Here is a 114,688-nt window from a genome sequence, read left to right as displayed (position 1 = left end):
CGACAACGTCTCGGCCGCCCAGTCCGACGATTGCTGCACCTTGGACAGACCGACGCCGAGAAGCTCGAAGCAGATGTCCTTCAGCCCGTGCCGGTCGGTATAGGTACGCGTCAGCCGCGAGGCGATCTTGGTGCAGAATACCGGTTCAGGCATCACCCCGAACGCATTGTAGAGCACGGCGAGGTCAAACCGGCCGAAATGGAAGAGCTTCGTCACGTTGCGGTTCTTCAGCAGGCTGACGAGGTTCGGCGCCTTCTTCTGGCCGGGTGCGATCTGAATGACGTCGGCGCTGCCGTCGCCGGGCGAAATCTGCACAACGCAGAGCCGGTCGCGATGCGGGTTCAGCCCCAGCGTCTCGGTGTCGATGGCCACTGCCTCGACATTGTAATGCATGAGGTCGGGCAGATCATGCTTGTGGAAACGGATATCGGCCATTGTCTTCTCCGGTCGCGGCGTTCCCCGTCCTCGCCGCGATCCGGTGAAAAATCAACAGGAAAACGTGTTTTCCGCCGCTCAGCGCGTCAGAGCATCCAGAATGCGCGCCCAGGAGCGCTGGCCCTTGTGGAAGGAGGAGAGCTCGTATTTCTCGTTGGGCGAGTGGATGCGGTCGTCGTCGAGGCCGAACCCGACCAGCAGCGATTCCATGCCGAGATAGGTCTGGAAATCGCCGACCACGGGGATCGAGCCGCCGCTGCCGGTTGTCACCGCCGGCTTCGGCCATTCGTCCGACAGCGCGTTCTTGGCCTTGGCCAGGAACGGCGAGTCGTAGGAAAGCTGGATTGCCGGCGAGCCGCCATGCGGATGGAATTCGACCGAACAATCGGCCGGAATGCGCTCCTCGACGAATTTCTGGAAGGCGGCGCGGATCTTCTTGGGATCCTGCTTGTGGACGAGCCGGAACGACACTTTCGCCGACGCTTCCGCGGCGATCACCGTCTTGAACCCCTTGCCGGTATAGCCGCCGATGACGCCGTTGAACTCGGCGGTGGGCCGCGCCCAGGTCAATTCGAGCACCGAGCGCCCCTTTTCGCCTGACGGGATGGACAGGCCAACGGGTCCAAGGAAGGTCTCGGCCGTTTCGCCCAGCGTCTCCCAGGATTTCAGCACCTGCGTCGGCGTTTCCTCGACACCGTCATAAAACCCCGGGATTGTGATGTGGCCATCCTTGTCGTGGATGTCGGCCAGCACCTTAGCCAAGATGCGGATCGGGTTGGCGGCGGCACCGCCATAGAGGCCCGAATGCAGGTCGCGATCGGCGGCCTTGACCGTGATCTCCTCGCCGACCAGCCCGCGCAGCCCGACGCAGATCGACGGCGTGTCGCGATCCCACATGCCGGTATCGCAGACCAGCGCGAAATCGGCCTTGAGCTCTTCGGCATTGGCCTCGAGGAACGGTTTCAGCGACGGCGAGCCGGACTCCTCCTCGCCTTCGAACAGGATGGTGATCCGGCACGGCAGGTTGCCATGCACCTGCTTCCAGGCGCGGCAAGCCTCGACAAAGGTCATCAACTGCCCCTTGTCGTCGGCCGAGCCGCGCCCGGTGATCACCTTGTGGTCCGGCCCGACCTCTTTGATCGCAGGCGCGAACGGATCGCTTTCCCACAATTCGATCGGGTCGACCGGCTGCACGTCGTAATGGCCGTAGAACAGCACATGCGGCGCGCCGGCCGGCCCCTCATGATGCGCAACCACCATCGGGTGGCCTGGTGTGTCGCGCACGCTGGCATCGAAGCCGATCAGCTTGAGCTCCGCCACCAGCCATTCCGCCGCCTTGCGGCAGTCGGCGGCATAGGCGGGATCGGTGGAGATCGACTTGATCCTGAGCAGGCCGAACAGGCGCTCGAGGCTCTGGTCGAGATTCTTGTCGAGACGGTCGAGAACGGGGAAAACTGCGGACATTTGGCAAGCCTTTCGATTCAGAGGTCGGAACCGTAAAGGCAGAGCGGCGAAACGAAAAGCCCGGGACGATTGGACCACGGCCCGGAACAGCCGCCGCAAGGCAAAAAAGACCGCCGTGGTGGAGGGGGAACCACGGCGGTCTTGTACTCGAAACGATGCGGCAGCCCGGAGAGGGGGGATAGGCTGCCGCAGTTGTCCGGGATAGGCGGGGGACGGGCCTTGCTCCGGACTCGGCGAAAACTGCCGATGACGTGTATTTGGGTCTCTGAACGTGGCGATTCAAGGGCACTAAAATTACACTTTTGTAACGTAGGCGTGATCAGCCGGATCGACTTCGTTCTGTCAGGGTGTTGCCGGAACCGGAGGGTCTCGGTGCCTTTGGCATGGACCAAGCCGTCGCGCCGCGCTATCCCTGCCGGCATGAAAAAAGGCGATCATCTCTTCCTTATCGACGGTTCCGGCTACATCTTCCGGGCCTACCACGCGCTGCCGCCGCTGACCCGCAAGTCCGATGGCCTGCCGGTCGGTGCCGTTTCCGGTTTCTGCAACATGCTGTGGAAGCTGATGCAGGATGCCCGCAACACCGATGTAGGCATTGTGCCGACGCATTTCGCGGTCATTTTCGACTATTCCTCGAAAACCTTCCGCAACGACCTCTACCCCGAATATAAGGCCAACCGTTCGGCGCCGCCCGAGGATTTGATCCCGCAATTCGGCCTCATCCGGCAGGCGACCCGGGCCTTCAACCTGCCTTGCATCGAGATCGAAGGTTATGAAGCCGACGACCTCATCGCCACTTATGCCAGGCTGGCCTGCGAGGCCGGCGGTGACACCACCATCATCTCCTCCGACAAGGATTTGATGCAGCTGGTCGGCGCCACGGTCGGCATGTACGACCCGATGAAGGACCGTCAGATCGGCATCCCCGAGGTGATCGAGAAATGGGGCGTGCCGCCGGAAAAAATGGTCGACCTGCAGGCACTGACCGGCGACTCGGTCGACAATGTGCCCGGCGTGCCCGGCATCGGGCCGAAGACGGCGGCGCAGCTGCTGGAGCAGTTCGGCGACCTTGACGGGCTGCTGGCCCGCGCCGGCGAGATCAAACAGGACAAAAGGCGCGAATCGATCATCGCCAACACCGACAAGGCCCTGATCTCGCGCCAATTGGTGACGCTGAAGAACGACGTGCCGGTGACCGACGGGCTGGACGATTTCGTCCTGCATGCGCCAGACGGGCCGAAGCTGATCGGTTTCCTCAAGACCATGGAATTCACCTCGCTGACCCGCCGCGTGGCGGAAGCGACCAGCACCGAGGCCGGAGACGTTCAGGCTGTAGCGGTGACCGTGGAGCGCGCCGACAACGCGCATGGCCCTGACGTCGGCGCCGGAGCGCCGGCCCGCAGCGGTGCCGAGCCGAGCCAGGCCAACGGAGCGGCAACCACTACAGCGGACACCGCCAAGCAAGGCGACACCCCTTCCCTGCTCTCAGCCTTGCGGCTGGAGCGTGCGGCAACCGGCAAGATCGACACGTCAGCATACCAATGCATTCGCGATATCGCGACGCTGAAGGCGTGGGTCGCCGAGGCGCTGGAGGCTGGTGTCACCGCCTTCGACGTCAGGGCGACGTCGGGCGATCCGATGCAGGCCGAACTGATCGGCATGGCGATAGCCACGGCGCCTGGCCGCGCCGGCTACATTCCCTTCGCCCACATGAGCGGCAATGGTGACCTGCTCGGCGGCGGCGCGCTCGAAAACCAGATTCCGCTTCGCGAGGCGCTGGCGGTGCTGAAACCGCTGCTCGAGGACAAATCGGTCCTCAAGATCGCGCAGAATTTGAAATACGATCTGGTCATCATGAGCCGCTATGGCGTCGATGTCGCGCCGTTCGACGACACGATGCTGATCTCCTATGTGCTTGATGCCGGCACGCCGCATGGTCACGGCATGGACGCGCTTGCCGAGAAATGGCTTGGCCATACCCCGCTTGTGCTCAAGGATGTGACCGGCTCCGGCAAGAGCGCCGTCGGTTTCGATCAGGTCGACATCGACAGAGCGACCGCTCATGCCGCGGAAGACGCCGATGTGACGCTGCGGCTCTGGCAAGTGCTGAAACCACGGCTTGCCGCCAAGGGGCTGGTGTCGGTCTATGAGCGTCTCGAACGACCGCTGGTGCCGGTGCTGGCGCGCATGGAGCAGCGCGGTATCTCCGTCGACCGGCAGATCCTGTCCAGGCTGTCCGGCGAACTGGCGCAAGGGGCGGCACGGCTGGAAGAGGAAATCTACCAGCTTATCGGCGAGCGCATCAACATCGGCTCGCCCAAGCAGCTCGGCGATATATTGTTCGGTCGCATGGGCCTGCCCGGCGGCTCCAAGACCAAGACCGGGCAATGGTCGACTTCGGCACAACTGCTGGAAGACCTTGCCGCTGAAGGCCATGAATTGCCGCGCAAGATCGTCGACTGGCGCCAGCTGACCAAGCTGAAATCGACCTATACCGATGCGCTGCCCGGCTTCATCCACCCGGACACCAGGCGTGTCCACACCTCCTACGCGCTTGCCGCGACAACGACGGGCCGTCTGTCATCCTCCGACCCGAACCTGCAGAACATTCCGGTGCGCACGTCCGAGGGTCGCAAGATCAGGACCGCCTTCATCGCCGACAAGGGCAACCGGCTGGTCTCGGCCGATTACAGCCAGATCGAACTGCGCGTGCTTGCCCATGTCGCCGAAATCCCGCAATTGCGGCAGGCTTTCGCCGACGGCGCCGACATCCATGCCATCACCGCATCGGAAATGTTCAACGTGCCCGTGGAAGGCATGCCTTCGGAGATCCGCCGTCGCGCCAAGGCGATTAATTTCGGCATCATCTACGGCATTTCGGCCTTCGGCCTCGCCAACCAGCTGTCCATCCCGCGCGAGGAGGCGAGCAACTACATCAAGAAATATTTCGAGCGCTTCCCCGGCATCCGCGACTATATCGAGGAAACCAAGGCCTATGCCCGCGAGCACGGCTTCGTCGAAACCATCTTCGGCCGCCGCATCCATTATCCGGACATAAGATCGTCCAATCCCTCGCTGCGCGCGTTCAACGAGCGCGCCTCGATCAACGCCCGCCTGCAAGGCACCGCCGCCGACATCATCCGCCGCGCCATGGTTCGCATGGAGGAGGCGCTGGACAAGGCAAAACTATCTGCCCGCATGCTCCTGCAGGTGCATGACGAACTGATCTTCGAGACGGTAGAAGCGGAAGTCGAGGCGACGATCCCGGTCGTGCGCCATGTCATGGAAAACGCGGCGATGCCGGCGGTATCGATGTCGGTGCCGCTGCATGTCGACGCGCGGGCCGCGAACAACTGGGACGAGGCGCACTGAGGCTATTGGAGGGCCGCGCCGGCCAGGTCGCGTTCCTTCACACCCCCTCTGCCCTGCCGGGCATCTCCCCCGCAAGGGGGGAGATCGGATGTCGTTTCTGGTTTCGCCAATCTCTAATATTGCAGGAATAAGCGTAACGCTGGAGCTGCCAATCTCCCCCCTTGCGGGGGAGATGTCCGGCAGGACAGAGGGGGGTGCTGTCCCTCCAACGTCGAAAGCCTTCAGGCCGCTTCCGCCAAGCACTTCGCACACACACCGCGAAACTCGATCACCGCCTTCTTGGCGGCGAAGCCGGTCGAACGCACCCATTCATCCAGCCGGTGGTCGACGTCGTGATCCGACATCTCGGTCACTTGCCCGCATGTATCGCAGATGGCGAAAGCGGTCATCGAATGGCTGTGATCGTGCGGTTCGGCGCAGGCGACGAAGGAGTTGATGCTCTCCAGCCGGTGCACGAAGCCGGATTTGACCAGCGTGTCGAGGGCGCGGTAGACCTGCAACGGCGCGCGAAAACCGCGTTCGCGCAACTGGTCGAGCAAGGTGTAGGCGCTGAGCGGCCCGCTGGCGGCCTCGAGCTTCTCGAGCACGCACACCTGGTTTTTCGTCAGCACATCCCTTGCCGCCATGGTTCGATTCCAACCTGTCCTGCGTCGCCGGCGCGATCCTCATCGTCGCTTGTCCCCCATCAGATAGCGACGAACAGGCATTTTTGCTACTGTTTCTGCCTGACAAAGACGATATCGCCGCCTTCATGACCCGAGCGTTCGATCGGACGGTACTGCGGCTCCTGATCGGCGTTGCTGACTACCAGCGGCAGGATGTAGCCGTCATAGAGTTCGCGCGCCGAAAACGCATCGTGGTTCATGTCCTCCAGCCCGGTCAGAAGCGCCTTGGCGAAGATCGAATGGCCGGCGCCGCCAGTGTCCTCGACCGGCTCGTTATTGCCCGACGAAATCAGGATACGGGTGCGCCGCTGGGCGAGCCTGAGCAGCGCCCGCTCGCGATCGTCGTCGCCGATCTTCGGCGCCGTTTCGCCACCGCCACGCAACAGCGCGCCGGAAAAGCAGGAATCGGAGATGATCACCACCTTGTTGGCCTGCATGCGCTGTATAGCCTCCGAAATCGTCGACGCCGACAGATAACTGATCGGCACGCCGGCTTCGGCATCGACCGGAACCCAGAAGGCGATGGTGGTCTTCTCCTCGTAGATGCCATGGCCGGCGAAGTAGATCAGCACGGTGTCCTTCTCGCCGGCGACGAGGCCGATCTTGTAGAGCAGCGTCTCGATGTCGTGCCGGGTCGCGTCCTTCAGGAACAGCGGGAAACTGGCGCCGCCCGGCAGCCTGGCTTCGGTGACGAAGCCATAGGTACCGGTCAGCAGGGCGGCGATCGCGTCGGCGTCGGCAAACGGCGTCCGCAGTGTGTCGAAGCCGGTGCGGACGCGGTCATAGTCCTGGTTGGCGATGATGACGGCATAGCGCTTACCTTCGCCCTCGAGCGCCTGTTTGTCGCCCTCGAACAGGAATTCCAGCCGCTTCTCATGCGTACGCCCATCAGCCGTCAAGGCAACGATCTCGACGGTGTTGAGCCCGGCCTTCAGCTTGGACGTATAGGCAAAACGGCCGTCGGCCCTGAGTTCGGCGACCTTGCCATCGACCAGCACCGCCATGGCCGGCGAGGACCAATTGACCTGGCCTTCGATTTCGACCTCTGCCTTCTCCATCGCCGCCGCACCCCGTTTCGGTGTCGGTTTGGTGATGACGATCGGGTCGACCTGCGGCAGGTTGAGCGCCCCGTTCGGAAACAGGGCGAACTCCGGATCGGTGGACTCGACGCGATATTTCTGCCGCATATTGGCTTCGGCCTCGGGCAGCTTCTTCAGGCTTTCCGCCATGGCCCGCACCGTCACGCTGTCCTGGTTCTGGATGACGTTGGCCAGGCGAAAGGTGAAGACACCGTAGGCCGTCTTGGCGCCCTGTTCGCCAAAGGTGAATTCTACCGATTGCGAGTCACCGATGCTGGCGTAGAACACCGCCAGCTGGCCGTGATTGGGCTGCAACGGCGTGGTGGCGATGTAGTCGGCCGCCTGGGCCGTGGCGCTGTCATTGCCGGTATCGAGGCTCCATATCGCGCTGCCGCCAGCCTTTTCCTGCAGGCCGGTGATATCGGCTTCGGAGGCAAAGCTCGTATCGATGGTCGTCGCCACGTCGACCTGCCGGTTGCGCAGATTGGTGATGAAATCCGAGAGATCATGCGCCGAGATGAGTTCAACGACGCCATCCTGCTGCTTGTTCAAGGCGAGGAACAACCCAGCCCGTTCGATCCAGCCGATCGCCTCGGCCGATTTGCGGCCCTGATTGACCATATCGGCCTGCCAGATGTCCTGGATGGAGATATCCTTGTAGGGTTCGCGTATGTCGAGCGGGATAAGACCTTCGATCAGGTCGCGGGCGCGAACGGAATTGCCGCCAAAGTGAAGCAGCAGCCGGTCGCCGCAATTGACGCGCTCCAGCGTCTCCTTGAACATCCTGGCGATCTCGGTGCGGCTGGCAAAGCGGCCGACCATCAAAGCGATGTCGTGGTCGGCAACGCCGCGTGCGACAAGCGAGGTGTAGAGCAGCTTGACGTCATTGTCCGGCCCTTGCAGCAGCGGAAACGGATCGCCCGAATTGATCGAACCGATCAGCACGGCATGCATCCTGGAAGGGACCGAACGATCGCATTTGGGCGCTGCGATCTTCCCTGATGCGTAGTCGACGAGTGGCGTGACGGCGCCCGGCACGTGCGCCAGGAGATAATCGTAATAGGCATCCGCGGCCGCGACAGCCACGGGCGTGGACGGCTCAGGCGCGTTGCCTAGCGGTTTCAGTCCGGCATGCGCAAATCCGGCCGGCAGGATTGTGGCGAACACCGCCACAAACAGCCATGCAATGACCCATTGCGCACCCGTCGCGCGTTCCTGCGGCACCCGCCCGCCCGGCATCGCCATCTCCACCCCAAAACCCAGTCCCCGTAACGATATTGTCGATTGCGCATGATGGAAATGAGGCGAATGGCAAATGTCGGCTGATCCCCCGCACAACATTCAAAATACTGACAAAATCCTCAAGGAGTGTAATGTCGCTTGGAAATTCGATCGGGCTTGGGGAAGCAATCATGATCAAATTGACACGGCGGACGCTGCTTGTCGGCACGTCTGCGCTGACGATGACCGGCATGGTGTCGTTTCGAGCCCGCGCCGCATCGCGCACCTACCATGCGCTGCTGGTGGCCTGTACCGAATATCCTGCCCTGCCGCAGAGGAATTGGCTGATCGGGCCGAAGAACGATGCCGGCCTGGTGCACGAGTATCTGCTGAAGAATGTGCCCGACCCCGTGCGTTTCGCGCCGGAGAATGTCACGCTGCTGGCCAAGGACGTGCCTGGCGCCAATGGCTTGGCGACCCATGCGGCGATCAAGACGGCGCTTGCCGACCTCGCTGCCAAGGTTCAGCGCGACGATTTCGTCTACCTGCATCTGTCCGGCCACGGCGCCCAGCAGCCGGAGAGGGTCAAGGGCGACGAGACCGACGGGCTCGACGAGATTTTTCTGCCTGTCGACATCGAAAAGTGGATCAACCGCGATGCCGGCGTGCCGAACGCGCTGGTCGACAACGAAATCGGCGACGCGCTGGACGCCATCCGCAACAAGGGCGCCTTTGTCTGGGCTGTCTTCGACTGCTGCCATTCCGGCACCGCGACACGCGCAGTCGAGGTCGACGATGAGCTGGAACGCAAGGTCGAGTTCGCCGACCTGGTCGGCGGCGACGAGGCGGCAAGAGCGGCGGCCATCAAGACCTATGAGGACACGGTCGCAAGCGCCTCGCGCGGCCTCGACGAGAATGGCGCGCGCAAGCCCGCCTTCAACCTGACGCCGACCGGCGGCGAGCCGATCACCAAGGGCAAGCTGGTCGCCTTCTATGCCGCCCAGACGGTGGAGACCACGCCGGAGATGCCGCTGCCCAAGGGCACGACGGACGCACCACGCTTCGGCCTGTTCACCTTCACCATCCTGTCGAAACTGGCGGAGAATCCAAACGTTACCTATCGCCAGCTCGGCCAGGCCGTGCTGCAGCAATATTCGGCCGACAGCCGCACGCGGCCGACGCCGCTGTTCGAGGGCGAACTCGACGCGCGTGTCTTCGGCACCGACAAGACCGACGCCGTCATGCAGTGGCCCATCGTCGTCAAGGACGGCGAGGCGACGATCGGCGCCGGCCTGCTGCATCGCCTCACCCCGGGCAGCAAGCTCGCCATCCTGCCGTCGGCGCTGTCGGCGCTGTCCGACGCAGTCGGTTATCTCGAGGTGGAGTCGGCAAAAAACCTGGAGAGCCACGTCAAACCGGTCGAATTCGAGAAGAAGCCGGCACTCAAACTGGCCGACATTCCCGCCAACGCCTATGCGCGGGTGGCGGAGATCGCCGTCGACTACAAGCTCACTGTCGCGCGACCGGCCGCAACCAAGGGACTGGAGAAGGAAGCGGCTCTCGTCAATTCGGTGCTCGACGAACTGGCCGCGGCCAAGGAGACCGGCTTCAACATCGAGCTGGTCGATCCCGGCAAGAGCGCTGAGCTGCGCTTCGCGGTGATGCGCGAGAACGCCATTGAAGGCGCCACCAAGGACGCGTCCGACAAGCCGGCGCTGTGGTTCCTGCCGGCATCGGGCGACGTGACCCTGAAGGACGGCGGCAAGCCGCCGCTGATCATCATCCATCCGGACGATCGCCAGAAGCTGGTCGACGCCACGACCAGGAATTTGCGCACCATCTTCCGGGCCACCGGGCTGTCGCGGCTGGCGGCCGCCTCCGACTACAAGCCCGAGGATGTCGACGTCCAGTTCCAGATCAAGCGCCGCGACAAGGATGGGCTTGAGCCGTTGCAGGCCTCGGCGGTGCCGCGCGCCTCACCTGGCGACGAGGTGCATGTGCTGGCCAAGAACAGCTCGGACCAGCTCGTCGATATCAACGTGCTCTATGTCGGCAGCGACTATTCGATCACCCATATCGTCGCCGAGCGCCTCGCCCCGCAGGCAACGCTCGAGGAAGGGCTGCTCGCCTTCACCGACACGAGCTTCGGCATGGAACGGATGATCGCGGTGCTGACCGAGGCGCCGCCGGAGAGCGAGAAGGAAGATCTGAGCTTCCTGGCGCAGGACGGCGTCGCCTCGATGACGCGTGGCCTCGGCCCCGCCAGCTTCTCCGACATGCTCGCCGATATCGGCGCAGCGCCGCCGACCCGCTCGGTGATGCGGCTTGCCGACAAGAGCGGCCCGAAGGGCGCGGTGATGATCTTCCCGATGGAGACGGTGCCACGCGCCTGAGCTCCGGCGCCAGGGCCGCACGGCGCTGTCGCGCCGGCTCTTGCACGATTGGCGTGATATGAGAACATTCCGGCCGCAGCCATGGTGCATGATGGCCGGACAAAAGCAGATAGGATCGATTGTGAAGAACTCTGTGTTTTCCTGGCGTGGAGCGATGGCCGGTTTGGCCGGCAGCCTGATGCTGATCGCCAACGCTTCGGCAGAGGACGCTTGCGGCCTGTGCGTCAAGCAGATCGTCACCAACTCGGAATTGGCGACGTGTTTTCTCGACCAGTATGACCAGATCGCCAAAAGCAACGGCAACGCTGTCGTGGTCGACCTCTCAAGCTGTGCCTCGCGCGGCATCGTCGAGGCATTGCCGTCACCGACAAAGGCGCCTGCGGAACCGGACGTGCAGTTTATGGTTTCGCGCCCGCAACTGCAGTGCCTGAAGAAGCAGCTGGAGGCGCCGGGCGTCGTGCTTGATCCCTCCGCCACCATCGAACTGGACAACTGCAAATGAAGAGGCCGGGGGGCACGACAAAGCAGGCACCGATGGCCACGCCCGCCAAGGCGACGGCGGCAAAGCAGACGCTGCCGGAAACCACCGAAGGTTTTCCCTGGCCGAGCAGCCACGAGATCAAGAAGGAGAGCAATCCCTTCACCGATCGCGACTGGCGCATGCTCGTCTATGCCTGGTCGGGCATGGCTGTGCGTTTCGCAATCATCTTCACCCTGGCATTTTCGGTCTACCAGTTCCTCGCCAACCAGGAGCAGAAGCGCGTCGAGCAGACCATGTCGCTGGTCGAGCTCTGGGAGACCAAGGACTACCAGCAGGCGCAGCGAGCGCTGAAAGATCGGCTCGCGGCCCTCAATGCCAAATACGACAATCTGCTCAGCGCCAATCCTTCGCCGACCGAGGAGCAGGTTTTCCGGCAGCGTATCGGCATCGAGGCAATGACCGCCGCTGGCGGCGATATGCCGCTCGCCGATTTCAACGAGAATTTCGACCGCATCGTCTATTTCCTCAACCGCCTGGCCTTCTGCGTCGATGGCGACCTCTGTTCGCGCAAGGTGACCGACGCCTATTTCCGTGACTATGCGGTCTCGTTCTGGAGTTACTTTGCCGGCTATATCGATAAGCAGCGCAAGGCCGGTTCGCCGACTTTTGCCACGGCGATCGAGGCCTATGTGCGCAACGGGCAACCGGCGGCCGAAGCCAAATAGCGATGGGAAAGGCCGGGATCCGCGTTCGCCTCATGCGCGCCTGTCGCTGGCTCGTCGTGGCTGCAGCGTTGGTCACGGCCTCGGTCGCCCGCGCCGAGGACGCTCCGGATTTCCATCTCGATCTCGACACATCAGGCCATACCGCCCGGATTGCCGACCTCGCCTTCACACCCGATGGCGAGGATATCGTCTCGGCATCCGACGACAAGACCATCCGCATCTGGGACTGGCAGAGCGGTGTAACGCTACGCACCATACGCGGCTATCTCGGCAATGGCAGCGACGGCAAGGTCTTCGCGGTCGCCGTCTCGCCGGACGGCAAGACGATCGCCGCCGGCGGCTATTTCGGCGCCAGCCTCGGCGACAAGCCACCCTACGGCGACATCAGGCTGTTCGACTTCGCCAGCGGCAAGATCAAGGCCGTGCTCAAGGCCGCCGACTACGCTACCTATGACCTGGCTTTCTCTCCCGATGGAAAAACGCTTGCCGCCGGTGGTGCCGACGGCGTCGTCTATCTCTGGAAACAGGACGACAAGGCCACCTCAGGCTGGACGCTGGACAAGAAGCTAGACGCCGATTCCTGGCACATCGACAAACTGGCCTTCGCCGCGGCGGGAGCCCGGCTGGCGGCGACCACGACTGACAACGGCATCCGGCTCTGGGATGTCGCCAAGGGCGAGGAGATCGCCTTGCCGGCAGACGCCGAACCATTGCGGGACATCAGCGTCATGGCGCTGGCCATCTCGCAGGACGGCAGCCTGTTCGCCACCGGCAGCAAGGACGGACAGGTCCAGCTCTGGCGCGCCGCCGACGGCACGCTGGTGCGCGCCATGCCGAGGCAGGATTTTCTCATCGGCTCGCTGACCTTCGCCAAGGGATCGCGCCTGATCGCCTCCTGCGGCTATCGCTGCGCCGACAAGAACCGCTCCATCGTCTGGAACACCGACAGCGGCGAGAAACTGCTCGACTATGCCGGCCATGACGGCACGGTCTATGCCAGCGCCGCCAATGCCGACGGCTCGCTGGTGGCGACCGCCGGCGGCACGCGCAACGCCATCCAGGTCTGGGACCCGGCGACAGGGGAACGCAAGGCCTTGCTGCAAGGAGTGGGGGAGCCGGTGACTGCCATCGGCATCGACGCGGCGAAAGGCATCATCGCCTGGAGCAATGCCAACCCCTGTCCCGAGCGCGTGGCTTGCCCGGAACAGATGGGTGCGCTGGACAAGGGACTGGAGCTGCCCACCACCGAGCGGTTCTTCGAGGGTCCGCAGCCGTTGACGGAGCCGGGCTCGTTTGCCCGCGCCGCGCTGAGCGACGGTGAGTGGTCGCTGCACGCCACTCAAGGCGGCAAGGACGCACTGGAAAACGCGGTGCTGGAGATCGCCAATGGCGGCAAGGTGGTGCGCTCGATCGTGAACGATGCCACCAACGGCTTTGTCCATTCCGCCTTCACGCTGATCGATAACGGGCTTGGCCTGATCACCGGCGGCAATGACGGCACGCTGCTGGAATACAAGGCCGCGACCGCCAGGGTCTCCGGCGAATTCACTGGCCATACCGGCGAAATCAACGCCATGGTCGCCTCGGAGAAGGCCGGCCTTCTGGTCACCGGCAGCGCCGACCAGACAGTGAGGCTATGGAACCTTAAGACGCACGAGCTGATCGTGTCGATGTTCTTTGCCGGCTCGCAATGGATCGCCTGGATGCCTCAGGGCTACTATTATTCCTCCGACGAGGGCGACAAGCTGATCGGCTGGCAGGTCAACCAGGGCCGCGACCATGAAGGCCGCTTCATCCGCGCCGGCCAGTTGAAGAAATATCTCTGGAGCCCGGAAATGGTGCGCCGCGCCATCATCTTGCGCAGCGCCAAACAGGCGGTGAAGGAGATGCGGCCGGGCGTCGACAATGAGTTGCAGAAGCTGTTGCAGCGCAAGCCGCCGGAATTCGGCATCCGCATCGCCGACGACCAGAGCAAGGTCCGCGACGGTTATGTCGCCGTCGAGATCTCAGGCGCCAAGGAAGCCGGCACCGATATCGCCGGCTTCTCGATCCTGTCGAACAGCCGCAATGTCGGCGACATTGCCACGCATTCGGCGGACGGCAACAAGACCATCGTCGAGATCCCCGTCGAGAATGGCCAAAACACCATCCGCATCACCGGGACCAACGAATATGGCTACCTGACCGAGCGCAGCGTGACGGCGCTGGCAAGGAAGGTCGAGAAGGCCGAGGCCAAGGGCAAGCTCTATGTCGCCGTCATCGGCGTCGACAAATATCCCTTCCTGACCGACGCCTGCTCCGGCCACGCCTGCGACCTGCGCTACCCCGTCGACGATGCGACAGAATTTCTCAAAGTGATCGCGCAGAAATCGGCGCCTTTGTTCTCATCGATGGAGACGCTGGTTCTGGTCAACCGCGAGGCGCTCGACGAGAGCCCCGACAAGGCGCAGCAGACCTACACGGTCGCCAGCGCCGACAACATCATGGAACCGGACTCGCACACGATCGACGACCAGCTTGCCGATTTCCTCGACAAACCCGGCGAGCACGACACCACCATCATCTTCGTCGCCGGCCATGGCATCAACATCGACGAGGACTACTATTTCATCCCGACCGACGGCCGCAAACAGGATGCCGACCGCTGGAAGCGCTCCTCACTTGTCGACTGGGGTGATATCCAGAAATCGGTCGAGCGGGCCAAGGGCATGCGCTTCATGCTGCTCGACACCTGCCATGCCGCCAACGCCTTCAATCCGCGCCTGGAAAAGGACGCGCAGGACGCGCGCATCGTCGTGTTCTCGGCAACCGCGGCCAACAACACCGCCGCCGAACTGCCGGAACTTGGCCACGGCGTCTTCACCTATTCGGTCCTCGAAGGCCTGCGCGGCAAGGCAAGAACCTCCGATGGCGGCGTCACGCTGTTCGGCCTCGCCGATTTCATTTCGCGCGAGGTGGTGCGGTTGACCTCGTCGAAGCAAAAGCCGTTCTACTATGTCGGCGGCGTGGAGAACATTGTTCTGGCTGAGCCATGAGGGGGCCAAGTCTGCGCCAAGCCACCCCCTCTGTCCTGCCGGACATCTCCCCCGCAAGGGGGGAGATCGGCTGCTTCAGCTGATACGCCTACTTTTCAACGTTAGAAATTGGCGAAAGCAGTGGCGACATCTGATCTCCCCCCTTGCGGGGGAGATGTCCGGCAGGACAGAGGGGGGTGCCTGGGCGCAAACCGGCATTCCACTGCTCTTTGCAATCACTCTCCTCGCGCTCCCCGTCCCCACCTTCGCCGCCCCGATCGTCTGCCCGCCCGAAGCCGAAAACTTCCCACCCTTCTACGACGACGCCACGCTGTTCAAGAATGCCATCGCCAGCGTCGCCACTGTCCAGCCTTCCAACCAGCGGCTGACCGGCATCACGGTGCCGCATCATCTGCTGGCCGCCGACCTCGTGGCGCTCGGCTTCCGAGCCGTGTCCGGCTTCCGCTACAAGCGCATCGTCATCCTGTCGCCGGACCATTTCCACAAGACGCACAAGCTCTATGCCACCACGCTGCGCGGCTTCGACACAGTGCTTGGCCCGGTGGCAGCCGACGCCGATGCCGTGCGCCTTCTGGAGGCACATGGCGACATGGTCGAAGAATCCTGCCTGTTCGACAAGGAGCATGGCGTGCGCGCCATGCTGCCGTTCCTCCACCACTATTTCCCCGAGGCGAAAATCGTACCCGTGGCGATGTCGGTCAAGGCGAAGCGCGGCGACTGGGACAGGCTGGCCGAGGCACTCAAACCGATCGTCGACCAGGACACGCTGATCGTCGAATCCACCGACTTTTCGCACTATCTGCCGCAGCATGACTCCCGGCGTTTCGATCAGCAGACGCTGAACATGCTGGCCGCCGGATCGCTCGACGGCATAGCGGCGCTGCGCCAGCCCGATCATGCCGATTCCGTCGGCGCACTCTACATCCAGACCAAGCTGCAGCGCGAACTGTTCGGCGCCCAGCCGCTGGTGGTCGCCAATGAGAACTCGCAGGAACACACATCAGACTATGTCGAGCGAACCACCAGCTATGTGGTGGCGCTGTTCGGCGCTTTCGGCCCCGGCTTCAACAACCCGGCACGGCCCAAGGACAGGATCTACTATCTCGCCGGTGACGTGAATTTCGGCCGCGCCATGAAGAAGATCCTGGTCCGTGACGGTGTTGACGATAAGATCGTCGCCAGCATCCTGGCGCTGACCGGGTCCCGGCCGCTGATCGTCAATCTCGAAGGCGTCATCCTGCCCAATGTGCCGGAAGCGATCGATGACATGACGCTGGCCATGCCGGAAGACCTCGCTGCCAGCATGCTGAAGCGGCTGCATATCGCCGGCGTCGGCCTTGCCAACAATCACGCCTATGATCTCGGCCCGTCCGGCTATGCCGAGACGCTGCGCGCGCTGGATGAGGCAGGCATCCCGCATTTCGGCCAGGGCGAGACGCTGGCGCTTGCCGATCTCGATCTCGTCGGCCTGACCGACATCGACACCAACGGCTCCAAGAACACCGACCTGTTGACCCCTGCTCTGCTCGACCGGCTGTTGCATGAGAATGCGCAGCGGCCGGTGGTCGCCTTCGTCCATTGGGGCCGCGAGTACAAGACCGAACCGTCGCCGCGCGAAGACAGGCTTACCGATGAGATGCGGCTGCGCGGCGTCTCGGCCATTGTCGGCGGCCATCCGCATGTGTCGAGCGATGCGATCGTGCCGCTTGCCGGCGGCGATGTGGCGGAGGTCTATTCGCTCGGCAATTTCCTGTTCGACCAGAGCGCGCAACGCTCATCCGGATCGATGCTGGAACTGCGCGTCTTCGCCCAGGGCACGATCTTCACCCGGCTGATCCCGCTGCCCAACTATTTCGAGATGGGCCGTAAATAACTACCCACAGCCGGCCATGCTGCGCGGCAGATAACACGCCGCTGGCTCGGTCTTGGTCTCGAACAGCGACTGCTTCGGCCGGAAATAGAAGAAGGTCACCGGCTTGCTCTCGCGCACGCTGCCGTCGGCGAAGTGCGCGGCGATGCTGAAACTGTGGATCGACGACATTGCCGACCACATTTTCAGCCGCGCCGTATAGGCGCTGACGTTCTTGTTGCCGCGCACCGGCATGGGAATGGTGTAGTCGTGCTTGCCGATTGGGAATTCGATGTTCTGGTAGCGCATCGCTTCCGGGCTGCCGCCACCGCCATCGCCGCATTCGGCCATCGATTCGGGAACCTCGAAGACCGCCATGGTCATCTGGGTGCGGAAGGGCTCGCTCTGCTGATAGACATTGCCCTGATCGTCCGCCCAGGAATAATCGAACTTGCCGATCGCATTCAGCGTCATCGCCTGGTTGAAATTGCCGAGATAGTCGCCGACCTCGGCGAACTTGATCTTGTTGGTGAGCTGGCTGCGGCAGACATTGAGACTGTCGACCGACGGACAAGGGAAGCGTCCCGTTTCCAGGCTCGCCGTATCGACGCCGGCCTCGTCGAGCACGCTCTTGATCGACACGTCGACGCCTTCGCCGAAACCGCCTATGTCCTTGGTGAACATGCGGCTTGGCTGACCGGTCGGGTTGCCTTCCTCGTCCACCGTGGTGAACTGGATCGACATCTTCATGTCCTTGGCGTCGCCCCAGCCATTGTTGATGATCGTGAAATCCGGCCGGAAGCCGATGCAGCCGAAATGCTCGGAGATCGACAGCATCGGCTTGCGGTAGGCGTCGCTGGCGGCAACCTTCATTTCCAGGCTGTCGAGCTTGACCCTGGACTCGTCCGTCGTCTTCAGGTCGACCTCGGCAAAGGCCGGCGTGTCCTCCCAGTCCTTGCCTTCATAGACATTGCCGGTGGTGATTTTTCCGGTGCCGTTCCAAGCGTCGTTGTAGGACTCCTCCTGGGGATAGATCGCGATGTCCTCATCGCGCACCAGATGCTGGTACTGCATGTCGGACTGCTGGGTCATGCGTTGATCGACCACGACGCCGATCTCGACCTTGTCGGCATCGCCGCCGCCGGCCTGCGCCTTGAGCAGGCCGCCGACCCTGGCATCGGCCATGACGTCCGGGCGCGAGCCGCCGACCTCCTTGCCCATCACCCATTGCGATTCATAGACCGTGCCGCCGGCGAGCCGGGTCTGGCCCTTGCCGTTCTTCAGGCCATCGACAAAAGAGCCGGCAAAGATCTCGCCTGTCTTCGACAGCAGCCGGCCCTCGCCATTCGGGATGCCATCGACGAATTGCCCCTCATAACGGTTGCCGTCGGCATCGACATGGACGCCTTTCCCGTTGAGTGCTCCGCCAAGCCAATGCCCATCAAAGAACTCACCCGAGCGCAGCTCGAGCCGGCCTTGCCCGTCGGGCCGGCCGTTCCTGACGTCACCGAAATAGCTGGAATAGACGGTCTTCGGGTCATAGCTCGCCGAGCCGCGCACCCGCCATACAAGCCTGCCCTTGCCGTTGATGGTGTCGTCCTCGGCGATCGTCTTATCGGGTGACTGGCCTGCCGCCGGCTCCCAGACGAAGTCGAGATTCTTTTCCGGATGAAAGTCCCAGACACGCACGGTCCGGCGCAGCACCGAGCGTGTGTCCGCCTGATAGAGGATCTGCACGCGCTCCGCCCAGGCGCCGCCGACAGGGGCGGGATCGGCGAAAGCCGCCGAAAGCATAAGCGTGGCCAGCATCGATGCGGCCGCGACCCCGAACACTGCCCTTGTCCGCGCCATCCCCAAAACCCCTTCGGATGCCAACCCCTTGGCAAGCCAAGCGTAGTCGCGGTGCCTGCCTCGTGCAAGCGGAAGGATCGGCACGAAAAAGGCGGCGGGATTGACCCGCCGCCTTTGCATTCTCTGCGAACCCAGCCCGGATTATTTGTACAGGCTGTTGATCCACTGGATGTTGGCGGCGTTCAGCCGCACGGCGGTGTTCGCCTCGGGGCTTTCCGCCACGTTGACGCCGGTGATGATGCGCTGCTTGGAGTTGTTGTCATAGGCATAGACCGAGCTGCCGCTCGACCCCGGGAACGTATCGCAGTCATACTGGAAATATTCCGGGGCGATGTTCTCGGCATGCACTTCGCAGCTTGCCTTCCACATCGTGCCCATCGGCTTATCGCCGGGGTAGCCGACGAGGTTGGCGGTGAAGTCGCCGAGATCGTCATAGTTGGCATAGCCCAGCCAGCCAAGGTTGGTGCCGACATCCTGCTTCAGCGTGACGATGCCGAGATCCCAAGGGATGACCGAACCGTAATAGCCCTGGTAGTTGTCGATGAAGCCCTGCAACACATAGGCGCTTTCATAGGTGAAGGCGCCGAACGGTGCGTCATCGGCAGTGCTGCCATTGAGGCCCGGCACAAACAGATAGTCGGACAACCAGTCCTTGTCCTCATGGCTGTAGAGGCAGTGCGCCGCGGTGAGCACGGTGCGCGGGCCGATCAGCGTTGCCGAGCAGCTGCCGTAGCCGGTCTTCGACTTGGCTTCGAGATAGCCGATTGCCGAGAACGGATAGGTCTTGGTGTTCTTGACCTGCTCGCGATCGTCGGTGCCGAAAACCTGGCGGCCGGCTTCGCCTTCGCCGAGCCCCGGATCCTCGGTCTTGCGCGGCCCACCTTCAGCCCCATTGGCCGGCGCATTCAGCTCCTTGATGATGATCTCCCGCAGCGCTTCGCTCGGCTCGATCTTGATCACCTTGCCATCGGCGGAACGCCCGACGATGCCATAGGATTTCACAGCCGTTTTCTCGTCGGTGAGCGGCGCGGCGCGGCTGTCTTCGTCAGTAAGCTTCGGTGTCGTGATCGGTTTTGCCCGACCAGCCTTGAAGTCGCCTGAAGATACGTCCCGCATGCTTTCGCCATTACCGGCACTGGCGGAACCAGGGTCGGCGGCGAAAACCGGGACCGTCCACATTGCGGTGGAAAGCAATGCGGACGCAATCATAACGTTTGTCAGTTTTGTCATGGTGAGACTCTCCCAAAAGTCAGCAAGGACTGGATCAAAATACAGAAATATTGTCGAGATCGTGGTGGTAGCGAAAAAATGGTTAAGGCAATCGGCGCACGCACCGGTTCGTTGTTTGCCACGGTCAATCTAAGCCCCCGCCAAAAGACCCCATCGCGACATACTGCCTAAAATAATCCTAGATTGGCAATGACAAATCGCTTCCACGTAGCCCGTGGGGGGCTATAGGATTTTGTGCGGGTTCTACTCGCGGGCACGGTTAGCAAAAGTGGGCTTCGGTTTTGTGACCGATCGGGCGCCGTTTCGATACGGCACGCGTACGGATCGCGGAACCGGCAACACCTCCTTGCACAATGCCCGGCGTCGATCTGCGCGGGAGAATTGTCTCAGGAGGGTTCAGGTGCACATCACAAATCGGTTCGGACCAATCGCTGCCGCATCGCTGCTTGGCATTGCCGCTGCTTTTGTATCAATCAACACCGGCCGGGCGGATGAAAGCACCGCAAGGCCCGAAGCGGCGGTCTCGCCGATGCAGCGGGTGACCGACGCCAGGGCCAAGGCGGCGGCGGAGAACCCTGACGGCGCCGACCGGGTCTATGGCGGCAACCAGGCCGAAAAGGGCGCCTATCCGTTCCAGGTCGCGCTGCTCACCACCGCCAGACTGGACGAGAACCCCGCCTCGCAGGCCAATGCACAATTCTGTGGCGGCAGCCTGATCGCGCCGCAATGGGTGCTGACGGCGGCGCACTGCCTCAACGACAAGGGCAAGCCGATCTCGCCGGACTCTGTCACCGTGCTGACCGGCGCCACCGACCTCAGCGAAGGCAAGCGCCACAAAGTGGTGCAGGTCATCGTCAACGAGGGTTACAGCGAGCAGACGCTCGACAACGACCTTGGCCTGCTCCGGCTTGCGGATACGGCCGATGCGCCGACCATCAAACTTACCCACGAGGCGACCCCCGACACCGGCAAGACCACCGTCACCGGCTGGGGCAAGATGCAGGACGGAACGTTCCCGACCACGCTGATGGTCGCGGACCTCGATCTGCAGCCTAACAAGGCCTGCAACAGCGGCATCAAGGCCATCTATGCGCATGATCTGAAGGCAGCGCTTGGCGATCTGTCACATCGCATGCGCTATTCGGAAAAGGGCATCGATGCCGCCGCCAACGCCATCGCCGCCGACATGACCGACCCGCTGACCAGTAACATGATCTGCGCCGGCACCACCAGCGGCGTGCGCGATGCCTGCAATGGCGACAGCGGCGGCCCGCTGTTCATCACAGGTGCCGACGGCCCGGTCCAGGTCGGCGTCGTCAGCTGGGGCGAAGGCCCGGCCGACGGCAGCGCGGCCTGCGGCCACAAGGACGCCTATGGCATCTACACGCGGCTGGCCAACTATGGCGGCTGGATCGAGGCGAAGATGAAGACCCCTGCTCCGGCGCCGGAAAAACCGAAGGCAGGGCTGGGCACGGCCCAGAAGCCGAAGACGCCCTGAAGCGCGCCATTTGCTTTCATATAAAAACGGCGGGACATGTCCCGCCGTTTTTGCTTGCCGGCTTGCCAAATGGAGCTATTCCCTTGGCAACCCTATTTCCTCGGCGGGCCTTTGCGCTCGGCGGAGGCCGCCCACAGATTGATATCGGATTCGCGCGCGTAGCTGTCGATCTCGGCCAGTTCGGCATCGCTGAAGTCGAGCACCTTGAGTGCGCCGACGCAGTCCTCGACCTGCTCGGGCCGGCTGGCGCCGATCAGCGCCGACGTCACCTTGCCCTTGCGCAGCACCCAGGCCAGCGCCATCTGCGCCAGCGTCTGGCCACGCTTGCCGGCGATGGCGTTGAGCGCCTTGATGTTGGCGATGGTGCGGTCGTTGATGAAAGCCGACTTCAGCGATTTGCCCTGCGAGGCGCGGCTGCCTTCGGGGATGCCGCCAAGATATTTGTCGGTCAGCATGCCTTGCGCCAGCGGCGAGAACACGATGGAGCCGACGCCGAGCCCTTCCAGCGTATCGAGCAGGCCATCTTCCTCGACCCAGCGGTTCAGCATCGAATAGCTCGGCTGGTGGATGATGCAGGGCGTGCCGAGCTGCTTCAGTATATCGGCGGCCTCGCGGGTGCGCTGCGAATTGTAGGACGAGATGCCGGCATAGAGCGCCTTGCCCGACCGCACCGCATGGTCGAGCGCCCCCATGGTTTCTTCCAGCGGCGTGTCGGGATCGAAGCGGTGCGAGTAGAAGATGTCGACATAGTCGAGCCCCATCCGCTTCAGGCTCTGGTCAAGGCTGGCCAGCATGTATTTGCGCCCGCCCCATTCGCCATAGGGACCAGCCCACATTTCATAGCCGGCCTTGGTCGAGATGATCAGTTCGTCGCGATATCCGGCGAAGTCGGTGCGCAGGATTTCGCCGAAGGCGGTCTCGGCCGAGCCGGGCGGCGGCCCGTAATTGTTGGCGAGGTCGAAATGGGTGATGCCGAGATCGAAGGCCTTGCGGGCGATCGCCTGCTTGGTCTTGTGCGGCGTGTCATTGCCGAAATTGTGCCACAGGCCGAGCGAGATCGCCGGCAGCTTGAGACCGGACCGTCCGCAACGGTTGTAGATCATTTTTTCATAGCGATTTTCGGCGGCGACATAGGGCATGGGAAATCCTCAGGATCAGTCGGCGCGGGGATCGCCGGAAGGAACGATTGAATCGATGCTCGCTCTCTCCTTACCCCCTCCCCGGCGAAACGGGGAGAGGGAGATTTGAAAAATTATCGATAATCCCTGCGGCCTACTTCGTCTTCGCCAGCAACTCCTTGGCTGCCTTGACGCCAAGGGCGGCCGGCCGCTCGCACGTGGTCTGCATGGCGACGAATTTTCCCGTTTCGCCGGAACGCAGGATGCCGGTCATGACATCGACGGCATGCAGCGCCAGTTCCATCGAACAGCGGTGCGGCCGCCCCTCGACGATCGCCAGCGCCATGTCGGCGAGACCTGATGTGCGGTAATTGGCCATCATGCCCTGGCCGTGCATCTCATTGGGAACCCCAAGCGGGTGCTTCCATTTCGGCAGCTTCTTGACCGGCTTGCCCTCTTCGGTGAAGCGCACGTCGCCGCCGAAGAAGTTCGGATCCGGCACGAACACCGTGCCTGCCTCGCCATAGAGCTCCATCGGCGCATGGCCGTGAGCCCAGACATCCCAGCTGGTGTTCAGCGTCACCACGGCGCCATTCTCGAACTCCAGCAGGCCATGGATGGTGGTCGGCGTGTTGACCGGGATTTTTTCGCCCGCGCGCGGCTTCGATGAAATCGTCCGCTCCTTGGCCGGCGTTGTCGCGAAAGCCGCCACCTGCTTCACCGGGCCGATCAGCTGGATCAGATTGGTGATGTAGTACGGCCCGATATCGAGCACCGGTCCGGCGCCCGGCTGGAAGAAGAAGTCCGGATTGGGGTGCCAATGCTCCATGCCATGACCCATGACATGGCAGGTACCGCTGGTGATCTTGCCGAGCTTGCCCTCGTCGATCAGCTCGCGCACCAGCTGGTGCGCACCGCCGAGGAAAGTATCGGGCGCCGAGCCGATGCGCAGCCCCTTCTTCTCGGCCCGTGCCTTGAGGTCCTGGCCCTCCTTGAGCGAGAGCACGAACGGCTTTTCCGAATAGACGTGCTTGCCGGCGTCGAGCACCCGTTTCGACACCTCATAATGCACCGCCGGTATCGTCAGGTTGACGATGATGTCGATGTCGTCGGCCTTCAGCAGGTCCTCGACGGTCTCGGCGCGCAGCTTGAATTCCTTCGCCCGCGCCCTCGCCGCATCCATGTTGATGTCGGCGCAGGCGCGCATCTCGATGCCGCGAAACAGCGGCGCCAGCGAGAAATACGCCTTCGAGATGTTGCCACAGCCGATGACGCCAATACCCAGTTTCTTTGCCATGATGATTGTTCCTAGTAAGCCTTGACGGATGCGATCGAGCGGCGGGCGAAGCGCTCGATGTCATTGGGGTTGTCCTGTTCCATGACAAAGTACTTTGCCGCGCTCTTGGCCCGCAACAGTTTGATCAGGCCGGCCCAGTCGATCGTGCCGTGGCCGACATCCGACCAGCCATCCTCGTCCAGTCCCTCGCCCGGCTTGGCGATGTCCTTGACATGCACGGCGACGATGCGCTTGCCGTGCTTTTCGATCCAGGGCAGCGGATCGGCGCCACCGCGCACCACCCAGGCGAGGTCCATCTCCCAACCGATACCGGGGGCGGAAGACAGGATGTGGTCCTGCGGCACCGACCCGTCGGCGAGTGCCTTGAACTCGAAATCATGGTTGTGCCAGGCAAAGCCGTAACCGGCCTTCGAGGCGACCTCGCCGACCTTGGCTAGGCGCTCACCGAAGCCCCGCCAGCCGGCCGCGTCGGACGGCCTTTGCTCTGCCAGGAGATAAGGGCAGATCAAAAGCTTGATGCCGAGCGCTTCGGCTGTTGCGCGCACGCCGTCGAAATCCTTTTCCAGCGCATCGATGGAAAAATGCCCGGTCGGCATGGAAAGTCCGTTCTTGTCGAGTTCGGCGCGGAAGGCCTTGGGGTCGTCATAAACGCCGCCGAAGCCTTCGACTTGCGTGTAACCGAGCTTGCCGAGTGTCGCGAGGACGCCTTCCCAGGGCTGGAAGTTGCGGGCGCTGTAAAGTTGGAATGACCAGTTCATCGTCTTTGTCCGTTCTGCTTGGGATGGTGGGGCTTGAGGGATGGTTCTGGGGGGAGATTAGAGGCGGTTGCCGGTTTGGGCATCGAACAGCGAGGCCCGCATCGGATCAAAGCCGATGCTTACCGCGTCCGCATTTTTCGGCGTGCGCTCCGATGTCACCCGGACGGTGAAATTCTGCTTACCGAGCTTCAGCCAGACCAGCGTATCGGAGCCCATCGGTTCGACGACTTCGACATTTGCGTCAGCCGTAAACGGCCAGCCGGCGCCGCTGTTGAAGGCGACGTGCTCGGGGCGCATGCCGAATACGGCCGGCCCCGGTACCGGCTCCTTCTCGAAGGCGTAGGTCGCGAGCGGAATGCGTACATCCTCGACAACGAAATGCCAGTCGCCCTTGTCCTTCTCCAACCTGCCGTCGATGAAATTCATCGCCGGCGAGCCAAGGAAGCCGGCGACGAAACGGTTGACTGGGCGGTTGTAGATGGTCTGCGGCGCGTCGAGCTGCTGGATGACGCCGCCCTTCATCACCGCGATGCGGTCGGCGAGCGTCATCGCCTCGATCTGGTCGTGGGTGACGTAGATCATGGTGTTCTGCAATTTGCGGTGCAAAAGCTTGATCTCGACACGCAGTTCCGAGCGCAATTTGGCGTCGAGATTGGACAATGGCTCATCGAACAGGAAAACGTCGACATCGCGCACCAGTGCGCGCCCGATCGCCACGCGCTGACGCTGGCCGCCGGACAGTGCCGAGGGCTTGCGTTGCAGCAGCGGCTCGATCTGCAGGATCTCCGCGGCGCGCGCGATGCGTTTGGCGATTTCGTCCTTGGGCAGGCCTGCGACGCGCAGGCCGAAGGACAGGTTCTTCTCCACCGTCATCTGCGGATAGAGTGCGTAGGATTGGAACACCATGCCGATGCCGCGGTCCTTCGGCTCTTCCCAGGTGACGTTCTTGCCCTTGATGAAGATGCGGCCTTCGGAAACGTCGAGCAGGCCGGCAATGCAGTTGAGCAAGGTCGACTTGCCGCAGCCGGAGGGTCCCAGAAGCACGATGAACTCGCCTTCAGCGACATCGAGATTGAGCGTCTTCAGCACCGTCACCGCGCCGAAATTCAGCGACAGATCCTGGATCGATACGCTGGTACCGTTTTGCGCCATATCCATCAGCCTTTCACCGCGCCGGCGGCGATGCCGCGCACGAACCATCTTCCGGAAATGAAGTAGATGATCAGAGGAACCGCCGCCGTCAGAATGGTGGCTGCCATGTTGACATTGTACTCCCGCACGCCGGTCGTGGTGTTGACGATGTTGTTGAGCTGCACCGTCATCGGCCAGTTGGACCGCCCGGCAAACACGATGCCGAACAGGAAGTCGTTCCAGATGCCGGTGACTTGCAGGATGACGGCGACGACGGTGATCGGCACCGACATCGGTAGCATGATGGAGAAGAAGATGCGCCAGAACCCCGCCCCGTCGACCCGCGCTGCCTTGAACAGCTCGACCGGCAGGGCCGCATAGAAATTGCGGAACAGCAGGGTCAGGATGGGCATGCCGAAGATCGTGTGGATGATGATTATGCCGGGAAGGGTCGCAAACAGCCCGACCGAGCTCAGGCCGATGATCAACGGATAGATCACGACCTGATAGGGCACGAAGGCGCCGAAGACGAGCAAGCCGAACAGCAGATTGGCGCCCTTGTAGGGCCAGAAGGTCAGCGCATAACCGTTGATCGAGGCGCAGATGATCGAGATGATCACGCTCGGCACGGTGATCTTCACCGAATTGTAGAATCCGGGGCTGAGCCCGTTGCAGTCGCGGCCGGTGCAGGCATGCAGCCGGGCGTCGGCCCAGGGCTGAAAGGTCGGCTCGAGCGGCAAGCTGAAAAGATGTCCGAGCCTGATCTCGGGCATCCCCTTCAGCGACGTGACGATCATGATGTAGACCGGGATGAGGAAGAAGAGCGCCGCAACGACCAGGAAGGCATAAAGGCCGATGCGACCGGCCGATGTCCGCCGTGGTTTCGGCCCGAAGGGCGCGACGCCAGCCTGATCCGGCCGTTCTTGAGTGGTGATCACGCCGGCGCTCATAGGGCTGCTTCCCGCTGGCGATTGCGCCGCCACATGACAAGTCCGCCGAACGCCAGCACGACCAGAACCGGTAGCAGCATCATCGTGGCCGCGGCCATGCCCTGGCCGACGTTCTGGCGGACGGTGATGAGCTGGATGACGTAGACCGCCGGCATCGACGTGGCGATGCCGGGACCGCCGCCGGTCATGGCGATGACCAGGTCGTAGACCCGCACCACGCCGACACATTGGAGAACGAAGGCGGTTGCGAAGGCGCCCTTCATCATCGGCGCCACGATGGAGACATGCGTGCGCCATGTCGGAATGCCGTCGACCCTCGCCGCTTTCCAGATCTCCTCGTCAACGCCGCGCAGGCCTGCAAGCAGGATCGCCATCGTCACGCCCGAGCCCTGCCAGATGCCCGCCACGACCAGCGCGTAGATCGCGGTGTTGGCGTCAACCAGGGGGCGAAGCTGAAGCTCGACCAGCCCAGATTGCGCATTGCCTCCTGCAGGCCGAGATTGGGATCGAGCACCCACTGCCAGACGAGGCCGGTGACGATCAGCGACATGGCGAAAGGATAGAGGAAGATCGAGCGGAACAGGTCCTCCTGGCGGATGCGCTGGTCCATGAAAACGGCGAGCAGATAGCCGAACACCATGTTGCAGGTGATCGACATCAGGCCGAAGAACCAGATGTTGTTGACCGAGACGAGCCAGCGGCTATCGGCCCAAAGCCGCCTGTACTGCGCCAGGCCGACGAAATCGTAATTGGGGAATAGCTTGGAACTGGTGAACGACCAGAGCACCGAGAAGCCGATGCCGATCACGAAGACGCCGACGGCAACGAGAATCATCGGTATCGTTCCGATGACGGCGGGCAGGTGAAATCTGCGCCTCCAGCTCCTCTGCATCGTCCGTCTTTCTCCGCTTCTACCGACACGCTGGGCCATCTGCCGACGCGAAAGTCAGCCTCCGCCAGGTTCGCAACCGCCGCGGCTTCCGATCCTGCGACTGTCAGCCCGCCGACAACGGCTTCTGCTTGGCGAGCCGAATTGGGACCGAGGCGCCGCTGCATGAGCGGCGCCTCGGGTGCTGATCGGCTCCTAGTCGGAATTTCCGATGATGGTGGCGAACTTCGCGGTAGCGTCGTCGGCCGTCATGGAGTCGTCGGCGAAGAATTGCGCGACGAGCTCATTGAGCTGCTGGTTGGTGTTCTCGGTGATGAACCGGTTGGTCGCGGTGACGATGTTGGCCGGATCTTCCACCGCCTTCAGCGACTTCTGCATGCACGGGTCGGCCGTCGACATGTCGACATCGCCACGCACGGGCATCGAACCCTTGGCGTTGTTGAAGGCGACCTGAACCTCAGGGCTGATGAGCAGTGCGGCAAGACGCTTCTGCGCTGCCTCGACATCCGGATTGTTCTGCTTGAAGAAAACGATGATGTCGCCGTCGGTGCTGACCACCGGCTTGGCCTCGTTCAAGCCGATCATGCAGCCGAAATCCTTGACGCCGGTCATGCCGGCGGCCGCGAATTCGCCGCGCGCCCAGTCGCCCATCACCTGAAGTCCGGCCTTGCCGGTGATCACCAGATTGGTGGTGTCGTTCCAGTTGCGGTTGGCGTAGCCATTGTCGGTGAACTGCTTCAGGGTCCTCAACTGCGTGAAGACGCCTTTCATCTCAGGGCCGCCGGCAATTTCGGCACTCTTCTTGGTGTACATCTCGTCACGCTTGGCGACACCGAGCGCCTCGGTGACCATATCCTGGAAGAGCAACTGGATCTGCCAGCCATTTCCGTCGCCGCCGATGGCGAAGGGAATGAGGCCTGCCTCCTTGATCTTCGGCGCGGCTGCGATGAAATCGGCAAGGTTCTTCGGCTCCGGCACACCGGCTTTCTCGAACACCGGCTTGGAGTACCAGGCCCAGTAGTTCGAATGGATGTTGACCGGAACGCACCACCAATGACCGTCGACGAGACAGGCGCTGCCGATCGCTTTCGGGCGGATGACCTGATCCCACTTGCCGGCGGTCGCGACGTCGGTGAGGTCGAGCAGCTTGCCGCCCGAGATCAGTTCCTCGTATTGCCGACCGGGATTGAACTGAGCCGCGCCGGGCGGATCGCCGCCGAGCACGCGCTGCATGACGGTCGAGCGGGCGGTTTCGCCCAGGGCAATCGCGCTGTCCACCCACTTGTCGCCATGGCCGTCATTGTCGAAGGCCTTTGCGAACTGCGAGACCGCCGCCGACTCGCCCTTCGATGTCCACCAGTGGATGACTTCCAGGTCCGTGGCCCTGGCCGGGCCGGCAAACTGCAGCGCGGCCGATGCTGCCAGCGCAGCGGTCGAAATCCTGTATCGCATTTCGGTTCCTCCCAGAATCTGAAACGTTACAGATTTTGGATAAGGCAATTGCAGGGATGACGCAACCCTGGGCAGGCGACCCGTCCGATATTTTTTCGAGCCACGAATAAAATACGCCATCGATCATCTCGTTGTGCGCCGCAATATGAGCCATCGCAGCGCAAAACAAACAGTTCAGCCACGAAAGTCGGTAAAATGAGCGCTGGAAGGTCTCTTCGCCTTGTATTCTCAAGAGAAATCACGACCACGTGTTCGCTGCCCATTCGCCAACCGGCAATCGAGATTGGCAATCTGTAACGTTTCAGTATATTGCGGCCTTCGCCGGGCTTGAAATTGTGCGACGCCGCAAATCGCGGCGATTGCCGACCCGCCCTGCGGCTGCTATGCGCCTGACGGGCGGAACGAATGGACAGACGGCGTACGGAAAAGAACGACGAGAATTCGGCCAAGGAGCGGCCGACGCTGAAGACGCTTGCCTTCATGACCGGGCTTGGCGTCACCACCGTATCGCGCGCCCTGAAGGACGCGCCGGAGATCGGCGCCGAGACCAGGCGCCGCGTCCAGCTGGTCGCCAAGCAGATCGGTTACCGGCCCAACCGCGCCGGCGTGCGCCTGCGCACCGGCAGGACCAATGTCATCAGTCTTGTGCTCAACACCGAACGCGAGATCATGAGCTTTGTCTCGGACATCATCTACGGCGTTTCGGAAGTGCTCGCCGACACGCCCTATCACCTGATCGTCACGCCCTATTCGCGTTCGCAGGATCCGCTCGATCCCATACGCTATCTGGTCGAGACCGGTTCCGCCGATGGTGTCATCATTTCACGCACGCAGCCGAACGATGCCAGGGCCCGCTATATGCTGGAGCACGGCATTCCTTTTGCCACGCATGGCCGCACCGACATGGGGCTGGTCCACCCCTATCATGATTTCGACAATCACGCTTTCGCGGTCGAAGCCGTGCGGCGCCTTGCGAGCATGGGACGCCGCAAGCTCGCTCTGCTGGCACCACCCATTGGACTGAGCTACCACAGCCATACGGTCAACGGCTTTGCCGATGCGCTGAGCGAGGTCGGCGCCAGCGAGATCCCGTTCAGCACCGTATCGATCGACCATTCGATCGAGCAGATCAGGACGAGGACCGCGCAGCTGATGCGCCGCGACATCAGGCCGGACGGGTTCGTCAGCAGCGCCGCCGCCGCCACGCTTGCGTTGGTCGCCGGCATCGAGGATGCAGGCCTCAAGCTTGGCCGCGACGTCGACATCGTCTCCAAGCAATCATCGGACCTTTTGCACCTGTTTCGGCCCGAACTGCTGATCGTCAATGAGAACTTCCGGCTGGCGGGCTCGGAGCTCGCCCGCTCGGTGCTCGGCTGGATCGGAGGCGCAGCACCCGGCTCGCTGCAAAGTCTCAGCGTGCCAGGCGAGGTCCTGGCCTACCAGCGGTCAACGACCTAGAGCAGTTCACCGTTTCATGGAAACAGCGAACCGCTCTAACTCTTTGTTTTGACGCAATTCCCAAGGGCAAAGCGCTATGCGCTTTGCCCCGAGAAAACCGCTCACACTTTTCCTGGAATTGCTCTAGCCGGCGGCGCCGCTGCCCCACGGCCCGTGGAACGCGCCTTGCTCGCCGATGCGTTCGAAGCCATGCGCACCGAAGAAGTCGCGCTGCGCCTGGATCAGGTTCGAGGTGCCGCGGCCCTGGCGATAGCTGTCGAAATAGGCAAGCGCGGAAGCCAGCGCCGGCACCGGCGAGCCGGCCTCCGATGCCTTGGCAACAACGCGCCGGAGCGACGGATGCGCCTCCTGCATCATCGTGATGAAGGCAGGCGCCATCAAAAGGTTGGTGGCAGCGCCGCCCGAACCGAAGGCGTCCGCCATCGTGTCCAGCATCTGCGAACGGATGATGCAGCCGGCGCGCCAGATCTTGGCGATGGTCGGCATCGGCAGGTTCCAGCTGAACTCCTTCGAGGCCCCGCTCATCACCGCGAAACCTTGCGCATAGGCGGCGATCTTGCCGGCGAGCAGCGCCAGCTCCAGGTCTTTCAGAAGTGCCGCCTTGTCGCCCGCAATCTTGGTCACGCCGATATTGCCATAGGCTTTTTCGGCCGCCTGACGCTCGTCCTTGATCGACGACAGCACGCGTGCCGCCACCGCCGCCTCGATCGCGGTCGCCGGAATGCCGAGCTGCTGCGCCTCGATGACGGACCATTTGCCGGTGCCCTTCTGGCCGGCGCGGTCGAGGATGACATCGACCACCGGCTTTCCGGTCTTCGGATCGTCGGCGGCCAGAACCTTGGCGGTGATCTCGATCAGATACGAATCGAGCCGGCCCTTGTTCCAGTTTTCAAAGACGGTGCCGATCTCCTTCGGCCCCATGCCCAGGCCATCGCGGAGGATGCCGTAGATTTCGGCGATCATCTGCATGTCGGCATATTCGATGCCGTTGTGGATGGTCTTGACGAAATGGCCGGCGCCATCGGTACCGAGCCAGGCGGCACAGGGCTCGTCCTTGAACTTGGCGGAGATGGCGGTCAGCACTTTTTCGACGCGCTTCCAGGAGTCTTCGGTGCCGCCGACCATGATCGACGGGCCGTGGCGCGCGCCCTCCTCGCCACCGGACACACCCATGCCGATGAAGGTGAGGTTTGAATCGGACAATTCGGAGAAACGCCGCATCGTGTCGCGGAAATTGGCGTTGCCGGCGTCGATGACGATGTCGTTGGCAGACAGCACGCCGCGCAGCGCTTCGATCTGCTCGTCGACCGGCTTGCCGGCCAGCACCATGATGATGACCGGGCGAGGTGGTTTGATCGCGGCGGCGAGTTCTTCCAGGCTGTAGCAGGGAACGACCATGTCCTTCAGCGCGCCGGCATTCTCGACGAAAGCGTCGGTGCGAGCCCGGGTGCGATTGAAGACGGCAATGCGGTGCCCGTGTTCGGCGATGTTCAGCGCCAGGTTGGAGCCCATCGTGCCAAGGCCGATCAGGCCGATTTCGGCTTTTTCCATCGTTTCTTCCCTGCTTTCGGATCTTGTTGGTTGGAGCCCGCGATTTTGCCGGGATGATTGACGGGCCTTTCGCGCCGCGTCAACCGCCTCGCCGAATTGTGTTGCCGTTGCACAATGTAGACCGTTCGACAACGGTATCACATCTGTCGGTCACGGCCTGATGTCCACCGGGGACTCAATCTTCACGATCTCGAAGTCCGAGACGAGGATGTCGATGCGCACCGTCCAGCGGCCGGGAACCGGGATGACGAGGTTGTCGACACGCCAGCTGCCGTCGCCGGGCTTGGTCGCCGCGCGCTTCAGCGGCTCGATGCCGGAATCCGGTTTCGACAGCACCAGCGTCACTTCCTTGGCGTCGAGCGGGCCGAAATCACCGGTCATGATGATCATCGAGGCGGCGACAGGCCCGGCATGGCCAGGCGTGATGCTGAGATCGGCCATCGCCTGCAGCGCGTGGATGTGAACCGAAACCGGCTGCGCCGCCGCGATCGCCAGGGCCCGCGGCGGCGGCGTGAAGCGCCAGCCAGCGGCAACGCCGAAGATCGCCACCACGATCAGCATTTCGACGCCGATCGAGCGGGTGAGCCTGCGCTGGACCTCCGTCGCGCCCGCCTCGGCCGCGGCGGTGAGTTTCCAGCGATTGACGGCGGCAAGCGTGAACAGGAAGACCAGCAGAGCGAGCTTGACCAGCAGCAGCCGGCCGTAGGCGGTGACGATCAATGCCGAAGGCGTCTGCACCTGGATGATGGCAAGTACGATGCCGGCCGCGGCGAGCGCGGCCACGACAGGCAGGATCGCAGAGGAGAAGCGGCGCAGGAAAGCGGCGGCATCAGCCGTCTGGCGCTTCAGCGCGAGACCGAGCGGCATCAGCGCACCGGCCCAGAAGGCAATGCCGACGCCATGCACGAACACCATCGGCCGCGTCAGCCATTGCGGCTCGGCCGCGCTGGCGTGGCCGCTGGCGGCGAGCGCAACGCCGACGCCCGTAATGCCGGCAAGCGCAAACAGCCCGGTGAGTACACGCGGGCCGGCCAGCGACAACAGACCGAGCCCCAGCGCGATGAGAGCGAACAGCACCGTCCAGCCGAAGCTGGTGCCGAGCCCGGTCCGCCAGATCACCGGCTGCGCCAGATGCGAGAGCGGCGCTCCGAGCGCATCGAGACCCAGAAAGCCGAGTGACAAGGGGGTTGCGACCAGCCCACACAGGATCGCAGCGGTGACGAAGCGCTGACCCGCTCGTCCGTCGCCGGCCAGCCAGGCAAGGGCGAAGGCGCCGCCGCCGCCGAGGAAAAGACCGATGTAGAGAAAGACCTTGCCGATCCAGATCGCCGACCTCAGCGGCCAGTCGACGGCCTCGGACACGGCGGGCGGTTCGCTTGGCGCGCCGATGGAAAACAGCAGCGAACCACCGACCGGATGGCCGTCGGCGGAAATGACACGCCAGCTCAGCACATGCGTGCCGGATTTGAGCGTTTGCGGATTGTCGATCTCGACCGTCTGGTCGCTGAGCCGGAAGGATGTCAGCGCAACAGGCGTGCCGTCGGGCTTCACCAGCGTCAGCACCAGCGGCGAAACCGGCTCGCTGAAGGTCAGTGAGAACTGCGCCGGAGCCTGCGTCAGCACCGCGCCGTCAGCCGGGTCGGTCTTGATCAGCGCGGCATGGGCAAAGGCCTGATCTGTCAATGCCATGACAATAAGTGCCATGAGCAGGACCAGCAGCCCACCGCCAATCCAGCCGGCGAACTTGCTGGTGGTATCGACCATCCGGGAAGGTATTGCGGTCATGCCATGCCACGGGGCTGCGGCGCGCTCCGCCAAGCAGAGCGCGCCAGGGGAGAAACTATTTTTTCGGCGTGAGCTTGATGCCGGGTGCCGGGTTCTCCAGCGCGCCTTCATCCTGCCCTGCCGCCGGAATCTCGATCCAGCGGTCGGTGGCGCCATCGCATTCCTGCACCACCGGGAAGTAGAGTTTCTGGCCGACGGGCAGGTCCGCCGTCAACGTCGCGCGGAAGACGAACTCATCATAGAATTCATCGGGCAGATTGCCGCCGCTCCAGTCGACTTCCTTGACGCCGTCGGTCACCGCCTGACCATATAGCTGATAGGATTTTTCATATTTGCCCTTCTTGGTCTGCAGCGTCCAGCCCGGCTTCGGCATCGGCTTCACCGCGATCACTCCTTCTGGAATCTGCACGCGCACGGCGGTCGTCGCCTTGCCGTCGCAACCATGCGGCACACGCAGCACCGCCTTGTAGGTCGAGCCGACCGCCGCTTCCTGGGTTTCGAGCGTGATGTGCGCGAAGGCGGCATTCGTCCCCAGCACGAGAAACGCGCCGGCCGTCAAAAGATACTTATTCATATGGTCCCTCAGATTTCAAAATTTGCGGATTGGCGCGATCAATTGGCGTGGTCGTCCATGCCGCCCATCTCGCCCATGCCTTCGACGGCGAACTCGATATTGACCGTGCCGGCCTTCTCGAAAGTCAGCGTGGCGGCAAATTTTTCGCCTTGCTTGGGTTGCCGCTTCAGACCGATGAACATCAAATGATAGCCGCCTGGCGCCAGCGCCACCTTGCCGCCCGCGGGGACCTCCAGGCCGCCGGAAACCGGCCGCATGGTCATGACACCGTCCTTGACGCCCATCTGATGCAGCTCGGCCTTTTCGGAAACATCAGAGGAGATCGACAGCAGCCGGTCCGGCGCACTGCCCTTGTTGACGATGGTGAAATAGCCGCCGGCCACCTTGGCGCCGGCCGGTGTGGCGCGCGACCAGGGATGCTCGATCTCGAGATCACCGACCTTGAACTCATGCGCCAGAACGGAATGGGCGCCGACGAGCATGATCGCAAAAGCCAGCCCGACCGCGCCGAGGCGTTCCTGGAAGCGAGACAGAATGCGGCTGAACAGAGTGCCCGCCGCCGTAGGGAAAAGATGGGACATGGTTGCTCCATGAAGTGATGATCGCGCCGTTGCCGGTCGCGAGTAGTTTTGATCTTTGGATGGGTACGCCCGTGAAAGGTTCCGCCGGGCAGAAAGGCTCAGGCCGCCAGCGGCGGCGCGCGCGGATTCGACGGCGAGCGTTCGCGCGCGAAGTCGAGATGAATGCTCGCCGGAAAGACGAAGGCGACAGCTTCAAAGGAAAGGCTGCCCAGGGCCAGCCCGGCATCGGGCGGCGGCGCAAAGGCCGATGAGAACATGCTGCAGCCAAGCGTGCAGCAGGCCGGCAGATGCGACGGGTGCTGGTCACCGCCGGGAAGCTGGGTGGCGCCATCACGGGTACAGATGACGTTGCCGAAAGCGTCGAGCTGCGCGGCATTCGGCCCGGTGCCGAAGGCGAACGCGCCGAGCGTCGACTGCAGCAGCAGCAGGTAGGCCGCGACAAGCGCAACCGGCATGCTCCAGCGTCTTCCCTTCTTGCTCAAATGACTTGCCTGTTCAAACCATCTGCCTCTTCAGGCTTGGAAGATACCTACCACGGCCGGAGCAGGCCGAAAATCGGCAATTCGATACTGCGGCAACGCGGCGCGATTAGGATTTATGCAATGGCCGGCTTTCAGGGATCGAGGTCAAAAGCGTGTTACGCGCCGACTTCAGGTGCTTGCGGCAGGCGGCATCGACCTTGCCGAGGTCGCGCGATTTGAGCGCCTCGATATAGGCAAGATGCTCGCTGACGGCGACTTCGTTGCGCTCGCGCTCCTGCGCCTTGTTCCACTGGTAGTGGTAATGGAAGATCATGGCGATGACGTCGTAGAAATCGACGATGAAACGGTTGCGCGACGCACGGTGGATAAGCCGGTGGAAGCGCTCGTCCAACTCCGAAAACTCGTTGAACCGCGTCGCGATCTCGCGTGCCAGCTGGCGATGTTCGTCCTCCAGCCGGGCGAGATCGGTCCAGACCAGGCTGTCCTGCGGCAAGGCGGCGAAGGCAGCCGCCGAGCGGATTTCGAACATCTCGCGGATTTCGGTCAGCTCCAGCGCGAAGGCCCGCGTAAAACCCTTGAGCACCCAATGGCTGTTGCGGCGCTTCTCGATCAGGCCGAAGCGCGAGAAGCGAATCAGGAATTCGCGCACGCTGGTGGTGCCGACGCCGATCTCGCGCGCCAGTTCGAGCTCATTGATCTGCATGCCGGCCTCGGCGCCGCCGGCGAGCAGCCTGCGCATGAACGACCGCTCGATGATCTCGGCCAGCGTGTCAGTCTCTTCCTCGGGGAAAAAATCGTCGGGACTCGGGTCGCGCAGCACCGTTTTGGCACGCTTGTTCCAGGCGATCAGGCCGGTTTCCTCCATGCGCGTCAGGATGCTGCGCACGGTCGTGCGGCTGACGCCGAGCAGCGCGCCCAGCTCCGGTTCCGACGGCAGGCTGCGCGTTTCGTCGAGCAGCCTGAGGCACCTGTTGTAGGCGTCCTTGTAGACGTTGTTGCTCTTCGACATCCCCTGCCCCATTCACGCCAGCGCTTGCGGCGGCCGGCTTGAAGCGCAATATGACGTTCCCATGACCCTGAAAAGCAGGAATCGCTTTCGCTGGGTCCGGTCCGTTGTTTGCAGCGCCACCACCAGCCAGAGGCACGCGCAGCGCCTGCGAAAAAACAATTGACGCAAAACTGTTTTTTCACGATAAAAGACATTAACTCTTAACAGGCGCGTGTCAATCCGCGCGCATCCCAGGATCACCCAGGAACCCGCCCGTGAACGTCTCCAACACCATTCTTCTGTCCCCCGCCGACAATGTCGCCGTTGCCAATGGCCGCATCGAGATCGGCACCGCTCTGCCCGGCGGCGCGCTTGCCACCGCGGTCATCGAGCCCGGCCACAAGGTGGCGATCAAGCCGATTGCCGCCGGTGAAGCCGTGGTCAAATACGCCCAGGCGATCGGCCGCGCCACGCAGGACATTGCGGCGGGCGAGCATGTCCATTCGCACAATCTGGTGTTCGAGGCCGGCCGCCTGCCGGTGGTGCCGCCGAGCGAGGCCGAGCATGCGACGGAGGCCGACCGCGCCCGCACCTTCATGGGCTATCGTCGCGCCGACGGCCGCGCCGGCACCCGCAACTTCATCGGCATCCTCGCCAGCGTCAATTGCTCGGCCACCGTCTGCCATTCCATCGCCGACACCGCCAACCGGACCTTGCTGCCGAAATATCCGGGCATCGACGGCTTCGTGCCGATCGTCCACGGCCAGGGCTGCGGCATGAGCGGCACTGGCGACGGCATGATGGTGCTGCACCGCACGCTCGCCGGCTATGCCCGCCACCCGAATTTCGGCGGCGTGCTGATGGTCGGCCTTGGCTGCGAGGTCAACCAGCTCACCCTCTACGGCCAGAAGGGCGTCGCCGCCGGCAAACGCCATTTCAACATCCAGGACGCCGGCGGGTCGCGCAAATCGGTCGAGAAAGCGATGTTGGTGCTGGCCGAAATCGCCGAGGAAGTCGGCCAGTTGAAGCGCGAGCCGATCCCGGTCAGCGAGATCGTCGTAGGCCTGCAATGCGGCGGCTCCGACGGCATGTCGGGCATCACGGCCAATCCGGCGCTGGGTGCTGCTGTCGACATCCTGGCCGGCGTCGGCGGCATCGGCATCCTTTCCGAGACCACGGAAATTTACGGCGCCGAGCATCTGCTCGCCTACCGCGCGGCGACGCCCGAGATCGCCAAGAAGCTCGATGGCTATGTGAAGTGGTGGGAAGATCACGTCGCCAAGCATGGCGCCTCGATCGACAACAATCCCTCGCCCGGCAACAAGCGCGGCGGCCTCACCACCATCCTGGAAAAGTCGCTGGGCGCGGTAGCCAAAGGCGGCCAGACGCCGCTCAACGGCGTGTTCGGTTATGCCGAGAAGGTCACCGGCAACGGACTGGTGTTCATGGACACGCCCGGCTACGACCCGGTCTCGGCCACCGGCCAGGTCGCGGGCGGCGCCAACGTCATCGTCTTCACCACCGGCCGCGGCTCCTGCTTCGGCTGCCGGCCGACACCGTCGATCAAGGTCGCCACCAACTCGACCATGTATCACCAGATGGAAGAGGACATGGACGTCAATTGCGGCGTCATCGCCTCGGGTGAAAAGACTATCGCGGGCATGGGCCGCGAGATCTTCGAACTGATCGTCGAGACGGCTTCCGGCCGCAAGACCAAGAGCGAGGATTTCGGCTACGGCGACAACGAGTTTGTGCCCTGGCATCTCGGCGCGACGCTCTAGATTTAGCTGATATGTGGTAGACTGGCCGGGCCGGACGACGGCCGGCAACGGGGAGGTTTTGCATGGAAAAACGCCGCATCGGCAAGACGGCGCTCGAGGTCACCGAGATCAGCTTCGGTGGTGCCGCGATCGGCGGCCTCTATCGCGCCTGTTCGCGCGAGGCGGCAATGGAGACGCTGCAAGGCGCCTGGGAGGCGGGCTTGCGCTATTTCGACACCGCGCCCTTCTATGGTTTCGGCCTGTCGGAGCGGCGCTTCGGCGATTTCCTGCGCTACAAGCCGCGCGATTCCTATGTGCTGTCCACCAAGGTCGGCCGCCTGTTTCACCCCGTGCCTGAAGACCAGGTGCCCGATCACTCCTATGTCGACCCGCTGCCCTTCGCGCTCGACTACGACTATTCCTATGACGGTATCATGCGATCGGTCGACTTCAGCTATGCGCGGCTTGGCCTCAACAAGATCGATATCCTCTATGTCCACGACATCGGCGCCTACACGCATGGCGTCGAGAAGACCAAGCTGCATTTTCGCCAGCTGATGGACGGCGGGCTCAAGGCGCTCGAGGAGCTGAAGCGGGCCGGCACGATTTCCGCCTACGGGCTCGGCGTCAACGAAGTCCCGATCTGCCTCGACGTGATGCGCCGGGCACCGCTCGACTGCATCCTGCTCGCCAGCCGCTATTCCTTGCTCGACCGCAGCGCGGAAGCTGAGCTATTCCCGCTGTGCCGTGCGCAACAGACATCGCTGGTCATCGGTGGCGTGTTCAACTCCGGCATCCTGGCGACAGGCCCGGTGACAGGCGCGCATTTCGACTATGCGCCGGCCACCGCGGATATCCTTCACCGTGTCGATGTGATGGAGAAGATCGCCGGCGAGGGCGGCTATCCCCTGGCTGCCGCGGCGTTCCAGTTCCCCCTGCAAGATCCGGTGGTCGCCACCGTGCTGACCGGCACCGCCAAACTGGCAAACCTGACACGCAACCTCGAACTGCTCGACATCGACGTGCCGGAGACGGAATATCAGAAGTACCGCCCCTATACGGTTGTGCAGGAGTTGGGATGATGGCGGCATCGCCGTTGATGGCGGGCTGCAACTTCACAAATCCGCGACATCTGCGAGAGAATGAACATTCCACATTGACTGAAGCATGGAATTAATATTCCATGCTTCAGGAACGAAACGGGAGCTTCTGGCTGCATCTTGGGAGGAGCAGCGTGCGAATGTGTCTCCGCCGACGATGGCATATCAGGCGCGAAACACCGCTTGCATCGGCCAGATCGATGCACTATCAAAACAGCGTAAATGTTTTTTATTGATAAAGTTCCGTTTGGGCCGCGCCTATCCGAGCCGAACTTTCCGTAACGTTCACCGGGCGACTTAGGGAGGAATCCTAATGAAATTCGTGACCAGCATTCTCAACCGCCGCGCCGTCATGGCGCTGGCAGCAGCTTCGATGCTCGCGGGCGTCATGCATTCGGCGCCGGTTTCGGCGGCGGACGTGACCATTCCGATCATCGTCAAGGACACCACGTCCTTCTACTGGCAGATCGTTCTTGCCGGCGCTCGCAAGGCCGGCAAGGATCTCGGCGTCAATGTGCCGGAACTCGGCGCGCAGGCTGAAACCGACGTCAATGGCCAGATCTCGATTCTTGAAAATGCCGTCGCCGGCAACCCGGCCGCCATCGTCATTTCGCCGACGGAATTCAAGGCACTCGGCAAGCCGATCGATGAAGCGGCCGCCAAGGTCAAGGTTATCGGCATCGACTCCGGCGCCGATTCCAAGGCTTTCACCTCGTTCCTGACCACTGACAACGTCCAGGGTGGCCGCGTTGCCGCTGACGGTCTCGCCGCAGCCATCGGCGCAGCCAATGGCGGCAAGGTCGAAGGCAAGGTTGCCCTGATCACGGCGCTTCCCGGTGCCGGCTCGCTCGAACAGCGCGCCCAGGGCTTCAAGGAAGAGCTCAAGGCCAAATATCCTGGCCTGGAGCTGGTGGCCGACAAATATGCCGACGGCCAGGCCACGACCGGGCTTAATATTGCGACCGACCTGATCACCGCCAATCCCGACCTCAAGGGCATCTTCGCCTCCAACCTGATCATGGCGCAGGGCGTCGGCCAGTGCCGTGGCCGAGAACAACCTCGCAGGCAAGCTGGCCCTGATCGGCTTCGACAGCGACGAGAAGCTGATCAAGTTCCTTAATGACGGCGTCATCTCCGGCCTCGTCGTTCAGGATCCGTACCGGATGGGCTATGACGGCATCAAGACCGCGCTCGCAGCCTCGAAGGGCGAGAAGGTCGAAGCCAATGTCGACACCGGCGCCAATCTGGTGACCAAGGCCAACATGAAAGAGCCGAAGATCGACGCATTGCTCAACCCGAAGCTCAACTGAGCATCGGCATGAGTCGTTTCCGGGGCCTGCGCCCCGGAAACACCCGCCCGGCACAAATGGCTTGGAAACCCGCACCCTTGGGCTAGGCTGCAAAGAGGCGCATTACAGCCTCGCCGCGTGCCAATCGTGTGGCCAATCTGGGAGGATTGTCATGACATCGACGGCGCAAGAACTGCACCCTGCCCCCGTGCTGGAACCCGGCAGGACGATCCTTGAACTGCGCGGCATCGAGAAGAAATATCCGGGCACGCACGCGCTGAAGCCAGTCAACCTCGCTTTCAAGGCTGGTGAAATCCACGCCATCGTCGGCGAGAACGGCGCAGGCAAATCCACCCTGATCAAGCTTCTGACCGGCGTCATGCCGCGCACATCAGGAGAGGTCATATGGGAAGGCAAGCCGGTTGCCCTTGCGACGCCGCATGAAGCGATGGCGCTCGGCATCAACGCCGTGCACCAGGAGGTCGTGCTCTGCCGCCACCTGACGGTCGCTGCCAACATGTTCCTCGGCGAGGAGAATTCCCGCTTCGGCATCCTGCAACAACGTGCCATGGTCAGGGAAGCCCAGAAGATAATCGACGATCTCGGCTTCGACCTGCCGGCACATGTCGTGCTTGGTGACCTGACCATCGGCCAGCAGCAGCTGATCGCCGCCGCCCGCGCCACCGTGCGCGGCACCAAATTCCTGATCTTCGACGAGCCGACCGCCTACCTGACCCGAAAGGAAGCCGATCAACTGTTCACGCTGATCCGCCGGCTGAAGGGCGAAGGCGTGACGATCATCTACATCAGCCACCGCATGGAGGAAGTGTTCGAGCTTGCCGACCGTGTCTCGGTGCTGCGCGACGGCACGCTGGTCGGCACGAGGAACATCGCCGAGACCAACGACGCCGAACTGGTCAAGATGATGATCAACCGCTCGATCGAGCAGATCTACCACAAGGAACACTTCACGCCGGGTGCGCCGATCCTCGAGGCAAGGAACCTTTCAGGCAACGGCTTCGAAAACGTGTCGATGACGGTCCGCGCCGGCGAGATCGTCGGCCTCTACGGTCTGATCGGCGCCGGGCGCAGCGAATTCGTCACCACGCTCTACGGCCGCCACCGCAAATCGACCGGCCAGATCCTGTGGGAAGGCAAGGAAGTCCAGATCAACTCCGAGCATGACGCGATCAAGCTCGGCATGGCACTGGCGCCGGAAAGCCGCCGTGACCAGGGCCTGTGTCTCAATCTGCCCGTCGGCTTCAATCTCAACCTGCCGATCTACAAACGCATCTCGAACAATCTGCTGATCTCGGGCGCGCAAGAAAAGACGCAGGCGGACCGCCAGATCGCGGACCTGCGGATCAAAACGCCGACGCGCAATGCCCTGGCCTCCAGCCTTTCCGGCGGCAACCAGCAGAAGATCGTCATCGGCAAATGGCTGGCCCACGGCGCCAGGCTGTTCATCTTCGATGAACCGACGGTCGGCGTCGACGTCGGCACCAAGGCGGAAATCTACCGCCTGTTCAGCGCGCTCCTGTCCAAGGGCGCCGGCATCATCCTGATCTCGTCCTATTTGCCGGAGGTCTACGAGCTCGCCGACACGTTGCACGTATTCCGGCGCGGCAAGCTGGTGGCCACGCATGGGTTCCACGCCGCCGATCACGAGGAAATTCTCACGCAGGCGCTCGCCGAGAAACAAGAAAAACTGGGAGGACAGACATGAGCACCGAGGCGATTGCTGCCGAAAAACCGAAGCGCAACTACAACGCCCTGTTTGGATTGACGCTTCTGGCCCTGCTGGTGCTGCTGTGGGTCATCCTGTCGCTGTCCACATCGAGCTTCGCCTCCGCCAACAACATCTCGAACCTGCTGCGCCAAGGTTCGATGATCGCGATCCTCGCGGTCGGACAGACCTTCGTCATCATTACCGGCGGCATCGACCTTTCCGTCGGCGCCGTGGTCGGTTTCGCCACCGTCATCGCAGCGATGCTGATCAACGCCGGCGTGCCGGTCTTCCTTGCCGTCCTGCTCACCTTGCTGGTCGGTGTCGCCATCGGCCTGTTCCATGGCTTTGGCATCGTCAAAATGGGCTTGCCGCCCTTCATCATAACGCTTGCGACACTAACGTCGCTGCGCGGCATCGGCCTTTTGATCACCAACGGCAATTCGATCTCGATCAACAACGACGCCTTCCAGGAATTCTCGCGCAATTCCTTCCTTGGCATTCCCAACCTGTTCTGGATGGTCATCCTGGTCGGCATTCCCGCCTATGTCTTCCTCCACCATAGCCGCTGGGGCCGCTACCTGTTCTCGGTCGGCTCCAATGCCGAAGCCTCGCGCCTGTCCGGCGTCAACGTCCAGCGCACCATCTTCATGGCCTACACGCTGTCAGGTCTATGCGCGGCCTTCGTCGGCGTGCTGCTCGCTTCGCGCATTGGCATCGGCAATCCGACTCAGGCCGAGGGCTGGGAGCTGCAGGCGATCGCTTCATCCGTGATCGGCGGCACCTCCCTGTTCGGCGCGGTCGGCTCGGTGCATGGGCCGCTGCTCGGCGCGTTCATTCTCGCCACCATCAACAACGGCGCCAACCTGCTCAACGTCAATGCCTTCTGGCAGCGCATCATCACCGGCGCGTTGATCATCATCATCGTCTACTTCGATGGACTGCGTCGCCGCGGCAGCAAGTAATTCACAACTGGCATCGCCGCCGGGCTCGCATTGCCGACGGGCCGGCGGCGCTGTGAACCGACTGGATTGAAGCATGAAAGCTGTCGTCTGCCGCTCCCCCGGCGATCTCGTCCTGGAAGACCGTCCCGCGCCGGGCGCGCCACCTGCCGGCTGGGCGCTGGTCGCGATCAGCCATGTCGGCATCTGCGGCACCGACTACCACATTTTCGAGGGCAAACACCCGTTCCTCGCCTATCCCCGCATCATGGGCCACGAAGTGTCGGGAACCATCGTCGAGATCGGCGACGGCGTCGATCTGGCAATTGGCGAACCGGTCGTCATCAATCCCTATCTGTCCTGCGGCAAGTGCATCGCCTGCCGGCGCGGCAAGCCCAATTGCTGCGTCAGGATCGAGGTGCTCGGCGTCCATCGCGACGGCGCCATGTGCGAACGCATCCTGGTCCCGGCGCAGAATCTTTATCCGGCAAACGGCCTGTCGCTGGCAGACGCCGCCGCCGTCGAATTCCTCGCCATCGGCGCGCATGCCGTACGGCGTGCGCGGGGCGAGCCCGGCGCCCGCACGCTGGTCATCGGCGCCGGCCCGATCGGCCTCGGCACCGCTATCTTCGCCCGCATAGCCGGGCTCGACGTGACGTTGCTCGACATGAGTACGGAACGGCTCGCTTTCGCTGCAAACGAGCTCGGCTTCCAGACCCTCGACGGGTCACGTGGACCAGTCCCGGATCTGGTCAGGGAGGCGACGTCAGGCGAAGGCTTCGACGTGGTGTTCGACGCCACCGGCAACACCCAGTCGGTGCAGTCGGCTTTCGCTCATGTTGCCCATGGCGGCACACTGGTGCTGGTCAGCGTCGTCAAGGACGACATCGTCTTTTCCGACCCCGAATTCCACAAACGTGAAATGACATTGATCGGCAGCCGCAATGCGCTGCGCGCCGACTTCGATCATGTCGCCGCCTCGATCCGCAATGGCGCCGTGCCTTTGGCCAAGCTCGTCACCCATCGCACATCGCTTGCCGATACGCCGCGCGATCTCGCCCGCTGGGCACATGAAAAATCCGGCCTGATCAAGGCTGTGATCGAGATCGGATAGTCGGCAGAATTCGGTTCACAGCGCCGACAGTTTGAGCTCCACCCGCTCCGCCGGAAAGCGCGATTCCGAAAACTGGATCGGCTGACCGTCCGGCGTGACGTTGACGGCGACCGTGACCAGCACGATGGCGCCGGGCTGCAGGTCGAGGTCGGCAAGATCGGCCGCATCGGCATGGCGCGCCGACAGCACGGTCGATTGCCGGAGATAATCGTCTATGCCGAAACGGGCCAGCGACGCGGTGATCGAGCCGGTCTCAGCCATCGCCATGTCGATGCCGGCGAAGCGCCTGGCATCGAACCAGCCGGCAGCGCGCGACACCGGCCGTCCATCGGCTTCGCCACGGGTCTCCAGCCTGATCACCTCAGCCCCCCTGGCTAGGCCAAGCCCCTCGGCGACACGCTGGCTGGCCGGCTCGACCGATGAGGCGAGCAGCACGATATGCCGTTCCGAGGTCTGCCCTTGCAGGCCGGTCGAAAAGCGTGTGCGTGCGCCGATCGGATAGGAGAGCCGCTTGCGCGACAGCACGAAGGTGCCGCGTCCCTGTTCGGCCCGCAGCACCCCTTCCTGCACAAGCGCCGATATGGCGCTGCGCACCGTGTGGCGGTTGACGCCGTAGCGCTCGGCCAGCGCCACCTCCGGCGGCAGCGCGGCATTCTCGGCGAAATCGCCGATGGCGATCGCCTGCAGGATCCTGTCGGCAATCTGCCGCCACAGCGAAACGCCACTGCGCCGTTCGATACTGTCGGCTTCCTGTCGTCCGATCATGAATTGCCCCCAAGCTTCTGCCGCTTGTCATCCACCCGTCATGGACTCGCGTTACGTAATATGTATAATTTGTATAGTTGTCTATATCAATAGACAAATTTAGCAAAGAGGAATGCTGCCGATGCGAGGACAGGAAGCCCGCGACCAGGCCGAACGCAAGGCCGCCATGGCGACGTTGGCGCAATCGAGCGGCGACGATATCGTCCGGCTCTGGAACGAGGCCGGCCTGCCTTCACAAGCCGAGCTGCTGCGCGGTCCCGAGACCGGTCTGGTGACGCTGCGCGGCCGTATCGGCGGCGGCGGCGCACCCTTCAATGTCGGCGAGGCGACCGTCACCCGCGCCACTGTCCGGCTGCCGTCCGGACAGGTCGGCCATTGCTACGCGCTCGGCCGTGACAAGCAGAAGGCGAAGCTGGCGGCCATCGCCGACGCGCTGTGGCAGGACCCTGCCCGCCGCGCCGAGATCGAGACCAGGCTGATCGCGCCTTTGAGGTCGGCGCTTACGACTGCCCATGAAAAACGCCGCGCCGAGACGGCGGCCACGCAGGTGGATTTCTTCACCATGGTTCGCGGAGAAGACTGATGGATATCGCAGCGCAATCGATCGAGGGCGGCTTCACCGATCCGGTCTTCAACGCCCAGACCGTTTTCCGCGCCGTCATGGACGCGATGGCGCGGCCGGGCAGCGTGCAGCCCTTGCCGGCCCTCGCCCATCCACCGGCGCCGTTCTCGGCAACATCAGGCGCCATCGCACTGGCGCTGTGCGACAATGACACGCCGCTCTGGCTCGACCCGGCGCTGCACACCTCCGCCGCGATCGGGTCCTGGCTTGGTTTCCACACCGGCGCACCGCTGGCCAACACGCCGGCCGATGCGCATTTCGCCTTTATCGCCACGCCGGCCGAGATGATGTCGCTCGACGGCTTTTCGCAGGGAACGCAGGATTACCCCGACCGCTCGACCACGCTGATCCTCCAGGTCAGCGACCTCACCTCAGGCGCTCCGCTGTTGCTCGAAGGTCCCGGCATCGAAACCACCGCCACGATCGCGCCGGCGCAAATGCCACGCCATTTCATCGAGCAGTGGAAGCAGAACACCCAGCGCTTTCCACGCGGCGTCGACATCATCCTCGCCACCGTTGGCGGCATAGCCTGCCTGCCGCGCACGACGCGCATCAAGACGATGGAGGCTTGAAGATGTATGTCGCGGTAAAAGGCGGCGAGGCTGCAATTGCCAACGCCCACAGCCTGTTGGCCGACCGTCGGCGCGGCGACCGTTCGGTGCCGGCACTTCGCCTTGACCAGATCGTCGAGCAGCTGGCGCTCGGCGTCGACCGGGTGATGAGCGAAGGCTCGCTCTATGACCGGGAACTCGCAGCATTGGCAATCGTCCAGGCGCGCGGCGATATGATCGAGGCGATCTTCCTGGTGCGCGCCTATCGCACCACGCTGCCGCGCTTCGGTTACAGCAAGGCCATCGACACCAGCGCGATGCGGGTCGAACGGCGCGTGTCGGCGACCTACAAGGACCTGCCCGGTGGTCAGCTGCTGGGTCCGACCTTCGACTACACGTATCGCCTGCTCGACCCCGAGCTTGCCGCCGGCGCGGATGTCGCCGAACCCTTGCAGCGTGACACGGAAGCGCAAGCCATGCCGCGCGTCTCGGCGATCCTTGCCCGCGAAGGCCTGATCGAACCGGATGGTGAGATGCCGCAGGACCATGTCCCCGGCGACATCACCCGCGAACCCTTGGAATTCCCGATGGCACGCGACATCCGCCTGCAGGCGCTGTCGCGCGGCGATGAAGGTTTTCTGCTGGCGCTCGGCTATTCCACCCAGCGCGGCTATGCCCGCAACCATCCCTTTGTCGGCGAAATCCGCATCGGCGAGGTCGAGCTGGAACTCGACGTTCCCGAACTGCCCTTCGCCGCACCCCTCGGCACGGTGCGGGTCACCGAATGCCAGATGGTCAACCAGTTCAAGGGCTCGGCCAAGGCGCCGCCGCAATTCACGCGCGGCTACGGCCTGGTCTTCGGCCAGAGCGAGCGCAAGGCGATGGCCATGGCGCTGTGCGACCGCGCGCTGCGCGCCTCCGAACTCGGCGAGGACATTGTCGCCGCCGCCCAGGATGAGGAGTTCGTCATCTCGCATTCCGACAACGTCCAGGCGACCGGCTTCGTCGAGCATCTGAAGCTGCCGCATTATGTCGACTTCCAGGCCGAGCTCGACCTCGTGCGCCGTATGCGCGCCGAGTACGAGGCCCGCGAACACCCCGCGAAGGTCGAAGAGAAGCGGGAGGCCGCGGAATGATCGAAGGCCTGTCCCACATGACCTTCATCGTCAGGGATCTCGACCGGATGACTGCCATCCTCGAGGGCGTGTTTGATGCAGGTGAGGTCTACGCCAGCGACGCCGCGCAGTTCTCGCTGTCGCGCGAAAAATTCTTCCTGATCGGCGACATCTGGATCGCCATCATGGAGGGCGAGGCGCTGCCTGAGCGCAGCTACAACCACATCGCCTTCAAGATCGATGACGCCGATTACGACCGCTACGCCGAGCGCATCGCCAAGTTAGGGCTGGAGATGCATCCGCCGCGTCCGCGCGTCGAGGGTGAAGGCCGCTCGATCTATTTCTACGACGACGACAACCACATGTTCGAATTTCACACCGGCACGCTCACGGAGCGGCTGGCGCGCTATGCCGAAGGACTTGAGGTCGCATCATGACCGACATCGCCACCTACAACTTCGCCTATCTCGACGAGCAGACCAAAAGGATGATCCGCCGGGCGATCCTCAAGGGCATCGCCATCCCTGGCTACCAGGTGCCGTTCGCCTCGCGCGAAATGCCGATGCCCTATGGCTGGGGCACCGGCGGCGTCCAGGTCACCGCCTCGATCATCGGCCCCGATGACGTGCTGAAGGTGATCGACCAGGGCGCCGACGACACCACCAATGCGGTCTCGATCCGTGCCTTCTTCAAGAAGGTCGCCAATGTCGCCGTCACTACCGACACCGCCAGCGCCACCATCATCCAGACCCGCCACCGCATCCCCGAGCATCCGCTGACCGCCAGCCAGGTGCTGGTCTACCAAGTGCCAATTCCGGAGCCGCTGCGCTTCCTCGAACCACGCGAGACCGAAACGCGCAAAATGCATGCGCTGGAGGAATACGGCCTCATGCATGTGAAGCTCTATGAGGACATAGCCAAGCACGGCCGCATCGCCACCACCTATGCCTATCCGGTGAAGGTCGAGGGCCGCTATGTGATGGACCCTTCGCCGACGCCGAAATTCGACAATCCCAAGATGCACCGCTCGCCGGCTTTGCAGCTGTTCGGAGCCGGCCGCGAAAAGCGCATCTACGCGGTGCCGCCCTTCACCGAAGTCGTCAGCCTCGACTTCGAGGACCATCCGTTCGAGGTGCAGACCTTCGACCAGCCCTGCGCGCTGTGCGCCGCCGAGAACGTCTATCTCGACGAGGTCATCCTCGACGACCATGGCGGCCACATGTTCGTCTGCTCCGACACCGACCACTGCGAGAAGCGGCGGGCCGACGGCCATCGCGGCCACCTTGCTCCGGAAACCCATTCTGTTTCGGAAAAAATGGAGCCGGCACAATGACCGACGAACCGCTGCTGCGCGTATCGGCGCTGTCCAAATTCTACGGCTCGCGCGTCGGCTGCGACAACGTCTCGTTCGACCTGTGGCCAGGCGAGGTCCTGGCTGTCGTCGGCGAATCGGGGTCCGGCAAGACGACTTTGCTCAACTGCCTGTCGACGCGGCTCTTGCCCTCCTCCGGCACCGCCAGCTACCGCATGCGCGACGGCCAGTTCCGCGAGCTCTACCGCATGAGCGAGGCCGAGCGCCGCTTCCTGATGCGCACCGACTGGGGGTTTGTCCATCAGAACCCGGCCGACGGCCTGCGCATGACGGTGTCGGCCGGCGCTAATGTCGGCGAGCGGCTGATGGCGGTGGGCGACCGCCACTACGGCAAGATCCGCGCCACGGCGGTCGACTGGCTGTCGCGCGTCGAGATCGAGGAAGACCGCATCGACGACGAGCCGCGCGCCTTTTCCGGTGGCATGCGCCAGCGCCTGCAGATCGCCCGCAACCTCGTCACCGGACCACGCCTGGTGTTCATGGACGAGCCGACCGGCGGCCTCGACGTCTCGGTGCAGGCACGCCTGCTCGACCTGTTGCGCGGGCTGGTCACCGACCTCGGCCTCGCCGCCATCGTCGTCACCCACGACCTCGCCGTGGCGCGGCTTTTGTCGCAGCGCATGATGGTGATGAAGGATGGCCGCGTCGTCGAAAGCGGCCTCACCGATCGCGTGCTCGACGATCCGCGCGCGCCCTATACGCAGCTCCTCGTCTCTTCCATCCTGCAGGTGTAACCATGCCGACGCCCCTCGTTGTCTCCGACGTCGCCAAGAGCTTTACCATGCATCTGCGCGACGGCATCAAATTGCCTGTCGTCGCCGGTGTCTCATTCTCGATCAAGGCCGGTGAATGCACCGTGCTTGGCGGCCCGTCCGGTGCCGGCAAGAGCTCAATCCTGAAGATGCTCTACGGCAACTATGCCGTCGACGAGGGCCAGATCATCGTCAAGCACGAAGACGGACTGATCGATCTCGCCCATGCCAGCCCGCGCACCGTGCTTGCCGTTCGCCGGCAAACGATCGGCTATGTCAGCCAGTTCCTGCGCACCGTACCGCGCGTCTCGGCGCTCGACGTCGTCGCCGAGCCACTGGTCGAGCGCGGCGAAGAGCGCGAAATTGCCCGCGGCAAGGCACGCGCCTTGCTGGCGCAGCTCAATTTGCCGGAAAAACTCTGGGCCCTGCCGCCGGCGACCTTTTCCGGCGGCGAGCAGCAGCGCGTCAACATCGCGCGCGGCTTCATCATCGAGCACCCGATCCTGCTGCTCGACGAACCGACCGCCTCGCTCGACGCCAAAAATCGTGACGTGGTGATCGAACTCATCGCCGCCAAGAAAGCGGCCGGCGTCGCTTTGCTCGGCATCTTCCACGACCATGATGTGCGCGAGGCGGTGGCCGACCGCATCATAGACGTCACCGCTTTCGCTCCAGGAAAACTCGCCGCATGACCAGGAAATTGTCGGAGACGCCGCTGGTGCACCCGACGGCTGAAGTGCACAATTCGACGCTTGGCCGTTGGACCGAAATTGCGGACCGCAGCCGGGTTTCGGAAAGCGAACTCGGCGACTATTCCTACATGATGCAGGATTGCGCCGTCTGGTGCGCGACGATCGGCAAGTTCGCCAACATCGCGGCAAGCGTGCGCCTCAACGCCACCAACCACCCGACCTGGCGGCCGACGCTGCACCACTTCACCTACCGCGCCTCGGACTATTGGGACGACGCCGAGCACGAGAGTGAATTCTTCGCCCAGCGCCGCGCCAAACGCGTCACCATCGGCCACGACACCTGGCTCGGCCACGGCTCGACCGTCCTGCCCGGCGTCACCGTCGGCGATGGCGCGGCGGTTGGCGCCGGAGCCGTCGTCTCAAAGGATGTCGCGCCCTACACCATCGTCGCCGGCGTGCCGGCGAAACCGATCCGCGAGCGCTTCGACCGCCGCACCGCCGAACGCTACCAGGCGCTTGCCTGGTGGGATTGGGACCATGCCAGATTGCGTGCGTCCCTTGACGATTTCCGCGAACTGTCGGCGGAGGCGTTTCTGGAGAAATATGGCTGACGTCACGAGAAACGCGGCCAATTTTTTACGGTGGTTAATCCTGCAGTAGCAGATACCACCTAGAGTGGCAGTATAGAGGAGACTAGCTCTTGGCTATACTGACTATACCGGCTTGCATTGGGTTGGCACTGGTGGCGTTGGGCATTTGGAGCGTTAGGAGCGGGGTCAACCGCTGGGGGCAGCCCGACCGGGTATCGACCTTTATTTTAGTAATCCTGGGGTTGGGTCTCGCGGCGGTAGGGTCGGTAATACTCTACGTGTTGGCGTTCATTTCTCAGCTAGGCTGCCTTAACTGCTAACGTGGCCGCCCGGCCTGATCCCCGTCCAAAACAACATTCGCCAAGTTTCATATCCTTGACACATGACTCGGACAGGACCCCATCTCCCCCAAGGAGATCGCCATGCTCGACATCGTCAGACCCTCGCTCGCCGGATTCTTCGCCGGCTCCAATCCCACGCCACCAGCCCATCTCGGCACACGCTACGACAGCTCGGGCAATTTCCTGACCGAGCCCGGCAACACCGTCGTCAGCCATCTCGTCAGCGGTTCGCCGTCCGAGGCCGTAGTGCTTGCGGTGCGCGAGAAGATGCTGGCGATGCCTGACGCCGACCGACTCGCCTTCACTCCCGTTTCCAGCCTGCATATGACGCTGTTCCAGGGCATCATCGAGTACCGCCGCCGCTTGCCCTACTGGCCGCAGGACGTGCCGCTCGACACCAGCATCGATGCCATGACCCGGCTTTATCTGGAACGGCTGAAGGGTTTCGGGGGCCTTGACCCCTTCAACATCAAGGTGGTCGAAATCGTGCCGACCGGCCTCACCGTTGCCGGCGCGACCAACGAGGACGTACGCATCATGCGTCGATGGCGCGATGCGCTGGCGGTGCCGTTCGGCTACCGCCACCCCGATCACGACACTTACGTCTTCCACATCACCTTCGCTTACCAGATCCAGCGTCTGGCAGACGATAGAGCCGCTGAGTGGCAGGCGCTGTTCGATGATGGCCTGGCACTTTTCGCAAAGCAGGCACCGGTGATCGAGATCAAGGCCCCCGCCTTCTGCGCTTTCCGCGACATGAAGCATTTCGAGGAATTGCTGGTGCTTGGCTGATTGCCGGCAAGACCCCAGTGCATGTCGCCCAAAAGTGACCTCCGTTTTGGGAGAGCGACATGCATAAGAACAAAGACCTGAAGCGCGTCGCATGAATTCGTTTCAGCGCGACGCGCTTCAGTCGTCGCGCCTGTGGAGCGTAACAAAACTGACATGCTGGCGACACGGCAGGTTCATGTGGCTGCGTTAGGCGAGAGCCTGACGATCAATAAGGCCCGGACTGGAGCCCAGCCCCATGTCAGCAAGCTCTGCCACACTCGAAATCCGCGGTGTCAGCCGACGATTTGGCAAAAACACCGCCGTCAGCGACGTCAACATCTCGATCCCGCAGGGTCAGATGGTCGGCGTCATTGGCCGTTCGGGCGCCGGCAAATCGACCCTTCTTCGCATGATCAACCGTCTTGTCGACCCCAGCCAGGGGTCGATTTTTTTGATGGCGCCGAGGTCTCCCAGCTGCGCGGCTCGCCGCTGCGGCGCTGGCAGCGCGACTGCGCCATGATTTTCCAGCAGTTCAACCTGGTGCCGCGCCTCGACGTGCTGACCAATGTGCTGCTTGGCAAATTGAACCACCGTTCAACCCTGTCCAACCTTCTCGGCATGTTCTCGCGCGCCGAGTGCGCCGAGGCAGTCGCGGCCCTTGAGCGGCTCGACATCGCCCGCACCGCTCTGCAGCCCGCCGGCACCTTGTCAGGTGGACAACAGCAACGCGTCGCCATCGCCCGCGCCCTGATGCAGCAGCCCAAGGTGATCCTCGCCGACGAGCCGATCGCCTCGCTCGACCCGCTTAACGCCAAGGTGGTGATGGATTCGCTGCAGGACATCAATCTGCGCGAAGGCATCACCGTCGTCACCAATCTGCACACGCTCGATACCGCGCGCACCTATTGCAACCGCATCATCGGCATGGCCGCCGGCAAGGTCGTCTTCGATGGCCCACCCGAAGAGCTCAACCGCGAGGCCGTGCGTCTCGTTTATGGCGCCGACAGCAATGGCGGCGAAATCGCCGAGGCCATCACCTCGACCAGCGTTGCCTTCAAGCAAAAGATTGCAGCATCCGCCGGACCGCTCGAGCCTGCATTTCCAGGTTACTGAGTTCAAGAAAGAGCGGCTCGGATCGTCCGCCCACGTCAAGGGCACCTGTCAAAATCGATAACGCTGCCGGCGCGGGGCCGGAACCTACAGGAGAGATAACAGATGTTCAGGAAGATGGTTCTCAGTGCCGTTTCGGTACTCGCCATGGCCACCAGCATGGCCCACGCCGCCGATCTGAAGGAATTCCGCGTCGGCATTCTGGGCGGTGAAAACGAAACCGACCGGCTGCGCAACTACCAGTGCCTGGCCGACCATCTGAAGACCGAATTCGGCTTCGAGAAGGTCTCGCTGTTCCCCGCCGCCGACTATGACGGCGTCATCCAGGGCCTCCTCGGCGGCACGCTCGACTTCGCCGAACTCGGCGCTTCCGGCTACGCCAGCGTCTACATCAAGGACCCCAAGGCGGTCACCCCGATCCTCACCACCCAGCAGACCGATGGCGCGACCGGCTATTATTCGATCGGCCTGGCGCTCAAGTCTTCCGGCATCACCGACATCAAGTCGGCCAAGGGCAAGAAGCTCGGCTATGCCGATCCGGATTCGACCTCCGGCTACCTGATCCCGCTGACGCAGATTCCGAAGGACACCGGCGCCTCCAACGAGACCTATTTCGCCTCGACCCAGTTCAACGGCGGCCACGAGAACAACATCCTGGCCGTGCGTGACGGCAAGGTCGATGTCGCGGTGGACGATTCCTCCGGCATCGGCGACTTCAAGAACGGCTACACCTCCGGCACCTTCCACAAGGAAGTCGCCAAGGGCGCCGTCGACCCCAACGACTTCGTCGAAGTCTGGCGTTCGGGCCTGATCCCGAACGGCCCGCTGGTCGTGCGCACAGCGCTCGGCGACGACATGACCGCCAAGCTTGCCAACTTCTTCACCGATCTGCCGAAGAAGGACAAGGCTTGCTTCGAGGGCGTCGAAGGTGGCGATTTCACCGGCTACGTTCCGGTGAAGCCGGACTTCTACAACGTCATCGTCGAAGCCCGTAAGGCAGCCATCGGCGGCTAACGGCGAAATCGAAAAGGGCGGTGTTCAAAAACACCGCCCTTTTTGCATCTCCGATCATGACCCTTTCCGTGACAGCCCCCTCCTTGACGGCCTCTTCCGGCGCCACCCATCAGATGGCCGATGCCTGGCGACGCCAGACGTCGCTGCGCCGGTTCTATACAGTGCTTGGCGTCGGCCTGCTGCTCGTCGCGATGTTCGCCAGCATGTGGTTCGCCGACGAGGCCAATGCCGGGCACTTCTTCGACCGGCTGCCGCATATTCTCGATTTCCTGAGCTGGCTCATCCCCAAGGATTGGAACGACGTCTGGCGCGCCTTGCTCGACATTGCCTCGCCGCATGACACCGGCACGCAGGAATTCAACTTCCCGCTCGGCCGCGTCTATGTCTGGGGCGGGTTCTACATCCCCGAATATTTCGAGCTGATGCTGACCACGGTGAACATGGCCCTGGTTTCGACCTTCATCGGCTTCATCTTCGCGGTGCCATTTTCCTTCATCGCCGCGCGCAATCTGACGCCCCATCCGGTGCTGCGGCTGGTCGTCAAGCGTTTCATGGAACTGCTGCGCGCCTTTCCGGAAATCGTCATCGCCGGCCTGTTCGCGGCCATCGTTTCGGCCGGTCCGATCGCCGCCATCATCGCCATCGGCCTGCATTCGATCGGCGCACTCGGCAAGCTGTTCTACGAGGTCAACGAGAACATCGACATGCGTGCCGAGGAAGGTTTGCGCGCAGTCGGCGCCAACTGGTTCGAGCGGGTGCGCTTTGCCGGTCTGCCGCAGGTGCTGCCCAATTTCATGTCCTACACGTTGCTGCGCGTCGAGATCAATGTCCGCGTCTCGACCATCATCGGCGCGGTCGGCGGCGGTGGCATCGGCGAGGAATTGAAGCTCTCCATCTCGCGCGGCTTCGGCGCCAAGACGCTGGCGCTGGTGCTGCTCTTGTTCACCACCATCTTCATCATCGACCAGTTTTCCGCCTGGCTGCGCCGCAAGCTGGTCGGCGAGCAAGCTTTTATGATGGGGGCTTAGACCATGATCCCGAACCGAAGGACCGCGTCAGCGAAAAGTGGCATCCGGTTTTCTCGGACAAACGGGAACCGTTTTGTCCAAGAGATCATGGTCAAATGGAAAGACAAATCATGGCCGCCATGACCGCCGAGGAGATGCTGTCGATCGAGGAGCGCTATCCCCAGGTGTTCCGGCGGCCGTTGTACAAACGCTTCGCCCCGCTCTTCCTGTTTATCGGCATCCTGACTTACCTCATCTATGTCCTGTGGTTCTTCAGCCTGCCGCAGGTGCTGCGGGAATCGCACTGGGAGCGCCTGCCGCTGTTCCTCACACAATGGATCAGCTACGACCTGCAGCCGGAGTTCCGGCTCGACCAGCCGGAGATCACGCCCAAATACCCTCGCTTCTCAGCGCTTGGCGACAACCCCAACCCAGACTGGGTGATCAAGAACCCGGACGGCACCTTCACCGTGCTGATCGATGGCCCGGCAAAATCCGTCACCTTCGACAAGACGCAGGCGACGATCGCGGCCAACGGCCAGACCGTGCCGGTTGCGCTGACCAGCGGCAAGCCGGTGATCACGGGCCCGGTGCCGGACTGGATTACCGCGCATGACGACGAGGTGGTCGCCAAGATGGGCTTCGTCGGCGAGGTGCGCGTCACCGTCGACCGCGTCAAGGTGCGCAAGCGTTTCCTCGGCTGGGCGAATTTCGTCTTCGACACGCGCTCGCCCTTCTTCGGCAAATCAGCGGGAGAGGTGATCTCGCTGATCACGTCCGGACCTAAGCTGAAGCCGGGCACCTCCAATCTCGCATTGGCCGGTGACAACATCTGGAACAACGCCCAGTGGCAGCACGGCGACGTCTGGACGAAGCTGCTGCAGACCATCGTCATGGCCTTCCTGGGCACGCTGCTCGGTGGCATCGTCGCCTTCCCGCTGGCCTTCTTCGCCGCCCGCAACATCACGCCGAGCAGCCTGCTCAGCCAGGTGCTGAAGCGCTTCTTCGACTTCATGCGCTCGGTCGACATGCTGATCTGGGCGCTGTTCTTCACCCGCGCCTTTGGCCCCGGTCCGCTCGCCGGCAGTGCTGCGATCTTCTTCACCGAAATCGGCACCCTCGGAAAAACCTATTCCGAAGCGCTGGAGAACATCGACGACAAGCCGCGCGAAGGCGTGCTGTCAACGGGCGCCAACGGCCTCCTGGTGCAACGCTATGGCGTGATGCCGGAAGTGATACCGGTCTTCATCAGCCAGACGCTCTACCAGTGGGAATCCAACACCCGCGGCGCCACCATCATCGGCGCCGTCGGCGCCGGCGGCATCGGCCTAAAATTGTGGGAAGCGATGCGCACCAACTCCAACTGGGCCAACGTCTTCTACATGGTGCTGCTGATCCTGCTCGTCGTCTTCATCTTCGACAACATCTCAAACTTCCTGCGCCGGAGGCTCAGTCGGACGATTCACGACTACAACAGGATTCAGGCCGAGCAGGGGTAGCGATCTCAGCGTCTCAGGGCATGTTGAGATTCGGGTCAGGCCGGGTCGAAAATGCTGGGTTACGAGAACCGGAGCGGAGCGTACTTTTGGGTACGTGAGCACCGGAAGCGCAGGAACCCTGCATTTGCAGGCCGGCCTCACCCGAATATCGACATGCCCTAAGCGGCAGCCTTCCACCCATTCCTAATATGCTTATAGCCGTCCCTATAAACCGCTTCCGGGCTCTCGGAAAAATCGCGCCACACCTTGGTCGCCGCTGCCAGATCCTTGAGCGAGCGACCAAACGACTCGATCGTCAGCCAGTCGTCGTAGCCGCTCTTGCGGATCGCCGCGAAAGTCTCTTTCCACGGGATGTTGCCGCGCCCCGGTACGCCGCGATCGTTCTCCGAGATGTGGATGTGCACGACATTCCTGCGGTGCTTCGTATAGGCCCCGATCGGGTCGGCCTCCTCGATATTGGCATGAAAGGTGTCGTACATCGCCCTGATATGCGGCCGGCCGATGGCATCGATATGCTCCGACAGATCGGCCATCGTGTTGAAAAGATAACATTCGAAGCGGTTCAGCGCCTCCAGCCCGATGGTCACGTTCCGCTTGCCGGCATGGTCGCCGATGGTGCGCTGGGAGGCGACGGAACGGTTCTTCTCGGCCGGTGTCGGCCCGCTGCCGGAGAAGGCCCCGAGTGTCGAATGCAGCGGCCCGCTGAGCGTCCTGGCGCCAAGCGCATCGGCGCAATCGACAGCCCATTTCATGTACTCGACACCGGCCTTGCGGGTCGCGGTATCCGGCGAGATGAGGTTCATCGAGGGATCGCCCATCGCCGAGACTGCGGTCCGCTCCAGCCCGATGCGATCGAGCAGGTCGCCAAGCTTTTTGTAGTCGTCCGGCGTGCCGGCGAAGATCGGTATCTCGACGCCATCGAAGCCGGTCGCCTTGATGTCGCGAAGCAGCGGCTCGTGCTTCTTCGACACCGCCGTCGTCCACAAGAACATGCACATGCCGATTTTCATCGACGCCCCCTCCCCCTTGGATCCCCCCGGATCGTCTTTATTCTAAAGCTTCGTCCACGCCCCATTCTTCTTCGAAGATTTCACGCAAGCCTCGATGAAGGCCATGCCCTCGACGCCGTCCTGGATGGTCGGGAAGACGACATCCTTGGGCGGCTTGCCGCCCTTGCGTCGTGCAGCCCGGATCGCCCGCGCGGCTTCCTGGTAGATGTTGGCGAAGCCTTCGAGATAACCCTCGGGATGGCCTGACGGCACACGGCTGACGCGGCCTGCCACCGGCAGCGCGCCGGCGCCGTTGCGGGTGATCAATTGCTTCGGCTGACCGAATGGCGTGTACCAGAGATAGTTCGGATCGGCCTGCACCCATTCCAGCCCGCCCTTCGAGCCATAGATGCGCAGCTTCAGCCCGTTCTCGTGCCCGGGCGCCACCTGGCTCGCCCAGATCATGCCCTTGGCCGGATGCGTCTTGCCGGTGGGCTTGAAGCGCAGCATGACGTTGACATTGTCGTCGAGCAGCCGCCCCGGCACGAAGGCATCGAGATCCGCCGACAACGAGTCGAGCTCCAGCCCCGAGACGAAGCGGGCGAGATTGTAGGCATGCGTGCCGATATCGCCCAGCGCGCCGCCCGCACCCGCCTGTTTCGGATCGCCGCGCCACGAGGCCTGCTTCTGTCCGGTGGCGGCGAGATCCTCGGTCAGCCAGTCCTGCGGATATTCGGACTGCACGATGCGGATGTCGCCAAGCACCCCCTTGGCTACCATTTCGCGCGCCTGCCGCACCATCGGGTAGGCGGTGTAATTGTGAGTGAGTACGAACACCTTGCCGGTCTTCTCGACCACAGCGGCGAGCTTCTTCGCCTCGGCCAGTGTCGTTGCCAGCGGCTTGTCGCAGATCACGTGGATGCCGGCCTCGAGGAAGGCCTTCGCAGCAGGCACATGCACATTGTTCGGCGTGACGATGGCCACCGCCTCGATACCGTCGGGGCGCTTGGCCTCGGCCTTGGCCATCTCGGCGTAGGAGGCGTAGCTGCGATCGGGATCAAGCCCGAGTTCGGCCGCCGATGCCTTGGCCCGCTCGGGATTCGCCGACAGCGCGCCGGCGACCAGAACGAAATCATTGTCCAGGCGCGCCGCGATGCGGTGCACCGCGCCGATGAAGGCGCCCTGCCCGCCACCGACCATGCCGTAGCGGATCGGGCCGCCTCCCGTTTCCGACTTCGATGCGCCAACCATTTTCTTCTCCGTTAAATTCCCATCATCGCGCGCAGCAGCTTCTTGTCCGTGGTGCCGCTGGCAAAATCGTCGAATGCCCTTTCCGTCACGCGGATGATGTGGTGCTGGATGAAGGGCGCACCTTCAGCAGCACCGTCTTCGGGATGCTTCAGGCAGCACTCCCATTCCAGCACCGCCCAGGAATCGTAATTGTACTGCGTCAGCTTGGAGAAGATGCCGCCGAAATCCACCTGCCCGTCGCCGAGCGAGCGGAAACGGCCGGCGCGGTTGGTCCAGCTCTGATAGCCGGAATAGACGCCTTGCCGCCCCGTCGGATTGAACTCGGCGTCCTTGACGTGGAACGCCTTGATACGCTCGTGATAGATGTCGATGAATTCGAGATAGTCGAGTTGCTGCAGCAGGAAGTGCGAGGGGTCGTAGTTGATGTTGCAGCGTTTGTGACCGCCGACAGCATCGAGGAACATCTCGAACGTCGCGCCGTCGAACACGTCCTCAGAGGGGTGAATTTCGTAGCCGACATCGACGCCATTGTCCTCATAGACATCGAGGATCGGCTTCCAGCGTTTGCCGAGTTCGCCAAAGGCCTCCTCGATCAGTCCGGCCGGCCGCTGTGGGAAGGGATAGAGGTAAGGGAAAGCCAGCGAGCCGGTGAACGACACCGAAGCATTCAGCCCGAGATTGCGCGATGCCTTGGCGCCGAACTTCATCTGTTCGACCGCCCATTTCTGCCGCGCCTTCGGATTGTTGTGGACCGAGGCCGGCGCGAAGCCATCCATCTGCGCGTCATAGGCCGGGTGCACCGCCACCAACTGCCCCTGCAGATGCGTCGACAATTCGGTGATTTCGACGCCGGCATCGGCACAGATGCCCTTCACCTCGTCGCAATAGGTCTTGGAAGAGGCCGCTTTCTTGAGGTCGAACAGGCGCGCGTCCCAGGTCGGGATCTGCACGCCCTTATAGCCGAGACCGGCGGCCCATTTGGTGATCGAGGCCAGCGAATTGAATGGCGCTGCGTCACCCGCGAACTGCGCCAGAAACAGTCCAGGGCCCTTCATTGTCGTCGGCATCGGCATCCTCCCTCATTGTGTCGCGACCAAGCATAGCGCCGATTGGAAGCAGGGCCAGCCATTTTGGTCTTTTCGCACCGGGCGCTTTGCGAGCACTGCCATTCTGGTATTACCAAATAGGAGAATTTGGTCAAGCCTGACAATGCACCGGCAAAGCCCTTCGAACACCCGAAGTATCGGCATATATCGCAATATAATCAACGGAATAATTCGCACAAAAAGTTGCGTTGCCGCGCTTCTTGCCGTTCCCTGGAATTTGCTGTAGACCTCGCTTCAGGCCCCATTGGTCGAACCAGTTTGCAGGAAAAAGGCTGGGGATGCCTTGGGGAGGAACCCTTGCGTCGCCTTTCGGCGATGCATGTCGCAGGCAAACCATACGGACGAATTTGGGAAGGACAGACCATGCATCTTTCGACGCACAACTGGATGCGCGCGGAACCCTTGGAGACGACGCTCAAGCGGATCAAGAAGTTCGGCTATGAGTCGATCGAGATTTCCGGCGAGCCCGAGCAGTACAAGACCAAGGAGACACGGGCGCTGTTGAAGGAGCATGGCATCCGCTGCTGGGGCGCGGTGACCTTGATGCTGGGCGAACGCAACCTTGCCGCCAAGAACCAGGGCCAACGCGAACGCTCGGTTCAATACGTCAAGGACGTGCTGACCATGGTCAGCGAGTTGGATGGCGAGATCATCACGCTCGTCCCCGCGACAGTCGGCAAGGTGGTGCCTGACGGTACCGAGGAAGAGGAATGGAAGTGGGTGGTCGATGCGACCCGCGAGTGCTTCACCCATGCCAAGAAGGTCGGCGTCAAGATCGCCGTCGAGCCGCTCAACCGCTTCGAGACCTATCTGTTCAATCGCGGCGCCCAGGCGCTGGCGCTGGCAGACGCGGTCAGCCCCGAATGCGGCGTCTGCCTCGACGCCTACCACATCCACATGGAAGAATTTAACGTCCATGACGCCATCCGTCAGGTCGGAAAGCGGCTGTTCGACTTCCATGTCGCCGACAACAATCGCTTCGCCGCCGGCCTTGGCCAGATCGACTGGCCCAGGATTGTCGCCACCTTGAAGGAAGTCGGCTACGACGGCGCGCTGACCAACGAGTTCGTCGCCCCGGTCGACCGCACGCCGGCAGCACCCTACCCCGAAATGGTCGAGCGTCATCCGGTCGATATCTCGCCCGAGCAGCTGAAGTTCATCCAGGACCACGGCTCCAGCGTGCTGACCGAAAAATTCTACACCGACCAGATGCGCATCACCGCCGAAACGTTGCTGCCACTGATCAAGTAGTCGACTGCTTCTGGGAAATTTGCCCTTCCGCCGTGACCGGCGGCAGGGCCGGGGAAAGACATGCGCATCAAGACCGTCCAAGCCTGGTGGGTCCGCGTCCCGATCGAAGCCGCGAAGCAACATCGCAGCGACTTCGGCCAGGTGACGACCTTCGACGCCGCCATCCTGCGCATCGAAACCGATGACGGGCTGGTCGGCTGGGGCGAAGGCAAGAACGCCGCCGGCAGCGCCGGCAGCTACGGCGCGCTTGTCCACATGCTGAACCACGAGGTTGGCCCGCAATTGATCGGCCGCGATCCGGCCGATATCGGCATCATCTGGGAGATGCTCTACAATGGCGTGCGCCACGACAGTGCCGCGCGTGCCGGCCACGCCATGCCGCAACTGGCGCGGCGCGGCATGAGCATCGCCGCCATCAGCGCCGTCGACATCGCGCTCTGGGATATTTTGGGGAAATCACTAGGCGTGCCGGTCTGGCGGCTGCTCGGCGGCCGCAAGGTCGACCGCATGCAGGCCTATGCCTCGGGCGGCTGGGCCTCCGCCCACGCCATCGGCGAACAACTGAAATCCTACATCGCCCGGGGCGGCTTCAAGGCGCTGAAGATGCGTGTTGGCGCCATGGATGGGGCAGCACATGTTTCGGCCGCCCGCGTCCGCGCCGCGCGCCAGGCGCTCGGCCCCGATGTCGAGCTGATGGTCGACGCCCACGGCACCTATACGGTGGCCGAAGCCAAGCGCTTCATCCACCTCGTCAACGACCTCGATCTCGCCTGGTTCGAGGAGCCTGTTATCGCCGACGACAAGCCGGGTATGGCCGAAGTGCGCGCCTCCGGCGCCGTGCCAATCGCCACAGGCGAAAGTGAGGCGACCCGCTATGCCTTCCGCGACCTCGCGGTGCTGAAGGCAGCCGATATCTTCCAGCCCGATCCTGCCTTCTGTGGCGGCATCAGCGAGGCGATGAAGATCGGCACCATCGCCAGTGCTTTCAATTTGCGCTTTGCGCCGCATCTGTGGGCGGGCGCGCCCTGCTTCTTCGCCGGCTTGCATGTCTGCGCCGCCTCGCCGTCGAGTTTCACGGTCGAATATTCGCTCGGCGCCAACCCGATGATCCACGATCTGATCGAAGAGACTGTCGAAGCAAAGGACGGTATGATAGCGATCCCGGAAAAGCCCGGATTGGGATTCACCATTTCTGAGCGATTCCTGGAGGCGCACGCGCAACGCAGTTGACGATGAAAGAAAAGAACCTCCTCGCCGAACTCGCCGCCTATCTGTTCTCCCACTCGGACAGCGAGACCGGCCGCACGCCGTCGGAACGTGAGCTGGCGGAGCATTTCGGCGTCAGCCGCGGCCAGATCCGCGAGGCGCTGGCCATCCTCGAAGCCATGCGCATCGTCGAGCGCCGGGCCAAGTCCGGCATTTATATCGACACCAAGCAGGCCAGCGTCGAGGCGCTAGCACTGTTCGCGCGCGCCGGCCTGCCGCTCGATCCCTTGCAGATCTATGAAACGGTCGAATTGCGCAAGATCCATGAGATCAAGGCCGCCGAGCTTGCCTGCTCGCGCGCCACCGAGGAGAATTTCGAACGGCTGCGCGAGATCCTCAAGGCATCCGAGGAGCGTATCGCCGCCGGCGAAGGCCTCGCCAAGGAAGACCGCGAGTTTCATCTCGAGATCGTGCGCGCCACCAAGAACAGCGTCTTCCACAACATCTGCAGCGTCTACTATCTGATGGGCGAGCAGCGCCTGCCGATCTACTTCAACGATCCCGAGCGCAGCGTGCGTTCGCATGCCGAGCACGTGCAGATCTACGAGGCGCTGCTGCGCCGCGACGGCAATCTCGCCCAGGCGCTGATGAGCGCCCACCTTCAAGGCGCGGAAAGCTACTGGAAGGGCCTGATCGAAGGCGGCAAGGCGGTTGCGCCGCCAAGCCCGGCGCTCGAAAAGGCCTGACCGTGGCCCAGACCGTGCCGAAGATCCTGTCGACCCATCCGCTGCACCCGCGCGCCTCAGCCAAGCTGGCTGGCGCTGGTCAACTCGTCATCGCATCGGCGCTCGATCCTGCCACCTTGACCAGAGAGGCCAAAGACGCCGACATCGTCATCGTGCGCGCGCCGCTGCCGCCGGCACTGTTCGAGGGGGCCTGGAAGCTGCGGGCAGCGATTCGCCATGGCGCCGGGCTCGACATGATTCCGATGGAAGCAGCGGCAGCGGCCGGCGTGCTGGTGGCCAACGTGCCGGCAGTCAATGCGCGCTCGGTCGCCGAACATGTCATGTTCACCGCGCTTGCGCTGCTGCGGCAATTCCGCAGGGTCGACCGCGATTTGCGCAGCAAAGGCTGGCTCGCCGGCCGCGAGCACGCCAATTCCAACATCGAACTTGCCGGCAAGACCATCGGCATCGTCGGCCTCGGCGCCGTCGGCCAAGCCGTCGGCCATATTGCAGCGCACGGCTTCGACCTGAAAGTGGTGGCAACGACGCGCAGCATGCAGCCGGCGCCCGAAAAAGTCGGCTTCCTGTCGATCGACGCGCTGGTCGAGCAGAGCGACATCATCGTGCTGTGCTGCCCGCTGACGCCGGAGACGCGCGGCCTGATCAGCCGCGAACGCATCGCCCGCATGAAACCCAATGCGCTGCTGATCAACGTCTCGCGCGGGCCGGTCGTCGATGACGATGCGCTGATCGAGGCCTTGCGGGAACGCCGCATCGGCGGCGCCGCGCTCGACGTGTTTTCGACGCAGCCGCTGCCGTCAAATCATCCCTATTTCAGCTTCGACAACGTCATCATCACCCCACATATGGCAGGCATTACCGAGGAATCGATGATGCGCATGGGCGTCGGTGCCGCAGGCGAAGCCCTACTGGTGCTGGCCGGAAAACTGCCGGTCAATCTGCGCAATCCGGACGTGGTCGATCATTACCGGCAACGGTTTCCGCTCGACCTATAGCAATCGCGGTTTCGCCCCAATTCTCCGCAACGGTGCGGGCATGTCCAGTCTTCGCTTCGCATTCCTGATTGCCGCAACCTCGTCCATCGGCACCTTGCCGGCATTCGCCGAAGCCGAGAGCAGCTATGTCTATTGCGACAATGGGGTGCGTTGCTTCATGGCGCCCTGCCCATCGAACAGCGCGCTCGACGTTGCCACCGGCACGATCATCAGGGGCGTGTCGATCGACATCAGCGGATTGCCGCAGGCCGACAAGGCGATAATCGATCAGTCCGACGTGCTTTACAGCGGAAAGATCGTCGTCAGGGGCTCGATCAGGCAGCGCACCCAGACCATCACTGGTAAAAACTACATCCTGCGCTGGCTGGTCGCGACCCGCATCGTGCGCACCGCCAAGGACAGCGAACGCAAGCACTGTTCGTCGCACTAATAGTCCGTTCAGTCCTAGTCACGCACCAAGCACCGACTCAACAGCCGCAGCAATCCGCAGCAGATGCCGGTCATGGCCGTTGCGCGCCACCAGCATTAGTCCGGCCGGCAGCGCCATGCCGGGCATCGGCAGTGAGATCGCGCAGAGGTCGAACTGGTTGGCGACCTGCGTGTTGCGCAGCAGCAGGCCTTCGACGTGGTCGCGCAACTCGGCATCCTCGGCCAGGGAAGCGACGGTCGGCGCCGTCACCGGCGTGGTCGGCAGAGCCAGCACATCGACCGACGCCAACCGCTCATCCATAGCGGCGACGAGCGCGCTACGACGGCGCAAGGCCCTGATGTAGACCGGCGTCGGCAGCATGGCCGCCCGCGACAAGGGACCGCTGACATGCGGGTCGACCGCCACCGCCGCGCCTGTCGCCAGCCAGTCGGCATGGATCTCGGCCCCTTCCATCGCCGCGATCGAGCCGCGCTTGGTGGCGGCACGCAACTCCGCGATCATGTTGTCGATCGACAGATCCGCAATGCGCGCGCCAGCCTGTACGATCTTGCCGAGACAATGCTCGAACGCCGCGGCAACTTCGCTTTCCGTGTCCTCGAAAAGAACACCGCGCGGGATACCGACGCGAAGCCCTGCGAGTGGAATGGCCGCCAGCTCCGCCGGCGCCTCGCCAGCCATCACCGCGTCAGCGTCGGCACATTGCGCGACGGTTCGGGCTAGCGGCCCGATAGAGTCCAGCGTGCCCGACAGCGGAAAGGCGCCAGAGAGCGGTATGCGACGTGCCGTCGGCTTGAAGCCGACGACACCGTTAAGCGCCGCCGGAATCCGGATCGACCCGCCAGTGTCGGATCCGATCGAGATGTCGCTCGTCCCCTCACCGACGGAAACACCGGCGCCCGATGAGGAGCCGCCGGGAATACGGCTGGCATCGGCGGCATTGCCTGGCGTGCCGTAATGCATGTTGTCGCCGATCGCGGTGAAGGCGAATTCGGTCATATTGGTCTTGCCGATGATCACCGCGCCGGCCTGCCGCAGCCGGCTGACGATGGCCGCATCACGCACAGCGGGTGCGGCGGTCTTGCGCATCAGCGAGCCGGCCGTGGTCGCTTCGCCGGCGACATCGAACAGATCCTTGATCGAGACAATGGCGCCGTCGAGCGGTCCGAGCGAAACGCCGGCGCGGCTGCGCGCGTCGCTGGCATCAGCCGCGGCCCGTGCCGCCTTGGCATAGAGCTTGGTGAGGACCTTCTCGCCGGCCGCACGATTGGCAAGACGTGACAGGATGATTTCGAGACGGTCGCGGATTGATTGCATGTCGGTGTCGGACTCCGCCAGGATGCAACGTCTTTAAGAAAAGCGGCCGGTTGGGCTTGCGGAAGGGATAACCCGGCCAGCGTGCCTTTGCACCTGCCAGCGATAGGAAGATACTGATGCTGTACAAAGGCAGCTGTCACTGCGGCAAGATCGCTTTCGAATTCAAGGCGGAGCCTACCGGCGCCGTGCGGTGCAACTGTTCGATCTGCTCGCGTAAGGGCGCGCTCTTGTATGCCATCCCGCATGCGAGCCTGACGGTCCTGGCATGGGGCGATGATCTGGGCAGCTACACATTCGGCAATCACGCCATGGCACACCGTTTCTGCCGCAGCTGCGGCATCCACCCATTCGCCGAAGACGTCCGCGAAGGCAGCGAACGCAGCGCCTACATCAACCTCAACTGCGTCGCCGATATCGACCCGTCCACCTTGCCGATCTTCGACTTCGACGGGCGTTCGGCCTGAGCGATTCCAGATTGCCTTACCGGTAACCCGTTGCGTCGGCGGGTTTGCCGGCGTCCTGGACCTCCGGCACATAGCGCCAGGCATCGGGCCTCGAACCGTCGAGATCGGTAAAGCCATAGACCTGTGCCAACCCACCGCTGGACAACGACTGCCCGTTCCAGCGCGAGCGGTCAGGGTCTGCGGCCAATGCGGCAACGGCCCGCCCGACAAAGCGCGGCGTCTCCGAAATGACGAAATGCGGCACCGTGGCGACGGCATCGCGCCAATTCTCCTCGCGCACTCCAAAGGTCTCCAGCATCATCTCCGACCGTAGCCAGCCGGGCGTCAACGAGACCGAGGTGGCACCATATTTCGCAAGGTCCTTGGCGTGAGCCCAGGCCATGCGGTTCACCGCGACCTTGGCAAGATCGTAGAAGGGCGACAGGCGGTAGTGGTCGGCATTGTATTCGGCCGTGCCATCCGTGACTTCGATCAGCAGTCCGCCCGGCTGCTCAATCATGAGGGGCAGCGCATGATGGGCAGTGATCAGATGCGTGTCGATGGCCAGCCGCAGCATGCGCAAGCCATTCTCCAGATTGTGCTCCCAGACCGGCTTGTCCCATTCGAACAGCTTTTCACCGCCCCAGATGTCGTTGACCAATATATCGAGGCGCCCCTGTTCGGTGCGGATGCGCTCGACCAGACTGCGCACATCGTCAGCCACGAGATGATCGACCTGCACGGCGATGCCCCTGCCGCCGTTCGCCGTGACCATTTCCGCCGTTTCCTCGATTGTTTCGGGCCGCGCATACTCGGATTGTTGCGCGCGCGTGCTCCTGCCGGTGACATAAACCGTGGCGCCCGCGGCACCGAGTTCGACCGCTATGCCGCGCCCCGCACCACGCGTTCCACCGGCGACCAGGGCAACTTTCCCTTGCAACGTCATTGAACTCTCCCAAAAACGAAACCATCGACAAGCGAGGCTGGTCTGCGTCGCTCGCATCATATATAAATGATCATTCGGTTATATTGGAATGTCAAGATGACCCGACCCAAAACCCGGTCCGACGAGCAGGTGCTGGAGGCAGCGCTTCGGCTGATCCATGAACATGGTCCTGAGGCGCTCACTTTCGAGCGGCTGGCAAAGGCTTGCGGTCTTTCCGGCGCAACATTAGTGCAACGCTTCAAAAACAAGGCGCAGCTGAAACAGCGCACCTTGATGCACGCCTGGGATGGTCTCGACGACAAGACATGTACACTGGGCGCCGCCGTCGCCCGGACCCCGGCCGGCGCTATCAAATTGCTGGTGGCGCTGTCGCAGGGCTATGGCGGCATCGAATCCTATGCCGACGGCTTGCTTGTCCTGCGCGAGGATCTGCGTGACCCCATGCTGCGGGCGCGGGGTGCGGCCTGGAAGGCATCTCTGTCCAAAATCCTTGCGGATTGCTTTGGGGAGATATCCAGCCCGCCACAGGACGTCGGCCTGCTGATGGCCTCGCACTGGCAGGGCTCGCTTCTGTGGTGGAGCTTCGATCCGACGATCGATGTAGCCGCCTATGTCGAGGACAGTCTCAACCGCTTCGTCACCGCCGTCACAACGACAGCGGCCCGAAAACCGTGATGGTTCTCGGGCCGCTGGGTAAGTCAGAGATGGGAGACTATTCGGCCTGCTTCGGGCCGCGCAGGAACACCACAATGGCCGCCAGCAGCGTTGCCCCGCCGCAATAGGCGAAGGCGCTGGCGACGCCGGCATGGTCGACCAGCAGGCCGCCGGAGACGGCGCCCAGCGCAATCGCCACCTGGAAGGTTGCCACCATTAAGCCGCCGGCACTTTCCGCCTGGTCGGGCGCAGCCCGAACCAGCCAGCTCTGCAGCCCCACCGGTACCGCGCCGAAGGCAAAGCCCCAGGCGGCGACGGCGGCAGCGGCAACCGTCGGCGAGGCGCCGAAGATCAGCATCGAGGCGGCGGCCAGGGCAATCAGCAAGGGCGCCAATGCGACCGCGGCCTTGAGGTTGCGTTCGGCCAGCATGCCGCCGACGATGTTGCCGAAGAAGCCGCCTATGCCATAGGCGAGCAAAACCAGCGAGATCGTTTCGATGTCGAGCACCGGCACCTTCTCAAGGAAGGGGCGGACATAGGTGAAGCCGGCAAAGTGCCCGGACGCGACCAGCAGCACCACCAGCAGGGCCACCCGGATCGACGGCCGCTCGAGCACCTCGAGCAAGGTGCGGAAGCTCGCGACACCCACAGGCGGCAGCTTCGGAATGGCCGCTACCTGCACCAGCAATGCCAGCGCAGCGACGACCGTCGCGATCATGAAGGCCGTGCGCCAGCCCCAGATGTCGCCGACATAGGCGCCGACAGGAGCAGCAGTGACGGTGGCCAGCGAAACACCGGTCAGGATGATCGACATGGCGCGCGGCATCAGCCGCATCGGCACCAGCCGCAGCGCCATGGCTGCCGACATCGCCCAGAAGCCGCCCAGCGCCACGCCGAGCACGACGCGGGCCAGCAGAAGCATGGGTAGCGACGAGGCAAAGGTGGCCACAAGATTGGACAGGATGAGGAACGACGTCAGCATCCACATCACCAGCCTGCGGTCCATGCGCCTGGTGATGATTGCCATCGTCGGTGCGGCGATCGCGGCGACGATCGCAGTTGCCGTCACCGCTTGTCCCGCCACGCCTTCTGTGACGCCAAGATCGCGCGCCATCGGCGTCAGCAGGCTGGCGGGCAGGAATTCGGCGGTGACCAGTCCGAACACCCCAAGCGCCAGTGATACAACGGCGCCCCATGCCGGTTCGGTTCGTTCATCGGTGTCTACAGGGTTCAGAAGTGTGGCGTCGATGACGCCCGTCGCGGGTTCGGCCATGGTCAGTCTCCGATCTGTTTGCGGCGTCAAATAGGCAATGACCGCCCGAGGCTTCCACCCGTTTCCACGCCTTGCCGTCGGGGCTTGGCTATGAGGTCGGTCTTGGCTTGGTTGCGGCGCAGCATTTGGCTGCAATGCAACATAGGGAGTGACGCCCTGGAGTTTCCATGCTAGAAACCCCATTATGCTTGACCATTCGTCCAAAATTCCGATCACCGGCGACCCGCTGACAGACATATTGCGCGGGCTGCGTCTCGACGGTGTCGAATATGGCCGTTGCGAGATGAAGGAGCCTTGGGGCATCCAGTTCCCGGCTCAGCCCGGGGCGCGGTTTCATTTCATCGGCCGCAAGGGCTGCTGGCTGAAGCAGCCTTCCGGCGAATGGGTTGAGCTCAATGCCGGCGATGCGGTGCTGCTGCCGCGCGGCGAGGCCCATGTGCTGGCCAGCGAACCCGGCGCGAAGGCCTGGCCGATCCATGGCTATGAGCTCGAAGAGGTCTGCAAGGACGTCTACTGCACGTCGAACGCGGAGATGTGCGACAAGAATTGCCAGCCGGGAACGCTGCTGTTCTGCGCCGCGATGTATTTCAATATCGATGGCCTGCACCCCCTGCTTGGCATGATGCCGGACGTGATGCGCTCGCATGAGCTGGAAGCCTATGAGCCGGGCATCCCACACTTGCTGGAGGCCATGGCGCGCGAAGTGACGATGGAGCGTGTCGGCTCCGGTGGCATCCTGGCGCGGCTGGCCGATGTGCTTGCCGCCACCGTCATCCGCTCATGGGTCGAACGGGGCTGCGGCGACTCCTCTGGCTGGATCGCGGCGGTTCGGGACCGTGACATCGGCCGCGTGCTGGCCGCCATCCATCTCGAGCCGGACCACGACTGGACGGTCGAATCGCTGGCCCGGATGATGGGCGCCTCGCGCTCGGGCTTTGCCGAGCGTTTCGCCACCGTCGTCGGCGAAACGCCGGCAAGATATGTCACCCAGGTCAGGATGCATCAGGCGCGGCAATGGCTGCTCCGCGACCGCATGAAAATATCCGTCGTTGCAGCACGCTTGGGGTATGAATCGGACGCTGCCTTCAGTCGCGCCTTCAAGCGCGTCATCGGCTCGGCTCCCAGCCACCTGCGCGCCGAGGAGCAGGCCGATATTCGCCAGGCCGGGTAACGCATCTTGGCCGTGACTGACTTCCGCGCTAGTAAACCGGCATGGATTTCACATCATCCGAAGGTGTCATGCTGGCATCTGGCGGTCCGCTGACCGATATGCTGCGTGGATTGCGGCTCGATGGCGTCGATTATGGCCGCTGCGAACTTGGTGAGCCGTGGGCCGTGTTCTTTCCAGCCCAGGAGGCGGCGCGGTTCCACTTCATCGGCCGGCGTGGATGCTGGCTGTTTTCGCCATCCAGGCAATGGTCGGAGCTGAAAGCCGGCGATGCGCTGCTGTTGCCGCGCGGTGCCGAGCACATCCTTGCCAGCGCGCCGGGCGTCCATGCCGTGCCGATCGAAAGCTACAGCGTCGAGCCGTTGCAGGACAACGTCTACGCCGTCTCGAACGGCGGCCATGGCGCGAAAACCCTGCTGTTTTGCGGCAGCATGCACTTCAATCTGGGTGGATCGCATCCTGTGCTCGCCATGATGCCGGATATGCTGCGCGCCCGGGAATTGATGGTGGGCGAGCCGAGTATTCCGCACCTTCTGGAAGCCATGGCCAGCGAAGTGACAAGCAATCGCGCCGGCTCGGGCGGCATGCTGGCGCGGCTGGCTGACGTGTTGGCCGCAAGCATCATCCGTTCATGGGTAGAGAACGGTGGCAGCGGCACCACCGGCTGGAGCGCGGCGATCAGGGATCGGGATGTAGGCCGTGTGCTGGTGGCCATTCATCGGCAGCCCGACCGGAACTGGACCGTCGACGCCCTCGCCCGCGAAATGGGAGCCTCGCGTTCGGCCTTCGCTGAACGGTTCACGGCGATCGTCGGCGAGACACCTGCGCGATATGTCGCTGGGGTGCGCATGCACCAAGCGCGACGCTGGCTGATCGAAGACCGCATGCGGGTATCCGTGGTGGCCGCCAGACTGGGCTACGAATCCGAAGCATCGTTCAGCCGGGCCTTCAAGCGGATAGTCGGCACGGCGCCCAGCCATTTGCGCGCCGTCAACGGCACTGCCGAAGAACGCTAAGGCCACACCCGGACCTTACCGCGTTGGATTGCCGGATCTGGATGAATTGCCAAGTCTTCCGGACGCAATGTCGTTGCCGGACCGATTGCATGCAATAGCTTGCCATTGCCAAGCCATGAGGAGCCGTCGGCAAAGTCGGCTCAAGGGAGAAGAGCCATGCCAAGCCAACTGAATATCCTGACGCTCGCCGCCATGCTCGTCGTCCCCGGGCGCGCCTTTGCCCTTGAGGACAGCTATCTGCCGGCTGACAAGATCCCCTATGTCGCCGAAGTGCCGGATCAACCGCACCGCCTTGGACCGCTGTGGGGCGAAAGGGCCAAAGGTCCGGCGGGAACATTGCTGAAGGTTCCCGGCAACTGGCGCGCACCGGTTCACGCGCACACCGCCGACTACCGCGCGGTGGTCATAAAGGGGTTGTGGGCGCATTGGCAGATGCAAGGCGGCGAAGCGACCAAGGTCGAACTGCCCCCGGGGTCCTACTGGACCCAGAAGGCCAATGAGATGCATGACGACGCTTGCCTGTCCGAAACGGAGTGCGTGATCTTGCTGATCAACGACACGCCCTACGAGACCTACTTCGCGAAGTAACCGGACGCTCTATCCGGCGTGCCGCAGGCTGACACCACTGCCCTTGTCGAACAGCACCACCTTGTCCGGATTCCAGGCAAAGCGCACCGGCTGCTCGATGGCGACATCGGTCCTGGCCGGCACCGTGGCGCGCAGCGTCGTGTCGCCGACACGCAGCGTCAGGATCTTTTCCACGCCATGGTTCTCGACATCGTGGACGCGCGCTTCGACCGGCGCGCCGCTTTCCAGATAGACATCCTCCGGACGGATGCCGAAGACGAGCGGGCGACCGTCGGTCGCCGCACCCGTCTTTAGCCCCCCAAAAATCTTTGGCCCCCCCTGAAAAGGGCAGCTCGAAATTCATCGGCGCCATCACCGCGCGGCCGTTCACCAGTCTGCCGTCGATGAGGTTCATCGGCGGCGAGCCGACGAAGCTCGCCACATAGGTGTCGCGCGGGTTGTTGTAGATCTCGTGCGGCGTGCCGGTCTGCACGATGCGGCCATGGTTCAAGACGCCGACCTTGTCGCCCATCGACATCGCCTCGATCTGGTCGTGCGTGACGAAAAGGAAGGTGGCGCCGAGCTGTATCTGCAGGTTCGCCGCCCGACAGCCGGTCGGTCTTGCGGTCGAGCAGATGTTCGATCCGCAGCGTCCGGGCGGCGCGGTCGACGCGATCCTTGATCTCGGCGTCGGGTCCTCCGGTCAAGCCGGAGGATCACGGCGTGAGAGTTGAGAGGGCGACGCACACCGACCGTCGCGGACCGGCGCGAGCGCGACCTGCCGGATAGCGTCAGCGCTGATCATCGCGCTGTCTTGTTGAGAGCGGTGATGACCAGCGCGAGAATCACCGCCGCGGCGGCGATTGCCCACACGAAAGCCTGCTTGTAGAAAGGCGGCGTGGCGAGCTGCGCCTTGCCGGCGAGAGTGTTGGGGTCCGGTGGATTGAGGAAGAAGACGCCGTAGAGATGCGCCGCCGTGATCGAAACCAGCAGCGCAATGCAGAAGACCAGCGCCACGACCAGCGCTACGGTCACCACACTGCGCACCTTGACGCCCGGCTGGGCCAACGGCAGTAGGTTGTTGATGAGTCCGGCAAGCACCACGAGACCGCTACCGACCGCGTACAGGCCGATGGAAAAGGGTTGGAAGATCAGCACCAGCGCCATGACACCGAGGCCAATGATGAAGACCTCGAGGCAGAACGCGCCGGCGCGGCTCATGCCGGAAGAACTGTCGCTCATGACCGCACCGCCTTTCCGGCGCCATCGAAGACATGGGTTTGCCTGGGATCGGGGCGTAGATTCAGCGCCTCGCCGACCTTGACCCGCTGGCTTCTCGTCACCACGACGCGGATGTCGGCGCCTGCCGCCGTGCGGGCATGAATAAGGGTTTCCGCGCCCATGGGCTCGATGAGCTCGGCCCGAGCGGAGATGGTGCCACGGTCCCCCGTATCGGTCGCGGTGAAGGCGCGGGGGCGGATACCGATCGTCACCTTGCCGGGCTGCAGTCGCGCGACCGCCGCGTCCGTGCGGATCGCCAGACTAATGCCGGCCACGGTCATGTCCGCCGTACCATCGGCGAAGGTCTTGAGGTCGGCCTCGAGAAGATTCATCTGCGGCGTGCCGATGAAGCTCGCCACGAAAGCATTGGCGGGCTTGGCAAATACCTCGTGCGGTGAGCCGACTTGCTCGATCAGGCCGTCCTTCATGATGGCGATGCGGTTGGCCATGGTGAGCGCTTCGAGCTGGTCATGGGTCACGATCACGGTCGCTTTGGAGAGGCCCTGCAGCACTTCCTTGATCTGGCCACGCATGGTCTGGCGCAGTTCGACATCGAGACGCGACAAGGGCTCGTCGAAGAGGAAGCAATTGGGGTCGCGGACGATGGCGCGGGCCATGGCGGCGCGCTGCTTTTCGCCCTCGGATATCTGGTTCGGCAGCCGGTCGAGAACGTGCTCCAAGTGGAGGATCGCGGCGACGCGGTTGACGCGAGCAGTCCGCTCAGCCCCGGAAATGCCGTCATGATAGAGCGGGAAGGCGATGTTCTCGGCGATCGATGCCGACGGGTAGAGCGCGTAGAACTGGAACACCATGGCGATGTCGCGCTTTTCGGGCGGCAGGTTGTTCATCACCTTGCCGGCGACGACGACCTCGCCGTCAGTGACGCTTTCCAGCCCGGCGATGACGCGCAAGGTCGTCGTCTTGCCACAGCCGGACGGGCCGAGAAGGCAGACGACCTCACCGGCGGCCACCGACAGGTCAACGTCCTTGACCGCGGTGAAGGAGCCGAAGCGCTTGGTGACTTTGCGGAGTTCGATGGTTGACATCTCAGCGCTTCACCGTGCCGAAGGTAACGCCGCGCAACAGATGGTTTTGCAAGAAGAAGGTGACCAGGAAGACTGGGACGAGGAACAGGGTTTCGATGGCGGCAAGCAAAGTCCAGTCGGTGCCGCGTCCACCCGACGACACGGCCTGGTTCATGGCGACCGGGACCGTCCTCGTGTCGGGGCCCGAGAGCAACAGGGCGAAGAGGAACTCGTTCCAGGTGAGGATCAGGCCGAACACGAACGTGGCGGCGAGCCCGGCAATGACCTGGGGCAGGCAAATCTTGAAGAACACCCGCATTCCGGACGATCCGTCGATGCGGGCGGCATCCTCGACGTCTGGCGACAATTCATCGAAGAAGCTCTTCATCATCCAGATGGTGAAGGCCAGGTTGAAGGCGGTGTAGAGCATGATGATGCCGAGATACGAGCCCGACAGGCCCACTACGCGGAACATCAGGATCACCGGAATGATCACCACAATCGCCGGCAGCATGCGCGTAGTCAGGATGATGAACAGGTAGGTGTCATTGCCCTTCAGCGGATAGCGCGAGAAGCCGAAGGCCGCCAGGGTGCCGATGACCAGCGCCAGCAGCACCGACGCCGAGGCGATGAAGATCGAGTTGAAGAAATAACGGTCGAATCCTGTCGCTTCCGGGGCACCGTCCGGCGTCATCGAGCGGGAAAAGACGGACCCAAAATTTTCGAGCGTGGGCTTGAACACAAAATGGTCCGGAATCAAGCCGAACAGCGACGTGGGCGACAGCGTCGGAGGCACCAGGAGCGCGTCGCCCTGCGATTTGAAGGCTGTGAATATGATGAACAGCACCGGCAGAAAATAGATAAAGGCGACGACGGCCACGGCGAGCGTCCGCCCCCAGCCGGCCTCGTCTACTCCGCTGGCCCGGCGGAAGCCGAGCTTTCCCAATATCGATTCGGCCACGGGTTAGGCTCCCTGCGTACGGCGGTTTGCGAGGTACAGGTAGAGGTTGGTGAGAACGATCACCATGAACAGCATCAGATAGGAGATCGCCGCGCCCTCACTCGTCTTGTTCTGCTCGTTGGCGATGCGGATCAAGTGATAGGAGATCGTCAGTGTGTCGTTGCCGCCCTTGGTGAGGAGGATGACGAGATCCGCCAGCTTGAATGCCTCGATGGTGCGGAAGAGAAGGGCCAACATCAGAAGGCCGCGGATGTAGGGGAAGGTGATCATCCAGAATTGCCGCCAGCTGGAAATACGGTCGATGGCAGCAGCCTCGTAGAGGTATTTCGGCACCGAGACGAGGCCCGCCAGCACAAGGAGCATGACGAAGGGCGACCACATCCATGCGTCGGCGAAAACGATTCCCGCCACGGCACCGACTTTGTTGCTCATCAGGATGAACTGGTTGCCGGAGATGGAATTGATGACGTAGCTGAGAATCCCGAATGTCGGATCATAGTAGTAGGTGAAGAACACGCCAGAGGCGACAACCGAAAGCATCATCGGTGTCAGCACCAGGATCAACAAATACTTGCGAAGCGGAAATTGCTTGGCGAACAGGATGGCCAGCAGAAAGCCGACGATCATCTGCGCGGAGACGGTGAACACGACGAACATGGCGGTATTGATCAGCGCGCCCCAAGTCGCGTGAGCAGCGAGATCGTTGGTAAGGATCCGGACGTAGTTCCCGAGTCCGACGAAGCGGATCGTCTGCTGGTTTGCCTGGTAGGCGAAGAACGAAAGGCCCAGCGACCACAGCAGGGGGAAGATATTCATCACAAACAGAACGGCGATTGCGGGAGCGACCAGCAAGGCGCCGAAGTAGTGGCGGCGATACGCGTTGACGGTAAATGCGGCCGCGACCAACGCCGCCGTGGCGCCCACCACCCAGAAGGAGACAGCCGCCGGCAAGCCCGCCATTGATATGGCCGACACGACGACAGCGACAGCGATGGCGAGTTTCCAGTTGTGGGCAACAACCGCGGTAAGGCGTGGTGTCAGCAGCGTGCTTGAAACAGCGGTCATGGGAGTCCGAAATATGGAGCGCCTGGCGTGGCAATGACGGGGAGCGGCTTTTGCCCGCTCCCCGCAGCTATGTCGGAAGGTTACTGGATAAGGCCATCGTTCTTCAGGAGGTCCTCCTGGAACTTGGCGATGTTATCCAGGGTGGTCTTAGCGTCCTGCTTGCCAGTGATGGCTAGGTCGTACTGGTCCTGCTGCTGGGTGAGCAGTTCGAAGAACTGCGGCACGTGCCACATGTCCTTCTGCCAGTCGAGCGAATTCGCCCAGGCGCGGTCCCACGGACGATAGGTCACATACTTCGGATCGCTGTAGACCGACTTGATCGCGGACTGGCCGCCGGCGGCGGCGAACTGGTGCTGGATATCAGGCGAGAGCCACCACTTCACGAAGCCCACCGCTTCCTTGATTTGCTCAGGCGTTGTCCAGGTGGTGAGAACGAAAGGCTGTCCGCCGATCTGTGACGTACGATTCACCTTGCCGTCGGGGCCGCGCAGGCCTGGCGCCAATCCGAACACCAGCTTGTCGGCAACCTTCGACGTCTTGGGATCGAGCGAGGCTTCGCCGAGACCGATCCAGTCGATGTTCATGGCCACCTTGCCTTCACGGAACAACTGGTCCGAGACGAAGATGTCCATGGTGCCGGTCTTGACCACCGGCGGCATGTACTTCAGCAATTTGAGGAAATGCTCCATGCCCTCGATGGACTTCGGGGAGTTTACGACGCCTTCGGCATGTCCGGTCGGGGCCTTGGTTTCATCCCAGATGCCGCCGCCATGCTCCCAGACGAACGTGTGGACCGAGCTCGTCGAGAAGTCGTAACCTTTGCCTGCCTGATAGGCGATGCCGTAGAAATCGTCATCCAGCACCTGGCCGGCGAGCTTGTCGCCCTTCTTGCGCTGGAAGAATTCGCCAACATGCTCAAACGTGTTCCAGTCCATGGCGTCGATTTCTTCGCCGGTGCAGGGCAGCTTCTCATTGTACTTCGCCTTGAAGGCGGCCTGCTCGTCGTCGTTGCAGAGCACGTCCTTGCGGCCGTAGGTGACCAGCACGTCCGGGAACTGCGGGAAGCCGTAGTAGTTCGGCGTGCTGTTGGGATAGGTCGAGTAGGCGTTGAGCACGGCGGGATGCATCGACTCCATCGTCGCCTTGAGTTCCGGGTCGGCATCGATGAGATCGTTGATCTTGCGGAAGTAGCCGCCTTCGACGAAGGCGCCCAGCCACTGCGAGTCCGACACGATGAAGTTGTACTTCTTTTCGCCCGAGGTCAACGAGGCGTTGACGCGGGTGTAGAAATCCGGCCACGGAATGAAGTCGACATCGAGCTTCACGGTATTGCCAGACTTGGGCTTGTACTGCTCGTCGAAGAACTTCTTCATAATGCGGGTCGGGGGCCAATCCGGCACCGCCATCGTCAACGTCACTTCTTCGGCAGAGGCATAGGTCACGCCTCCCACCAGTAGCGTGGCAGCGAAGCTTGCGGCTGTCGCTAGCCCTTTCACTTTGGTCATCGCCGTCATTCGCGTTTCCTCCCTTGGTTAACCGGATTGCTTCTCGCCGTTCGCGTCAGGTCATTGCCTGGCCGCTCACGGCGCGGAAGACGTGGATTTTCCTGTTATCGATGGCGATCGATGCCGAATCGCCGGTCCTGATGCTGGCGGCGATCGCTTCCGGCAGCACCATGCGCAACATCTCGCCGCCAGCCTCGACCGAGACGATCGTGATGTCGCCGAGCGGTTCGACCAGATGCACCTTCGAGGCAACCCCGGCTTCGCCCTTGGCGGCGAGCCGAATGTCGCTCGGGCGAATGCCGATCAGCGCGGCCTCGCCGGCATCGGCAGTCTTTGGCGCCGTCGCCGGAACCAGAGTCCCGAGCGGCGTGTCGAAAGACTTGGTGTCGGCGCGCACCGAGGCCGTGAACAGATTCATGTGCGGCGAGCCGATCTTGCTGGCGACATAGGTATGGATCGGCTGCTCGTAAAGCTCGTCCGGCGTGCCGATCTGGACGATGCCGCCATCGCGCATGACGGCGATCGTCTCGCCCATCGAGAGAGCCTCGAGCTCGTCGGGCGTGGCATAGATCACGGTCATGCCGAACTGGCGGTGCAGCCGCTTCAGCTCGGCGCGCGTCTCGTGCCGAAGCTTGGCGTCGAGATTGGTGAGCGGCTCATCGAGGAGAAGAATCTTTGGCCGGCGGATCAGGGAGCGGCCGAGCGCGACGCGCTGCTGCTCTCCGCCGGACAGGGTTGCCGGCTTGGCCTTCAGGCGGTGTGTCAGCTTCAGGATCTCGGCGGTCTCTTTCACCCGCTTGTCGATCTCGGCGCGCGCGGCTTTCTCCTCGCGCAGCGGATAGGCGAGATTGTCGTAGACCGTGAGGTGGGGGTAAAGCGCGAAAGACTGGAAGACCATCGAGATGCCGCGGCCGGCGATCGGCGCATGGGTCATGTCGCGGCCGCCGATCTCAAGCGTGCCGGAGTCGGCCTGGACGAGGCCGGCGATAGTGCGCAGCGTCGTCGTCTTGCCAACCGAGCTCGGCCCGAAGAGTACGAAGAAGCGGCCTTCGTCGACGGCGAAGCTCAGGTCGTTGATGGCGCGCACGGATCCATAGGCCTTGCTGAGCCCATCGAGGCGCAGCGCAATCCCCTTGCCGGCACTGGCGCGAGGCGACGTCTGCGTCACGATGCGCCACCTCGTGCGGACGGAACACGCGCCATCCGTATGATCCTCCTCGCCCTCCCGAAATGGACTGCGGCTGTCATTCCCGATCCGCCTTTTCTTTCCTAATCTGGTATTACCAATTTAAGATGCCCGTCAAGCGCTTTCTTGAAATTCGCCGTCACCAAAATAAGCTGAAAACGTCCGCTATATGTTCGTATTTCCTTCATTTTTGGCAGTTCTCCACCTTCATCCCGTTCGCAAAACGCCAATCCTCAAAATTACTGAAATCGCCGACCTTCAAATCTGGTCGAACCAGATTCGCTCCGAGCTACCGCGGCGACCTCCCCGGATTGCCCTCGACGCCCCCCCAATCGGTCCGCATCGGGAGAAGTCTCATATCCTGCATCCGCCTTCGTCCAGCCCTCCTCCATGCCCAACTCACGCCGCCACCACCCCTGGTCAGGATGGCGTTCGGAGTCGCGCCTGCCGCACCAGCGCTGAGGCCGCCCACTGGGCGACGGCCAGGGTCTTGCCGCTGTCCAGGCCCCAGATGTCCTTCAGCACAATCAGCAGTTCGACGCCGAAAATCAGCGACAGCGCCTGCGCTAGGCGCTCGAATTCGCGCGGCGGCAGCTCGCCCCTCAGTGGCGCAAGCGCATCCTCCAGCAGGTCCATGCGATGGCCACGGGTGAAGGGTGGCTCGCCGCCCAGCGTGCCTGCCTGCCCGCGCGCCCATTGGTCCAGCGACAATTTCAGCGCTGCCTTGAACGTTGCCTCGAAGGCCTCGATGCGCGGCATCGCGCTGTCTATCAACTCCGCCACGCGGCGTTCGGCATCGGACGAATCGGATCGCCAGTCGAGTATCGGGCCTAGCCCCTCATCGACCACCGCCTGCACCAGAGCTGCTTGGCTTGGGAAATAGCGATAGGCGGTGGCGCGCGACACTTCCGCCGCCTCCGCGACTTCGCTGACCGAGGGAGTGACGCCCGCCTGCATCAGCCTTGTTGCCGTCTTCAGCATCAGCCGCCTCGTGCGGGCACGGGGACCGCGTTCGGCAGCCTCTTTGGCGTCGTCGTTCACGGCGGCTTGTTGACGTGAGACATCCATGTCAATACGATACGCACGTCTCAAAAAAATGCAATGGCCTTCGCTTGCCGAAGGACCAAGCAAAAGAGCGGCAGGCGGTCCAGCGCCGGTCAGCCGATGACGGGAGAAACGCGATGAAGCGCATCTACGTAGTGGGCACGGCCGACACCAAGGGCGAGGAACTTGCCTTCCTGGCCGATGCGATTGCCGCCACCGGCAATTCGATTGCCCGCGTCGACATCGGAACGCGCGGCGCCACCGTGCCGGTCGATATTCCGGCCCGCGAGGTCGCGGCACATCATCCAGGTGGAGCCGGCAGCGTGCTCGACATAGATGACCGCGGCACGGCGGTGGCTGGCATGGGCGCGGCCTTCACCAGCTTCATCCAGTCGCGCGACGACATATCCGGCGTGATCGGTATTGGCGGCGGCGGCGGCACATCGATCATCACATCGGGCATGCGCGCGCTGCCGCTCGGCCTGCCCAAAATCATGGTCTCGACGCTCGCCTCCGGCGACACCGCTCCCTATGTCGACGTCTCCGACATCATCATGATGCCGTCGGTGACCGACATGGCCGGGCTGAACCGGCTCTCCCGCGTCGTGCTGCACAATGCCGCCCAGGCGATAGCGGGCATGGCGGCCAGGCCTGCACCGCCGCCCGACGGCAAACCATCGATCGGCCTCACCATGTTCGGCGTCACCACGCCTTGCGTGACGGCCATCGCCGACCAGCTTCGCTCGACCTATGACTGCGTGGTCTTCCACGCCACCGGCACCGGCGGCCGCAGCATGGAGAAGTTAGCCGATAGCGGTCTGCTGTCCGGTATCATCGACATCACCACGACCGAGGTGTGCGACCTGCTGTTCGGCGGCGTGCTGCCGGCGACGGAGGATCGCTTCGGCGCGATTGCCTGCGGCAAGCTGCCCTATGTCGGGTCGGTCGGCGCGCTCGACATGGTGAATTTCTGGGCGCCCTCGACCATTCCGGAACGCTATCGCGGCCGACTGCTCTACGAGCATAATCCCAACGTCACGCTGATGCGCACGACGGCGCAGGAATGCCGGGGGATCGGCGAATGGATCGGCACCAGGCTCGCCCTCTGCGAGGGGCCGGTGCATTTCCTCATTCCGGAGAAAGGCGTCTCGGCGCTCGACATTGAAGGCGGCGCCTTCTTCGATCCGGAAGCCGACGCCGTCTTGTTCGAAGCCATCGAGCGCACCATCAAGCCGAATGCCACCCGCCGTGTCACCCGCCTGCCGCTGCACATCAACGACCCCGAATTCGCCCAGGCGGCAACCGCCGCCTTTCTCGACATCGCCAGACACTGAGGTCCCAAAACATGCCCGCAATACCGCGCAAGGACATACTGAAGAAATTCAGGGGAATGATCGACAAGGGCGTGCCGATCGTCGGCGGCGGCGCCGGCACCGGCCTGTCGGCCAAGGCCGAGGAGGCCGGCGGCATCGACCTGATCATCATCTACAATTCCGGCCGCTACCGCATGGCCGGGCGCGGCTCGGCCGCCGGCTTGCTCGCCTATGGCAATGCCAACGAGATCGTCAAGGAAATGGCCTATGAGGTGCTGCCGGTGGTCAGACACACGCCGGTGCTGGCCGGCGTCAACGGCACAGACCCGTTCGTCATCATGCCGCTGCTTCTGGCAGAGCTGAAGACGATGGGCTTTTCCGGCGTGCAGAATTTCCCTACCATCGGCCTGTTCGACGGCACTATGCGGCAGAGTTTCGAAGAGACCGGCATGGGCTTCGGGCTCGAGGTCGACATGATCGCCGAAGCGCACAAGCTCGATCTGCTCACCACCCCCTATGTCTTCAATCCCGACGAGGCGCGCGCCATGACCAAGGCCGGCGCCGACATAGTCGTCGCCCATATGGGCGTGACCACAGGCGGCTCGATCGGCGCCACCTCGGCCAAGTCGCTTGACGACTGCGTTGTCGAGATCGACGCCATTGCCAACGCCGCGCGATCGGTGCGCAAGGATGTCATCCTGCTCTGCCATGGCGGCCCGATCTCGATGCCGGACGACGCCCGCTACATCCTCGACCGTTGCAAAGGCCTGCATGGCTTCTATGGCGCAAGCTCGATGGAGCGGCTGCCGGCGGAAGCGGCGATTGCCAGGCAGACGGCCGATTTCAAGGCCGTTACGCTGCATGACCAGAAGAAGAAGAAGGGATGAGGATATGACCGACAAGAGCAAGGTGTTTGTCTATCCGAAGGACGTCAGCGCCTTCGGCTTCGACTGGGGCAGACTGGCGCTGACGGTGGCGCCGGAAGTGAACGGCGCCACGCGCTTTTCCGGTGGCGTCGTCGACTTGCCTTCCGGCAAGGGCCACACCCGCCACAACCATCCGGGCGCGGAGGAAATCATCTTCGTCATCTCGGGTCACGGCGAACAGATGGTCGAGGACGAGCAGGGCAATCCGGTGGTCGCCAAGGTCGGCCCCGGCTGCACCATCTACGTGCCGGAAAGCCGGTTTCATTCGACGCTGAACACAGGTGAAGGGCCGATGCAGCTCTTCGTCGTCTATTCGCCGGCTGGGCCGGAACTGGTGTTACGGGAGTTGCCGGATTTTAGGTTATTGCCGGCGGGGAAGTGATCTTCCTCCCATCCGCTCAATTTCCGGGGAGGCCCCCTCATCCGGCCGCTTCGCGTCCACCTTCTCCCCGAGGGGAGAAGAGGCTGGCGTTCGCGCCGGCCCTCCTCTCCCCTCGGGGAGAGGTCGGATTGCCCCGAATTGCCCTTCGCAATTCGGACGGCAAGCCGGGTGAGAGGGCAGCACCCTTCAATACCGGCTAGGCGGTCCCACCCCTGTTCCAACCCCTGCCCCGATCGCCAAACATCACATAACCAGCATCCGTCACCGCCAGCGTATCCTCCAGCTTGATGAACCCTCGCGTCGGGTGAAGCATCGTCGTCTCAACCGACAGCACCATGTTCTTCTCCAGCGGCTTGGCCGCATAGGTGCCTTCATAGGTCACCGGATGGTTGGTCATCAGGAACGGCGCCTCATGCGTGATCAGGCCCATGCCGTGGGCGAAGAAATCCGTATAAGGCGCGACCTTCGAAGCCTTCAGTACACCTTCGGCGTGCGAAATCATGTCACCGCCCAGCGTACCCGCTTTGACCTTCGAGAACGCTGCCTGCTGCACCGTCTCGACCTCAGCCAACAAATCCTCGAGTTCGGCATCCGGTTCGCCCAGAATGCCCATCCGGCAGAGGTCGCCGATATAGCCGTGGTAGTTGCCGCCGGAATCGATCGACAGCACCTCGCCCTTCTTCCAGGCCTGCGGCGAGGCGGCGCGGTTGTGACTCGAGCCCAGCGTCAGCAGGCAATATTCGAAATGCGCACCGCGATTGGTCTCCTCGCGCCTGATCTGCTCGATCATCTCGGCCTTGGTCGTGCCTTCGCGCGCCCAGGCGATGGTCGCCAGCATGGAATCGGTGATCAGTTCGGAGGCCGTGCGCAGCTTCTCCAATTCCGCATCGGTCTTGATGGCGCGCATGCTTTCCAGCATCGCGGTCGCATCGATCAGCTTGGCGTCCGGCAATGCCTTGCGGATCAGCGTGTAGGCGTCCGAAGGCAGGAAGCCGGGCTCGATGCCGATGCGGGCGCCGGCCTTGCCGATCTTCTGCAGATGTTCGACCGCGAGGTTGGCGGCATCGAGCGTGCCCCAGCAGGCGGCGTGCAGCGTCGGCGTCCAGAACGGGTTGTTCTGGTGCTCGCCGCCTTCCATGCGGTTGCCGATATAGGCCGCGTGATCCGGCCCGCCTTTTTCGTAGACGACGATCGGCAGGTAACGGCTGTGGCCGATCGCATCCATGGCGGCGAAGAAGATGAATTTGTAGCCGCCCAGCAGATATTGCGTGTTGTGCTTGGAGGTGGCGAGCAGCACATCTATGCCGGCCTCCTCCATCAGCCGGTCGACCCTCGCCTCGTCGAACGGAATAGTGCTGACGGCACTTTTGCCCGGCGCAATGTTCATCTCTCTCTCCCTGAATTGCCTGGGATCGACCTTGTTCCGCTCCCAATCCCTAGGCTGTGGATTAAATCTGCACCATTTTGCTCACTCTGGTCTAGCCAGAAATCCACGAACAGTGCGGTCGAGCGGTCACCAAGTCGTCATCCGTTGCCTGTTCGCGAAATCTGGTCCTACCAGATTGGTTGAATTGAACCCGTTCTCTTGAACTGGTCCAGCGGACGAAAATTTCAAAGCCAAGCAAGGATGCGCCAATTCCGTCTCTGGCGAAACCCTCGGCAAGGCTCATAATCACCACCGCAAGAATGCCGATGCCGGCATTCGAGGGGTGTTGTCGCGCCGATCGGGTCGCGGAGAGGACGGAGTTCGATCATGTCAGGTTTCACGATTTCCAGACGCAAAATGCTTGCCGGCTCGGCAATGCTGCTGGCCTCCACCGCCATGCCGACATTGGGCTGGGCGCAGACACCAAAGAAGGGCGGCCGGCTGGTGCTTGCCGCTGATTCCGAACCGCGCAACCTCAACCCGGCGATCGTCGCCTCCAACGGCGTCTTCTTCATCTCCAGCAAGATCGTCGAGACGCTGGCCGAAGCCTCCTTCGACGGCAAGGACGGGCTCGCGCCACGATTGGCGCTGAGCTGGGAAGGCGCCGCCAACGGGCTCTCGGTGACCTTCAAACTGCGCGACGGCGTCAAATGGCATGACGGCAAGCCGTTCACCTCCGCCGACGTGGCCTTCTCGGCGCTGCAGATCTGGAAGCCGCTGCAGAATCTCGGCCGCACCGTGTTCAAGGATCTGGCCAGCGTCGACACCCCGGACGATCTCACCGCCGTCTTCAAATTCGCCAAGCCGACGCCGTTCCAGCTGATCCGCAACGCGCTGCCGGCGCTGTCGAGCGTCGTGCCGAAGCACATCTACGAGGTCGGCAAGATCGAGGACAACCCGGCCAACAACGCCCCCATCGGCACCGGGCCGTTCAAGTTCGGCGAGTACAAGGCCGGCCAGTATTACCGGCTGACCAAGAACACCGATTACTGGGGCAAGGACGAGCCCTATCTCGACGAGATCATCTACCAGGTTCTGCCCGACCGCACGTCGGCTGCGAGCGCGCTGGAAGCGGAAGAAATCCAGCTCGCCGCCTTCTCCGCCGTGCCGCTGGCCGATCTCGACCGCATCTCCAAGGTGCCGGGCCTGAAGGTGATCTCCAAGGGCTATGAAGGGTTGACCTATCAGCTCGTCGTCGAGATCAACCATCGCCGCAAGGAACTGGCCGATGTCAAGGTGCGCCAGGCGATCGCGCATGCCATCGACAAAGATTTCGTCGTCAAGACTGTGTTCCTCGGCTATGCTGCCACCGCCACCGGCCCGGTGCCGAAGAACGATCCGCAATTCTACACCGCCGACGTGCCGACCTATGCCTTCGATGTCGCCAAGGCCAACGCACTGCTCGACGAAGCCGGCTACAAGAAAGGCCCGGACGGCAAGCGCTTTACGCTCAAACTTCTGCCGGCGCCCTATTTCAACGAGACCAAGCAGTTCGGCGACTATCTGCGCCAGGCGCTGGCGGCAATAGGCATCGACGCGGAACTGGTCAACAACGACTCGGCCGCGCACATCAAGGCCGTCTACACCGACCACGCCTTCGACCTCGCCGTCGGTCCGCCGGTGTTTCGCGGCGACCCGGCGATCTCGACCACCATCCTGGTGCAGAGCGGTATTCCGGACGGCGTGCCGTTCTCCAACCAGGGCGGCTACAAGAACGATGCGCTCGACGCGCTGATCGCCAAGGCCTCGGAAACGCTCGACACATCGGCCCGCACCGACCTCTACAAGGAGTTCCAGAAGGAAGTGGCCACCGACCTGCCGCTGATCAACGTCGCCGAATGGAGCTTTATCAGCGTCGCCCGCGACACGGTCGGAAACATCGCCAACAACCCGCGCTGGGCGGTGTCGAACTGGGCGGACACCTATCTGGAATCGTGACACATTCGCGCGGATGAAAGTTCGCGAGATCATCGTAGACGTCGAGCTCTACGAGGCCCCCCTCTGTCCTGCCGGACATCTCCCCCTCGAGGGGGGAGATCAGCAGCTTGTCTGTCCCGCGAATTCTTCAACGTTGAAGATTGGCGAAGCCAAAAATGACAGCCAATCTCCCCCTTGAGGGGGAGATGTCCGGCAGGACAGAGGGGGGTGCCTAGGCGCAGTCTTAACCAGCGTATCGCCAACCCACCGACGCCCCCATGACCCGGGCCCTCACCCTCATCCGCCGTCGCCTCGTCGGCAGCGTCTTCGTGCTGCTGATCGTCGTCATCGGCACGTTCCTTTTGCTCGAAGCCGCCCCAGGCGATGCGGTCGATGCCTACATCGTCTCGACCGGCGGCGATGCCGGCATGATCGAATTGCTGCGTCATCGCTGGGGCCTCGACCAGTCGGAACTGACGCGGCTGGCCAACTATCTCTGGGCGCTGCTGCATCTCGATCTCGGCCAGTCGGTGACCTTCTCCAGGCCGATCCGCGACGTGATCCTCGAGCGGCTGCCCAACACGCTTCTGTTGATGGTCAGCGCCACCGCGCTGTCCTTCGGGCTCGGCTCGGCACTCGGCATTTATGCCGGCGCCAGGCCCGGCAGTTTCCGCGACCGCTTCCTGTCGATCGGCTCGCTGGCGCTTTATGCCGTGCCGGGTTTCTGGCTCGGCCTGGTGCTGATTGTCATCTTCGCCGTCGACCTGCGCTGGCTGCCGATCGGCGGTATCGAGACGCTGGCCTCGGACAAGACCGGCCTCGACCGCGCCGCCGACATCGCCATCCATCTCGTCCTGCCGGTGTCAGCCCTCGGCTTCATCTACCTCGCGCTCTATCTGCGCATGATGCGCGCCGGCATGGCCGAGGTCTGGCGCCAGGATTTTGTCCTGGCCACCCGCGCCAGGGGGCTTTCGCGCCGCCGTATCGTGCTCGCCCATGTCGCCCGCAATGCGCTTCTGCCGCTGGTCACAATGCTCGGCCTGCAATCGGCGCAGATGCTGGGCGGCAGCGTTGTCATCGAGAGTGTCTTTTCCGTGCCAGGCCTCGGCCGGCTGGCGCAGGAAGCCGTGGCTTCGCGCGACACGCCCTTGCTGCTGGGGATCATCCTCGTCAGCGCCGTCCTGGTCATCGTCATCAACCTGCTCGTCGACATCGCCTATGCCTTCCTCGATCCGCGCGTTGGCGCCAGCGAGGCCGGCGCATGAACCCGCTCCGCCGTTTTCTGCGCGCGCCCGAGGCGGTTGCCGGCGCGATCCTTCTGGCCGCACTGATAGCGATGGCGCTCATCGCGCCGCTGCTTTTCCCCGGCGATCCACAAGCCATTGCTGGACCGGCGCTGCTGCCGCCGTTCCAGGACTGGTCGCTGCCGCTCGGCACCGACAGGCTCGGCCGTGACGTGCTGGCCGAGCTGTTCCATGGCGCTCGTACCTCGCTTGCCGTCGGGCTAGCGGCAGCGGCGGCGGCACTCGCCATCGGCGCGGTGGTCGGCACGCTGGCCGGCTTTGCTGGCGGCCTCGTCGACGAGGTGCTGATGCGCATCACCGACGCTTTCCAGACCGTGCCGAGCTTCCTGCTGGCGCTGGCCTTCGTCAGCGTCGTCGGGCCGTCGCTCGGCGTCGTCGTTGCGGCAATAGCGCTTGGCACCTGGACCGGGCCGGCGCGAATTGCCCGCGCCGAAGTCCTCTCCATCCGCGAACGCGACTATGTCGCAACTGCGCGTGCCATCGGCATGCATCCGCTCGAAATCGCTTTTCGCGAGGTGCTGCCCAACGCCTTGCCGCCGGTGCTGGCGATGTCATCGGTGATCGTCGCCGCCGCGATCCTCACCGAAGCGGCGCTGTCCTTCCTCGGCCTCGGCGACCCCAACAGGGTCACCTGGGGCGGGATGATCGCCGAAGGCCGCGCCGTGCTACGCACCGCGCCCTTCCTGTCGATCGTCCCCGGCATAGCACTGGTGCTGACGGTGCTGGGCGTCTATCTGGCAGGTGAAGGCATTGTCGAGACGACGGCGGTCAGGAGAGGCCTGTCGTGACCGTGCTGGCGTCGACCCGCGATCTGACGGTGACCTACCGCCGCGACGGCAACGTGGTGTCGGCGCTGAGGAACATCAGCCTCGACATCATGGCTGGCGAGCGTCTGGCCATCATCGGCGAAAGCGGGTCGGGCAAGAGCACGCTCGCGCTGGCGATTGCCGGGCTGCTGCCAGCGAGCGCCAGGATCGAAGGGCGCATCGATTGGTTCTTACACACATCGTCAACGTTGGGTGCTAAGGCGCCCCCTCTGTCCTGCCGGACATCTCCCCCGCAAGGGGGGAGATTGCGCCCTCGTCTCCGCTTTCACCAATCACAAACATTGCAGAAAGTGAGCAGTCGGCGAAGCTGCTGATCTTCCCCCTTGCGGGGGAGATGTCCGGCAGGACAGAGGGGGGTGTGACGGAACGCCAGCCTTCCAAATCCGAGCTCAGCAAAATCCCCCTCCTCGGCCGCGACATCGGCTTCGTCTTCCAGGACCCATCCGCCAGCCTCGATCCCGTCATGACAATCGGCAAACAGATCGCCGAAGTCGCCCGCACCCATCTCGGCCTCACCTGGCCGCAGGCCTATGCAAAAGCCAGAACCCTCCTCGAACGCGTCCGCCTGCCCGACCCCGACTCCGCCCTGCATGCCTTCCCGCATCAGCTGTCCGGCGGCCAGAAGCAGCGCGTGGCGATCGCCGCGGCAATCGCGGCCGGGCCGAAACTGCTGATCGCCGACGAGGCGACCAGCGCGCTCGATACCATCGTGCAGGCCGAGATTGTTGGCTTGATTCGGCAGCTGGTGGCCGAGGATGGCATGACGCTGCTGTTCATCAGCCACGACATTGCGCTGGCAGCCGAACTCGCCGAGCGCATCGCCGTCTTCCGCCATGGCCAGCTGATCGAGCTTGGCACCACGGCGCAGATTGTAGGGGCCCCAACGCAAGCCTACACCCGCACCCTGCTGGACGCCCATATCGGCCTCGACGCCGCACCCTTGCTGAACCGGGCCGGGCTGCACGCATGAGCCTGCTCGCAGTGTCCAACCTCACCAAACGCTACCGTCGCGGCGGTAACACCGTCGTCGCAGTCGACGATGTCTCCTTTCATATCGAGCCCGGTGAAACACTGGCGCTGGCCGGCCCCTCCGGCAGCGGCAAATCGACGGTCGCCCGGCTGGTGCTGCGCCTGATCGAGCCGGATGCTGGCCGCATCGAATTCGAGGGCAATGATTTCCTGGCTTTGCAAGGCGCTGCCCTGCGCGCTCGCCGCGCACGCCTGCAAATGGTGTTCCAGGATCCGCTTGCCGCCTTCAATCCGCGCGCCACGGTGGCGCGCGTGCTTGATGATCCCTTGCGCATCCACGGCATCGCCTCCCGCGCCGAGCGCCCGGGCCGCATCGCCGCCTTGCTTGAACGCGTTGGGCTATCGGCGGAGCTTGCGCCCCGCGCCATCCACGAGATTTCCGGCGGCCAGCGGCAGCGCGTCGCCATCGCCCGCGCCATCGCAACGAAACCGTCGCTGATCGTGCTCGACGAGGCCGTGTCGGCGCTCGACGTCTCGGTGCGCGGACAGATCCTCGACCTGTTGCTCGACCTGCAGAGGCAGGAACGGATCGCCTATCTCTTCATTTCCCATGATCTCGGCGTTGTCCGTGCCATCGCCCACCGTGTCGTCCTTCTCGATGCCGGGCGCATTGCCGAGAGCGGCGATGCCCGAACCGTGATCGACGCACCGCAATCGGCCATCGGCAAGGCGCTGGTGGCAGCAGCACCAAGATTGAACAGGACCAAGACGTCATGACCGACCCCGAAGCCAGAGCCGAAAAGCTGTCGCGCGAACTCGATTCCGCCTTCCGTAACCGCGCCGATCTCTACCGCCTGTTCCTCGAAGAGCTGGCCGGAGAGCTAGGCCCTGAAAAGGCCGAGGCGATCATGATCCGCGCCATCGAGCAGCGCGGCAAGGAAGTGGCAGCGGCCGCCTTCGCCAGCTTCGGCGCCAACGATGCGCGCGCCATCGGCGAGGCCTTCCTGGCGGTCAGCCCGGATGGCGGCCTGATGTATCCGACGGACGTCGAGCGCGGCGATGACCGCATCGCCTTCAAGGTCAAGCGCTGCCCGCTGAAGGACGCCTGGGTCGAGGCCGGCGTTGGCGACGAAAAGCTCGCCACGCTCTGCCGCATCGCCGGCGCCTTCGACCGCGGCCTGTTCGAGGCGACCGGCGTGCATTTCGACAATGTCACCTGGACCCCGGGCCACGGTTCCGGCTGCTGCCACATTGCGCTGACCAATCGGGACTCACGCTAGGCATTAACGATCTAAGGTGTGTCGAGATTCAGGTCAGGCCGAGCCGAGAATGGCGGCTTTCGAGAACCGGAGCGGAGCGTACTTAAAGTACGTGAGCACCGGAAGCGCAGGAAGCCGTCGTTTGCAGACCGGCATCACCTGAATATCGGCACAGCTTAGCCGCCGACCATCAGCTTGACGACCTCATCATGGTTGGTCTCGGAGATCTTGCGCTCGCCGGCCTGGACACCACGCCGCAGCACGACGATGCGGTCCGAGACCGCAAATATGTCCTGCAGATTGTGCGAGATGAAGATCACGCCGCGCCCTTGCGCCTTGAGTTGGTGGATAAGCGAAATCACCTTGCGCTGCTCCGGCACGCCGAGGGCAGCGGTCGGTTCGTCCATGATCAGGATCTGCGCATCCCAGTAGACGGCGCGGCCGATGGCGACGGCCTGGCGCTGGCCGCCGGAGAAATTGCTGACCGGAGCCTCGAGCCGGCTGACATGGAAATCCAGCCGCCCCATCGTAGCCTTGGCGGCCTCGGCCATGGCCTTGCGGTCAAGCACCGGCAGGAAGCCGAACGCCTTGCGCATCGGTTCGCGGCCAAGGAAGATGTTGGCGCCTATCGACAGATTGTCAGCGAGCGCGAGATCCTGGTAGATCGTCTCGATGCCCTTTTCGCGCGCCTCCTGCGGCGTCGCGAACGTCACCGGCTGACCCCGCAGCAGGATTTCGCCGCCCGTCGGCTGGAACACGCCCGATATCGCCTTGATCAGCGTCGTCTTGCCGGCGCCATTGTCGCCGGCCAGCGCCACCACTTCGCCCGGCCGCACGGCCATGGAGAAGTCGTTGAGCGCACGCACGGCGCCAAAATGCTTGGAGAGGTTGCGGACTTCCAGCAGAGGTGTGGTCTGGTGGCTGCTATTCATCCTGACGGGCTCCACTGAACCGGCGCTGCGCCTGGTCGATAAGAACGGAAATTATGATGACGACGCCGACGGCGATGAACTGCCAGAACGGTTCGACATTGACGAAGACCAGCCCGTACTGGATGACCGCGATCACCAGCGCGCCGGCGACCGTGCCGAAAATGGTGCCGGAGCCGCCGAACAGGCTGGCGCCGCCGATCACCACCGCCGCGACGCTGTCGAGCAGCAAGGGCTCGCCGGCCTGAGCCGCACCCGCCGTGAAGCGCGCGGCGTAGAGCGCGCCGCCAAGGCCGGCGCACATCGCCGACAGCACATAGAGCCGCAATATGTGGCCCCTGATGTCGATGCCGGCGCGACGCGCCGCCTGCACATTGGCGCCGATGGCATAATTGTGCTGGCCGAACCGGGTCTGGCTGAGCAGATAGTGCATCACGATGACGAAGACCGCGGTGATCAGCACCAGATAGGGCACGCCATAGAACTTGCCGTTGCCAAGCAGCGCGAACCAGGAATTCTGCACCGGCACGGTGGTGCCGCCGGCGAGCAGGAAGGCGGCACCGCGCGCGACGCCGAACATACCAAGCGTGCCGATGAAGGGCGGCACCTTGAGCCGCGAGATGAGCAGGCCATTGATGACGCCGGGTACGCCGGCAACGATCACCGAGGCAAGGATGCCGGCCAGCATGGCCAGCGGCAACGGAATGGCCGCGCCCGCCAGGTTGGTGGCATGCGCGGCGATGACGGCGGCAAGGCCCATGATGAAGCCGAGCGAGAGATCGATGCCGCCCGAAATGATGACGAAGGTCTGGCCGGTCGCCAGCAGCAGCGGCGCCACGGCGAAGATCGCGATGGACTGCAGGTTGAACGGGTTGAGCATGAAGGTCGCGCCGAAGGCAAGCCTCGACCAGACCTCGAAACAGATGATCAGGCCGGCAAGGAACAGCCAGGCGCGCCCTTCCGCGATGCGTGCGATCAGGCTCCTGGCTGGATCGCCGTGATCGGCCTGAGGGGCGACATGCTTGTCGGCCGGCTGGGCTGGTGATGTCGAGGTCATGGATACTCCGCGGCGCGGCTGCCTTCAAACAGGTCCTGCCTCTGGCGAGGACCCGGCACAGGCTCCTCCCGGCGGACCGGGAGGAGCCGAGCTGGTCTTGACTTACTCGGAGTAGAGATACTTCGAGATGTTCGGGTCCGCGATGTTGGACTTGTTCATGATCGTGAAGCCGGTGCCGATCGTGACCGGGATCGAATGGCCGGTCAGGTGGGCATAGGCGGAGACGACGCCGTAATAGCCGATCTCGGCGGGATGCTGGGCGATCGCCACGTCGACCAGGCCGGTGTTGATGTTGTCGACGATGCTGGTCGGAGCATCAAAGGCGACAACCTTGACGGTGCCCGTCTGCCCGGCCTGCTTGACTCCATTGGCCGCACCCAGCGCCGAGAACAGATTGGCGCCGAACACGCCGACCAGGTCGGGATTGCGCGCGAACACCGCTTGCAGCTGCGAGGCCGCCTTGTTGGCGTCGTCGTCGTTGAACTGGGTCTCCAGAACGGTGATGCCCGTATGCTTGGCCATCTCCTTCTTGAAGCCCTCTTCGCGCTGGTCTGTGGTCGAGATGCCGGGCTTGACGTTCGAGACATAGACCTTGCCCTTGTCGCCAATGGCGGTGGCCAGGGCGCGAGCGGCGATCTCACCGCCAAGTACGTTGTCCGAGGCAATGTAGGCCAGCGGGAAATCGGCATCGCCGGCGCCGGTCTGGTAGACGCCGCTGCCGATGAATGTGTCGACGGTGATGACCGGAATGCCGGCATCATTGGCCTTGCGCAGCGGCTCGACCAACTGAACCTTGTCGGTCGGCGCGATCAGGATCGCATCCGGCTTCTTGGCGATGACGGCATCGAGCACCGGCACCTGGGTGACCGGGTTGAAGTCCGGCGCGCCCTGGAAAACCAGGTTCACGCCAAGCGCGTCGGCCGCCGCCTGGGCGCCCTTGCGCATGGTGATGTAGAAGCCATCGGTGGTCAGGCCCGGAATGAGCGCAATGGTGTATTTCTTGTCCTGCGCCTGTGCGGGCGCGATCAGCACGGTCGCACTGACGGCGAGCGCCGCGAGCGCGGCAACAATCTTCTTCATGACATCCTCCTCATTATTGGCAGATCTGCCGTTGCAAGTGACATTGGAATGGCCGTCATCCCTTCGGATGGCGACGGCCGGGAACGCCTGTTTGCCTTTCGCGGGCAGCTCCTCCCAAGCGCCCTCCAGTCGATATGTCAGCCGGTCAGCCGACCGGCGCACCTGGCCACAGCCCCGTTCCTCCGCCTCCGCAAGGTCCGGCAAACTGTGCCCCACGCCGCGCATTGCCGGCGGGCGTTCGAACTTGTAACACTTTGCAGAAATAAATTGCAACTCGGTTTTTACGAGCTGACTGCGCCGGGTCTTTCACACAGTAGAACATCCGACTGCTCCGCAGAGCCCCGGCCAACTATCGCCCGGGGCTTGCGGCGGCACAACTGGTTTTCGTGGCAGCGCCTTGGATCCCCCCAGAGCCACCAATCGCGGTAGCGTCCTGCCCGTTCTATCGCTACGCGAGCGCCGCGAGGATGGCCTGCGCCGTCTTGGTGTCCGTCACCAGTGTGTTGATCAGCCCGGCGCGAACGGCGGCAATGATCGCCGTCGCCTTTTCCGGCGACGCGGCAAGGCCGATGACCAGCGGCACGGCGCGCAGCTGCGCCGGCGACATGGCGATCATCCGGCTCTCGCCTTCCCAGGCGATCAGCGTGCCCTCGGCATCGAAGTAGTGGCGAAGCACGTCGCCGGCCGCATGAACCAGTGCCTGCTCACTCGGCGTGGCGGCACTTGCCTCGGGGGCATTGATGGCATGCGGCAGGCCGATGCCGACGATGGCGACATCGGTCCTCTCCCACAGCGCAACGGCATCGCGGATAGCGGTGTCGCGCAGGAAGACCTCACGCAATTCGCTGGAGGGCAGATAGGGCGCATGGATGAAGTGCGGCGTGCCGCCAAACTCCTCGGCGGCAAGCCGCACGAACTCGTTGACCTGAAAATGCGCCGCCTGCTGCTGCATGCCGCCGGTGGCAGCCACGGTCAGCACGCCGGGCATGCGCGGCAGGCCGGCGCGGATCACCTCGCGCACGGCGCGTCCCCAGCCGATGGCGACGACGGCGCCCGCCATCAATTGCGCCTGCCTGAGCAGACCGCCAAGCGGCGCCGCGAGCGCCGCGAGCGTGCCAGCCACCGGCGTCTCCACCACCGCTGCATCCCGCAATTTCAAGCCATCGATGAGCTGCCTGGTGATGTCCTCCGGCGTCGCCAGGTCGAGAACCTCGATCCGCACGATCCCTTCCGCCCGCGCCCGCTGCAGCAGGCGCGAAATCGTCGCGGTGGAGACACCGAGCTGCCGCGCAATGTCGACCTGCGACAGCTCTTCCACATAATGCAGCTTGGCAACCGTATGCAGCATCGTCCGCGATGCGGCCGCATCCTGGATGGGGGAAACAGACAGCTTGCAATTCCTTTCAGCAACGTGTTACACAGGTATACGCCGACGGGAGTTATCGCGCAAATCCAGCCAACTCGCAACTTGCGGCCGATCCCTGGTCGCAAGGCCGGCGAGGCATTGTTCGCGAGGGCGGATGGCGCAACACCTCGGCAAAATCTCCCTGTCTGCCGGCAAGGCGGGCAGAACCGAATATTCTTGTTTTCACGGGATCCGCGCTCTCGGCAAGAGAGCGCCAACATCGGATTGAGACCATGACGAAGATGACCACCGCGGAACTGCGCGGCTATCAGCAGATATGCGGCAAGGATGGGGCCATGGTGGCCATTGCCTGCGACCAGCGCGGCGGCATGCGGACCTTGCTGGCGTCGGATCCGGCCGAGCAGGCCAAAATCACCAACGACATGCTCGGCGACACCAAGGCTGACATCACGCGCTACCTTGCCAGTGCCGCGTCCTGCGTGCTGCTCGACCCGCTTTGCGCGGTGCCGCGCATTGTCGACGAAGGCGTCTTGAACCGCGATACGGCGCTGCTCATCGGCCTCGACGCTTCCGGTTTCGACGTCTCGCCCGAGGGCTACCGCCTGTCACGCCTGGTTCCCGACATCGACGCGCGCCGCGTCCGTGCGCTGGGCGGCACCGGCGGCAAGATCATGGTGTATCTCAGGGCTGACAAGCCTGAAGCCAATGAGCACAACATCGCCATCCTGCGCCAGTGCATCGCCGATTTCGGGCAGGAGGACCTGCTGCTGGTCGTCGAGTTCCTGACCTATCAGCTCGATGGGGAAAGCCCCGAGGACTATGCGGCCAAGACGCCATGGCTTGTCGAAGAAGGCACCAGGATTTCGCTCGACTGCGGCGCCAAGGTGCTGAAGCTTCCCTACCCCGGAACGCCAGAAGCCTGCGCCAACATCACCAAAATGGCTGGCGAGGTGCCGTGGGCGGTGCTTTCGGCAGGCGTCAACCACGCCACCTTCCTCGGCCAGGTCGAGATCGCCATGCAGAATGGCGCCTCTGGCGTCATCGCCGGCCGTTCGCTGTGGAAGGATTGCATCTCGCTCGACCGTGACATCCAGCGCGAAAGGCTTAAGACAATCGCAGTGCCGCGATTGCGTGAGATCCAGGCCGTGATCGGGCACTACCGCCAGAAAGCCGCTGCCTGATAATCTAGTTTGGATCACGCGCAGGACGCCATGCCTCTCAGCATAGGAATCGACATTGGCGGCACCAATCTGCGTGCCGCCCGCATTTCCGGCACCGGTGAAATTCTCAAGCGCGTTTCCGAAAAAAGCGCGCCCGACCCGGAGCTGGTGCTCGGCCGCATCGCCGACATGGTGCGCCTTCTCGACACGCCTGATGTGAAGGCCATCGGCGTCGGTGTCCCCGGCCGCGTCGATGCGCGGCGCGGTGCGGTCCTGTCGGGCGGCTATGTCAACCTCGCCTCGGTTGCGCTGGCGCAACGCCTGGAAGACATGGCCGGCAAGCCTGTCGTCATCGACAATGACTGCAACATGGCGTTGGCCGCCGAGATGGCGCTCGGCGCCGGGCGCGGCCATGGCAACATCGTCATGTTCACCATCGGCACCGGCATTGGCGGCGCTGTCGCTCAAGATCGGCGGATCACGCGTGGCTCGGCAACAGCAGGCCAGCTCGGCCACATCACTGTCGACGTCAATGGCGAGGTTTGCGCCTGCGGCCGCCGCGGCTGCGTCGAAACCACCAGTTCGGGTACGGCGCTCGGCCGTCACATTGCGCGCGCCGGGCTCGGCGCCGACATTTCTGTCGATCAGCTCTTTGCCCGCGATGCGGCCGGCGACGTCCATGCACGCGGCATACTCGACGCCTGGGCCAGCCCCCTGCGGGCCGCCATCGACACCGCCGTTGCCGTGCTTGATCCCGATCTGGTGCTGCTTGGCGGCGGCCTTGGCCGGGCGGCACATACAGCACTCGGCCGCGCTCCGGCGCTGGCGCCCTGGTACCAATGCCAGGTCGAAGCCGCGCAACTCGGCGACGACGCCGGCGTCATCGGTGCCGGCCTGCAGGCCCTGGCAGCGGAGCCGCACGCCGTTCCCGCTACGCCCTTGGTCCAGTCCAGCCGCGCGCGGCGCGCCGTGCTCGTCAACGGCATCCCCGCTAGCGGCAAGAGCACCGTCTCGCGCGGCATCGCCGACCGCATGGGCTGGCCGTTGCTGGCGCTCGACACGATCAAGAATCCGTTCCTCGAAGTGCTCGGCGGCGGCGACCGCCTGTTCAACCGCACGCTCGGCCGCGCCAGCTACCAGGCGATCTGGTCGGTTGTCGGCGAAGCCCCCGCCGGCACCACCGTGGTCGTCGACGCCTGGTTCGGCTTCCAGCCGCGTGAGGTTCTCGAAGATCATCTGCGAAAGGCTGGCGTCGAGCAGACTTTCGAAATCTGGTGCCACGCGCCGGGCGAAGTGCTTGCCGAGCGTTATGGCGCCCGGCTCGACCAACGTCCTGCCGGCCATCCCGGTGCCGCCTATATCCCCGAACTGATCGAGCTCGCCAGGCGCGCCGAGCCGCTGCGGCGCGGACCGCTCTTCGACGTCGACACGACCAAGCCGATTGACTTCGATGCCATCACGGCCTGGTTGCGAGCGGTCATGACCAACGGTGCATAGCCGGCTTCACGCCGGCGGCCGCAGCGCCGTGCGGGCGATCTGCCAGGCGGATTCGACATGGCGCCGCGCCGCGGCTTCCGCCTCTTCCGGCTTGCGCGCTCGGATCGCATCCATGATCTCGTTCATCTCGGCGATCGCCGCTTCGCGCCGGTTGGTCGAGACAATGGTCATCGAACGAAGCTGATTGATGCGGACATTCAGCCCGCTGACGATTTCCCAGGCGACACGCTTGTCCGCGGCCTCGAACAGCGCCTCGTAGAATTTCGTCGTCGCCCGCATCACCGCCGGCGGCGTCCCCGATGCCCAGGCCTCGAACAGGTCGGCCAGCGCGCGCTCCAGCGTCGCCAACTGCTCGTCGGTCGCCGACAAGGCGCAGGCGCGGGCCGCAATGCCCTCAAGCAGAGCCCGAAGCTCATATATCTCGTCGGTGCGGCCGAGGTCCGGCCTGGCTACGGCCGGCCCGTGCCCAGGGATCATCTGCACGAGCCCTTCGGCCTCCAACTGCCGCAGAACCTCGCGCACGACGGAACGGCTGACGCCAAGCTGGTCGCAAAGCGGCCGCTCGACCAGCCTTTCGCCAGGCTGGAAGTGGAAATCCATGATTGCGTCGCGCATGCGCTCCAGCGCCAGCGTCCTCAAGGTCTTGGCGCTGCGGTCGATGCGAAGCGTGTCGTCTGGCATGTGTTGTGTTGCCTCCTGCGCCGCCACAAAACAGATTCCATGCCCGGTTGACAAGGTACTTGGCGCTCCATAGCATGGTATACCATAAGATGATATAGGGATCGGATGGTCCCGCGACGTCGCAGACCCGAGGATTTCATGCTGCCTGCCATTCGCAAGATCGTGACCTATTCCGAGAACACGCTGATCGAAGGTGGCAAGGTTGCCTCCAGCCCGCTGCGCCTGATCGGCGTCGCCGCGGTGCTGGCGAACCCCTGGGCAGGACGCGGTTTCACCGACGATCTGTCGCCCGAAATCCGCGCCTGCGCGCCGGTGCTGGGAGAGATCCTGACCCGCGAGATCATTGCCATCGCCGGTTCCGGCGAGGCGATCGAGGGCTACGGCAAGGCGGCCATTTGCGGCACGTCGGGCGAGATCGAGCACGCCTCGGCGCTGATCCACACACTGCATTTCGGCAACCATTATCGCCGCGCCGTCGGCGCCAAGACTTATCTTGCCTTCACCAATCTGCGCGGCGGGCCGAACACGCCGATCATGATCCCGCTGATGGACAAGAATGACGAAGGACGGCGCTCGCATTACCTGACCGTGCATTTCCAGATCGGCGATGCGCCGGCGCCGAACGAGCTGGTGGTCGCGCTTGGCGCGTCGATCGGCGGCCGCCCGCATCACCGCATCGGCGATCGCTACCAGGACCTCAAGGAGCTTGGGGACGTGCATGGCTGACGCTTCCGCATGGGCTCGACAGGGCACAACTCCCGACGGCACCGGCTTCATCCGTGCCGGCGCGGGCACGCCGGTGCTGTTCATCCATGGCGTCGGCATGAACGCCGCGATCTGGCAGCCGCAGATCGAACGCATGGCCGGCGGCTTTGACTTGATCGCCATCGACATGCTCGGCCACGGCCAGTCGCCGCTGCCGCCGCAGCACCCGGAACTGGCCGACTACGCCGACCAGGCCATTCGCCTGCTCGATCATCTCGGCCTCGACAAGGTGTCCGTCGTCGGCCACTCGATGGGTGCACTCGTTGCCCTGGAACTCGCGCTGCGCGCACCGGAGCGCGTCCGCCGCATCGTTTCCCTGAATGCCGTGTTCCGGCGTCCACCTGAACTGGCCGAAGCCGTTCGCCAGCGCGCGGTGGCGCTCAACGGCCGCAGCGATACGGCCGGCACGGCACAGACCATTGCCCGCTGGTTCGGAGATCCGGTGCCGGCCGAGCTGGAGGCGGCAGCGCAGAAGACGGCATCCGCACTAAGCGCGGTCGACCCGGAAGGCTATGCCCGCACCTATCGCCTGTTCGCTCGTGCCGACGGCGACCACGCCGACCGCCTGCCGACGCTGGCCGTGCCGGCGCTGTTCATGACCGGCTCCGAGGACAGGAATTCATCGCCGGCAATGTCGGCCGCCATGGCGCGCCTAGCGCCGCATGGCCGCTGCACGGTGCTGCCGGGCGAAAAGCACATGATGGCGGTCGCGGCACCGGTCCTCACCACGCGCCATATCGTCGACTTCCTCGCGGAGGGCGAAGCGATCGAGCAAAGCGGCACTGCGGAGGCGAATACAGGGTTCGACAGCGGCGAATTCCGCCGGGCGCTGGGCTCCTTCCTCACCGGCGTCACCATCGTCACCACGATCGGCCCCGAAGGCGAGCCGCGCGGCTTCACCGCCAATTCCTTCACCTCTGTGTCGCTCGATCCGCCGCTGGTGCTCGTCTGCATCGCCCACAAGGCATCAGGCCATCCCGTCTTCGCGACCTCGAAGAGCTTCGCCATCAACGTCCTCAATGAAGGTCAGAAGACAGCGTCCGGCATCTTCGCCTCGAAAGCGGCCGACAAGTTCGCCTCGGTGGCATGGCGGCCGGGACGGACCGGCAGCCCCGTGCTGGACGGCTCCGTCGCATCCTTCGACTGCGACATGGAGCGGCTGGTCGAGGCCGGCGACCATTCGATCCTCATCGGCCGCGTCCGCGATTTCGAGCACAATTCCGCGCAGCCGCTCGGCTATTGCCGCGGCGCCTATGTCGCACCCGGCCTCAGCCAGGATGCGCTCGCCGCCACCCAGCCCGGCACCGATGTCGGCGCCATCCTCGAAAATGGTGGCCGGATCCTGTTCCTGGAAACGGCGGACGGTTTCGAACTGCCGCGCGGCCGAGGGTTGGGCTCGGCCGGTGATGGTAAAAGCCTGCGAGGGCTGCTTGCGGCGAAGGCCATCGAGGCTCAGCTCGGCTTCCTGTTCGCCGTCTGGGACGCCGGAGCTGTTTCGCGCACGCATGTCTACTATCGCGGCACGTTCGACGTGCCCGCTTCCAGCGATCGCGGCATCCGGCTCATCGAGATCGACGCGATCGAAGGGTTGAAGATCGCCGATCCGGCGATCCGCTCCATGCTCGCGCGCTATATCAGGGAATGCTCGGTGGATGCATTCGGCGTTTATGTCGGCAACGATGTCGAAGGTGAGGTCCGGCCGCTCGCCAGACCCAGCGATTCCACCGTCAATACAGGTGACCACGGATGAAATTCTCGCTCTTCGTGCATATGGAACGCTCGGACCTGGCCAAGCCGCATTCCGAGCTTGTGACCGAGCTCGAGGAGCTGGTCCTGATGGCCGAACAGGCTGGCTTCGAGACCGCCTGGATCGGCGAGCATCACGGCATGGAGTTCACCATCTCGCCGAACCCTTTCATCAACATCGCCTATCTCTCGGCCAAAACCAGCCGCATCCGCCTCGGCACTGGAACCGTGATCGCGCCCTTCTGGCATCCGATCAAGCTTGCCGGCGAAGCCGCGATGGCCGACGTCATCAGTGGCGGACGGCTCGACATCGGCATCGCGCGCGGCGCCTACAGTTACGAATATCAGCGCATCTTTCCAGGCCTCGACGCCTGGGGAGCAGGCCAGCGCATGCGCGAGATCATACCGGCGATCCGCGGCCTCTGGGACGGCGACTTCGAACTCTCCGGCGAGTTCTGGCAATTCCCTGCCACCACCTCCTCGCCCAAGCCGCTGCAGAAACCCTACCCGCCGATCTGGGTGGCGGCCCGCGATCCGAACTCGCACGATTTCGCCGTCGCCAATGGCTGCAAGGTGCAGGTGACGCCGCTGGCTTCCGGCGATGACGAGGTGACGAGCCTGATGCAGCGCTTCAACGCCGCCTGCGCCGCGCATCCCGAGATCGAACGGCCGGAAATCATGCTTTTGATGCACACCTTCGTCGCTGAAGACGCGGCCGACGCCGATCGTCTCACCCAGGACCTGTCGACTTTCTACTGCCAGTTCGGCGCCTGGTTCCAGAACAAGAAGCCGGTGCATCAAGGCATATTGGAGCCGCTGACGGCGGACGAGATCGCGGCCATGCCGCAATACGCGCCTGACAAGATCAGGCAGAACCTGGTGATCGGCGAGGCGGACGAGGTCATCGCCCGCCTGAAAGCCTATGAGGCGCTCGGCTACGACCAGTATTCGATCTGGATCGACAGCGGCCTTTCGCACGAGCGCAAGAAAAAATCGCTGCAACTGTTCATCGACCGGGTGATGCCGGCCTTTCTCTGATCGCGAGCCCATGACTGACGCTGTTTTCAGAAACTTCATCGACGGCCGCTTCGACGAGCCATCCGCCACTTTCGACAGTGTCGACCCGTCGACCGGCGCGGCCTGGGCGAAGATGCCGGCGGCGAGCGAAGCCGATGTCGACCGTGCCGTCGAGGCGGCGCACCGCGCACTGCGCTCAGACCCATGGCGAAGGATGACCGCGACAGCGCGTGGAAAGCTGCTGGTCAAGCTCGGCGACCTCGTCGCCGCCAATGCTGGGCGACTTGCCGAGCTCGAGACCCGCGACACCGGCAAGATCATCCGCGAGACCCGCGCCCAGATCACCTATGTCGGCGACTACTACCGCTATTATGGCGGGCTTGCCGACAAGCACGAAGGCGCGCATGTGCCGATCGACAAGCCGGATCTCGACGTCACCATCCGCCGCGAACCGATCGGTGTCGTAGCCGCAGTGGTGCCGTGGAATTCGCAGCTCTTCCTCTCGGCCGTCAAGCTCGGCCCGGCGCTTGCCGCCGGCTGCACCATCGTGCTCAAGGCCTCCGAGGACGGCCCGGCGCCGCTGCTCGCCTTTGCCGAACTGGTTCATGAGGCCAGCTTTCCCCCAGGCGTCGTCAACATCCTCACCGGCTTTGGCCAGGATTGCGGCCGGCGCCTGACCAGCCATCCGCTGGTTTCGCGCGTCGCCTTCACTGGCGGCCCATCGACGGCGCGCGCCGTCGTCAGGAACACGGCGGAGAACCTTGCCTACACCACTCTGGAACTCGGCGGCAAAAGTCCGGTCGTCGTCTTCGCCGACGCCGACCTCGACAGCGCCGCCAACGCAGTGGTCGCCGGTATTTTCGCCGCGACCGGCCAGAGTTGCGTCGCCGGCTCGCGGCTGCTGGTCGAGCGTTCGGTGAAGGATGAATTCCTCGCCCGGCTGAAGCGCAAGGCCGAGGCTATCCGCATCGGCGATCCGCAGGATCCGGCGACCGAAATGGGGCCGCTCGCCACGCTGCGCCAGCGCGACTGGATCGAGAAGGTTGTCGCGGAAAGCCTTGCCGCGGGCGGCATGCTGGTCACCGGCGGAACAAGGCCAGCCGGCGACGGCTTCTACTACGCACCGACCATCATCGACGCCGGCGGCAGCGACCTGCCCTGCGTGCGGGAGGAATTGTTCGGGCCGGTGCTTAGCGTGCTTGCCTTCGACACCGAAGCGCAAGCGTTGGCACTCGCCAACGACACGCCCTTCGGCCTGGCTTCCGGCGTGTTCACCAGCAATCTCGGCAAGGCGCACCGCATGGCGCGCGACATCCATGCCGGCGTCGTCTGGGTCAACACCTATCGCGCCGTATCGCCGCTCGTTCCCTTCGGTGGCTACGGCCTGTCAGGCCTCGGCCGCGAAGGCGGGCTCGATGCCATCAGAGACTACACACGCTCGAAATCCGTCTGGATCAACACCTCGGACGAGCCGATCCCCGATCCCTTCGTCATGCGCTGAGAACCGCGGGACGCAGGTGCACTGAGACAAACAAGAACAGACCAACAGAGGAGAATGACATGAAACTGATTTTGACCGGCCTGCTGGCCGGGCTGCTCACGGCAACAGCCGCCGAGGCCGATGAGATGGCGTTCACCAGCTGGGGCGGCACCACGCAGGAGGCGCAGACCAAATCCTGGGCGGCCCCCTTCGAAGCCAGCTCCGGTATCAAGGTGCTGCAGGATGGGCCGACCGACTATGGCAAGCTCAAGGCCATGGTCGATGCCGGCAACGTCACCTGGGATGTTGTAGACGTGGAGATGGATTTCGCCATAAAGGCCGCCAAGGACGGGCTGCTGGAACCGATCGACTATGCGGTCGTGCCCAAGGCCGATCTCGACCCGCGCTTCAGCAATGAGCATGCCGTCGGCAGCTTCTACTATTCCTTCGTGCTCGCCTGGAACAAGGGCACAGTCACTGGCGAACCGGCCGGCTGGGCCGACATGTTCGACACCAAGAAGTTTCCCGGCAAGCGGACCTTCTACAAATGGTCGGCGCCGGGCGTCATCGAGATCGCACTGCTGGCCGACGGCGTGCCGGCGGACAAGCTCTATCCGCTCGATCTCGACCGTGCCTTCAAGAAGCTCGACACCATCAAGCCCGATATCGTCTGGTGGGGCGGCGGTGCCGAGTCGCAGCAGCTGATTGCTTCCGGCGAAGCTGCCTTCGGCCAGCTGTGGAACGGGCGCGTCTTTGCCCTCCAGCAGGATGGCACCGATGTCGGTGTCGCCTGGAACCAGAACCTCACCGCAGCCGACGTGCTCGTCGTGCCGAAGGGTGCCAAGAACAAGGGCAGTGCGATGAAGTTCCTCGCCGCCGCCACCAGCCCGACCGGCCAGGCGAAATTCGCCGAGGCAAGCGGCTATGCGCCCATCAACACCAAGGCAAAGGCGGAGATGCCGGCCGATGCCGTCAAGGCCCTGCCTGATGCCCATGTCGAGGGCCAGATCAACCTCGACATGAACTACTGGGCCGAGCATCGCGACGAGATCGCCACGCGCTGGTATGCCTGGCAGACCAAGTAACACCGTAGCCGGGTTGACGGGGCGCGGCTTGCGCGCCCCGTTTCGAGACAGGACCGCTCGATGCAGGGAAGTTCTTTCAGACGCAGCTCGGTCGCCGGCCTTCCGGCCGGCAGCGGCAGCGCCTTGCCGGCCCTTCTCCTGGTCGGCTTGTTCTTCATCGTGCCGGTGGTCGCCCTGCTGCTGCGTAGCGTCACCGATCCCGAACCGGGCTTGCAGAACTATGCGACGCTGTTCGGCAGCGGCACCTATGTGCGGGTGTTCCTCAACACCTTCCTGGTCGCATCGGTCGTCACCGCCGTCACCATCCTGGTGGCTTTTCCCGTTGCCTGGATGTTGGCGATCATGCCGCCCGCCCTGGGCTCGATCGTCTTCGGCATCATCATCCTGTCGATGTGGACGAACCTTCTTACCCGCACCTATGCGTGGATGGTGCTGCTGCAGCGGACCGGGGTGATCAACCGGGCGCTGATGGGCCTCGGCATCATCCATGAGCCGCTGCCGCTTATCAACAATCTGGCCGGCGTCACCATCGGCATGGTCTACATCATGCTGCCCTTCATGATCCTGCCCCTGGTGGGTACGCTGCGCGCGATCGACCCGATGACGCTGCGCGCGGCAGCCCTTTGCGGCGCAAGCCCGTTCGAGGCCTTCCGCCGCATCCTCTTGCCGCTGTCGCTTCCCGGCATCGCCGCCGGCGGGCTGATGGTCTTCGTCATGTCGCTTGGCTACTTCGTCACGCCTGCCCTGCTCGGCGGCACATCCAACATGATGCTGGCCGAAATGATCGCCCAGACGGTGCAGTCGCTGCTCAACTGGGGGCTCGGAAGTGCGGCTGCCTTCGTCCTGCTCGTCGTCACCATGGCGCTCTACACGATCCAGCTTCGGCTGGTCAGCGCCAGTGCGCTCCGGCGGAGGGATCTGAGGATGCTGCTCGACTACGACCGGCTCGGGTGGCTGCGCGTGGCGCTTGTCGGCTTCACGGCGGCAGTCGCGGCTTTCCTGCTGCTGCCGGTGGTCTTCATCGTGCTCCTGTCATTCGGCTCATCGCGCTGGCTGGCCTTCCCGCCGCCCGGCTGGACGCTGAAATGGTACCAGCAATTGCTGGCCGACCCGACCTGGATCGATGCAGCGCTAACCAGCGCCCGGATTGCCGCCATGGCCGCCATCCTCGCCGTCATCATCGGCCTGTTCGCCTCCTTCAGCCTGGTCAGGGGCGAGTTTCGCGGACGCCAGGTCCTGCGCGGGCTGCTGTTGACGCCGATGGTGCTGCCGGTGGTCGTGTTCGCCATCGCCATCTACGCCTTCTTCCTGCGCATCGGTCTCGCCGGCACCACGGTCGGCTTCGTCATCGCCCACACCATCCTGGCGCTGCCTTTCGCCATCATCCCGATCACTGCCGCGCTCGAGGGTTTTGACAAATCCATCGAGGACGCGGCCATCGTCTGCGGCGCCAGCCCGCTGCAGGCGCGGCTGAGGATCACCTTGCCGTCGATCAGGATCGGCATCTTCTCGGCGGCGATCTTCTCCTTCCTGGCCTCATGGGACGAGGTCGTGGTGGCGATCTTCATGGCAAGCCCGACCTTGCAGACCTTGCCCGTGAAGATCTGGGGCAGCCTGCGCGCCGACCTCAGCCCGGTCGTTGCCGCCGCCTCCAGCCTGCTCGTCGGCCTGACGCTCTGCCTGATGATCGTGACCGCACTCCTTCGCAGAAAATTGTCCAGATGACCCGACCGTTCCTGTCCATACGCGCGGTAAGAAAGACGTTCGGCGCCTTCGTCGCCGTCCATGACGTCACCATCGATGTGCCCAAGGGGGAGTTCCTGACGTTCCTCGGTCCGTCTGGCTCCGGCAAGTCGACGACGCTCTACGCCATCGCCGGTTTCCAGGATCCGAGCTCGGGCGATGTGCTCCTGGAGGACAGGTCGCTGCTTTCGGTGCCGTCGCACAAGCGCAACATCGGCATGGTTTTCCAGCGCTACACGCTGTTTCCGCATCTGAGTGTCGCCGAGAATGTCGCCTTTCCGCTGCGCGTGCGCCGCCGGCCGGATGGCGAGATCAAGCGCAAGGTCGCCGACATGCTGGCGTTGGTGCGCCTCGAAAATTTCGCCGATCGCCATCCGGGCGCCCTGTCTGGCGGCCAGCAGCAGCGCGTGGCGCTTGCCCGCGCGCTCGCCTACGATCCGCCGATCCTGTTGATGGACGAACCGCTGTCGGCGCTCGACAAGAAGCTGCGCCAGGAGATCCAGGCCGAGATCCGCCGTATCCACCGCGAGACCGGCGTCACCATCCTCTATGTCACGCACGACCAGGAGGAGGCGCTGCATCTTTCGGATCGCATCGCACTGTTCAGGGAAGGCCGTATCGAACAGATCGGCACCGGCGAGGATCTTTACCTCCGGCCGGCGAGCGAGTTCGTCGCCGGCTTTATCGGCAACTCGAATTTCCTGCCGGCCGAGCATTTGCAAACTGCGGGTGGCGCATCGACGATCCGCCTGGCCGACGGCTCGATCGTGACCGGGGTCAAGACGACAACCTCCTTCGGTCAAGGCCAGAAGGTCCGGCTGATGGTGCGCCCGGAAGCCTTCCGCCTGACGCCCGGGCCGGCGAGCGCGGCACTCGCCGTCGAAATCGTCGATACCGCCTTCTTCGGCGACCGCCGCCGCGTGGTGGCGCGCACGGCCGGCGGAGATGAGATCGATGTCAGGCCAACCTCGGATGCAGAGGAAGCGGACAGCACCGCCACATCGGGTAAGCGCATCTTTTTCGATCCCGCTTCGGCGTTTCTGTTCCCGGCCTGATGGCCGCAATCTTCCGGCTGGGGTCAGATTTCGACTGATCTTCCCGCAGCGGCCGCTCAGTTGCCGCTGAAGACATGAAGTCCCGTTCCAGCCGCTTCAATGACTGAGCGCAGTGCCGGTTGCGGCTCACGATCGGTGACGATGTCGGAAAGCTCGCCGAGCCCGCAGACGCGTTCGAGGCTGTTGCGGCCGAACTTGTCGTTGGTCACCACAAGCGCTGTCGACAGCGCGCGCGCAATCATCGCCCGCTTGACCGCCGCCGCCCCCGAGATCATGTCGCTGGGCCCATCCGCGGACAGGCTCGAGGCGCCAATGATGGCAATGTCGGCATTGTAGCGCCTGACGAATTCCACCGTATCCTCACCGACCACGCTGGCTTCGCGGCTGTCATAGGTGCCGGGGCACAGGATAACCCGGAAGGTCGGATTGGCCCCAGTCACCGAGGCCACGCCGATGGAGTTGGTGATGATGGTCAGCTCGCGCTTCAGCTGCGAGAGACTGCGCGCCACCTCATAGGTGGTCGAGCCGCCATCGATCATCACGATCTGGCCTTTCTCGACCAGTCCGGCCGCACGACGCCCGATCCGGGCACGCTCCTCGATCATGGTCTGGCTGCGCTCGGCAATGACCGGCTCGGATGTCACCAGCGAGATCGTCGCGCCGCCATAGGTTCGGTTGAGCAGTCCCGCATCGCCAAGCTCGATCAGGTCACGGCGGATCGTCTCGCCGGCAACACCCAGACGCAAAGCGAGCCTGGAGATACGGATCGAGGCCGAGCGGCGCACTTCCGACAGGATAAGCGCATGCCGCTCCTTCTTCGATAGCCGGCTGTGCTCCATGATCGATTCTCCGCGACGTCGACACTATTAACCATGCCGACGCTGATGGGGAAGGAGTCTCGCAAGGCCCAGCTGACCCGCCTCGATCCGAACGGTTAAGCCGGATGCCGGCTGACAAGCGCAAGCGCTGCTGATCTGATGACGGTCCGACGAATCGGCGGAAGACGACGGAGACCGCAATGCATGTCGTGACATTGTTGAAGGCTGATATGTTCGACGTCGAGATCGACGGCAAGCACGCCTCGATCGCCCAAGCCTTGCCGGACTGGAACCCGCTTGATCGCTTCGGCTTGGTGATCGACGACGCGCTTGGCGGCATCGGCGCAACCCATCTGCTGCAGATCGCCATCACCTCGTTCTATGACGTCAAGCCGAGCCGCCGCACGGAGCTGATGGTCTATCCCGAAATCTATGCCTTCCACATCGGCAAGGGGTATGGCGCACACGCGCCCTATGATTTCTGGCCGGCCCGGCGCGAGATCATCACCTCGCTCGATCATCGTGAGGTGCTCGACGCCATCAATGATCGCGGCATCACAAGGCTGGCCGTTCCCGATCGCGCGCCACGCGAAGTGGTGCATCGGCCGAAGGAGGTCGATGCGGCGCTCGACCGCATCGTTTCGGCCTTCGTCTACGATCCGTCGGGTCGGGTTTCGGATCCCGACCTCGTCATTTCAGGCAACGACAAGCGAACCGAATACAATCCCAACAGTGCCTTGCGGCCCCGCTACACCGACAACCGGCCGGCTTCGGTTTCGACCGCGGCCAAGCCGGTCAAGGAACTCGATTCGTCCTACCAGGACTGGCTTCGCAAGCGTGAGCACGATTTGACCAGCGAGGAACGCGCCTTTGTCGAACGCCGCCGCCAGAACCTGAGACAGGACGGCCTCGTCACCGAAACCTATCGTCGTGTCGGTGTCCGCGAAGCGCTGATGCGGCTGGCGTCGGCCGGCCTCGATCGAGACACGGCCGTTGCCGTTTGATCAATAGCCGACGGTAAAACGCTGCCTGACATGGGCCGGCTTCTCGATCTCGTCGACCATGACGATGGCATAGTCCTCGAAGGAGATGCTGCTGCCCTTGTCCGAGGCCAGAAGCGTGTCCTTGCCGAGGCGGTATTTGCCGGTGCGTTCGCCCGGGACGAACATGGCGGAGGGCGACAGGAAGGTCCAATCGAGGTCGCCCACCGTCTTCAACGTGTCGAGAAAGTCGGCGCCTTTCTGTGCTTCGGCCTTGTAGATCGCCGGGAATTCGGGGGTATCGACCAGCCTTTTGCCGGGCGCGACTTCAAGGCTGCCAGCGCCGCCGACAACGAGATAGCGCTTCACACCGGAAGCGCGCACGGCGTCGATCAGCGTGTCGGTGTCGCTGTCCAGAAAGTGCACGGCGCTGATCACCACATCATGACTGCGGATCAGATTGGCGAGACCTTCCTTGTCGAAGACATCGCCCTTCCTGGCCGTCACGCCAGGCAGCGCGGCAATCTTTTCCGGGTTGCGGGCGATACCGGTGACCGTGTGGCCACGGTCGGAAAGTTCCTTGAGCAGGCGCGAACCGACAGCGCCCGATGCGCCGATGAGAGCAACTTTTGCCATATCTTTTCCAGTCCTTGTTGGAGGTCAGTTGGGGATCACGCTGCCGCGATATGGGCGACGAGATTGTCGAAGCTGCCGAACAGCGCGTTCGAACCGATCAGGCGCGGCGCATCGTTGCGGATAACTGCGAGGGAAGGCACGCCATTGGCATGCAGACGCTGGAACAGCGTGCGGCCTCGGCCGACCAGTTCGCGGTGAGCCGTCAGCAATGTCTCGCTCGGCTTCGTCAGCATTGCCGCGGCATCCGCCATGCCGGCATCGGCAAGCACACCAGCCACGCCTTCGACAGTCACGATATCGCGACCGTCGACGTAACGCGCATGCTGGATCGCCTTAAGCGCGGTGAGCCGGCGGCTGGGATCTTTCAGGCCGGCGGCGCTGATGCCGAGGGTCGCGGCATGCGAGTCCAGCAAGGTGCCGCGAATATTGAGGACATTGTGCTGATAAGCCTGTGTGAACTTCTGTCCGGTCAGACGGTCGATACGCTGGTCGTTCGCCCAGGCATGGGCGGCAAAACCCTCATCCATTGGCCGAGCACCGGCACCGGAGAACAGGCCGGTCGGCAGCAGCTCGAGGTGCACGCCGCTGGCCGACAGCCTGTCCAGCATCGGCGTGGCGCCGTAGCACCAGCCGCAGAGCGGGTCGAAAAGATAAGTCACGTCTGAATTGCTCACGATTGATGCCATTCTCGGTGCGGGATATCGCCGACGAGCCCGCCACATGTCTTGGCCATATGTGGCAGCCGCAGGTCTTGCGATAAATCGCGCTCAATAATACAAACTGTCTGATCAGATCAGACAAAAGCAACCGCCTTGGCCGACCTTCTGAACCTCAATCGGCTCGTCTATTTCACCACGGTGATGGAGACCGGCTCTTTCACCGCTGCTGCGGATCGGCTTGGCGTTGCCAAGGCCGTGGTCAGCCATCAGATTGGCAGGCTCGAAGAGGAACTGGGCGCGACGCTGCTGCAGCGCACGACCCGGCGCGTCACGCCGACGGAAGAGGGCCGGCTCTTCTATGACAGGGCGGTGATCATCTTGCGTGAGGCGGAGTCGGCCTATGGTGAGATTTCGCACAGCGCGGTCGAGCCGAGCGGAACGCTGAGACTGACCGCGCCGCTCGACTATGGCACCAGGATGGTGGCGCCTGTCATGGCGGCGTATCTGAAGACCTATCCGCATATGCGCGTCGAGGCGATCTTCGACGACGCGGTGAGCAATCTGGTCGACGAGCAGATCGATCTCGGCATCCGCGTCGGCTGGCTTACCGATTCCTCCAACCAGGCGCGGCGCCTGGGCACGATACGGCAGGTCGTCGTTGCCGGCCCGGGCTTTGCGGCAAGCCTGCCCTCGGATGCGAACCCGAACCAGGCGCGATCGCTGGCCTGGGTCGGCAATGCCCAGCTGCGCGGCGTCGGCCAATGGCTCTTTTCCAGGGATGGCGAGACGGTGCTGACCGAACTCAATCCCGTCGTCGTCTGTGACAAAAGCCCGGCCGCCTATGCTTGCGTGCTCGCCGGCATTGGTCTGGGCATATTTCCCGACTATGCGGTTGATGAGGATATCGCCAGAGGGCGGCTTGTGCGGATATTCGCCGAGTGGACCCTGCCCACCGGGGGTATCCATGCCGTCTTTCCGCCGGCCCGCTTCCGGCCCGCCAAAGTGCGCGCCTTCGTTGAATTGCTCGCGGCTGCCGAGAGAAAGCGGGCGCGCGGCGTCATCAAGGGGTAGCGCAGCGCGGGATGCAGAGTGTCAGCGACAACTTACGTAGAGGCGTTACCACCCTCCTGCATCATCGCGATTCAATCGAGCCCAAAACGCGAACGGCCCGGCTGGTATGATCCATGCGGGCCGTTTTGTGATGTTGGTTTTGGGGAGAGGCTTTGGCTTTTCTGTCCCGGGGCGTCGGCAAGGCCTGCTTGCGGGCCCCTGATGACAGGTTGGAATCGCCGGCCGTGACAGCCAAATACAAAAGAGCCCGCACGAGGGCGGGCTCTTTTGTATTTGGTTGCGGGGACAGGATTTGAACCTGTGACCTTCAGGTTATGAGCCTGACGAGCTACCGGGCTGCTCCACCCCGCGCCACCACTAGGCAAGCGTTTGCTTGCCGAACTGAGCAAGCGTTTGCTTGCTTAATGCTGCGATCGCCCAACGGGCGATTGCGATATTTCTCACCACCAAATGAAAGGGCCGCTTACGCGGCCCGTGGTCCCTTGGCGGGCCTTGTTCGTAGAGAGAAGATTTCGCTCCATCCGCTTGGATGTGAGTTCAACGTGCATTTAGCAGACCTGGCAGCGACCTACTCTCCCGCGTCTTGAGACGAAGTACCATCAGCGCTGGAGCGTTTCACGGCCGAGTTCGGAATGGGATCGGGTGCAGCCGCTCCGCCATAACCACCAGGTCGGCAAAACGCACGTTGTTCGAGAAGCTTTTTGAGCGAATAGCGCTGAGGGAGCAGCCAATAGGGATGTCCCTATTGTGGTGCTCTCTCGGAGCTGTTCGCTGGTCTTGTTGTGCCTTCATCGTCCCGATTGGGAGTGATGAGCATAAGGAATGAGAACGATCAAGCCGATCGAACTATTAGTACCGGTAAGCTTCAAGCGTTGCCGCTCTTCCACACCCGGCCTATCAACGTGGTCGTCTTCCACGGTTCTCAGGGAATACTCGTTTTAAGGTGGGTTTCCCGCTTAGATGCCTTCAGCGGTTATCCCGTCCGGATATAGCTACCCTGCTATGCGGCTGGCGCCACAACAGGTCCACCAGAGATCCGTCCATCCCGGTCCTCTCGTACTAGGGACAGATCCTTTCAATATTCCTACACCCACGGCAGATAGGGACCGAACTGTCTCACGACGTTCTGAACCCAACTCACGTACCGCTTTAAATGGCGAACAGCCATACCCTTGGGACCTGCTCCAGCCCCAGGATGCGATGAGTCGACATCGAGGTGCCAAACAACCCCGTCGATATGGACTCTTGGGGGTCATCAGCCTGTTATCCCCGGCGTACCTTTTATCCGTTGAGCGATGGCCCTTCCACGCGGGACCACCGGATCACTATGACCGACTTTCGTCTCTGCTCGACTTGTCAGTCTCGCAGTCAGGCAGGCTTATGCCATTGCACTCAGCGAACGATTTCCGACCGTTCTGAGCCCACCATCGCGCGCCTCCGTTACTCTTTAGGAGGCGACCGCCCCAGTCAAACTACCCACCATACACTGTCCCGGACCCGGATAACGGGCCGCGGTTAGACATCCATAGTAATAAGGGTGGTATTTCAAGGGTGGCTCCACCTGAGCTGGCGCCCAGGTTTCAAAGCCTACCACCTATCCTACACATGCCACTACGAATGCCAATGTAAAGCTATAGTAAAGGTGCACGGGGTCTTTCCGTCTAACCGCAGGAACCCCGCATCTTCACGGGGAATTCAATTTCACTGAGTCTATGCTGGAGACAGCGGGGAAGTCGTTACGCCATTCGTGCAGGTCGGAACTTACCCGACAAGGAATTTCGCTACCTTAGGACCGTTATAGTTACGGCCGCCGTTTACTGGGGCTTCGATTCAGAGCTTGCACCCCTCCTCTTAACCTTCCAGCACCGGGCAGGCGTCAGACCCTATACGTCGTCTTGCGACTTCGCAGAGCCCTGTGTTTTTGATAAACAGTCGCTACCCCCTGGTCTGTGCCACCCTCCTCTACTTGCGTAGAAAAGGGTCACGCTTCTTCCGAAGTTACGCGTGCAATTTGCCGAGTTCCTTCAGCATAGTTCTCTCAAGCGCCTTGGTATACTCTACCAGACCACCAGTGTCGGTTTCGGGTACGGTTTATAAGGAGGAGCTATTTCCTGGAACCACGCAGCAGCCCGTTCAATCCGATAAGATTGGACTACCTCAATGATCCGTCACTACCTCCAAGCCCACGAATATTAACGTGGTTCCCATCGACTACGCGTTTCCGCCTCGTCTTAGGGGCCGGCTAACCCTGCTCAGATTAGCTTTAAGCAGGAACCCTTGGTCTTTCGGCGGGGGAGTCTCTCACTCCCCTTACGTTACTCATGTCAGCATTCGCACTTCTGATACCTCCACCACCCCTCACGGGTATGGCTTCATCAGCTTACAGAACGCTCCGCTACCGCTTGGCCCTTGCGGACCAAACCCTAAGCTTCGGTGTATGGCTTTAGCCCCGTTACATTTTCGGCGCAAAGACCCTTATTTAGACCAGTGAGCTGTTACGCTTTCTTTAAATGATGGCTGCTTCTAAGCCAACATCCTGGTTGTTTTGGGATCCTCACATCCTTTCCCACTTAGCCATAACTTGGGGACCTTAGCTGTAGGTCAGGGTTGTTTCCCTTTTCACGACGGACGTTAGCACCCGCCGTGTGTCTGCCGACTAGTACTCCCAGGTATTCGGAGTTTGGTTAGGTTTGGTAATCCGGTGAGGACCCCTAGCCCATCCAGTGCTCTACCCCCTGGGGTATTCGGTCGACGCTCTACCTAAATAGATTTCGCGGAGAACCAGCTATTTCCGAGTTTGATTGGCCTTTCACCCCTAGCCACAAGTCATCCCGAACTATTGCAACAGTTATGGGTTCGGTCCTCCAGTAAGTGTTACCTTACCTTCAACCTGCTCATGGCTAGATCACTCGGTTTCGGGTCTAATGCGACGAACTGAACGCCCTATTCAGACTCGCTTTCGCTGCGCCTACACCTAGCGGTTTAAGCTTGCTCGTCACACTAAGTCGCTGACCCATTATACAAAAGGTACGTGGTCACCCAGGACGAACCTTGGGCTTCCACTGTTTGTAGGCAATCGGTTTCAGGTACTCTTTCACTCCCCTTGTCGGGGTGCTTTTCACCTTTCCCTCACGGTACTAGTTCGCTATCGGTCATGCACGAGTACTTAGGCTTGGAGGGTGGTCCCCCCAATTTCAGACAGGATTTCACGTGTCCCGCCTTACTCGAGGACGATTGATTGCATTACGCGTACGGGGCTGTCACCCACTATGGCCCTACTTTCCAGAAGGTTCCGCTTGTCTCTCAATCGCCACTGGCCTGGTCCGGGTTCGCTCGCCACTACTTCCGGAGTCTCGGTTGATGTCCTTTCCTACGGGTACTTAGATGTTTCAGTTCCCCGCGTTCGCCACTTTATCCCTATGTATTCAGGATAAGTTACCTATTATCGATACTTGGAAACCACAGCAGCAAGTCACCCTGCTGCTCTGATTTTCCAAGTACCTTAGGTGGGTTTCCCCATTCGGAAATCTACGGATCAAAGGGTATTCGCACCTCCCCGTAGCTTATCGCAGCGTATCACGTCCTTCATCGCCTGTGCATGCCAAGGCATCCACCAATTGCCCTTAAGACACTTGATCGTTCTCATTGCCAATGCCCATCCGCGCAATCCGAAGG

Annotated in this window: 97 protein-coding genes, 1 tRNA gene, 2 rRNA genes and 5 pseudogenes (1 of these 105 cut by a window edge); 59 read left to right on the top strand and 46 right to left on the bottom strand. The window is 63.1% G+C overall.

The genetic code is table 11. The features are described from left to right. Together AC56QX_RS10895 and AC56QX_RS10890 are read right to left on the bottom strand one after the other, a co-directional pair. Window positions 1-435, bottom strand: partial view of a ribonuclease D gene (locus AC56QX_RS10895; protein WP_497115851.1) — the 5' portion only. Its footprint begins 186 nt before the window's first position; only the first 435 of its 621 coding nucleotides appear in the window; it begins with the start codon at window positions 433-435; its stop codon lies off the left edge, out of view. Window positions 436-513: 78 nt separating this feature from the next. After that, window positions 514-1,899, bottom strand: coding sequence for a M20/M25/M40 family metallo-hydrolase (locus AC56QX_RS10890; RefSeq protein WP_497115850.1), 1,386 nt, complete (start codon window positions 1,897-1,899; stop codon window positions 514-516). Between the two features lie 420 nt (window positions 1,900-2,319). Here AC56QX_RS10890 and polA point away from each other — a divergent pair, with 420 nt between their 5' ends. Further along, window positions 2,320-5,271, top strand: coding sequence for a DNA polymerase I (gene polA, locus AC56QX_RS10885; RefSeq protein WP_497117726.1), 2,952 nt, complete (start codon window positions 2,320-2,322; stop codon window positions 5,269-5,271). A 221-nt stretch (window positions 5,272-5,492) separates the two neighbouring features. Here polA and AC56QX_RS10880 read toward each other — a convergent pair whose 3' ends face one another. Next, the gene (locus AC56QX_RS10880) at window positions 5,493-5,897 is read right to left on the bottom strand and encodes a Fur family transcriptional regulator (protein ID WP_497115849.1); all 405 of its coding nucleotides are present in this window, start codon (window positions 5,895-5,897) and stop codon (window positions 5,493-5,495) included. A gap of 86 nt (window positions 5,898-5,983) precedes the next feature. Continuing rightward, the gene (locus AC56QX_RS10875) at window positions 5,984-8,254 is read right to left on the bottom strand and encodes a caspase family protein (RefSeq protein WP_497115848.1); all 2,271 of its coding nucleotides are present in this window, start codon (window positions 8,252-8,254) and stop codon (window positions 5,984-5,986) included. Window positions 8,255-8,427: 173 nt separating this feature from the next. Between AC56QX_RS10875 and AC56QX_RS10870 the strand changes: the two genes are divergently transcribed. From AC56QX_RS10870 to amrB, 5 genes are all read left to right on the top strand, one after another. Next, the gene (locus AC56QX_RS10870) at window positions 8,428-10,629 is read left to right on the top strand and encodes a caspase family protein (RefSeq protein WP_497115846.1); all 2,202 of its coding nucleotides are present in this window, start codon (window positions 8,428-8,430) and stop codon (window positions 10,627-10,629) included. Between the two features lie 154 nt (window positions 10,630-10,783). Then, on the top strand, window positions 10,784-11,131 hold the full coding sequence (locus AC56QX_RS10865) for a hypothetical protein (protein WP_475457266.1): 348 nt from the start codon (window positions 10,784-10,786) through the stop codon (window positions 11,129-11,131). 32 nt (window positions 11,132-11,163) lie between these two features. Next, window positions 11,164-11,835, top strand: a complete 672-nt coding sequence (locus tag AC56QX_RS10860) for a DUF4760 domain-containing protein (protein WP_497115845.1) — start codon at window positions 11,164-11,166, stop codon at window positions 11,833-11,835. Between the two features lie 56 nt (window positions 11,836-11,891). Next, on the top strand, window positions 11,892-14,870 hold the full coding sequence (locus AC56QX_RS10855) for a caspase family protein (RefSeq protein WP_497115843.1): 2,979 nt from the start codon (window positions 11,892-11,894) through the stop codon (window positions 14,868-14,870). Window positions 14,871-15,024: 154 nt separating this feature from the next. Further along, a complete protein-coding gene (amrB, locus tag AC56QX_RS10850; RefSeq protein WP_497115842.1) occupies window positions 15,025-16,743 on the top strand; it encodes an AmmeMemoRadiSam system protein B in 1,719 nt (572 codons plus the stop codon). Here amrB and AC56QX_RS10845 read toward each other — a convergent pair whose 3' ends face one another. Together AC56QX_RS10845 and AC56QX_RS10840 are read right to left on the bottom strand one after the other, a co-directional pair. Next, the gene (locus tag AC56QX_RS10845) at window positions 16,744-18,570 is read right to left on the bottom strand and encodes an MORN repeat-containing protein (protein ID WP_497115840.1); all 1,827 of its coding nucleotides are present in this window, start codon (window positions 18,568-18,570) and stop codon (window positions 16,744-16,746) included. Between the two features lie 141 nt (window positions 18,571-18,711). Then, window positions 18,712-19,800 (bottom strand): trypsin-like serine peptidase, encoded by a 1,089-nt coding sequence (locus AC56QX_RS10840; RefSeq protein ID WP_497115839.1) that lies wholly within the window; start codon window positions 19,798-19,800, stop codon window positions 18,712-18,714. Between the two features lie 400 nt (window positions 19,801-20,200). Between AC56QX_RS10840 and AC56QX_RS10835 the strand changes: the two genes are divergently transcribed. Next, window positions 20,201-21,298, top strand: coding sequence for a S1 family serine peptidase (locus AC56QX_RS10835; protein ID WP_497115838.1), 1,098 nt, complete (start codon window positions 20,201-20,203; stop codon window positions 21,296-21,298). 92 nt (window positions 21,299-21,390) lie between these two features. Here the strand turns inward: AC56QX_RS10835 and mgrA are convergent, their stop codons facing one another. From mgrA to AC56QX_RS10800, 7 genes and pseudogenes are all read right to left on the bottom strand, one after another. After that, complete coding sequence (gene mgrA / locus AC56QX_RS10830) at window positions 21,391-22,437, bottom strand: L-glyceraldehyde 3-phosphate reductase (RefSeq protein WP_497115837.1); 1,047 nt, start codon at window positions 22,435-22,437, stop codon at window positions 21,391-21,393. A gap of 133 nt (window positions 22,438-22,570) precedes the next feature. After that, window positions 22,571-23,713: a Gfo/Idh/MocA family protein gene (locus AC56QX_RS10825; RefSeq protein ID WP_497115836.1), complete on the bottom strand. Its 1,143-nt coding sequence runs from the start codon at window positions 23,711-23,713 to the stop codon at window positions 22,571-22,573. A gap of 11 nt (window positions 23,714-23,724) precedes the next feature. Continuing rightward, window positions 23,725-24,471 carry a sugar phosphate isomerase/epimerase family protein gene (locus tag AC56QX_RS10820; protein ID WP_497115834.1) on the bottom strand — a complete coding sequence of 249 codons (747 nt, stop codon included), beginning with the start codon at window positions 24,469-24,471 and terminating at the stop codon, window positions 23,725-23,727. Window positions 24,472-24,528: 57 nt separating this feature from the next. After that, window positions 24,529-25,629 (bottom strand): ABC transporter ATP-binding protein, encoded by a 1,101-nt coding sequence (locus tag AC56QX_RS10815; protein ID WP_497115832.1) that lies wholly within the window; start codon window positions 25,627-25,629, stop codon window positions 24,529-24,531. Further along, window positions 25,629-26,552, bottom strand: a complete 924-nt coding sequence (locus tag AC56QX_RS10810; RefSeq protein ID WP_497115830.1) for a carbohydrate ABC transporter permease — start codon at window positions 26,550-26,552, stop codon at window positions 25,629-25,631. Before AC56QX_RS10810 ends, AC56QX_RS10815 begins: the two co-directional genes overlap by 1 nt. Then, window positions 26,549-27,444, bottom strand: a pseudogene (locus AC56QX_RS10805) (carbohydrate ABC transporter permease). Before AC56QX_RS10805 ends, AC56QX_RS10810 begins: the two are co-directional and overlap by 4 nt. Before the next feature lie 192 nt (window positions 27,445-27,636). Next, window positions 27,637-28,893 carry an ABC transporter substrate-binding protein gene (locus AC56QX_RS10800; RefSeq protein WP_497115829.1) on the bottom strand — a complete coding sequence of 419 codons (1,257 nt, stop codon included), beginning with the start codon at window positions 28,891-28,893 and terminating at the stop codon, window positions 27,637-27,639. A 405-nt stretch (window positions 28,894-29,298) separates the two neighbouring features. On the opposite strand from AC56QX_RS10800, the gene AC56QX_RS10795 reads away from it, so the two are divergent. Continuing rightward, complete coding sequence (locus AC56QX_RS10795) at window positions 29,299-30,351, top strand: LacI family transcriptional regulator (RefSeq protein WP_497115828.1); 1,053 nt, start codon at window positions 29,299-29,301, stop codon at window positions 30,349-30,351. A 123-nt stretch (window positions 30,352-30,474) separates the two neighbouring features. Here AC56QX_RS10795 and gnd read toward each other — a convergent pair whose 3' ends face one another. The 6 genes from gnd to AC56QX_RS10765 all read right to left on the bottom strand — a co-directional run bounded on the left by gnd (window position 30,475) and on the right by AC56QX_RS10765 (window position 36,333). Beyond that, complete coding sequence (gene gnd, locus AC56QX_RS10790; RefSeq protein ID WP_497115826.1) at window positions 30,475-31,902, bottom strand: NADP-dependent phosphogluconate dehydrogenase; 1,428 nt, start codon at window positions 31,900-31,902, stop codon at window positions 30,475-30,477. A 150-nt stretch (window positions 31,903-32,052) separates the two neighbouring features. Then, complete coding sequence (locus AC56QX_RS10785) at window positions 32,053-33,687, bottom strand: copper resistance CopC/CopD family protein (RefSeq protein WP_497115824.1); 1,635 nt, start codon at window positions 33,685-33,687, stop codon at window positions 32,053-32,055. 55 nt (window positions 33,688-33,742) lie between these two features. Next, window positions 33,743-34,261 carry a YcnI family copper-binding membrane protein gene (locus AC56QX_RS10780; protein WP_497115823.1) on the bottom strand — a complete coding sequence of 173 codons (519 nt, stop codon included), beginning with the start codon at window positions 34,259-34,261 and terminating at the stop codon, window positions 33,743-33,745. Between the two features lie 38 nt (window positions 34,262-34,299). Next, window positions 34,300-34,842: a copper chaperone PCu(A)C gene (locus AC56QX_RS10775; protein WP_497115822.1), complete on the bottom strand. Its 543-nt coding sequence runs from the start codon at window positions 34,840-34,842 to the stop codon at window positions 34,300-34,302. Between the two features lie 98 nt (window positions 34,843-34,940). After that, window positions 34,941-35,297: a DUF2946 family protein gene (locus AC56QX_RS10770; RefSeq protein WP_497115820.1), complete on the bottom strand. Its 357-nt coding sequence runs from the start codon at window positions 35,295-35,297 to the stop codon at window positions 34,941-34,943. A 133-nt stretch (window positions 35,298-35,430) separates the two neighbouring features. Beyond that, on the bottom strand, window positions 35,431-36,333 hold the full coding sequence (locus AC56QX_RS10765; protein ID WP_497115819.1) for a GntR family transcriptional regulator: 903 nt from the start codon (window positions 36,331-36,333) through the stop codon (window positions 35,431-35,433). A 254-nt stretch (window positions 36,334-36,587) separates the two neighbouring features. On the opposite strand from AC56QX_RS10765, the gene AC56QX_RS10760 reads away from it, so the two are divergent. The 6 genes and pseudogenes from AC56QX_RS10760 to AC56QX_RS10735 all read left to right on the top strand — a co-directional run bounded on the left by AC56QX_RS10760 (window position 36,588) and on the right by AC56QX_RS10735 (window position 44,242). After that, window positions 36,588-38,093, top strand: a complete 1,506-nt coding sequence (locus AC56QX_RS10760) for a UxaA family hydrolase (RefSeq protein WP_497115817.1) — start codon at window positions 36,588-36,590, stop codon at window positions 38,091-38,093. A 62-nt stretch (window positions 38,094-38,155) separates the two neighbouring features. After that, window positions 38,156-39,154, top strand: a complete 999-nt coding sequence (locus AC56QX_RS10755) for an aldo/keto reductase (protein ID WP_497115816.1) — start codon at window positions 38,156-38,158, stop codon at window positions 39,152-39,154. A 331-nt stretch (window positions 39,155-39,485) separates the two neighbouring features. Further along, window positions 39,486-40,482: pseudogene (locus AC56QX_RS10750) on the top strand (ABC transporter substrate-binding protein). A gap of 151 nt (window positions 40,483-40,633) precedes the next feature. After that, complete coding sequence (locus tag AC56QX_RS10745; protein WP_497115814.1) at window positions 40,634-42,187, top strand: sugar ABC transporter ATP-binding protein; 1,554 nt, start codon at window positions 40,634-40,636, stop codon at window positions 42,185-42,187. Continuing rightward, window positions 42,184-43,152: an ABC transporter permease gene (locus AC56QX_RS10740; protein WP_464613917.1), complete on the top strand. Its 969-nt coding sequence runs from the start codon at window positions 42,184-42,186 to the stop codon at window positions 43,150-43,152. Before AC56QX_RS10745 ends, AC56QX_RS10740 begins: the two co-directional genes overlap by 4 nt. A gap of 73 nt (window positions 43,153-43,225) precedes the next feature. Further along, window positions 43,226-44,242, top strand: coding sequence for a zinc-binding alcohol dehydrogenase family protein (locus AC56QX_RS10735; RefSeq protein ID WP_497115812.1), 1,017 nt, complete (start codon window positions 43,226-43,228; stop codon window positions 44,240-44,242). Window positions 44,243-44,257: 15 nt separating this feature from the next. On the opposite strand, the gene phnF is transcribed toward AC56QX_RS10735, so the two are convergent. After that, the gene (phnF, locus tag AC56QX_RS10730; RefSeq protein WP_497115810.1) at window positions 44,258-45,007 is read right to left on the bottom strand and encodes a phosphonate metabolism transcriptional regulator PhnF; all 750 of its coding nucleotides are present in this window, start codon (window positions 45,005-45,007) and stop codon (window positions 44,258-44,260) included. A gap of 121 nt (window positions 45,008-45,128) precedes the next feature. On the opposite strand from phnF, the gene phnG reads away from it, so the two are divergent. The 13 genes and pseudogenes from phnG (at window position 45,129) to phnE (AC56QX_RS10665) (ending at window position 56,443) form a co-directional block, all read left to right on the top strand. Further along, a complete protein-coding gene (phnG, locus tag AC56QX_RS10725; protein WP_497115809.1) occupies window positions 45,129-45,590 on the top strand; it encodes a phosphonate C-P lyase system protein PhnG in 462 nt (153 codons plus the stop codon). Then, window positions 45,590-46,201, top strand: a complete 612-nt coding sequence (gene phnH, locus AC56QX_RS10720; protein WP_497115807.1) for a phosphonate C-P lyase system protein PhnH — start codon at window positions 45,590-45,592, stop codon at window positions 46,199-46,201. The genes phnG and phnH overlap by 1 nt, the downstream gene beginning before the upstream one ends. A 2-nt stretch (window positions 46,202-46,203) precedes the next feature. Further along, the gene (locus AC56QX_RS10715) at window positions 46,204-47,316 is read left to right on the top strand and encodes a carbon-phosphorus lyase complex subunit (protein WP_497115805.1); all 1,113 of its coding nucleotides are present in this window, start codon (window positions 46,204-46,206) and stop codon (window positions 47,314-47,316) included. Then, entirely contained in the window at window positions 47,313-47,732 is a 420-nt protein-coding gene (gene fosX, locus AC56QX_RS10710) for a FosX/FosE/FosI family fosfomycin resistance hydrolase (protein WP_497115803.1), read from the top strand. The genes AC56QX_RS10715 and fosX overlap by 4 nt, the downstream gene beginning before the upstream one ends. Next, window positions 47,729-48,628, top strand: a complete 900-nt coding sequence (locus AC56QX_RS10705) for an alpha-D-ribose 1-methylphosphonate 5-phosphate C-P-lyase PhnJ (protein WP_497115801.1) — start codon at window positions 47,729-47,731, stop codon at window positions 48,626-48,628. The genes fosX and AC56QX_RS10705 overlap by 4 nt, the downstream gene beginning before the upstream one ends. Further along, a complete protein-coding gene (gene phnK / locus AC56QX_RS10700) occupies window positions 48,625-49,401 on the top strand; it encodes a phosphonate C-P lyase system protein PhnK (RefSeq protein ID WP_015315654.1) in 777 nt (258 codons plus the stop codon). Before AC56QX_RS10705 ends, phnK begins: the two co-directional genes overlap by 4 nt. A gap of 2 nt (window positions 49,402-49,403) precedes the next feature. Then, window positions 49,404-50,111, top strand: coding sequence for a phosphonate C-P lyase system protein PhnL (phnL, locus tag AC56QX_RS10695; protein ID WP_497115799.1), 708 nt, complete (start codon window positions 49,404-49,406; stop codon window positions 50,109-50,111). Further along, a complete protein-coding gene (locus AC56QX_RS10690) occupies window positions 50,108-50,722 on the top strand; it encodes a DapH/DapD/GlmU-related protein (protein ID WP_497115798.1) in 615 nt (204 codons plus the stop codon). Before phnL ends, AC56QX_RS10690 begins: the two co-directional genes overlap by 4 nt. 401 nt (window positions 50,723-51,123) lie before the next feature. Further along, window positions 51,124-51,834, top strand: coding sequence for a DUF1868 domain-containing protein (locus AC56QX_RS10685; protein ID WP_497115796.1), 711 nt, complete (start codon window positions 51,124-51,126; stop codon window positions 51,832-51,834). Window positions 51,835-52,069: 235 nt separating this feature from the next. Then, window positions 52,070-52,926: pseudogene (gene phnC, locus AC56QX_RS10680) on the top strand (phosphonate ABC transporter ATP-binding protein). 102 nt (window positions 52,927-53,028) lie between these two features. Then, window positions 53,029-53,937: a phosphonate ABC transporter substrate-binding protein gene (phnD, locus tag AC56QX_RS10675; protein ID WP_497115794.1), complete on the top strand. Its 909-nt coding sequence runs from the start codon at window positions 53,029-53,031 to the stop codon at window positions 53,935-53,937. A gap of 56 nt (window positions 53,938-53,993) precedes the next feature. Further along, window positions 53,994-54,965, top strand: coding sequence for a phosphonate ABC transporter, permease protein PhnE (phnE, locus tag AC56QX_RS10670; RefSeq protein WP_027043332.1), 972 nt, complete (start codon window positions 53,994-53,996; stop codon window positions 54,963-54,965). A 110-nt stretch (window positions 54,966-55,075) separates the two neighbouring features. Then, window positions 55,076-56,443, top strand: coding sequence for a phosphonate ABC transporter, permease protein PhnE (gene phnE / locus AC56QX_RS10665; protein ID WP_497115792.1), 1,368 nt, complete (start codon window positions 55,076-55,078; stop codon window positions 56,441-56,443). Window positions 56,444-56,601: 158 nt separating this feature from the next. Here the strand turns inward: phnE (AC56QX_RS10665) and AC56QX_RS10660 are convergent, their stop codons facing one another. From AC56QX_RS10660 to AC56QX_RS10650, 3 genes are read right to left on the bottom strand one after another with little or no spacing between them, the layout of a single operon-like run. Then, window positions 56,602-57,453 carry a sugar phosphate isomerase/epimerase family protein gene (locus AC56QX_RS10660; protein ID WP_497115791.1) on the bottom strand — a complete coding sequence of 284 codons (852 nt, stop codon included), beginning with the start codon at window positions 57,451-57,453 and terminating at the stop codon, window positions 56,602-56,604. A 42-nt stretch (window positions 57,454-57,495) separates the two neighbouring features. Then, a complete protein-coding gene (locus AC56QX_RS10655) occupies window positions 57,496-58,683 on the bottom strand; it encodes a Gfo/Idh/MocA family protein (protein WP_497115789.1) in 1,188 nt (395 codons plus the stop codon). Window positions 58,684-58,694: 11 nt separating this feature from the next. Beyond that, entirely contained in the window at window positions 58,695-59,750 is a 1,056-nt protein-coding gene (locus AC56QX_RS10650; RefSeq protein ID WP_497115788.1) for a sugar phosphate isomerase/epimerase family protein, read from the bottom strand. Between the two features lie 402 nt (window positions 59,751-60,152). On the opposite strand from AC56QX_RS10650, the gene AC56QX_RS10645 reads away from it, so the two are divergent. From AC56QX_RS10645 to AC56QX_RS10625, 5 genes are read left to right on the top strand one after another with little or no spacing between them, the layout of a single operon-like run. Beyond that, window positions 60,153-61,040, top strand: coding sequence for a sugar phosphate isomerase/epimerase family protein (locus AC56QX_RS10645; RefSeq protein WP_172223926.1), 888 nt, complete (start codon window positions 60,153-60,155; stop codon window positions 61,038-61,040). A 60-nt stretch (window positions 61,041-61,100) separates the two neighbouring features. Next, window positions 61,101-62,270 (top strand): mandelate racemase/muconate lactonizing enzyme family protein, encoded by a 1,170-nt coding sequence (locus AC56QX_RS10640; protein ID WP_497115786.1) that lies wholly within the window; start codon window positions 61,101-61,103, stop codon window positions 62,268-62,270. 2 nt (window positions 62,271-62,272) lie between these two features. Then, a complete protein-coding gene (locus tag AC56QX_RS10635) occupies window positions 62,273-62,992 on the top strand; it encodes a FadR/GntR family transcriptional regulator (protein ID WP_027043339.1) in 720 nt (239 codons plus the stop codon). 2 nt (window positions 62,993-62,994) lie between these two features. Next, window positions 62,995-63,987 carry a hydroxyacid dehydrogenase gene (locus AC56QX_RS10630; RefSeq protein WP_497115784.1) on the top strand — a complete coding sequence of 331 codons (993 nt, stop codon included), beginning with the start codon at window positions 62,995-62,997 and terminating at the stop codon, window positions 63,985-63,987. A 40-nt stretch (window positions 63,988-64,027) separates the two neighbouring features. After that, a complete protein-coding gene (locus AC56QX_RS10625; RefSeq protein WP_497115782.1) occupies window positions 64,028-64,417 on the top strand; it encodes a hypothetical protein in 390 nt (129 codons plus the stop codon). 18 nt (window positions 64,418-64,435) lie between these two features. On the opposite strand, the gene AC56QX_RS10620 is transcribed toward AC56QX_RS10625, so the two are convergent. Then, on the bottom strand, window positions 64,436-65,731 hold the full coding sequence (locus AC56QX_RS10620) for an amidase (protein WP_497115781.1): 1,296 nt from the start codon (window positions 65,729-65,731) through the stop codon (window positions 64,436-64,438). Between the two features lie 116 nt (window positions 65,732-65,847). On the opposite strand from AC56QX_RS10620, the gene AC56QX_RS10615 reads away from it, so the two are divergent. Then, window positions 65,848-66,195, top strand: coding sequence for a GFA family protein (locus tag AC56QX_RS10615; protein WP_497115779.1), 348 nt, complete (start codon window positions 65,848-65,850; stop codon window positions 66,193-66,195). Between the two features lie 16 nt (window positions 66,196-66,211). On the opposite strand, the gene AC56QX_RS10610 is transcribed toward AC56QX_RS10615, so the two are convergent. Continuing rightward, a complete protein-coding gene (locus AC56QX_RS10610; RefSeq protein WP_497115777.1) occupies window positions 66,212-67,120 on the bottom strand; it encodes an SDR family oxidoreductase in 909 nt (302 codons plus the stop codon). 96 nt (window positions 67,121-67,216) lie between these two features. Between AC56QX_RS10610 and AC56QX_RS10605 the strand changes: the two genes are divergently transcribed. Beyond that, on the top strand, window positions 67,217-67,795 hold the full coding sequence (locus AC56QX_RS10605; RefSeq protein WP_497115776.1) for a TetR/AcrR family transcriptional regulator: 579 nt from the start codon (window positions 67,217-67,219) through the stop codon (window positions 67,793-67,795). A 37-nt stretch (window positions 67,796-67,832) separates the two neighbouring features. Here AC56QX_RS10605 and AC56QX_RS10600 read toward each other — a convergent pair whose 3' ends face one another. Then, window positions 67,833-69,047 carry an MFS transporter gene (locus tag AC56QX_RS10600; protein ID WP_497115774.1) on the bottom strand — a complete coding sequence of 405 codons (1,215 nt, stop codon included), beginning with the start codon at window positions 69,045-69,047 and terminating at the stop codon, window positions 67,833-67,835. Window positions 69,048-69,231: 184 nt separating this feature from the next. On the opposite strand from AC56QX_RS10600, the gene AC56QX_RS10595 reads away from it, so the two are divergent. The 3 genes from AC56QX_RS10595 to AC56QX_RS10585 all read left to right on the top strand — a co-directional run bounded on the left by AC56QX_RS10595 (window position 69,232) and on the right by AC56QX_RS10585 (window position 71,819). After that, window positions 69,232-70,218 (top strand): AraC family transcriptional regulator, encoded by a 987-nt coding sequence (locus tag AC56QX_RS10595; protein WP_497115772.1) that lies wholly within the window; start codon window positions 69,232-69,234, stop codon window positions 70,216-70,218. Between the two features lie 41 nt (window positions 70,219-70,259). Continuing rightward, window positions 70,260-71,231, top strand: a complete 972-nt coding sequence (locus AC56QX_RS10590; RefSeq protein ID WP_497115770.1) for an AraC family transcriptional regulator — start codon at window positions 70,260-70,262, stop codon at window positions 71,229-71,231. A 156-nt stretch (window positions 71,232-71,387) separates the two neighbouring features. Beyond that, the gene (locus AC56QX_RS10585; protein ID WP_497115768.1) at window positions 71,388-71,819 is read left to right on the top strand and encodes a DUF4437 domain-containing protein; all 432 of its coding nucleotides are present in this window, start codon (window positions 71,388-71,390) and stop codon (window positions 71,817-71,819) included. A 9-nt stretch (window positions 71,820-71,828) separates the two neighbouring features. Here AC56QX_RS10585 and AC56QX_RS10580 read toward each other — a convergent pair. The 8 genes and pseudogenes from AC56QX_RS10580 to AC56QX_RS10545 all read right to left on the bottom strand — a co-directional run. Continuing rightward, window positions 71,829-72,484: pseudogene (locus AC56QX_RS10580) on the bottom strand (ABC transporter ATP-binding protein); the annotation flags it as partial. 115 nt (window positions 72,485-72,599) lie between these two features. Further along, complete coding sequence (locus AC56QX_RS10575) at window positions 72,600-73,040, bottom strand: hypothetical protein (protein ID WP_497115767.1); 441 nt, start codon at window positions 73,038-73,040, stop codon at window positions 72,600-72,602. Continuing rightward, window positions 73,037-74,125: an ABC transporter ATP-binding protein gene (locus tag AC56QX_RS10570; RefSeq protein WP_497115766.1), complete on the bottom strand. Its 1,089-nt coding sequence runs from the start codon at window positions 74,123-74,125 to the stop codon at window positions 73,037-73,039. The genes AC56QX_RS10575 and AC56QX_RS10570 overlap by 4 nt, the downstream gene beginning before the upstream one ends. Before the next feature lies 1 nt (window position 74,126). Further along, a complete protein-coding gene (locus tag AC56QX_RS10565) occupies window positions 74,127-75,065 on the bottom strand; it encodes a carbohydrate ABC transporter permease (RefSeq protein WP_497115764.1) in 939 nt (312 codons plus the stop codon). A gap of 3 nt (window positions 75,066-75,068) precedes the next feature. Continuing rightward, the gene (locus AC56QX_RS10560; protein ID WP_497115763.1) at window positions 75,069-76,130 is read right to left on the bottom strand and encodes a carbohydrate ABC transporter permease; all 1,062 of its coding nucleotides are present in this window, start codon (window positions 76,128-76,130) and stop codon (window positions 75,069-75,071) included. An 80-nt stretch (window positions 76,131-76,210) separates the two neighbouring features. Continuing rightward, window positions 76,211-77,644, bottom strand: coding sequence for an ABC transporter substrate-binding protein (locus AC56QX_RS10555; RefSeq protein WP_497115762.1), 1,434 nt, complete (start codon window positions 77,642-77,644; stop codon window positions 76,211-76,213). A gap of 46 nt (window positions 77,645-77,690) precedes the next feature. After that, window positions 77,691-78,803: an ABC transporter ATP-binding protein gene (locus AC56QX_RS10550; protein WP_497115760.1), complete on the bottom strand. Its 1,113-nt coding sequence runs from the start codon at window positions 78,801-78,803 to the stop codon at window positions 77,691-77,693. Between the two features lie 438 nt (window positions 78,804-79,241). Further along, window positions 79,242-79,889, bottom strand: coding sequence for a TetR/AcrR family transcriptional regulator (locus AC56QX_RS10545; RefSeq protein WP_497115759.1), 648 nt, complete (start codon window positions 79,887-79,889; stop codon window positions 79,242-79,244). 113 nt (window positions 79,890-80,002) lie between these two features. Between AC56QX_RS10545 and AC56QX_RS10540 the strand changes: the two genes are divergently transcribed. Genes AC56QX_RS10540 through AC56QX_RS10530 form a run of 3 tightly spaced genes read left to right on the top strand, consistent with a single transcriptional unit; the run spans window position 80,003 to window position 82,486 of the window. Next, complete coding sequence (locus AC56QX_RS10540) at window positions 80,003-81,199, top strand: Tm-1-like ATP-binding domain-containing protein (protein ID WP_497115757.1); 1,197 nt, start codon at window positions 80,003-80,005, stop codon at window positions 81,197-81,199. An 11-nt stretch (window positions 81,200-81,210) separates the two neighbouring features. Beyond that, a complete protein-coding gene (locus AC56QX_RS10535) occupies window positions 81,211-82,065 on the top strand; it encodes a phosphoenolpyruvate hydrolase family protein (protein WP_497115755.1) in 855 nt (284 codons plus the stop codon). A gap of 4 nt (window positions 82,066-82,069) precedes the next feature. After that, window positions 82,070-82,486, top strand: coding sequence for a cupin domain-containing protein (locus AC56QX_RS10530; protein ID WP_497115753.1), 417 nt, complete (start codon window positions 82,070-82,072; stop codon window positions 82,484-82,486). 196 nt (window positions 82,487-82,682) lie between these two features. Here the strand turns inward: AC56QX_RS10530 and AC56QX_RS10525 are convergent, their stop codons facing one another. After that, window positions 82,683-83,873, bottom strand: a complete 1,191-nt coding sequence (locus AC56QX_RS10525) for a M24 family metallopeptidase (RefSeq protein ID WP_497115752.1) — start codon at window positions 83,871-83,873, stop codon at window positions 82,683-82,685. 366 nt (window positions 83,874-84,239) lie between these two features. Between AC56QX_RS10525 and AC56QX_RS10520 the strand changes: the two genes are divergently transcribed. The 7 genes from AC56QX_RS10520 (at window position 84,240) to AC56QX_RS10490 (ending at window position 90,209) form a co-directional block, all read left to right on the top strand. Next, complete coding sequence (locus tag AC56QX_RS10520) at window positions 84,240-85,850, top strand: ABC transporter substrate-binding protein (protein WP_497115751.1); 1,611 nt, start codon at window positions 84,240-84,242, stop codon at window positions 85,848-85,850. A 257-nt stretch (window positions 85,851-86,107) separates the two neighbouring features. Then, window positions 86,108-87,094, top strand: coding sequence for an ABC transporter permease (locus AC56QX_RS10515; RefSeq protein ID WP_497115749.1), 987 nt, complete (start codon window positions 86,108-86,110; stop codon window positions 87,092-87,094). Beyond that, a complete protein-coding gene (locus AC56QX_RS10510; protein WP_497115748.1) occupies window positions 87,091-87,921 on the top strand; it encodes an ABC transporter permease in 831 nt (276 codons plus the stop codon). Before AC56QX_RS10515 ends, AC56QX_RS10510 begins: the two co-directional genes overlap by 4 nt. Then, the gene (locus tag AC56QX_RS10505) at window positions 87,918-88,274 is read left to right on the top strand and encodes an ATP-binding cassette domain-containing protein (protein ID WP_497115746.1); all 357 of its coding nucleotides are present in this window, start codon (window positions 87,918-87,920) and stop codon (window positions 88,272-88,274) included. The genes AC56QX_RS10510 and AC56QX_RS10505 overlap by 4 nt, the downstream gene beginning before the upstream one ends. Before the next feature lie 44 nt (window positions 88,275-88,318). Next, on the top strand, window positions 88,319-88,930 hold the full coding sequence (locus tag AC56QX_RS10500) for an ATP-binding cassette domain-containing protein (RefSeq protein WP_497115744.1): 612 nt from the start codon (window positions 88,319-88,321) through the stop codon (window positions 88,928-88,930). Further along, window positions 88,927-89,706 (top strand): ATP-binding cassette domain-containing protein, encoded by a 780-nt coding sequence (locus AC56QX_RS10495; protein ID WP_497115742.1) that lies wholly within the window; start codon window positions 88,927-88,929, stop codon window positions 89,704-89,706. The genes AC56QX_RS10500 and AC56QX_RS10495 overlap by 4 nt, the downstream gene beginning before the upstream one ends. Then, complete coding sequence (locus AC56QX_RS10490) at window positions 89,703-90,209, top strand: L-2-amino-thiazoline-4-carboxylic acid hydrolase (protein WP_497115741.1); 507 nt, start codon at window positions 89,703-89,705, stop codon at window positions 90,207-90,209. The genes AC56QX_RS10495 and AC56QX_RS10490 overlap by 4 nt, the downstream gene beginning before the upstream one ends. A gap of 155 nt (window positions 90,210-90,364) precedes the next feature. Here the strand turns inward: AC56QX_RS10490 and AC56QX_RS10485 are convergent, their stop codons facing one another. From AC56QX_RS10485 to AC56QX_RS10470, 4 genes are all read right to left on the bottom strand, one after another. Then, complete coding sequence (locus AC56QX_RS10485) at window positions 90,365-91,120, bottom strand: ATP-binding cassette domain-containing protein (RefSeq protein ID WP_497115740.1); 756 nt, start codon at window positions 91,118-91,120, stop codon at window positions 90,365-90,367. Further along, window positions 91,113-92,174, bottom strand: coding sequence for an ABC transporter permease subunit (locus tag AC56QX_RS10480; protein WP_475457116.1), 1,062 nt, complete (start codon window positions 92,172-92,174; stop codon window positions 91,113-91,115). Before AC56QX_RS10480 ends, AC56QX_RS10485 begins: the two co-directional genes overlap by 8 nt. Window positions 92,175-92,276: 102 nt before the next feature. Then, window positions 92,277-93,254: an ABC transporter substrate-binding protein gene (locus AC56QX_RS10475; RefSeq protein WP_475457114.1), complete on the bottom strand. Its 978-nt coding sequence runs from the start codon at window positions 93,252-93,254 to the stop codon at window positions 92,277-92,279. A gap of 448 nt (window positions 93,255-93,702) precedes the next feature. Next, the gene (locus tag AC56QX_RS10470) at window positions 93,703-94,602 is read right to left on the bottom strand and encodes a sugar-binding transcriptional regulator (protein WP_497115738.1); all 900 of its coding nucleotides are present in this window, start codon (window positions 94,600-94,602) and stop codon (window positions 93,703-93,705) included. 290 nt (window positions 94,603-94,892) lie between these two features. Here AC56QX_RS10470 and AC56QX_RS10465 point away from each other — a divergent pair, with 290 nt between their 5' ends. Both AC56QX_RS10465 and AC56QX_RS10460 read left to right on the top strand, forming a co-directional pair. Continuing rightward, entirely contained in the window at window positions 94,893-95,801 is a 909-nt protein-coding gene (locus AC56QX_RS10465; RefSeq protein WP_497115737.1) for a tagatose-bisphosphate aldolase, read from the top strand. A 30-nt stretch (window positions 95,802-95,831) separates the two neighbouring features. Continuing rightward, window positions 95,832-97,277 carry an ROK family protein gene (locus tag AC56QX_RS10460; RefSeq protein WP_497115736.1) on the top strand — a complete coding sequence of 482 codons (1,446 nt, stop codon included), beginning with the start codon at window positions 95,832-95,834 and terminating at the stop codon, window positions 97,275-97,277. Between the two features lie 6 nt (window positions 97,278-97,283). Here AC56QX_RS10460 and AC56QX_RS10455 read toward each other — a convergent pair whose 3' ends face one another. After that, window positions 97,284-97,958: a GntR family transcriptional regulator gene (locus tag AC56QX_RS10455; protein WP_497115735.1), complete on the bottom strand. Its 675-nt coding sequence runs from the start codon at window positions 97,956-97,958 to the stop codon at window positions 97,284-97,286. Window positions 97,959-98,096: 138 nt separating this feature from the next. Between AC56QX_RS10455 and AC56QX_RS10450 the strand changes: the two genes are divergently transcribed. The 8 genes and pseudogenes from AC56QX_RS10450 (at window position 98,097) to AC56QX_RS10415 (ending at window position 106,849) form a co-directional block, all read left to right on the top strand. Continuing rightward, on the top strand, window positions 98,097-98,684 hold the full coding sequence (locus tag AC56QX_RS10450) for an amino acid synthesis family protein (RefSeq protein ID WP_497115733.1): 588 nt from the start codon (window positions 98,097-98,099) through the stop codon (window positions 98,682-98,684). Further along, the gene (locus AC56QX_RS10445; protein ID WP_497115731.1) at window positions 98,677-100,473 is read left to right on the top strand and encodes an alpha/beta fold hydrolase; all 1,797 of its coding nucleotides are present in this window, start codon (window positions 98,677-98,679) and stop codon (window positions 100,471-100,473) included. Before AC56QX_RS10450 ends, AC56QX_RS10445 begins: the two co-directional genes overlap by 8 nt. Further along, window positions 100,470-101,507 carry an LLM class flavin-dependent oxidoreductase gene (locus tag AC56QX_RS10440; RefSeq protein ID WP_497115730.1) on the top strand — a complete coding sequence of 346 codons (1,038 nt, stop codon included), beginning with the start codon at window positions 100,470-100,472 and terminating at the stop codon, window positions 101,505-101,507. The genes AC56QX_RS10445 and AC56QX_RS10440 overlap by 4 nt, the downstream gene beginning before the upstream one ends. A 10-nt stretch (window positions 101,508-101,517) precedes the next feature. Beyond that, window positions 101,518-102,987, top strand: a complete 1,470-nt coding sequence (locus AC56QX_RS10435) for an aldehyde dehydrogenase (protein WP_497115729.1) — start codon at window positions 101,518-101,520, stop codon at window positions 102,985-102,987. A 59-nt stretch (window positions 102,988-103,046) separates the two neighbouring features. After that, the gene (locus tag AC56QX_RS10430; protein ID WP_497115728.1) at window positions 103,047-104,051 is read left to right on the top strand and encodes an ABC transporter substrate-binding protein; all 1,005 of its coding nucleotides are present in this window, start codon (window positions 103,047-103,049) and stop codon (window positions 104,049-104,051) included. Between the two features lie 60 nt (window positions 104,052-104,111). Beyond that, window positions 104,112-104,957, top strand: a pseudogene (locus tag AC56QX_RS10425) (ABC transporter permease); the annotation flags it as partial. Window positions 104,958-104,975: 18 nt separating this feature from the next. Beyond that, window positions 104,976-105,776, top strand: coding sequence for an ABC transporter permease (locus AC56QX_RS10420; RefSeq protein ID WP_497117724.1), 801 nt, complete (start codon window positions 104,976-104,978; stop codon window positions 105,774-105,776). Next, entirely contained in the window at window positions 105,773-106,849 is a 1,077-nt protein-coding gene (locus AC56QX_RS10415; RefSeq protein ID WP_497115727.1) for an ABC transporter ATP-binding protein, read from the top strand. Before AC56QX_RS10420 ends, AC56QX_RS10415 begins: the two co-directional genes overlap by 4 nt. 56 nt (window positions 106,850-106,905) lie before the next feature. Here the strand turns inward: AC56QX_RS10415 and AC56QX_RS10410 are convergent, their stop codons facing one another. After that, window positions 106,906-107,688: a DeoR/GlpR family DNA-binding transcription regulator gene (locus tag AC56QX_RS10410; RefSeq protein ID WP_497115726.1), complete on the bottom strand. Its 783-nt coding sequence runs from the start codon at window positions 107,686-107,688 to the stop codon at window positions 106,906-106,908. A gap of 179 nt (window positions 107,689-107,867) precedes the next feature. Here AC56QX_RS10410 and AC56QX_RS10405 point away from each other — a divergent pair, with 179 nt between their 5' ends. Further along, the gene (locus AC56QX_RS10405) at window positions 107,868-108,671 is read left to right on the top strand and encodes a hypothetical protein (protein ID WP_497115725.1); all 804 of its coding nucleotides are present in this window, start codon (window positions 107,868-107,870) and stop codon (window positions 108,669-108,671) included. On the opposite strand, the gene AC56QX_RS10400 is transcribed toward AC56QX_RS10405, so the two are convergent. Together AC56QX_RS10400 and AC56QX_RS10395 are read right to left on the bottom strand one after the other, a co-directional pair. Beyond that, window positions 108,672-109,283, bottom strand: coding sequence for an NAD(P)-dependent oxidoreductase (locus AC56QX_RS10400; RefSeq protein ID WP_497115724.1), 612 nt, complete (start codon window positions 109,281-109,283; stop codon window positions 108,672-108,674). Window positions 109,284-109,318: 35 nt separating this feature from the next. Beyond that, a complete protein-coding gene (locus AC56QX_RS10395; protein ID WP_497115722.1) occupies window positions 109,319-109,957 on the bottom strand; it encodes a DsbA family protein in 639 nt (212 codons plus the stop codon). 138 nt (window positions 109,958-110,095) lie between these two features. Here AC56QX_RS10395 and AC56QX_RS10390 point away from each other — a divergent pair, with 138 nt between their 5' ends. Next, window positions 110,096-111,013, top strand: a complete 918-nt coding sequence (locus AC56QX_RS10390; protein WP_497115720.1) for a LysR family transcriptional regulator — start codon at window positions 110,096-110,098, stop codon at window positions 111,011-111,013. A gap of 274 nt (window positions 111,014-111,287) precedes the next feature. Here the strand turns inward: AC56QX_RS10390 and AC56QX_RS10385 are convergent. The 3 genes from AC56QX_RS10385 to AC56QX_RS10375 form a co-directional block, all read right to left on the bottom strand. Continuing rightward, a tRNA-Met gene (locus tag AC56QX_RS10385) sits at window positions 111,288-111,364 on the bottom strand. 204 nt (window positions 111,365-111,568) lie between these two features. Next, a 5S ribosomal RNA gene (gene rrf, locus AC56QX_RS10380) occupies window positions 111,569-111,683 on the bottom strand. 158 nt (window positions 111,684-111,841) lie between these two features. Continuing rightward, window positions 111,842-114,651: ribosomal RNA gene (locus tag AC56QX_RS10375) — 23S ribosomal RNA — on the bottom strand. Window positions 114,652-114,688: the final 37 nt, after the last annotated feature.

Source organism: Mesorhizobium sp. RCAM 06353, assembly GCF_059683585.1.
The sequence above is the reverse complement of the archived record's forward strand: the minus strand, read 5'-3'. Positions and strand labels throughout refer to the sequence as shown.

Excerpts from the sequence above, each read along its gene's own strand:
- AC56QX_RS10890 (WP_497115850.1), bottom strand. The coding sequence starts at position 1,899 with ATGTCCGCAGTTTTCCCCGTTCTCGACCGTCTCGACAAGAATCTCGAC.
- polA (WP_497117726.1), top strand. The coding sequence starts at position 2,320 with ATGAAAAAAGGCGATCATCTCTTCCTTATCGACGGTTCCGGCTACATC.
- AC56QX_RS10880 (WP_497115849.1), bottom strand. The coding sequence starts at position 5,897 with ATGGCGGCAAGGGATGTGCTGACGAAAAACCAGGTGTGCGTGCTCGAG.
- AC56QX_RS10875 (WP_497115848.1), bottom strand. The coding sequence starts at position 8,254 with ATGCCGGGCGGGCGGGTGCCGCAGGAACGCGCGACGGGTGCGCAATGG.
- AC56QX_RS10870 (WP_497115846.1), top strand. The coding sequence starts at position 8,428 with ATGATCAAATTGACACGGCGGACGCTGCTTGTCGGCACGTCTGCGCTG.
- AC56QX_RS10865 (WP_475457266.1), top strand. The coding sequence starts at position 10,784 with ATGGCCGGTTTGGCCGGCAGCCTGATGCTGATCGCCAACGCTTCGGCA.
- AC56QX_RS10860 (WP_497115845.1), top strand. The coding sequence starts at position 11,164 with ATGGCCACGCCCGCCAAGGCGACGGCGGCAAAGCAGACGCTGCCGGAA.
- amrB (WP_497115842.1), top strand. The coding sequence starts at position 15,025 with ATGTCCGGCAGGACAGAGGGGGGTGCCTGGGCGCAAACCGGCATTCCA.
- AC56QX_RS10845 (WP_497115840.1), bottom strand. The coding sequence starts at position 18,570 with ATGGCGCGGACAAGGGCAGTGTTCGGGGTCGCGGCCGCATCGATGCTG.
- AC56QX_RS10840 (WP_497115839.1), bottom strand. The coding sequence starts at position 19,800 with ATGACAAAACTGACAAACGTTATGATTGCGTCCGCATTGCTTTCCACC.
- mgrA (WP_497115837.1), bottom strand. The coding sequence starts at position 22,437 with ATGCCCTATGTCGCCGCCGAAAATCGCTATGAAAAAATGATCTACAAC.
- AC56QX_RS10825 (WP_497115836.1), bottom strand. The coding sequence starts at position 23,713 with ATGGCAAAGAAACTGGGTATTGGCGTCATCGGCTGTGGCAACATCTCG.
- AC56QX_RS10820 (WP_497115834.1), bottom strand. The coding sequence starts at position 24,471 with ATGAACTGGTCATTCCAACTTTACAGCGCCCGCAACTTCCAGCCCTGG.
- AC56QX_RS10815 (WP_497115832.1), bottom strand. The coding sequence starts at position 25,629 with ATGGATATGGCGCAAAACGGTACCAGCGTATCGATCCAGGATCTGTCG.
- AC56QX_RS10810 (WP_497115830.1), bottom strand. The coding sequence starts at position 26,552 with ATGAGCGCCGGCGTGATCACCACTCAAGAACGGCCGGATCAGGCTGGC.
- AC56QX_RS10800 (WP_497115829.1), bottom strand. The coding sequence starts at position 28,893 with ATGCGATACAGGATTTCGACCGCTGCGCTGGCAGCATCGGCCGCGCTG.
- AC56QX_RS10795 (WP_497115828.1), top strand. The coding sequence starts at position 29,299 with ATGGACAGACGGCGTACGGAAAAGAACGACGAGAATTCGGCCAAGGAG.
- gnd (WP_497115826.1), bottom strand. The coding sequence starts at position 31,902 with ATGGAAAAAGCCGAAATCGGCCTGATCGGCCTTGGCACGATGGGCTCC.
- AC56QX_RS10785 (WP_497115824.1), bottom strand. The coding sequence starts at position 33,687 with ATGACCGCAATACCTTCCCGGATGGTCGATACCACCAGCAAGTTCGCC.
- AC56QX_RS10780 (WP_497115823.1), bottom strand. The coding sequence starts at position 34,261 with ATGAATAAGTATCTTTTGACGGCCGGCGCGTTTCTCGTGCTGGGGACG.
- AC56QX_RS10775 (WP_497115822.1), bottom strand. The coding sequence starts at position 34,842 with ATGTCCCATCTTTTCCCTACGGCGGCGGGCACTCTGTTCAGCCGCATT.
- AC56QX_RS10770 (WP_497115820.1), bottom strand. The coding sequence starts at position 35,297 with ATGCCGGTTGCGCTTGTCGCGGCCTACCTGCTGCTGCTGCAGTCGACG.
- AC56QX_RS10765 (WP_497115819.1), bottom strand. The coding sequence starts at position 36,333 with ATGTCGAAGAGCAACAACGTCTACAAGGACGCCTACAACAGGTGCCTC.
- AC56QX_RS10755 (WP_497115816.1), top strand. The coding sequence starts at position 38,156 with ATGGAAAAACGCCGCATCGGCAAGACGGCGCTCGAGGTCACCGAGATC.
- AC56QX_RS10745 (WP_497115814.1), top strand. The coding sequence starts at position 40,634 with ATGACATCGACGGCGCAAGAACTGCACCCTGCCCCCGTGCTGGAACCC.
- AC56QX_RS10740 (WP_464613917.1), top strand. The coding sequence starts at position 42,184 with ATGAGCACCGAGGCGATTGCTGCCGAAAAACCGAAGCGCAACTACAAC.
- AC56QX_RS10735 (WP_497115812.1), top strand. The coding sequence starts at position 43,226 with ATGAAAGCTGTCGTCTGCCGCTCCCCCGGCGATCTCGTCCTGGAAGAC.
- phnF (WP_497115810.1), bottom strand. The coding sequence starts at position 45,007 with ATGATCGGACGACAGGAAGCCGACAGTATCGAACGGCGCAGTGGCGTT.
- phnG (WP_497115809.1), top strand. The coding sequence starts at position 45,129 with ATGCGAGGACAGGAAGCCCGCGACCAGGCCGAACGCAAGGCCGCCATG.
- phnH (WP_497115807.1), top strand. The coding sequence starts at position 45,590 with ATGGATATCGCAGCGCAATCGATCGAGGGCGGCTTCACCGATCCGGTC.
- AC56QX_RS10715 (WP_497115805.1), top strand. The coding sequence starts at position 46,204 with ATGTATGTCGCGGTAAAAGGCGGCGAGGCTGCAATTGCCAACGCCCAC.
- fosX (WP_497115803.1), top strand. The coding sequence starts at position 47,313 with ATGATCGAAGGCCTGTCCCACATGACCTTCATCGTCAGGGATCTCGAC.
- AC56QX_RS10705 (WP_497115801.1), top strand. The coding sequence starts at position 47,729 with ATGACCGACATCGCCACCTACAACTTCGCCTATCTCGACGAGCAGACC.
- phnK (WP_015315654.1), top strand. The coding sequence starts at position 48,625 with ATGACCGACGAACCGCTGCTGCGCGTATCGGCGCTGTCCAAATTCTAC.
- phnL (WP_497115799.1), top strand. The coding sequence starts at position 49,404 with ATGCCGACGCCCCTCGTTGTCTCCGACGTCGCCAAGAGCTTTACCATG.
- AC56QX_RS10690 (WP_497115798.1), top strand. The coding sequence starts at position 50,108 with ATGACCAGGAAATTGTCGGAGACGCCGCTGGTGCACCCGACGGCTGAA.
- AC56QX_RS10685 (WP_497115796.1), top strand. The coding sequence starts at position 51,124 with ATGCTCGACATCGTCAGACCCTCGCTCGCCGGATTCTTCGCCGGCTCC.
- phnD (WP_497115794.1), top strand. The coding sequence starts at position 53,029 with ATGTTCAGGAAGATGGTTCTCAGTGCCGTTTCGGTACTCGCCATGGCC.
- phnE (WP_027043332.1), top strand. The coding sequence starts at position 53,994 with ATGACCCTTTCCGTGACAGCCCCCTCCTTGACGGCCTCTTCCGGCGCC.
- phnE (WP_497115792.1), top strand. The coding sequence starts at position 55,076 with ATGGCCGCCATGACCGCCGAGGAGATGCTGTCGATCGAGGAGCGCTAT.
- AC56QX_RS10660 (WP_497115791.1), bottom strand. The coding sequence starts at position 57,453 with ATGAAAATCGGCATGTGCATGTTCTTGTGGACGACGGCGGTGTCGAAG.
- AC56QX_RS10655 (WP_497115789.1), bottom strand. The coding sequence starts at position 58,683 with ATGGTTGGCGCATCGAAGTCGGAAACGGGAGGCGGCCCGATCCGCTAC.
- AC56QX_RS10650 (WP_497115788.1), bottom strand. The coding sequence starts at position 59,750 with ATGCCGACGACAATGAAGGGCCCTGGACTGTTTCTGGCGCAGTTCGCG.
- AC56QX_RS10645 (WP_172223926.1), top strand. The coding sequence starts at position 60,153 with ATGCATCTTTCGACGCACAACTGGATGCGCGCGGAACCCTTGGAGACG.
- AC56QX_RS10640 (WP_497115786.1), top strand. The coding sequence starts at position 61,101 with ATGCGCATCAAGACCGTCCAAGCCTGGTGGGTCCGCGTCCCGATCGAA.
- AC56QX_RS10635 (WP_027043339.1), top strand. The coding sequence starts at position 62,273 with ATGAAAGAAAAGAACCTCCTCGCCGAACTCGCCGCCTATCTGTTCTCC.
- AC56QX_RS10625 (WP_497115782.1), top strand. The coding sequence starts at position 64,028 with ATGTCCAGTCTTCGCTTCGCATTCCTGATTGCCGCAACCTCGTCCATC.
- AC56QX_RS10620 (WP_497115781.1), bottom strand. The coding sequence starts at position 65,731 with ATGCAATCAATCCGCGACCGTCTCGAAATCATCCTGTCACGTCTTGCC.
- AC56QX_RS10615 (WP_497115779.1), top strand. The coding sequence starts at position 65,848 with ATGCTGTACAAAGGCAGCTGTCACTGCGGCAAGATCGCTTTCGAATTC.
- AC56QX_RS10610 (WP_497115777.1), bottom strand. The coding sequence starts at position 67,120 with ATGACGTTGCAAGGGAAAGTTGCCCTGGTCGCCGGTGGAACGCGTGGT.
- AC56QX_RS10605 (WP_497115776.1), top strand. The coding sequence starts at position 67,217 with ATGACCCGACCCAAAACCCGGTCCGACGAGCAGGTGCTGGAGGCAGCG.
- AC56QX_RS10600 (WP_497115774.1), bottom strand. The coding sequence starts at position 69,047 with ATGGCCGAACCCGCGACGGGCGTCATCGACGCCACACTTCTGAACCCT.
- AC56QX_RS10595 (WP_497115772.1), top strand. The coding sequence starts at position 69,232 with ATGCTTGACCATTCGTCCAAAATTCCGATCACCGGCGACCCGCTGACA.
- AC56QX_RS10590 (WP_497115770.1), top strand. The coding sequence starts at position 70,260 with ATGGATTTCACATCATCCGAAGGTGTCATGCTGGCATCTGGCGGTCCG.
- AC56QX_RS10585 (WP_497115768.1), top strand. The coding sequence starts at position 71,388 with ATGCCAAGCCAACTGAATATCCTGACGCTCGCCGCCATGCTCGTCGTC.
- AC56QX_RS10575 (WP_497115767.1), bottom strand. The coding sequence starts at position 73,040 with ATGAGCGACAGTTCTTCCGGCATGAGCCGCGCCGGCGCGTTCTGCCTC.
- AC56QX_RS10570 (WP_497115766.1), bottom strand. The coding sequence starts at position 74,125 with ATGTCAACCATCGAACTCCGCAAAGTCACCAAGCGCTTCGGCTCCTTC.
- AC56QX_RS10560 (WP_497115763.1), bottom strand. The coding sequence starts at position 76,130 with ATGACCGCTGTTTCAAGCACGCTGCTGACACCACGCCTTACCGCGGTT.
- AC56QX_RS10555 (WP_497115762.1), bottom strand. The coding sequence starts at position 77,644 with ATGACGGCGATGACCAAAGTGAAAGGGCTAGCGACAGCCGCAAGCTTC.
- AC56QX_RS10545 (WP_497115759.1), bottom strand. The coding sequence starts at position 79,889 with ATGGATGTCTCACGTCAACAAGCCGCCGTGAACGACGACGCCAAAGAG.
- AC56QX_RS10540 (WP_497115757.1), top strand. The coding sequence starts at position 80,003 with ATGAAGCGCATCTACGTAGTGGGCACGGCCGACACCAAGGGCGAGGAA.
- AC56QX_RS10535 (WP_497115755.1), top strand. The coding sequence starts at position 81,211 with ATGCCCGCAATACCGCGCAAGGACATACTGAAGAAATTCAGGGGAATG.
- AC56QX_RS10530 (WP_497115753.1), top strand. The coding sequence starts at position 82,070 with ATGACCGACAAGAGCAAGGTGTTTGTCTATCCGAAGGACGTCAGCGCC.
- AC56QX_RS10525 (WP_497115752.1), bottom strand. The coding sequence starts at position 83,873 with ATGAACATTGCGCCGGGCAAAAGTGCCGTCAGCACTATTCCGTTCGAC.
- AC56QX_RS10520 (WP_497115751.1), top strand. The coding sequence starts at position 84,240 with ATGTCAGGTTTCACGATTTCCAGACGCAAAATGCTTGCCGGCTCGGCA.
- AC56QX_RS10515 (WP_497115749.1), top strand. The coding sequence starts at position 86,108 with ATGACCCGGGCCCTCACCCTCATCCGCCGTCGCCTCGTCGGCAGCGTC.
- AC56QX_RS10510 (WP_497115748.1), top strand. The coding sequence starts at position 87,091 with ATGAACCCGCTCCGCCGTTTTCTGCGCGCGCCCGAGGCGGTTGCCGGC.
- AC56QX_RS10495 (WP_497115742.1), top strand. The coding sequence starts at position 88,927 with ATGAGCCTGCTCGCAGTGTCCAACCTCACCAAACGCTACCGTCGCGGC.
- AC56QX_RS10490 (WP_497115741.1), top strand. The coding sequence starts at position 89,703 with ATGACCGACCCCGAAGCCAGAGCCGAAAAGCTGTCGCGCGAACTCGAT.
- AC56QX_RS10485 (WP_497115740.1), bottom strand. The coding sequence starts at position 91,120 with ATGAATAGCAGCCACCAGACCACACCTCTGCTGGAAGTCCGCAACCTC.
- AC56QX_RS10480 (WP_475457116.1), bottom strand. The coding sequence starts at position 92,174 with ATGACCTCGACATCACCAGCCCAGCCGGCCGACAAGCATGTCGCCCCT.
- AC56QX_RS10475 (WP_475457114.1), bottom strand. The coding sequence starts at position 93,254 with ATGAAGAAGATTGTTGCCGCGCTCGCGGCGCTCGCCGTCAGTGCGACC.
- AC56QX_RS10470 (WP_497115738.1), bottom strand. The coding sequence starts at position 94,602 with ATGCTGCATACGGTTGCCAAGCTGCATTATGTGGAAGAGCTGTCGCAG.
- AC56QX_RS10465 (WP_497115737.1), top strand. The coding sequence starts at position 94,893 with ATGACGAAGATGACCACCGCGGAACTGCGCGGCTATCAGCAGATATGC.
- AC56QX_RS10460 (WP_497115736.1), top strand. The coding sequence starts at position 95,832 with ATGCCTCTCAGCATAGGAATCGACATTGGCGGCACCAATCTGCGTGCC.
- AC56QX_RS10455 (WP_497115735.1), bottom strand. The coding sequence starts at position 97,958 with ATGCCAGACGACACGCTTCGCATCGACCGCAGCGCCAAGACCTTGAGG.
- AC56QX_RS10450 (WP_497115733.1), top strand. The coding sequence starts at position 98,097 with ATGCTGCCTGCCATTCGCAAGATCGTGACCTATTCCGAGAACACGCTG.
- AC56QX_RS10445 (WP_497115731.1), top strand. The coding sequence starts at position 98,677 with ATGGCTGACGCTTCCGCATGGGCTCGACAGGGCACAACTCCCGACGGC.
- AC56QX_RS10440 (WP_497115730.1), top strand. The coding sequence starts at position 100,470 with ATGAAATTCTCGCTCTTCGTGCATATGGAACGCTCGGACCTGGCCAAG.
- AC56QX_RS10435 (WP_497115729.1), top strand. The coding sequence starts at position 101,518 with ATGACTGACGCTGTTTTCAGAAACTTCATCGACGGCCGCTTCGACGAG.
- AC56QX_RS10430 (WP_497115728.1), top strand. The coding sequence starts at position 103,047 with ATGAAACTGATTTTGACCGGCCTGCTGGCCGGGCTGCTCACGGCAACA.
- AC56QX_RS10420 (WP_497117724.1), top strand. The coding sequence starts at position 104,976 with ATGCTGCTCGACTACGACCGGCTCGGGTGGCTGCGCGTGGCGCTTGTC.
- AC56QX_RS10415 (WP_497115727.1), top strand. The coding sequence starts at position 105,773 with ATGACCCGACCGTTCCTGTCCATACGCGCGGTAAGAAAGACGTTCGGC.
- AC56QX_RS10410 (WP_497115726.1), bottom strand. The coding sequence starts at position 107,688 with ATGGAGCACAGCCGGCTATCGAAGAAGGAGCGGCATGCGCTTATCCTG.
- AC56QX_RS10405 (WP_497115725.1), top strand. The coding sequence starts at position 107,868 with ATGCATGTCGTGACATTGTTGAAGGCTGATATGTTCGACGTCGAGATC.
- AC56QX_RS10400 (WP_497115724.1), bottom strand. The coding sequence starts at position 109,283 with ATGGCAAAAGTTGCTCTCATCGGCGCATCGGGCGCTGTCGGTTCGCGC.